The following is a 93,473-nucleotide window of genomic DNA, read 5'->3' on the forward strand; positions in this document are numbered from 1 at the left end:
CAATCGTGGAAACCATGCGCAGCCTCGCCCGGCCCCATCGCGATGAAGCCAAGGTCATCCGGGTTCACCGTGCGCTGGTCGATACCAAGCTCACCACTGTTGCCGAGTTTTCCGATCGTGCGGGTATGAGCATTCGGACGCTGGAAAGACTGTGCCGGCGCTATTTCGGGTTCTCTCCCAAGCTGCTGATGCGCCGCCAGCGCTTCATGCGCAGCCTGACCGAGTTCCTGCTGCACAGGGGCAGCAAATGGACCGATGTCATGGACGAGCACTATCACGACCAGGCGCAGTTCAGCCGCGAGTTTCGCGAGTTCATGACCATGAATCCGAGCGAATACGCCGCGCTCGATCATCCCATTCTGTCATCGTTCGTGGAAGCGCGATCGCGAATCTGGGGATCCGCAGCTCAGACCCTCGACAGGCCCGACTAAGCGCATTTGGGGGACGTGACATCCGCATCGAATGCGGGCAATGTCACGGAGGGTTCGCACGGACATGCCTCCCGAACGGGGCATAGGGATCATATTGTCCAAGAACTTGCATGAAGGATATTGCGCTTCGCTTCGCCTTGCCGGCTTCCGAGCTTCGGCCGTTCGTCACCACCTATTACCACTGTCGCTTCGACCTTTCGCAGGGGCGGGAGTTCGTCGAAGACTATCTGCATCCCGAATGGGCCAATGTGCGTATCCTGATCCAGGGTAAGAGCAGCTATTCGATCGGTCCGGGAGAGCTTGCCCCGACTCCCCGGCTCGCTGTTACCGGCCCGACCAGTCGGGCGACCCGGTTCAGAATGTCGAGCGGGATCATCTGGGGCATTGGCTTGCTGCCGCTGGGTTGGGCCAAGTTCGTGGACAGACCCGCCGGAGATTATGCCGATCGTTGCGCGGACGCGCGAGATGACCCGGCGCTTGGCGCATTTGCCCCACTCGCCGAAGCCTTGATGGAGTCCGGCACGCATTTTGAAAGCGGCCTTGCACTGATCGAGGCGCATATGCAGACGCTGCTCGATCGACCACTTCATGATGCCGGGGTCATTTCCGCGATCAATGGAGCCTTGATCGACGAGAAGGTGGCGACCGTTTCCGAACTGGCCGAACGTGCCGGTATGAGCGTGCGCTCGCTCGAGCGAATATCCCGGCGAGCGTTCGGTTTCTCGCCCAAGCTGCTATTGCGCCGCCAGCGCTTCCTGCGAAGCCTGGCGCAGTTCATGCTCGATCCGACGATGAGTTGGCTGAGGGCAATGGATTATCACTATCACGACCAGGCGCATTTCGTGCGCGATTTCCACCGCTTCATGGGAATGTCGCCCTCGGCCTATGGCAGATTCGAACACCCCATCCTTCGTGCAGCAGCGAGGGATCGGGCAGCGATTGCGGGCAAGGCGATCCAGGCGCTGCACGAGCCGCCTCAAGCCCACCCAGAATGACACGCGGCCGATGCCTGCGGATCGGGAGGCCGGCCCGGTCTCCATGTCTTCGCTATGTCTTGGGGCATTCGCGCTTTGCCTTGTGCGCCATTTGACGCTAGCGGGGCGCCCTTCGAAGATGAAATTGGCGCAATGACTGAAATGAACTCCCAGAAGGATGCGGCGCTTGCCGCGATCGCCGTGGCGGATACGCTCGATGCGCTGGAAGAACAGCGTGTGGCGGCGCTTGGCAAGAAGGGTTGGGTCTCGCTGGCGCTCAAGACGCTTGGCAGCATGAGCCCGGAAGAGCGGCAGGAAGCCGCGCCCGCGATCCAGGCGGTGCGCGCGGAAGTGGCCGACGCCATCGCGGCACGAAAAGACGCGCTCGAGGCGGCGGCGCTAGATGCGCAGCTTGCGAGCGAGACTCTTGACCTGACGCTGCCTGCACCCGAGGCCCCGCGCGGCTCGGTCCATCCGGTCAGCCAGGTGATGGACGAACTGGCAGAAATCTTCGCCGACCTGGGCTTCGCCGTCGCGACCGGACCGGAAATCGAAGATGACTGGCACAATTTCACCGCGCTCAACATGGACGAGAGCCATCCCGCGCGCGCCATGCATGACACCTTCTATTTCCCAGAGAGCGATAATGACTCCGATGGGCACCGCATGTTGCTGCGCACGCACACTTCGCCGGTGCAGATCCGCAGCATGGTGGAGCAGGGCGCGCCGATCCGCATCATCGCGCCGGGCCGTGTCTATCGCAGCGATAGCGACGCGACGCATACGCCGATGTTCCATCAGGTCGAAGGGCTGGTGATCGACCGGGGCATCCACCTGGGGCACCTCAAATGGACGCTCGAGACCTTCCTCAAGGCTTTCTTCGAGCGTGACGATATCGTGCTGCGGCTGCGGCCCAGCTATTTCCCTTTCACCGAGCCGAGTGTCGAGGTCGACGTGGGCTTTGAAGTCGTGAACGGCAGGCGTGTGCTCGGCGGAGACGGTGATGCGCCTGGCCACGGCTGGATGGAGCTGCTTGGTTCGGGCGTGGTCAACCGCCGCGTGATCGAATTCGCCGGGCTCGACCCGGATGAATGGCAAGGCTTTGCCTTCGGCGTGGGCGTCGACCGCCTCGCCATGCTGAAATACGGGATGGACGATTTGCGCGCCTTCTTCGACGGCGATCTGCGCTGGCTCGACCACTATGGCTTCTCGCCCTTCGACCAGCCGACCCTTTCCGCCGGTGTAGGAGCGAAAGCATGAAGTTCTCGCTCGAATGGCTGAAGGATTACCTCGAAACCGAGGCAAGCGTTAGCGAGATCGCGGCCAAGCTCAATGCGATCGGCCTGGAGGTCGAGGATATCGAGGACCCGGCCGAACGGCTGGCGGGTTTCCGTGTCGCCAAGGTGCTGACCGCCGCGCCGCATCCCGATGCCGACAAACTGCAGGTTCTCACCGTCGATACGGGGGAAGGCGATCCGTTGCAGGTCGTGTGCGGCGCGCCCAATGCCCGTGCCGGGATGAAGGGCGTCCTGGGCCTGCCCGGCGCAGTGGTCCCGGCCAACGGGATGGAATTGCGCAAGAGCGCGATCCGCGGCGTCGAGAGCAATGGCATGATGTGTTCGGTGCGCGAGCTCGAACTGGGCGACGAGCATGACGGAATCATCGAATTGCCCGAGGATGCGCCGGTGGGCGAGAGCTTCGCCAGCTACCAGGGTGCATCGCCCGTGTTCGATGTCGCGATCACGCCCAACCGTCCCGATTGCATGGGTGTGGAAGGGATCGCGCGCGACCTGGCCGCTGCCGGGATCGGTGTGTTCCGCAGCCATCCTCGCCCCGCAGTTAAGGGTGCAGGCGCTTGCCCGGTCGAAATCCGGACCGACGACGCTGAAGGCTGCCCGGCTTTCTATGGCCGTGTCATTCGTGGTGTGAAGAATGGTGCGTCGCCCGACTGGATGCAGCGGCGACTGATATCCGCCGGTCAGCGCCCGATCAGCGCGCTGGTGGACATCACCAATTACGTCATGCTGGCGCATGGGCGCCCGGCGCATGTCTATGACCTTGCCAAGCTGACCGGACCAGTGGTTGCCCGCCGCGCAACAGACGGCGAAGAGGTGCTCGCGCTCAACGAGAAGACCTACACGCTTGATGAGAGCATGACGGTGATCGCGGATGATGCCGGTGTGCATGATATCGCGGGTATCATGGGCGGCGAGCATTCGGGCGTTTCCGAGAGCACCACCGACATCCTGATCGAGATCGCCTATTTCGATCCGAAGCGCATTGGCGTGACCGGGCGCAAGCTGGGTCTGGCCTCCGATGCGCGGACCCGGTTCGAGCGGGGTGTGGACCCGGCTTTCCTTGACGATGGCCTGGCGATTGTAAGCCAGCTCGCGATTGACCTGTGTGGTGGCGAAGCCAGCGAAGTGGTGCGCGCAGGCGCTCCGCCGAGCGAGCCGAAGCTGATCCAGTTCGATCCCGCATTGACGGCGAAACTGGGTGGTGTCGAAGTGCCTGCAGATGAGCAGCGCCGCATCCTCGAAGCGCTCGAATTCGGCGTTTCGGAGGATTGGGAAGTCACCTGCCCGCTGCGCCGTCATGACATCGAAGGGTCAGCCGATCTGGTCGAGGAAGTGGTGCGCATTCACGGTCTCGACAAGGTCGAAAGCGTCGCGCTGCCGCGTGCCGAGGGCGTGGCCAAGCCTACGGCTACACCGCAACAGGGGCTTGAGCGGCGCTTGCGCAGGGCCGCGGCTGCCAGCGGATTGCACGAAGCGATCACCTGGTCCTTTATCTCGGAAAGCGAGGCCAAGAGCGTCGGCGGGGGACGCTGGGTGCTGGAAAACCCGATCAGCGAAGACCTCAAGATCATGCGACCTTCGCTGCTGCCGGGGTTGCTCTCAGCCGTCCAACGCAATCTCGACCGCGGACAGTCAGCCGTGCGCCTGTTCGAGATTGGTCGTCGCTATCTGGAAGATGGCGAGCATCCCTCGCTCGCTTTCGTGCTGGCCGGGGATCGCTTGGGGCGCGGCTGGCAGAACGGTAAAGGTCAGGCGTTTGACGCCTATGATGCGAAGTCACTGGTGCTCTCGCTGCTCGAAGCGGCAGGAGCGCCGGTTGCGAACCTGATGATCATGGGTGAGGCGGGCGATTTCTATCATCCCGGCCAGTCGGCGACTCTGCGGCTTGGGCCCAAGAACCGGCTGGCCAGCTTCGGTACGATCCATCCCACGATGCTCAAGACTTATGGCATCGATGTGCCGGTGGTGGCGGGCGGCATTCATTTGGATGCTATCCCGGCAAAGAGGAGTGGCGGCGGTTTTGCCCGTGCGCCCTATGCGCCTCCGGCCTTGCAGGCGGTGACGCGCGACTTTGCCTTCCTCGTCCCGGCCGGGCTGGCGGCGGGCGATCTGGTTCGTGCGGTCAAGGGTGCCGACAAGAAGAACATCGTCCACGCGCGCGTGTTCGATGTTTTCGCCGGGCAAGGCGTGCCCGAGGGCAGGAAGTCGATCGCGCTGGAAGTCACACTCCAGCCGCAGGAGCAAAGCTACAAGGATGCCGATCTCAAGGCGATCTCCGACGCGATCGTCGCAGCGGCGGCAAAGCAGGGCGGGGAGCTGCGCGGATGAGCCGGACGGCACTCGTAACTGGAGCCACCGCCGGGATTGGCGAGGCCTGCGTTCGTAGCCTGGTTGCGAGCGGATGGCGCTGCATCGCCACTGGACGCCGGGCCGAACGGCTCGATGCGCTGGTCGATGAACTGGGTGCGGACAAGCTCCATGCCGCCGTGTTCGATATCCGCGACGAGGCCGCGCGCGATGCTGCTCTCGACAGCTTGCCCGAAGATTTTGCGGGCATCGACCTGCTGGTCAACAATGCCGGGCTGGCGCTCGGCACTTCCCCTGCGCATAAAGCCGATCTCGAGCAGTGGAAGGTGATGATCGACACCAATGTCACCGCACTGGCGTCGCTCACACACAAGCTCCTGCCCAGCCTGATCGAGCGCAAGGGTGCGGTGATCAACCTCTCGTCGGTCGCGGCGAATTATCCCTATACGGGCGGCAATGTTTATGGCGGGACCAAGGCCTTTGTGCGCCAGTTCAGCCTGGGTTTGCGCAGCGATCTGGCGGGTACTGGCGTGCGTGTGACCTCGATCGAGCCGGGGATGGTGGAGACCGAATTCACGCTTGTGCGCACTGGCGGCAACCAGGAAGCGCATGAGAAGCTTTACGGCGGCGCCGAACCGATGACTGCCGAGGATATCGCCGAGACAGTGCGCTGGGTCGCGGAACTGCCGCCGCACCTCAACATCAATGCGCTGGAATTGATGCCTGTGAGCCAGAGCTTCGCCGGCTTCCAGGTCGCGCGCAGCTGAAGATTGTCGAGAATTCATGACTTCGAATCGCCGTACTTTCGCAATCATCTCGCACCCTGACGCGGGCAAGACCACGCTTACCGAGAAGCTGCTGCTGCAGGGCGGCGCGATCCACCTCGCGGGCGAGGTCAAGGCGCGCGGACAGGCGCGGCGTGCACGTTCGGACTGGATGAAGATCGAGCAGCAGCGTGGTATCTCGGTCACGTCCAGCGTGATGACTTTCGAGCGCGACGGTGTGACCTTCAACCTGCTCGACACGCCGGGGCACGAGGACTTCTCCGAAGACACCTATCGCACGCTCACTGCGGTCGATAGCGCGATCATGGTGATTGACGCGGCCAAGGGTATCGAGCCGCAGACGCGCAAGCTGTTTGAGGTCTGCCGTTTGCGCAGCGTGCCGATCATCACTTTCGTCAACAAGGTCGATCGCGAAGGACGAGAGGGTTTCGAACTGCTCGACGAAGTGGCGGACATGCTGGCGCTCGATGTCAGCCCGCAAAGCTGGCCGGTAGGCATGGGCGGGCGTTTCGAAGGAGTGCTCGATTTCGCCAGCGGCAGCGTGAGCCGCCCCGAAGGCCCGTCGAAGGAATATCATGGCCAACGCGATGAGAACCCCTCGATCCCCGAAGAGTTTGCGGAAGAGATCGAGCTGGCGCAGGTGGGCTATCCCGAGTTTGACCTGGAGGCCTATCGTCACGGCGACCTGACCCCGGTCTATTTCGGGAGCGCCCTGAAGAACTTCGGCGTTACCGAACTCATCGAGGCGATTGCACGATACGCTCCGCCGCCGCGCCCTCAACCTGCGGGAGAGGTCGAGATTCCTCCGTCCAGAGACGAAGTGACCGGGTTCATCTTCAAGGTGCAGGCCAATATGGACCCCAATCATCGTGACCGGATCGCCTTCATGCGGCAGGTTTCGGGCACTTTCAAACGCGGCATGAAGCTGACGCCTTCAGGCCTGGGCAAGCCGATCGCGATCCACTCGCCGATCCTGTTTTTCGCGCAGGACCGCGAGATCGCCGATACGGCGGAAGCAGGCGATATTATCGGCATCCCCAATCACGGCACCCTGCGGGTCGGCGATACGCTGAGCGAGACGAACCAGATCCGCTTCACAGGCCTGCCCAATTTCGCGCCGGAAATCCTGCGCCGCGTGCAGCTCAAGGATCCGACCAAGACCAAGCAGCTCAGGAAGGCGCTTGACGATCTGTCAGAAGAAGGCGTGATTCAGGTGTTCTACCCGGAAATCGGCGCGCAATGGATCGTGGGCGTGGTCGGCCAATTGCAGCTCGAAGTGCTCATTTCGCGGCTGGAGGCCGAATACAAGGTGGAGGCTTCGCTCGAAGCGGCCCCCTTTGCCACCGCGCGCTGGGTCAGGGGTGATGCACCGGCGGTCAAGCAGTTCGAGGATTTCAACCGCGCGAATCTGGCGCGCGATCGCGACGGCGATCTGGTCTTCATGGCCAAGAGTCCGTGGGATGTGAATTACCAGGCGGAAAAGCACCCGGACCTCGCCTTCTCGGCCACCAAGGAAAGGTGAGCTTGCGGGCCGCTGCGCTTCGCGGCATGGATGCGCCATGACGCTGACCGGACCGACTTCGCAAACCTTCATCTCGCAGCGCCTCAGGCTGCACTGTGTCGATTGGGGCAATCGCGGCAAGCCGCCTCTCGTGCTCGTCCATGGCGGGCGCGACCATTGCCGCAGCTGGGACTGGGTAGCGGAGGAATTGCGCGATGACTGGCATGTGATCGCCTTCGACCATCGCGGCCACGGCGATAGCGAATGGGTCTCCGACGGCAACTACCAGTCGAATGACATGGTCTATGACCTGGCGCAGCTGATCCACCAGCTTGGCGTTGGGCCGGTCACGATCGTCAGCCATTCGATGGGCGGCAATGTCTCGCTGCGCTACGCGGGCACATTCCCCGATATGGTCAAGAAGATCGTCGCCATCGAAGGGCTGGGACCCAGCCCCACGCGTCAGGCGGAATTGCGCGATCGCCCCTATCCCGAACGGCTCAACGAATGGATCGGCAAGAAGCGCGCCGCATCGGGCCGAACTCCGCGCAAATATGAAAGCATCGAGGCGGCATTCGCCCGAATGATCGAGGAGAACTCCTACCTCACCGAAGATCAGGCGCGGCACCTGACGATCCACGGCGTCAATCGCAACGAAGACGGCACCTATAGCTGGAAGTTCGATCCGCATCTCAACGTCTGGCCGGTCGAGGACATTGCCGACGAGTTCCTGCATCAGACCTGGGCTGCGATCTCCGCCCCGACATTGCTGCTCTATGGGGCGGATAGCTGGGCCTCCAATCCGGAGAAGGACGGGCGGCTGGTCCATTTCAACAACGCCAGCGTGATCGAGTTCGAAAACGCGGGGCATTGGTTGCATCACGACCAGTTCGAACGCTTCATGGCAACCCTGAAGGACTTCCTCTGATGGCCGAATTCTTCGATGAACTGAGTGACAAGCACATTGCCATGATCGAACGGCAGCCGGTCTTCTTCGTCGCCACGGCTGCGGCAGAGGGGCGCGTCAACCTCAGCCCCAAGGGCTATGATGCCTTCCGCGTGCTTTCGCCCAAACGGGTCGCCTATCTCGATCTCAGCGGATCGGGCAATGAAACGCATGCCCATCTGGTGGCAGACGGCCGCATCACGCTGATGTTCTGCAATTTCCAACAGCCTGCGCTGATCCTGCGCATCTATGGTCGCGGCGTGCCGGTCCTGCCGCAGGATGACGGTTGGGACGAGCTGGCGGCACATTTCACTCTGCTGCCCGGCACGCGGCAGATCTTCGTGATCGAGATCGAAAGCGTGCAGACGAGTTGCGGCTGGGGCGTTCCGCTTATGACCCTGGAAACCGAACGCGATACGCTGGTGAAATACCATCGCCAGACGGAACCTGCGGCCTGGGAAGAAAAGGTGGCTGGCCGCGTGCGGAGCATAGACGGCCTGCCCACCCGCGCCTCTGACCGCTATATCGCGGGCAATGTGGAGGCCGCCTCGGAGTGAGGCCAGCGGGAAGTAGCGTGGAGCTCACTTTCGCCAGCTACAACATCCACAAGGCGGTTGGGCTGGACCGGCGGCGCGATCCCGAACGCATCATCACCGTGCTGCGCGAACTGGATGCAGACATCATCGCTTTGCAAGAGGTTGATCGCCGCTTCGGCCAGCGCGCCAGTGTACTTCCGCGCGCGCTGCTCGACGATACGCCCTGGCGCGAAATTCCGGTGGCGAAGCGCCCCCGCAGCCTCGGCTGGCATGGCAATGCGTTGCTGGTGCGCCGCTCATACGGGATCATCGGCGGGGAGGCGCTCGATCTGCCCACGCTGGAGCCACGCGGCGCGGCGATGGGAGAGGTGAAGGTCGATGGCCGCGCGATCCGCATCCTGGGCACGCATCTCGATATTTCGGGGCTACGGCGAAGCGATCAAGTGAACGCGATGCGGGCTTATTGCGCCGATGGCGGGCGCAAGCCGACAGTCATTTTGGGGGACTTCAACCAGTGGGGCCGGTTGACGGGGGCAATGCGCCACTTTGGCCTGGGCTGGCAGGTCATCACGCCCGGGGCGAGCTATCCCTCGCGCCGCCCGATCGCACGGCTGGACCGGATCGTGGCTACGCCGGAATGGGATTATGTCGATAGCGGCGTGCACCATAGCTCGCTGGCGGTGCAGGCATCGGACCATCTGCCGGTCTGGGCGCGGCTGAAGTTGCCCAAAAAATGACCAAATGATTAAAAATTAGGCAGGCGTTGCGCGTCCGGTCTGAGTACTACTCTGCTAACCCACTGCGATAAAGCCCAATTTCGGTATTGGCACACCTCTTGCTGCTCATATGTGGCCGGGACAAGGCCCGGAATGCAGAAAGGGGCAGGGATGAAGTTCATCATCGCCATTATCAAACCGTTCAAGCTCGACGAGGTGCGCGAAGCACTGGGCGGCATCGGCGTTGCCGGCATGACCGTCTCGGAAGTCAAGGGCTTCGGTCGCCAGAAAGGCCAGACCGAAATCTACCGCGGAGCCGAATATTCGACCAATATGCTTCCCAAGGTGAAGATCGAAATCGCTGCGAGCGACGAGATCGCGCCGCAGGTGGTCGAAACCATCCAGCAAACGGCCAGCACGGACGCCATCGGTGATGGCAAGATCTTCGTGCTCGATCTCGCCAGCGCAACCCGCATTCGCACCGGTGAATCCGGCGAAACGGCTCTCTAAGCTCATGAGGGGTAACACAATGATCCGCAAAATTTCATGCGGCGTGGGGGCCCTCGGCGCCTCGATGTTCGCCGCGACTGCCGCCATGGCGCAGGAAGCAGCCGAAGCTGCTCCCGCCGTCGCCAATCCGGGCAACAATGCCTGGATGATGACTTCGACCGTCCTGGTTCTTATGATGATCCTGCCGGGCCTGGCGCTGTTCTATGGCGGCCTGACCCGTTCCAAGAACATGCTGTCCACCATGACGCAGGTTGGTGCCGCTGCGGCACTGGCCATGTTGATCTGGGTCTGCTGGGGCTATTCGCTGGCATTCGGCGCAACCAGCTACGAAGGTATGCTCGGCTCCTTCATCAGCGGGGGCAGCTACTTCCTTTCATCGGTGACGGTTGACAGCACCGCTGCAACTTTCTCTGACGAAGTGATCAGCGAATATGTCTTCGTCAGCTTCCAGATGACCTTTGCCGCGATTACCGCTGCGCTGGTCTTTGGCGCGACGGTGGAACGCCTGAAGTTCTCGGCTGCGATGGTATTCACCGCCATCTGGCTGACGATCGTCTATTTCCCGATTGCTCACATGGTCTGGGCAGGCGGGGGCCTGATGTTCGAATGGGGCGCGCTCGATTTTGCTGGCGGCACCGTGGTCCACATCAATGCCGGTGTTTCGGCTCTCGTCGCCTGCCTCATCCTCGGCAAGCGCCAGGGCTTCCCTGCTGAACCGATGCCGCCGCACAGCCTGACGCTGACCATGGTTGGCGCTGGCCTGCTGTGGGTTGGCTGGTTCGGCTTCAACGCCGGTTCGGAGCTCGAGGCTGACGGCACCGCCGGTCTTGCCATGATCAACACCTTCGTCGCGACCGCTGCTGCCGGTCTGACCTGGATGGTTGTCGAGCGTCTTTCGGGCCACAAGGCTTCGGCGCTGGGCTTCGCTTCTGGCATCATCGCCGGCCTGGTCGCAGTTACGCCAGCTGCCGGTAACTCCGGCCCGCTCGGTGCGATTGTGCTGGGTGCAGTGGCTTCGGCAGTCTGCTTCTTCGCGGTCTCCAAGCTCAAGCCCAAGCTCGGCTACGACGATTCGCTGGACGCTTTCGGCATCCACGGCATCGGCGGCATGATCGGCGCCATCGGCACCGGCATCGTCTATTCGCCCGCACTGGGCGGCCCAGGTGGCGATGACTTCGCCATGGGCGCACAGGTCTGGATCCAGATCAAGTCGGTGCTTGTCTCGATTGGCTGGGCCGGCGTCGGCACCGCAATCGCGATCTACATCGCCAAGGCGCTGACGGGTCTGCGTGTTTCCCCCGAAGTCGAGAGCGATGGCCTCGACATCGGCGAGCACGGCGAACGCGCCTACAACTGATCAACCAGTTTGGCGGGGCGAGGAGTTCTTTCTCCTCTCCCTCCTCCCCCGCCTCACTACGTTCCTCCTGCGAACGAACGACTTGGTAAGGGCCGGAGCCAGTAGCTCCGGCCCCTTTTTTGTGTCCGCAGGCCCTGTGGCGGCCAAGTAACACGCGCGAAGAAAAGGCAAGAACTGCGAAATCCGCGCATTGCCAGAATAGCGTCACAATTCCAGAAGCCAGCCGTGCACGGGAAATATCCCGCTACATCACAGGAGGAACCCCCATGATCTATTCACGAACCCTGCGCGCTGCCATGCTGGCAAGCTGCGCGATCGGGCTGGCAGCCACCCCTGCATTTGCGCAGGACGAGGCTGCAGCGCCCGAAGGCAATGTCATTGTCGTGACCGCGACGAAGCGCAGCTCGACGATCCAGGACGTGCCGTTCTCGATCAATGCGCAAACGCAGGAAGACATTCAGCGCTCCGGCGCAACCACACTGGAAGACCTGTCGCGCAACGTAGCGGGTCTCTCGGTCCAGAACCTCGGGCCGGGCCAGAGCCAGGTTTCGGTACGTGGCGTTTCGGCCGGCCAGGTCGTTCGCGACCAGCCCGGCGTGAAAGAGCAGGTCGGCGTCTATCTCGACGAATCGGTGATCTCGCTTTCGCTGTTTACGCCCGATCTCGACCTGTTCGACCTCAATCGCGTCGAAACGCTGCGCGGTCCGCAGGGCACGCTGTTCGGTTCGGGTTCGGTCGGCGGCACGATCCGCTATATCACCAACCAGCCGCAGATGGGTGTTACGGAAGGCTCGGTCGAGGGCAACGTCAACCTCGTCGATGGAGATGATCTGGGCTGGCACCTCAAGGGCGCAGTGAATGTCCCGGTGGGTGACAACGCCGCATTCCGCGCCGTCGGCTATTACACTCAGTACGGCGGATTCATCAATGCGATGGGCCCTGCAGGCGGCGAGGATATCAATGGCGGCGAGCGTTATGGCGGACGCCTGGCGTTCAAGCTCGATACCGGCGAAGGTTTCAGCATCACGCCGCGGATCGTCTATCAGAAGGTCAAGGCGGACGGATTCAACCGTCAGGAAATCTTCAATCTCTATGCCAACCCCTACACGACCACGCGGCCTGCCGTGACGTTCAACGAGCGTGAGCAGTATCTGCTGCTCCGCGAGGCATTCGAGGACGAAACGCTGATCGCCGATTTGGTGGTCGAAGCCGATCTTGGCGCAATCACCATGACTTCGGTCAGTTCCTACACCAATCGCGATATCCTGGTTAGCCGCGATGCGAGCGCGCTGACTGGCTCGGTCTCGGTGGATCTCGGCTATCCCGATGCGGGTGTGCTGCTGCCTTCGAACCTGCGCGACACCACAGACGTCGAAGGGATCACGCAGGAACTGCGCTTCGCTTCCGACTATGACGGTGCGTTCCAGTGGGTGATCGGCGCGTTTTATTCGCAGACCGACCGCTTCTATCGCCAGCGCCTGCCTACCCCCGGTTATGCCGCTGTAACCGACGCCACTCTGGGCGCGGGAACCTCGGCCGCCGTGGCGAATGGCTTCTCTGATCTCGATTCGCCCTACAATGCCGACCTGCCCTATGACATCGAGCAGTTCGCGGTGTTTGGCGAAGGCACTCTTGCAGTCAATGACGCGCTCGACATCACGCTTGGCGCACGCTGGTACGACTTCAGTGAAGAACGCCAGTTCATTTCGGGCGGACTGTTCGCCAATGGCGACAATCAGACCGACAAGACCAGTTCGGACGGGGTTAGCCCGCGCCTGCTCGTCAGCTATGACGTCAACGACAGTATCACGCTCAATGCGCAGGCTTCGAAAGGCTTCCGTCTCGGCGGCGTGAACGATCCGCTCAACATCACGCTGTGTTCGGCAGAGGATGCGGCGCTGTTCGGTTCGTTCCAGTCCTACGATGATGAGTCGCTGTGGAACTACGAGATTGGCGCAAAGACGCAGGGCCGCGGCTTCTACGCCAACGTCGCCGGCTTCTATAATGACGTCAAGAACCTGCAGGTAACGCTGGATGCCGGTAGCTGTTCGTCGCGCGTGGTCTTCAACGTCGACAAGGCGCACACGATGGGTGTCGAAGCCGAAATCGGCCTTTCGCCGACCGCAGGCCTGGACCTTGTCTTTTCGGGCAGCCTGATCGAGGCAGAGTTCGATTCCACACTGCCCGAGCCATTTGCGACTGCCACCGGCATTCGTAATGGCAACCGCCTGCCATCGGTGCCGAAGTTCCAGCTTTCCGCTTCGGGCAGCTACGAATGGCCGGTAAGCGATTCGGCGGATGCCTATCTTTCGGCCTCCTTCACCTATGTCGGCAATCGCTACACGCAGCCGGCCGATCAGGAAGGCAACCCACGGACTTTCGTCCATGGCCTTCCGTTTGGCGGAGCGCCTGCAGATGCATCGACCACGGTGGACCTGCTGTTGCCGTCCTATAACCTGCTGAACCTTTCTGCAGGTATCGACTTCACCAGCGGCCTGTCGATCATCGGCTACGTCAACAACGTGCTGGACGAGAACGCATTGCTCAGCTTCGACCGTGAACGCGGCGGCCGGGCACGCCTGGCGTATCGCACCAACCAGCCGCGCACATTCGGCGTGACGGTTCGCCAGAGCTTCTGACGAGCCTGAAAAGATGATTTTGGAGGGGCGGGCCTGCGGGTCCGCCCTTTCTATTTGGACGTCCGGTCCGGGCTATTCCCGGGCGGTCCGTTCCTGCCAGCGCTCCCGGATCATGTCGGAAGTCTCACGGCTGCCGTCATGCGTCCAGCCCGGTTCGCGCAGCAGATAGCCAAGCTTGCTGCCCCAGGGCGCGTGCCACATGTCCTGCGCGATCCCGATCCATTCGTGGAACACCGCCCACAACAGATTGAAGCTGCCGAGTTGTTTGACGATGCCATAGCGGATCGTCTCTTCATCCGTCTCGGGTTCGAAGGTCCCGAACATCTTGTCCCAAACGATAAAGACCCCGGCATAATTGCGGTCGAGATAGCGAGGATTGGTGGCGTGGTGCACGCGGTGGTGGCTGGGCGTATTCATCACCGCTTCGAACCAGCGCGGCATCCGGTCGATCGCTTCGGTATGGATCCAGAACTGGTAGATCAGGTTGAATCCGCCGCAGATCGCAATCATCACCGGATGGAAACCAAGCAGCACCAACGGTAGCTTGAAGGCGAAGCCCAGCGTCAGAAAGCCGGTCCAGGTCTGCCTGAGCGCAGTCGAGAGGTTGTAGTGCTGGCTCGAATGATGGTTGACGTGGCTGGCCCAGAACCAGCGCACGCGGTGGCCGAACCGGTGGATCCAGTAATAGGCGAGATCATCGAGTACGAAGCAGGCCGCCCATGCCCACCACACGGTCCACCATTCGGCCCCCAGATCGAACAGCCGGAATTGCCAGATCCAGAGGAACAGTGCCAGGAACGCACCGCCGGTCAGCAGCCCGGCGACCGTGCTGCCCAGGCCGAAGGCAAGGCTGGTAAGCGTATCCTTCGGCTCATAGGCGCCGGGTCGCTTCCTCCAGGCCCAGATCATCTCGATCAGGACCAGCAGGACGAAGCCGGGCACGGCATAATCGGTTGGCGAAAAGTCAGGCATCGCTGCTTCTATATATGCTCCGAATCTCCGCGGCCCAAGTTTCCGCGCCTTCGAGAGTGAGGTGGACCGGCCCAAAGCGCTTCTCGCCGGTATCGATCAACAAACGCTCGCCATCGCCTTGCGCCTGCGCGCCTGCCGAAAGGATGCGTCCGGCGAAATGCGTTCCATGGGGCCGCAGCACCAGTAGCCTGCCGCGGGCATCGCGCATGATTGCGCCGCGCCCTTCGGCGTCGATCCCGATTGCGACCGGGTCGAATCCGCTCACCGCTTCGTCTGCTGCGCGGCGGGCATCTGCCTCGTTCTCAAGCCTGGGGGCGGGCCCCAGCTTCAGCCAATAGGCGATGCCTGCCAACGCGAGAATCGCCAGTAGCGAGCCGAGAAACTGCGTCAGGGTGGACGACGTATCCATATGCGATGGATTGGCACGAGCTGCGCCTTGCGGCAAGCGCACCGGTGTAGCTAGCGATGTTGGGCGATTTCGATCAGTCGTTGGCCTGAGCTGCAAGCGCATTCATCGTGGCGCGGACGGGCGTGACGTCATAGCCGGCAGCGGCCGCTGCCTCCGCAATCGCATCAGGCGATTCGCCTTGCTTGGCTCGCGCCATGGCCCACAGCAGCGTCGAGCGCGTACCGCTGCGGCAATAGGCCAGCACCTTGCCTTGTGCACCCGACAGAGCATCTGCCATCGCATCCACCTGCGGCATGCTGAAACCGGAATGGGTAACGGGGATGGCAACATAGTCCAGTCCCGCAGCAGTGGCGGCGGCTTTGATCTCCGGACCTTGCGGATCGTCGGGTGATTCGCCGTCAGGTCGGTTGTTGACGATCAGCGTCACGCCCTGGTCGCGTGCCCTGGCGACGTCTTCGACCTGGATTTGCGGACTTGCCAGCACCGAGTCTGACAAAGTGCGGAAAATGTCATCAGCCATGCTTCGCTCATGCCCAAATCGCTCATTCCGGGCAACTGAAATCCCGAAACGTGCGAATCAACAGCCTATGCCAAAATGTCACAATAATGCTCCAAACGGCGGGTCTGCGTTAAATCATTCGCTTGGCATGCAATTGTGCGCTATGAAGATGGTTTGAATAGGTGGGGAAACCGGCCATTTGCCGGCGTGCCTGCCGTGTCCGGTAAGGCAGTCGTCCGCACTACCGGCGCAGTTGACAGGCGGGGCGGCGTTACAGGGTACGAATTAAGTTATGGGTTATGACAGAGGGCGCCGCCGGGGTCGGGACAAGCGCGACGGTTTCGGCGAGGACGGCTTCGACCCCTTCGGCGGTGGAATGGACAGCTACTCGCCGCCAGGTGATTTCGGGGGTGGCAATCGGTTTGGTGATGACCGCCAGGGCGGCGATCGCGGTCGTGGCGGTGGTGACCGCTTCGGTGGTGGCGACCGGTTTGGCGGCGGCGGTGGCCGCGGCCCGGGCGGCGGCGGCGGACAGGGCGGCGGCTTCAACCGCATGCCCGCGCAGGTCGTCGGCACCGGCAAGGGCACCGTAAAGTTTTTCAACGCCCAGAAAGGCTTCGGCTTCATCCAGCAGGAAAGCGGCGGGGATGATATCTTCGTCCATATCAGCGCGGTCGAGCGTGCCGGGCTGGAAAGCCTCGCTGAAGGCCAGGGGCTGGAGTTCAATCTGGTTGATCGGGGTGGGAAGATTTCTGCTCAGGATCTCCAGATCGTGGGCGACGTCATCGAAACGCCTCAGCGTGCCGCTGCTCCGCAGCGCGAGCTGACGGGTGAGAAGGCGACCGGAACCGTGAAGTTCTTCAACTCAATGAAGGGCTTCGGCTTTCTGGTGCGCGACGATGGCCAGCCGGATGCCTTCGTGCATATCAGCGCGGTGGAGCGTTCGGGCCTTAGCAGTCTGAACGAAGGCGAACGCTATGAGTTCGACCTTGAGGTCGATCGACGAGGGAAATACTCGGCGGTCAACCTTGTGCCCGTTCAAGGCTGATCAGCAAGGCAAGGCCTGGCGGTTTGACCGGGCTTTGGCGACAATCTAAACGGAGCGAAGTGGCGGCCCATAGGGTCGCCATTTCTCGTTTCCCATGTTGATTTGAGCAGAGGTTCCAAAATGTCGATCACCCCATTGATGCCCGTATATCCGCGTTGTGGAGTGCGGCCGGTTCGCGGCGATCATTGCCACCTGATTGACGAGGACGGCACGCGATATCTCGATTTCGCATCCGGGATTGCGGTCAATCTGCTGGGCCATTCGCATGAGGGGCTGATCTCGGCCATCCAGGAGCAGGCGGCGACACTGATGCATGTGTCGAACCTCTATGGCAGCCCGCAGGGTGAGAAACTGGCGCAGACGCTGGTCGACAAGACTTTTGCCGATACGGTCTTCTTCACCAATTCAGGTGCGGAAGCCGTGGAATGCGCGATCAAGACAGCGCGTGCCTATCACCAGCATGATGGAGACGAGACCCGGTTCGAGCTGATCACCTTCGCCAACGCCTTCCACGGGCGCACGATGGCGACGATCAGCGCTTCGAATCAGGAAAAGATGCATCACGGCTTCTCGCCGCTTCTGGCCGGTTTCAAATATGCAGAGTTTGACGATCTCGAATCAGCCAAGGCGTTGATGGGGCCGCACACTGCCGGCTTCCTGGTCGAACCGATCCAGGGCGAAGGCGGTATCCGCCCGGCTTCGGAAGGTTTCATGAAGGGCCTGCGCGAACTGGCGGATGAGCATGATCTGATGCTGGTGCTGGACGAGGTGCAATGCGGCGTTGCCCGCACCGGCGCGCTCTATGCGCATGAGCATTACGGCATCGAGCCGGATATCATGGCCACCGCCAAGGGTATCGGTGGCGGTTTCCCGCTTGGCGCGTGCCTTGCCACTGAAAAGGCTGCGCGGGGCATGGTGTTCGGCACTCACGGCTCAACGTATGGCGGCAATCCGCTCGCCATGGCAGCGGGAAGCGCGGTGATGGAAGCCGTCGCAAATGACGAATTTCTGTCTGAGGTGCGCGAGAAGGGCGACCGCCTGTGCAGCCGGTTGGAACAGTTCATCGGCAATTATCCCGAACTGTTCGAGTGTATCCGGGGCAAGGGCCTGATGCTTGGTATCAAGATGAAGGTCGAGAGCCGGCCTTTCTTCGTCCACCTGCGCGACAATCATCAGCTTCTGACCGTGGCAGCTGGAGACAACACCTTGCGTGTACTGCCACCACTGGTGATCGGGGATGCCGAGATGGACGAGTTCTTTGAAAAGCTATCGGCTGGCGCGGCGAGTTATTCGCCGGAAGGCGCCTCATGAGTGGGGATGAGGCTCTCGATCTTGCACCAGTGGTGCGGAACCTGATCGACCTGTCGGATGCTGGCGGGGATGCCATCGCGGCGATGATCAACGATGCCATCAACCGCAAGGCGGCGCGCGCAGGCTGGCCCAAGGGTAAACCTGATGCCGATGCGCCGCTGGCAGGTCGCGTGCTTGCCATGATTTTCGAGAAGAGTTCGACCCGCACCCGCGTCAGCTTCGATATTGCCATGCGCCAGCTAGGCGGTTCCGCGATCATCCTCGATTCGGGCACGTCGCAACTGGGCCGGGGTGAATCGATTGCCGATACCGCGCGCGTGCTCAGCCGCATGGCTGACGCGATCATGGTCCGCACGGACGATCACGCCAAGATCGAGGAGATGGGGCAGTACGCCCACGTGCCGGTGATCAACGGCCTGACCGATCGTTCGCATCCCTGCCAGATCTTGGCCGACCTGCTCACTGTGATTGAGCATGGCAAACCCTTGCCGGGCCTCGAAGTCGCATGGTTCGGGGATGGCAACAATGTTCTGCATTCGATTCTCGAGGCTGCGGGCCTGATGAAGTTCAACGTCCGCGTTGCGACGCCCGAAGGCTATGACCCGGAAGGCGAATTCGTGGAGATGGCGCGAGCGGGCGGTGCGCAAGTCACCATGACGCGCGATGCAAAAGAGGCTGCTTCCGGGGCGGATGTAATCGTGACCGATACCTGGGTTTCGATGGGCCAGGATCACACGAACAACAAGCTTGCGGCCATGGCACCCTATCAGGTCAATTCGGCATTGATGGCGAACGCCAAGCCCGATGCGATCTTCCTGCATTGTCTTCCCGCACATGTGGGCGAAGAAGTGACGGAGGATGTCTTCGAGAGCGCGCAGTCGGTCGTCTTCGACGAAGCTGAGAACCGCATTCACGCCCAAAAGTCAGTGCTCTTGTGGAGCTTCGGCCTGCTGGGTTGAAGGCTGTGTAGCGGGGCTTATCATTGGCCACGTTCAAACCCATATGACTTGCCATGACTGATCAGGCCGAGATCTATCGCGATCAATTGCTGAGCTTCACCCTGCCATCGCGCAGCGCGCGAGGGCGGGCCGTGCGGCTGGATCATGTGCTCGACGAGATACTCGCTGCGCATGATTATCCTGCGCCGATCACCCTGCTTCTGGCAGAGGCGCTTGTGCTTGCTGCGCTGATGGGTGGGCTGCTCAAGGGCGATGAGGCGCAGATGACCATGCAGGCGCAGACCGAAAACGGTCCGGTGCGGCTGCTGGTTTGCGATTATCGTGCGGGGGAAATGCGCGGTTATGTCGATTTCGACAAGGCACGCTTGGCGGAGCTGGGCGCAAACCCGTCGCTGTTCGCTCTGTTTGGCCAGGGCTATCTTGCGATCACCTTTGAGACATCCAAGGGCCGCCGGTATCAGGGGATCGTTCCGCTCGAAGGCGATTCGCTAGCTGCAGCCTGCGAGCGCTATTTCGTGCAGTCGGAGCAGGTTCCGACAATTCTGCGGGTTGGCGTCCGTTTCGGTGAGGGAGGCTGTATCGCTGCCGGTCTGCTGGTCCAGCACCTTGCCGATGGCGAGGAAGGACGCGAACGGTTGCATGTTCAGCTCGATCATCCCGATTGGGAACATGTCTCGGCTCTCGCGACGACGATCAGCCATGACGAGCTGGTCGACAGCGGACTGTCGATGGAAGCGCTTGTCTGGCGCCTTTTTGGCCGGGAAGATGAAATTCGCGCCTGGCCTGGCCGGGAAACCAGCAAGGGCTGCCGCTGTACAATCGAGCATTATGAAAGCGTTATCGCCCGATTCCCGGAAGATGAACGCGACGCTATGCGCAACGATGACGGATTGATCGTGGTTGACTGCGCATTTTGCTCGAAAGAGTTTCGTTTGGATGCTTGACCTGCCGAACGCCGTTCAGTGACGGTTTATCGCCATTGTGGCAGCACTTAGAGGCTGCTGGGTCATCCAGGTCCTGGAGAGTTAAGTATGAATCGATGGAGCAAACGAGTGTTTTCAGGCCTGGCAGTGGTGCTGGGCGTGGCGGCATTTGGTGTTTCCATGCCAGGGCTCGCTCAACCTGGATCGCTTGCCATGCTGGACGCATTGGCGAAGGGCGAGTGGACCGTGCGCTTCCGCGACGGGACTGCGAGCCGCAAAATCTGCCTGCAAGATGGGCGAGAGTTGATCCAGCTCCAGCACTCGGAAAACAATTGCAGCCGGTTCGTAGTCGAAGATGGACAGGCACAGGTGACTGTGCAGTACACCTGCGCTGGCAATGGCTATGGCCGCACAAGCATCAGACGCGAAAACAATTCGCTTGCTCAGATCGAGAGCCAGGGCATCGCCGATGGCTTGCCCTTCCAGTTTACAGCAGAAGCGCGCCGGACTGGGGTTTGCAACTGACCGCGGTTGCGGTGACGTACGGCGATCTGCGAAAGCATTGATTGCAAGATTGGGCTGGGGCGCTAAGCCCATCCGATGATCAGCGAAACGGATGATGCAGTGAAGCGGGCAGTTGTTCTGCTTTCCGGAGGGCTCGATTCAATGGTCTCGGCGGCTCTGGCGCGTGAGCAGGGTTTTGCAATCCATGCGCTGACGATCGATTATGGCCAACGGCATCTTCGCGAATTGCAATCGGCCGAGACAATCGCTGCCAAGCTGGGTGTGGACCGCCATGTCGTGCTACCGCTCGATTTGCGCCGCTTTGGCGGGTCGGCGCTCACCGATGATATCGAGGTGCCGAAGGATGGAGTGGGGGAGGAGATTCCCGTCACTTATGTCCCGGCGCGAAACCTCGTGTTTCTGGCGCTGACCGTGGGCTTTGCCGAAGCGAGTGGCGCACGCGATATCTTCATCGGTGTCAATGCTCTCGATTATTCGGGATATCCTGACTGCCGACCCGAGTTCATCGCCAGTTTTGCAGAGACTGCGCGATTGGGGACGAAGGCCGGAGCCGAAGGGCAACCATTCCGGATCAATGCGCCGCTCCAGCATATGACCAAGGCCGATATCGCCCGCGAATGCGCGCGGCTTGGTCTCGATCCCGCCTGGAGCTGGTCCTGCTACGATCCGGCACCGGACGGGAAGGCTTGCGGATTATGCGACTCCTGCAGGCTACGCCGAAAGGGCTTTGCAGAGGCCGACATAACCGACAACACGAATTACGCGGCTTAGCTCCGCGCCAAAGGGGAGAGAAGGAATGAGAGAGCCGCAAGACGGAGACACGTCTCAGCAGAAACAGGCGGTCCCGTCATACAGTTGGTATGCGCTGAGCGTACTGGTCTTGATCTACGTTCTCAATTTCGTCGACCGTCAGATTCTCTCAATCCTGGCCAATGACATCAAGGCCGATCTGAATCTGAGTGATGCCGACCTTGGCTTTCTCTACGGCACGGCCTTTGCCGTCTTTTACGCGCTTTTCGGAATCCCCTTGGGGCGCCTCGCGGATAGCTGGCACCGCGTTCGCCTGATGTCGATCGGGTTGGCGTTGTGGTCGATGATGACTGCCTTATCTGGATTTGCGAAGAATGGTACGCAGATCACATTCGCGAGGATCGGAGTTGGCGTGGGTGAGGCCACCGCCAGTCCATCTGCCTACTCGCTGATTTCCGACTACTTTCCTCCGCGTCTTCGAGCGACTGCGTTGAGCATCTACTCTTCAGGACTCTACATCGGTGGAGGTCTTTCGTTGCTCATCGGCGGATTGATCGTCGAGAACTGGAACAAGAGTTTCCCCAATGGTGGTCCACTGGGTCTGGCGGGCTGGCAAGCGGCTTTTGTAGCCGTGGGTCTTCCGGGGTTGTTGCTCGCGCTCTGGGTGCTCTCGCTACGGGAGCCCAAGCGCGGTGCGATGGAAGGGATCGAGAGCCGACAGGATCCGGCGCCCTTTCGCGGGTTCACCCGAGAGCTCTTCACCGTCATTCCGCCTTTTACATTTGTCGGAGCGGCGCAGCGCGGGCCTGTGGCGTTTGCGATCAACGTTCTGGTTGCAGTCCTGTTTGGATTGGCGGCAATCGCCATGACATGGATCACCCAGTCGGAGGCGGGATTTGTTACCGTTCCGCCGATAGCCGACCAATGGCTGTTCATTGCAATCGGGTATTATGCGGTGTTTTGCTGGGCATCGGCCCTACGCCGAAGGGATGCGCCGACGTTCCGTCTGATTTGGGGAGCTCCGGCATTCCTGGTTACGGTTGTCGGGTACTCCTGCGTATCCTTCATGGCCTACGCCACTTCCTATTGGGCTGCGCCCTATGCCGAGCGGGTGTTTGGCGTTCCCAAGAGCGAGCTCGGGTGGCTGGTCGGCGCACCAGGCGCTGTGGCTGGCTTTCTCGGTGTCGTGCTGGGAGGCTGGGCTGCGGACAAGCTTCATGAGCGGATGCTCTCCGGCCGGGTCTTTGTGATACTGTTCGGTCTTCTGTCACCAGTCCCTGCAATGTTGATTGCGTTTACGACCGCAAGTCCGCCCGTTTTCTATATCGCCAATTTTTTCGCGGGCATGTTGGCGGCTTCGGCTCTTGGCGCTGCCGCTGCAACGACGCAAACGCTTGTACTTCCGCGGATGCGTGCGACAGCCACCGCCACATTCTTTCTGGGCACGACGTTGCTCGGCCTTGCCCTGGGGCCATATATGGCGGGCTATGTCTCGGCCAATAATGGGGACGACCTTGCCGCGGGAGTGCTATCGACACTGATCATTGTCCCGGTCGGGCTCGTTGCGCTTCTGTCTGCGATCAAGCTGGTCCCCAAGGCGATCGAAGACACATTGAAAAACGCAAGAGAGGCTGGCGAACCTGGCTGAGCCTGGAACGCGTCAGCCTTCCTCGCTCGGCACGCCCTGCACGACACCACATGCGATACGAGGGCCGGCGGCTCCAGCAGGATCGCTCTTGTAATCATCCGCGCCGGTATGGATCATTAGTGCTGTCCCGTCGGCATCGAAGATGGTTGCCAAATTCGCGGCTGCGTCACCTTCAACCGAGACGGTCAAGGCAATCTTTCCGTTTTCGGGAATATCTATGTTGGGCAGGTCGCCCAAATGTGCTCCGCCTTCGCTCAATTTGCCATGGGCCTTGCCTGCAGGATTGAGATGTCCGCCTGCTGATTTGAAATCGGGCGCGTCGCATAAACCGGTAGTGTGCAGGTGAAGTGCATGCGTTCCTGGCTCCAGCCCTGCCAGACCGAGTTGGATTTCCAGCCGGGAACCTTCCTTTGCCAAGCTGGCGGTGCCGACTTCCTCGCCGTCTGTCGAAATCAGGGCGGCTTGGCCGACGATTTCGGCAAGGGCCATGTGTTCCTCGCCTTCGCTCATTTCCGGGTTTCCCTCGGCGCACCCGGTTATGAGGGTCGCCGCCCCCAGGCTGACGATCATTAGTGCGCGCATCGATATTTCCCCTTCAAAGCAAAATCCTATCGCTCAACGCAAAAGGGGCCGGATCGCTCCGGCCCCTCCTGATTTTTCGCTGAGCGAAGTTCCTTACATGCCCGAGCCCGGACCGTAAGTGACTTCCACGCGGCGGTTCTGCAGTTCGCGAACACCGTCAGCGGTCGGGACGCGCGGTTGCGATTCGCCGAATGCTTCGCTGGTGATGCGATCTTCAGGAACACCGCGACCTGCCAGATACTCGCGCACTGCAGTGTTACGACGTTCCGACAGGCCCACATTGTAGGTTGCCGAACCCGAACGGTCCGCGTGACCTGCCAGCATGACGCTCGCCATGCCGCAATCAGCATAAGCGCTGACGGCATTGTCGAGGATCGTCGCAGCTTCCGGCGTAATGTCCGACTCATCCCAGTTGAAGAACACGATGTAGGGACCCGTGTTGCAAACCGGTGCCGGCGGCGGAGGCGGCGGCGGAGGCGGCGGAGGTGGAGGCGGCGGAGGCGGCGGCGGCGGCGGAGGCGGCGGAGGGGGTGCCTCGCCACCAAAGTTGTAGGTCAGCGTGCCGAGGATCGAGTGGCTCTTGAAGTCGGTTTCAAGACCAGCACCGCCAGCGTCGACGATCTTCACATTGGGCGCGTTGAAGTAACGATACTTCAAACCAACGTCCCAATTGTCGGAAATCGGCGCGCGCACACCAGCAAGAGCTTGCCACGCAAAACCGGTGTCCGAATCATCGAACGCATTGACGCCGTTCGAGAAAATCGTGCCCTGAAGCTCGGTGCGGGCAACGCCAACACCACCACCGACAAAGCCCTGCAGGCCATCATCGGGGCCAAAGTCAAGCAGGCCGTTGAGCATGAAGCTCAGCGCATCTGTCTTGCCATTGGCCTCAACAGTTCCACCGCCAAAACGGTTTGCTGCGGTTCCCAAAGGCAGGCCTACTGTTCCAAGGTTGACAGAGTCGAGGTCAGCTTGACGATAGCTGGCTTCAGCTTCGAGGCGGAACGCTCCGAAGTCGTAACCAACCGTGCCACCGAAATCATAGCCGGTGTCGTGATCAAGTTGAGCCTGACCAGCTGTACCGTTGAGATCGATATCGACATCAAGATCTTCGACGAGCATGACACCGCCTTCAACCCCGACGTACCACTGGTCGTCGCGGGCGAGAGCCGGCGTCGCAAGCGCCGTCGAAGCCATCGCCATTCCTATGACGAGTTTGCGCATTACTTTAATCCCCTTCTTAGCGAACTGGAGCCACCGCCAGCTTTCTAACTTTTCCACTTGGCGGTGGCAAGCAGACATTCTGCCCAAACTGTTGCAAATAAGCCTCTATCTGGTCTCGATTTGCATCCTGACAGCAGGAATTGGACAGAACATCTACCTAAACAGCAAGAAGTGACCAACGTTCCGTTAATTCTGGGAAAAAACTCCTGCTGCACTCAACGCGGCGAGGATTTCGGCGATTGAGGCGCGCGCTTCCGTGTCGACGACCACTCCGCCGCTCGGCGGTTGAGGTTCATTCAGGCTGCTCCACTGTCCGATGAACAAGTCGATCCTGCCCAGGCTGCGGTTATAGGCGCGAAATCCATCATACGGGACAATGAAACGCCATTCGCTCCCATGGAAGAAAGCCAGATTATCGTCCTGCCCCGTCCACTCGGCCTGGCCCGGAGTTGCCACGATCCACATTTCACCATCGGCGGGGGTATTTGGAGGGGTCGTCTGCACGCCCTCTACGACCGGATGCAGCAAGGCATCCATGATGGCGAGTCCTTCGTTTACGAAGAACTCTTTCTGGGCCTGCCCGGAGATCCGGGCGATGCTGCCAATAGAGCGGCAGCGGTTCTCTCCGTGCCGCCAGGGTACGGATGAATGCGCCGGGAAGGATCGTGTCGCGCGCGCCATCGGGCCGGTCGAACAGCGCGGCATATCCGGCGAAGCGCAAGGCCCCGTCCTGAGCCTGTCGAAGGATCACCGTAGCAGCTCCGCAGCGCCGAGCTTCACCGCAATGCCGATCAGCAGCAGAGCGAGTAGCCCACGCACGGTCCAGTCGACCAGCGCCTTCCACGCACTCTTCTTGGCATCGCGCCAGGCGCCGAGCAGTTCGCGCAGCTCGTCGAGATCGTCCTGCGCATCGGCATCGGACAGGCCCAAATGGCGCAGAACGCGATTGGCGGTGAGTTCGCTCGTCTCTTCCACGATCGCGCGTAGCGTGACGAGTTCTCCGCCTTCACTGGCAGCCTGCGCCATCAGCCGGGCAAGCAGTTCCTCGCGGTTCATGCGCGCGCTCCTTTCGCATCAAGGCCAAGCATGGCCCGCTTTTCGCTTTCGCTGAGGAATTCGGCTTCGGAGACCTGCTTCCACAGCCGCTCTCGGTCTTCCGACAGCGCAGTGACCTGATCGAGATCGACCGAGAGCCGCGCATCGGGGAACCACGGGGCCAGCCCTTCACACAGTGCGGAGAGCAGCTTGTCCGCCAGCGGCAGCAGCGTCAGCCGCCACAGCGCGCGGTTGGCCTCGCGGTAATTGGCATAGGTGTTGTCGCCCGGCAGGCCGAGCAGCATGGGCGGTACGCCGAAGGCGAGCGCGATGTCGCGCGCCGCGGCGCTTTTGAGCTCGGCAAAATCCATGTCTGCCGGGCTGAGCGCCATCGACTGCCATTTGAGCCCGCCGTCGAGCAGCATCGGCCGCCCGGCATTGCCTTGCCCGGCGAAGGCTGCGGCGAGTTCCGACTTCAATCGTTCGAACTGGTCGGCGGTAAGGCCGGACCCGTCCCCTGCATCATAAACCAGCGCGCCCGATGGCCGCGCGGCATTCTCAAGCAGCGAACGGTTCCAGTTCGAGGCCGCATTGTGGATCGCGATTGCCTGATTGGCCGCGGCGAGTGTGCCCGCGCCATAGTGATCGTCTGCCGGGTGCATGGCCTTGATATGGATGAGCTCGGGCCAGCCGTTCTCGTCTTCAAGCCCGATGGTCAGGACCTGCGTGGCGAGGCGGTACTCATAGGCGCAGGGCCAGCCATCCGGCCCGGCGACGACATTCACGCGTTCGGGCCGCAAGGCGAACAGCTCGACCGGGGTGCCGCTGCCATCCTTGACCAGCTGGACATAGCCATTGCCGTGCAGGAGCAGATGCGCGGCCAGCGTTTCGAGCAGCGGCTGGCCCGCGCTGGTGGCCTTGACCAATGCGCCGAGCCGCTCGTCGCTCACGCTCAGCGGCGCCCGCCCGATGCTTTCGGCGACAATGCGGACGGCGCGTTGCGCGATAGGGTTGGCGAGGAAGCCGCTGCGGATCGCTTCGCCATAATCGAACGGCCTGCTGCCGCCCGATTGATCGAAGGCCAGCGCCCAGGGAGAGACGAAACCGCGCGCAAGCGGCACGCGGCTTTCGCCCCCGCCCTTGAAGGCGGAAGCGAGCGTTGTGAGGAAGGACATGGAAACTCCTCTATATGGATCAAATATTCGTGACGCGCGGGGTGGCGCGGCGATGGAGCATCAACTCACTCAGCGCCCAGACCAGCGCATCGGCGCGATCGGGCGAGCGGCCCGGCCCTTCGTAGCCACCGCCGGCCATCATTCCGCAAAGCTGGTCCTCCAGCTTCGGGAACATGCCCGCATGGCGCACACGCCCGGCTTCGTAGAGCGCCGCGACCGGCTCTGCTCTTGCTGCCTTGCCGCGGCTGGCGTGCACTAGCGTGACCGGCATCGAATAGTCTGCGGCGCGCAGCACGCTTTCGACCATCGCGCCGCCCTGATTGGCCTCGGCAATCACGCGGTCGGCCTGCCAGTTTCCGGCTGCGGTAGCGACCGCGCGCGCCCAGCCTTCGGGGCTTGCGCGCTCAATCGAACAATCGGCCAGCACGCATCCGCTTCCGTCCTCTGCCAGTCCGCAAACCACGATCCCGCAGGCATCGCCGTGAGTGGAGGCAGGCGGGTCGACCCCGACCACCACCCGGACAAGCGGTGGAGCGAGCGCCACGCGGCAGCGCTCGAGCAAGGTCCGGCTCCATAACGCGCCTTCGATCTCCTCGATCAGTTCGCCGCCCAGTTCCTGCCTGGCAAGCAGTGTGTCGCCGAACTCCCGCGCCATTGCGGTGAGGAAGCTGTCCGGCAAATTGGCGGCATTGGCCCGCGATGCACCACCGGTCACCACGGTCGCCGGGTTGGACATCAGGCGTCGCATCAACGCGGTGTTGCGCGGCGTGGTGGTGGCGACGATCCGCTGATCCTTGCCCAGCCTCAGCCCGAGCAGGAGGTTGTCCCAGCATCGCGTGGCCCGCTCATGGGCCTGGGGCCACTTGCCCAGCTCGTCGCACCAGGCATGGCTATGTTGAGGGCCTCGCAGGCTTTCCGGCTCGGCCGCCGAATAGAGAAATGCCTGTGCTCCGTTCGGCCAGCGCAGCCGGTGGAGCGAAGGCTCGAAGATCGGGCGTTGATCGGGCGGGGAGCAGGCAATCAGCCCGCTTTCGCCTTCGACCATCACACTGCGCGCTTCGCCAAGCGATGCGCCGACCAGTGCAATGCGTGCGAAGCCGTCGCTTTCGGCGATCTGGCGGGTCCATTCGGCCCCGGCGCGAGTCTTGCCGAAGCCGCGCCCGCCCATCACCATCCACACCTGCCAATCGCCCTGGGGCGGGATCTGCCCATCGTGGGCGTGAACCCGGAAATATTCGCTCCAGTGGACTGCCGCGAGTTGTGCCTCGTCTCGTGGCATGTCGGCGATCGCTGGTGCGCGCGCTACCGCATCGACTTCACCCATGAAATCATAGCCGACCTCGCCCGGCGCTTCGGGTTCCGTCACTGGATCGTCTGTCCTTCCGCTTCGCGCTTGGCGAGCACGCGCTGGCGAAGTTCCTCCAGCTTGGCGTCGATGATTGCGCGGGCCCTGGCCGCGTCCATGTTGCGTCGCTGAGCGTGTTCCTGCGCCATCGTATCGCGATGCAAGGCGAGCAGTCGCAGCGCCGCGCCATTGTCATGTTTGGGGCCGTCTTTCGGCTCGCCAGCGCGTAGACGGGCGAGCAGCTCCAGCTCGAGATGCTGGTATCCCTCGACCAGCGCGGCGTGCCACTGGCGAGCGAAATCCTCCTCTTCGCGGCGTACCTTGTAGGCGCGGCTGGGATTGATGCCCGCGCGCTTGGCGGCTTCGCTCACATTGGAGGTTTCGGCGAGGCAATCGAGAAACAAGCCGCGCCAATGGCGGTTCAATCCGTCTTTCTCGCCGGTCTTGAGTTGCCGTTTGATCTTGGTTCGCTTGTTGCGGGATTGCGGCATGGGCTGGATTCCTTGCTGCGCGTGGAGCGCGAAACGCAAAAGGGCGGCCGATCCCCGTCTGTCGGAGAATGGGCCGCCCTGCTGGCGAATCACACTATCGCGATGTTCCTGTTATGTACCTAAACAGCGTTACGATGTCAATAGAAAAGTGCCAAATAGGTTAGATTGATTGAAGGTTGCACGGTGACTCCCGCTCGCCTAATCCCCGCTGACCCGGGACGCGCGAGGAATTTCACAGACATGCTGCGCAAGCTTTACATCTGGACGCTGGAGAAGGCGGCGCATCCGCATGCCGAATGGTGGCTGGCGCTGTTCGCTTTCATCGAAGCGAGCTTCTTCCCGATCCCGCCGCACCCGCTGCTTGGCATCATGTGCCTGGCCGAACCGAAGAAAGCGGTGCGCTTTGCCATGATCGCGACACTGGCTTCGGTCGCGGGCGGGTTCCTGGGCTATGCGATCGGCTGGGGGCTCTACGATCTTCTCGGCGACTGGCTGATTGGCCTGCTGGGAATGGAGGAAAGCTTCCCCGTTGCGCAATGCTACCTGCGGCAGGAACCGTGGGCAGTGTTTTCCGTCTTCGTTGCCAAGGGGGTCACGCCGATCCCGTTCAAGCTGCTGACCATCACCTCCGGTTTCGTGCATCTGCCGCTGTGGCTGTTCCTGATCGCCAGCCTCCTTTCGCGCTCGGTCAGCTTCATGATCGTGGGCGTGCTGTTCCGCGTCTTCGGTGCGCCGATCAAGGCCTTCATCGACAAATATCTCGGCCTGGTAACGGTAGGCTTCGTCGTGCTTGTGGTCGGCGGTTTTGCCGCGATCATGCTGTTGGGCGGCGACTCGGAACCGGCAAGCGAGGCGTGCTTGTCGGCGGGAGCACCGGCTGTCATGCAGAGCGAAGCTAAATAATTCCCACTGCCTTCCCCGCGCGTTCGAACATGCCGAGGATGGTTTCGACTTCCTCGGCGCTATGCTCGGCACAGAGCGAGCAGCGCAGCAGTGTCATATTGGCGGGCGTTGCCGGCGGTCGCGCAAGATTGACGTAGAGCCCTTCGTGCAGCAGCGCTTCCCACATCGCTGCCCCGCGCTCCAGATCGGGCATGATGACCGCCACGATCGCGCTTTGCGGCTCGGAAGTGCCGAGCTCGAAGCCAAGCTCGGTCAGGCCGGAATGGAGACGCTTGGAGTTTTCCCACAGATGCGCGCGCTTGTTCGATCCGTGCATCAGCTTGCGGATCGAAGTTGCGGCGGTCGCCACAACCGAAGGCGGCAATGAGGCCGTGAAGACATAGGGGCGGCAGACCAGCCGCATGATCTCGAACTTGGGATGGTTGGAAACGCAGAATCCACCGACCGTACCGACACTCTTGGAAAAGGTGCCGATGATGAAGTCGACATCGTCGATCACGCCCTGATCTTCGGCCACCCCGCGGCCATGTTCGCCGATAAAGCCCATCGAATGCGCTTCGTCGACCAGCACCATGGCACCATATTTCTTGGCGACCGCGATCATCTCTTTCAGTGGAGCGACATCGCCCAGCATCGAATAGACGCCTTCGAGCACGACCAGCTTGCCGGCACCTTCCGGGATGCGGCGCAGGCGCTTCTCCATCGCTTCGATATCATTGTGCTTGAACGGCACGATTTCGGCATTGCCCATCGCGCAGCCATCCCAGATCGAAGCGTGGCTATCGATGTCGAGCACGACATAGTCGCCCTTGCCCGCGATTGTGGAGATGATTCCAAGGTTGGCCTGGTATCCGGTCGAGAACACCATGGCGTGGTCCATGGCGTAAAATTCCTTAAGCGCTTCCTCGCATTCCTTATGGCCTTGGTACGTGCCATTCAAAACGCGGCTGCCGGTGGTCCCGCTGCCGAAATTCTCCAGAGCCTGTTCGCCCGCTTCGATCACGTCGGGATCGAAGGTCATGCCCATGTAGTTGTAGGTGCCGAGCAGGATGGTGTCGCGCCCGTTGCAGATTGCGCGGGTGGGCGAGAGCACTTTCTCCATTACCAGATTGAAGGGGTCCTCGACCCCGCTCGCGAGCAGCCCCTCGCGCATCTGGATCAGCTCGTCGAACTTGGAGAACAGATCTCCGCCTGCGGCATTATCGCTCATTATTCACCCTGTAGCTTGGCGACCGCATCCACGAGCTGGCCGTAATTCTCGATTTCGGCCTGCTGGTTCATGCTGATGATAATGTCGAACTCGTCCTCGATAGCGGCGACAAAGTCCATCACCGTGAGGCTGTCGAATTCGAGATCGTTGGCGAAGGTCGTCTCTTCCTTGATCTCGATTTCCTTCTTGTTGAAGGGTTCGATCTGCGAACGAATGCGCTGGTCGACTTCGGCACGATCCATGAGTGAAATTACCCTTTTGTTGTGTTGGCGCGGCGCCTGCCACGCGAATACGGCGGAAAAGCGGCTCTTCCCCCTGCTTGTCAAGTTTGCAAAGCGCTGGCAATCCTGCATCCAGCCTTAATCGGGCAATTCGAACCAGGCGCAGCGTTAGGGGAACGAGTGGCGGACGATCCGGAGAGAATGGACGTGAGGCAGGATGCGGTGCAGGCACCGCCATCCTATTCGCAGCACGCCATTCACCTGGTGCGCACGGTTCAGCTCAACACGCTCAAACTTTCGCAAATGGCCGATCAGAAGGCGTCGATCCTGATGGGCGCGACTTTCCTGGTCTTTTCGCTCACGGTCAGCCGCGCGCTGGTGGGTGAGCTTTCCTGGGCGATGATTGTCCTGGCATTCTCGGCCTTTCTCAGTTCGCTGTGCGCGGTGATCGCGGTGCTGCCTTCGATCAAGAAACCGCGCCCTGGCACATTCAAGCCCAACAAGCTGTTTTTCGGGCATTTCTCCGATCTCGATGAGGAAGAATGGCAGGCCGATGTGTTGCACGAGCTGGAGCAGGACGAGACGGTGTTTCGTGCCATGCTGCACGATATCTACCAGAACGGGCAGGTTCTGCAGCGCCGCAAGTACCGCTTCCTGGGTATCGCCTATCGCATTTTCATCGCCGGCTTGTTCGTGACGATGGCGATCTATGCCGCCGAGTTCGCCCTGCTCGGCTGATGAGCCGGTCTGAGGCAGTGCGGCCTATCCCGGCAGCAAATCTTTCACCGCATTCATGAAGGGCACGATCGAAACCGGCTTCGCCAGATAGCCCGCGGCGCCTGCATCGCGAATGCGTTCCTCATCGCCTTTTCCGGCATAGGCCGTCACGGCCAGTACCGGAATGGCCTGCAATTGGAGATCCTGCTTGGCTTGCTCGATCAGATCCACGCCCGAAATATTGGGCAATTGGATGTCCATGATGATAAGATCGGGATCGACCCGGCGCGCCGTGTCCAGTGCCTGTTCGCCGTCAGCTTCCGGCTCAACCTCGAAGCCGTTGGCTTTCAGCACGTCGCAGAACAATTTCCGGTTGAGGTCGTTATCCTCGACAACCAGGATTCTCTTTGCCACTGCCACTGGAACTCCCTTTGATCCTGCTTAACTAGATTAACGCAATGCCCGCTACAATTCGCAATTCACCCGAATCCCCCGATCCCGCCACGCTGGCGCTGGCTGCGCTCGGCTGGGTGCTGGAGGATGAGGACCGCGCCATGCGCTTCCTGTCGCTGACCGGGCTCGATCCCGATTCGCTGCGGGCGGGGCTGGGCGAGGCGGCGATGCAATCAAGCGTTCTGGAGTTCCTGGCCAATCACGAGCCTGACTTGCTGCGCTGCGCGGAAGCGCTGGCGGTAACACCGGAAGAACTTGCCGGGGCAGCGCGGGAGTTGGTGCGATGAGCCGCCCGCTGATCGTGAGCGATTGCGACGAAGTGCTGCTGCATATGGTGGCGCATTTCAAGGAATGGCTGGAAGAAAGCCAGGGCGTCACCTTCAGGCTGGAAGGCAACAATTTCGCCACCGCCATGCGTTGGGCGGATAGCGGCGAGCCGCTGCCGCAGGAAGATATCTGGCGAATGCTGGGCGGCTTCTTCGACACGGAAATGCACCGGCAGTTGCCGATCAAGGGCGCGGTTGAAGGGATCAACCGGCTGGCCGAAGTTGCCGACGTGGTGATTCTCACCAATCTCAATGACGAGCGGCAGAAGCGACGGGCAGAGCAGCTTGCCGCCTATGGCGTTCATGCGCGCGTCTTCACCAATCAGGGGCCGAAGGGGCCGGCGCTCAAGGCCATCATCGAGGAGTTCTCTCCGTCGAAGGCGATTTTCATCGACGATCTGGCGCAGCATCACCAGTCGGCAGCCGAGACGGTTCCCGGCACCAGCCGGTTGCATTTGTGCGGGGAGCCGATGATCTCCGGCAAGATCGATTGCGCGCATGAAGCGGGCCATGCCCATGCACGGATAGATAATTGGGCCGAGGCGCTGCCCTGGCTGCTCGAAGAACTGGAAAAGGATCCAAGATGACAATTGACGCGCGTTTGCAGGAACTGGGTATTGCCTTGCCCAAGGCTGCGGCTCCGGTTGCAAGTTATGTCCCGGTGGTGGTCGAAGGCGGATTCGCGCATGTCTCAGGCCAGCTCCCTTTCGTCGATGGCGAGCTCGTAACCGGCCGATTGGGCCAGGATGTTTCGCTGGAAGACGGTACGGCGGCTGCGCGCGCCTGCGGGTTGATGATCCTGGCGCAGCTCGAGGCGGCGCTGGGATCGCTCGACCGGGTAAAACGGATCGTGAAACTGGGCGGCTTCGTCAATTCGGCAGCAGACTTCACCGATCAGCCCAAGGTGGTGAACGGTGCCTCCGACCTGATGATGGAAGTGTTCGGCGATGCGGGCAAGCATGCCCGCGCTGCGGTGGGCGTGCCTGCGCTGCCGCTGGGCGCTGCGGTCGAAGTCGATGCGGTGGTCGCCATCTCTGGTGAGTAAGCGCGAAGCTCCCGCCTGGCTGACGCAATGGGAATATGCCCATCGCGGCCTGCACAGCTCGGGCGTGCCTGAAAATTCACTGCTGGGTGCGCGGCTGGCGATAGAGCGCGGGATGGGGATCGAATGCGATATCCAGCGCAGCGCAGATGACTGGCCGATGGTGTTCCATGATTGGGAGCTTGGCCGGCTGACCAATGCGAAGGGCGAATTTGAGCAGCACAGCAGGCATGAGCTGCAGCAGATCCGCTATCGCGGCTGCGAGGAACGGATAGCCACGCTGGCCGAATTGCTCGCGCTGATTGCGGGCCGGGTTCCACTGCTGATCGAGATCAAGTCGAAGCCAGGCTATGATGTCGTGCGGAGCTGCAAGCTGGTCGATGCGGCGCTCGCTGGCTATCCTGGCGATGTGGCTGTGATGAGCTTCGATCCCCGCGTCGCGCGCTGGTTCCGGCGCAATGCACCCGATACGTCCTGCGGACTGGTGATGCGCGAGGATAAGCATGGCCACACGCAAAAGGCATGGCAACGGCGGCTGGCATTCTGGATCGCGAGGCCCGATTTCCTGGCCTACCACATCGCTGCGCTGCCCAATCGCTGGGTGGAGGGGCTGCGGGCGAGGGGTCTTCCGATCCTGACCTGGACGGTCAATTCGCCCGAAGCCCGCGCACGCGCGTTGCGACATGCCGACGCCCTTATAAGCGAAGGAGAAGGACTGGCGTGAGCGAGAGCGAGCTCACGGTAAGACTCGCGCCTTCGGTCGGCAGTTTCGATGCGGAGCAATGGAACGCGCTGGGCGGAAACCGCAATCCCTTCGTCAGCCACGAATTCCTCACTGCGCTGGAGGAATCCGGCAGTGTTGGCCCGGGCACTGGCTGGGAACCGGTGCCGATTGCGATCATGGACGGCGAAGACCGCTTGCTCGCTGCCATGCCTGCCTATGCCAAGGGGCACAGCCAGGGCGAATATGTGTTCGACCATGCCTGGGCGGATGCACTGGAACGGGCCGGGGGGCGCTACTATCCCAAGCTGCAGATCGCCGCGCCCTTTACCCCGGCCAATGGACCGCGCCTGCTGCTGAGCGACGAAAGCCTCGCTCCGCATATCCTGAAAGGGGCGGAGGCGGTCTGCTTGCAGAACAATCTCTCCTCCGCCCATGCGACCTTTATCGAGCCGGCGCAGTTGCATCTGTTCGAAGATGCCGGCTGGCTCATGCGCAGCGACATCCAGTTTCACTGGGAGAACCGTGAATATGCGAGCTTCGAGGATTTCCTGGGGGAGCTTTCCTCGCGCAAACGCAAGAACCTGAAGAAGGAGCGGGCCGCCGCGCAGGAAGGGGTCGATATCGTGCGGTTGTCAGGCGCGAATATCCGGCCCGAGCATTGGGATGCCTTCTGGATCTTCTACCAGGATACCGGCGCGCGGAAATGGGGCACACCCTATTTGACGCGCGATGCCTTCACTCTGTTCGGCGAACGCATGGCGGACCGGATCGTCCTGTTGCTGGCGCTGATGGATGGGGAGCCGATTGCCGGCGCGCTTAACTTCGCAGGCGATGAAGCGCTCTATGGCCGCTATTGGGGCTGCACGCGCGACAAGCGCTTTCTGCATTTCGAGCTATGTTACTATCAGGCGATCGATATCGCGATCGAGCGTGGTCTCAAACGGGTCGAAGCCGGTGCCCAGGGCGGGCACAAGCTCGCGCGGGGTTATGAACCGGTCAAGACCTGGTCGGCGCATTGGATCGCCGATCCGGGCTTCAGGCGCGCCATCGCCGATTATCTCGAGCGGGAGCGCGCAGGCGTGGCGACCGATCAGATCTACCTCGACGAGCGGACGCCTTTCCGAAAAGGTTAGGCGCCTTGCTTCAGGCTGCGCGACGATCTTCCTCGATCAGCCATTGGCGCGCGCGGCGCTGAGCTTCGGCGATTTCGCGTGCGGTCATTTCGTCGGAGACATCGGCGCGGCACCATGATGCTTCCTCATGCCCCTTCGAAGCGGCGAGGTTGAACCATTTGTGCGCCTCGATCAGGTCGCATTCGGCGCCGTGGCTGCCGGTCGAGAAAGCAACGCCAAGATCGAAATAGGCGGAGACATCGCCCTGTGCCGCTGCTGCCAGGCATTTTGCCACCAGCAGGCTAGCCGGAGTTTTCATCAGTTCTGTGGCAGCGCCACCATCAACACCCTTAAGTTCCATTTCTGGCCCCCTTTCGGTTGCGGACCACCTCCCCCGGTGTTCCGCCTGACCGTGAACTCGCCAGAACATGCTCAACAAATGGTTAACGCGGATGGGAAATTTGTTCACCATTCCCTTCAAGCAAGACCGGAATCGCAGTTCATTGGGTGTAAAATTTCAATTGCTACAAAACGCGCTTGTGCCGCCTATGGGCGGGCACTATAGGCCCGCCCAAGGGGTAGGGACCGAGCCGCGGGAGATACCCCACGGCAAAGTGATTTGTCAGTCTTTCTGGGGAGAGGGACGGACTCGAGAGGACCACATGGCCGCGAAAGCATCCAAAGAAACCGACATACTTGAAGAGGCCAAGCGCGCCCTTTCGCCGGACTATGTTCCGAGCGAGGACGAGCCCTATATGAATGAGGATCAGCGGAACTATTTCCGTATGCTCCTGCTCGAATGGAAGCGGACCATCCATGTTGCCGCCGGCCAGACACTGCAGTCCTTGCAGGATGGCCCAATCCGCGAACCCGATCTCAACGATCGTGCTTCGAGCGAGACCGATTGGGGCATCGAGCTTCGCACACGCGATCGCCAACGCAAGCTGATTTCGAAGATTGATGCGGCCTTGCGCCGTATCGACGCGGGCGAATACGGTTTTTGCGAAGTCACGGGCGATCCGATCGGCATCAAGCGCCTGATCGCGCGACCGGTTGCAACGATGACTGTCGAAGCGCAGGAGGCGCACGAGCGGCGCGAAAAGATCTCGCGCGACGATTGATTGCCGGCTGTCTACTCGATTGCTGCCGTGCAGTATCGGTCGGCCGTGCTTCTTGCTTAAAGCTTCCTTAGCATCTTGTGATTAATGCCCTCATGATCCGCCCGCATTGCGGGCGCGTGAAAGGTTAATGCGAGCCCGTGGAGGGTCTGGAGCAATGGTGACTGGCGTCGACGCACGCATTCATTCCCGCGAGAACCTGTTCGTCTTTGCCGATGTTCAGGTCGAGAATGGCGACCGGGTTGAGCGTATTCGTGTGCGGAACCTTTCCCCGGCGGGAATGATGGGCGAAGGCAGCGTGCGTGTCGTGCGCGGTTCGCGTATTACTGTGAAGTTCTCCGAGATAGATCCAATCGTCGGGCATGTCGCCTGGATTCAGGACGACCGGTTTGGCGTGGCATTCGACGACGAGCTCGATGGCGAGCTGGCCAGAAATCTGACTGACGGGATGGGAGAGGGGCAAGCATCCGAGGGCCCCATTACCCGCCGTCCACCGCCGCATATCGGCTAGAGCCGCGTCGTCCAGGGGCAAGCGTGCTCCGGCCGAAGTGTGTCGCGTGCCGCCAACCAGTTGCAATCCATGCTGGCCGCAATCGCGGCTTCTGCCTATCAGGGCAGCGCGATGCGATTCTGCTACCTCCTTTGCCTGGTCCTGGCCCTGGGTGGATGCGGCCCGTCCGGGCCGCGCGGTCCGGTCGAAGTCGCGATCGTGGGCGAACCGGCCAGCCTGTTCCAGCAGGGGGTCCGCCTGTCCGCTGCTGCACAGCATCTGCGTGGCGCCACAACCGAAGGATTGGTGGCGATCGACCAGAGCGGCCAGATCGTGCCGGCCATCGCCGAACGCTGGATCGTAACCGACGATGGGCTGAGCTACATTTTCCGCCTGAGGAATAGCCAATGGCCCAATGGCGACGCGATCACTGCCAACGGGGTCCGGTTGGAGCTGCTCGATAATCTGCGCCGACTGGACGGCACGTCCATGGGTCTCGATCTGGCCAAGATTGACGACGTGCGGGCAATGACGGGTCGCGTTGTCGAAATTCGGCTGACCAGCCAGATGCCCGATTTCATGCGCTTGCTTGCGCAGCCGGAGATGGGCCTCGTCAAGGACGGAACCGGAGCCGGGCCGATGGCGATGGAGCGCGAGGATGACAGTGACATCGCCTTGCTTGCTGCGATGCCTCCCGAAGCGCGCGGTCTGCCCGAGCGGGAGGGCTGGGAAGACCAGTCGCGGCCGGTGCGCCTGCGCGCGCTTCCCGCCGCTGCTGCGGCCGAGGCATTCGCCGCGGGCGACGTCGATCTCGTGCTCAACGGCAGGCTGGCGAATCTGACCTTGGCGGACACTGGCCCGCTGTCGCGCGGGACGGTACGCCTCGATGCCACGCTTGGGCAGATGGGGCTGGTCGTGCGCACTGAAAGCGGGCTGCTGGCCGACCCGAAGTTGCGCGAAGCCTTGTCGATGGCGATCGACCGGGAAGAGCTGATGCAGCCCTTCAACATCGGCGGCTGGCGGGCGTCCACCGGCATCGTACCTTCGGAGATGTGGGGCGACATTGTGCCTGAGAGGCTTGCCTGGATGGATCAACCGATTGAGATGCGCAGGGCAACCGCTCGCCGGCGCGTTGCGGATTGGACTGCTTCAAGCGGCGAACAACCCGTAGTCGCGGTGGGCATGCCGGAAGGGCCGGGCAGCGAGATTCTGTTCGAGCAGCTTTCGCGGGCCTGGCAAACCATTGGAGTAAGCGCGCGGCTGGTCCGGCCAGGACAGGGCGCCGGGCTCGAGCTGCACGATCGCGTCGCCCGTTTCGCATCGCCGCGCTGGTTCCTCAACCAGTTCAATTGCGGGATTCGTATCGGTCCCTGTTCCCAGGAAGCCGACGAACTGGTGGAGAAGTCACTCGCGGTTACGGATCCCGAGGAAAAGGCGACCTTGCTCGCTCAGGCCGAGATCAAGATGCAGGACGCACATGTCTACATTCCTTTCGGCGCTCCCATTCGCTGGGCTCTGGTGCGCGGCTCCATCGCCGGGTACCAGGACAATCAGTGGGGGATGCATCCCTTGTTCCCGCTCTCAGAGATCCCCAAATAGGTATCCCGACTCCGGGGTCAGGCGTCATTCAGCACTTGCCTGTCAATACGTATATGGGGGCATAGCCGTCGCGTGCTCCTCGGCCTGATGAGAGGAGCCTATGCAGAATTCGCAACGTCCGCGGCCCGTCGGGTTGAGCTTGCCGACAGGCACCGATCCCCAATCCATCCGCCAGCGGGTGGAAGCGATGGAATTGCTGCTTGAACGCAGCCTCCGTATCCCCGGGATCAATTTTCCGATCGGGCTCGACGCGATTGTGGGCCTGGTGCCGGTGCTGGGGGACGTTCTTACGGCTGCGATGGGCGCCTATATCGTCTGGGAAGCGCGCAATCTCGGCCTGCCTAAATGGAAGCTGTGGCGCATGGCGGGTAATGTCGCCTTCGACAGTGCATTGGGCTTCGTCCCGCTGGTGGGCGATGCGGCAGACCTTCTGTTTCGTTCGAATACGCGCAACCTCAGGGTTATCAAGAAGCATCTCGACAAGCATCACCCCGCTACCCGTGTGATCGAGGGGTAGTGAAGTCCGACCCTAGTTTCATTTGAGACTAGCTTGCGGTAGGGCTCGGGCATGGCCAGCGAAGTTACCTATTCGAGCTATCTCGATCTCGACCGGATCCTGTCGGCACAGCATCCCACATCGCCTGCGCATGACGAGATGCTGTTCATCATCGTCCATCAGGCCAGCGAGCTGTGGCTCAAACTGTGCCTGCACGAACTGACCGAAGCGCGCGATCATATTATAGCCGACGACTTGCGACCCGCCTTCAAGATGCTGTCGCGCGTGGCGCGAGCGCAGGAGCAGCTGATCCAGAGCTGGGATGTGCTGAGCACGATGACGCCGCATGATTATTCGACGATCCGCCCGCATCTGGGCCGTTCCAGCGGTTTCCAGTCGGCGCAATATCGGATGATGGAATTCGCGCTGGGCAGTCGCAATCCCGACATGATCGCGATTCACGAGGCCACGCCCGAAGTGGTGGAGGCACTGCGTAAGGAGGCGGCGCGGCCAAGCATTTACGATGAAGCGGTGCGCCTGCTGGCGCGGCGCGGCTTTGCCATCGATGCCGATGTTCTGTCTCGCAATGTCGAGGAACCGTATAGCCATGCTCCGTCGGTCGAGGCGGCATGGGCGGAAATCTACAGCCATCCCAACCAGCATTGGGATCTCTATGAGCTGGCCGAAAAGCTGGTCGATCTCGAATATCATTTCCAGCGCTGGCGCTTCGGCCATCTCAAGACTGTCGAGCGGATTATCGGATTCAAGCGCGGCACAGGTGGCACGCCTGGCGTGCCCTATCTGGCGGGCGTGCTGAAGCAGGCCTTCTTCCCTGAACTTCTCAGCGTGCGGACCGCGATCTGATGAGCGCGAATGTGAACGGGCGGCGCATTTGGGATATCTCGCAGCCCCTGCGGCCCGATCTGCCCGTTTGGCCGGGCGATACCGCGTTCCAGCAGGCCCGGACCTGGCAGATGGATGAAGGTTCGCCGGTCAATGTCTCCGCGCTGACTCTCTCGACCCATTCGGGGGCACACGCCGATGCGCCGCTGCATTACGAGGCCGGCGCGCCCGATATAGCCTCGGTCGATCTCGAGCCCTATCTCGGCGAATGTCTGGTGGTCGATGCACGCCGTGCCAAGGGTGCGGTCAGAGTGGGCGACTTGCCCGCGATCCGTTCGGTCGACCGCGTGCTGCTGCGCACCTTTGACAGCTTCCCGCATGATCGCTGGCGCGAAGATTTCACGGCGATAGCGGCGGAGACGATCCAATGGCTTGCGGCACAGGGCGTCAAGCTCATCGGCACCGATGCGCCTTCGATTGATCCGCAGACTTCGAAGACGATGGATGCGCATAAGGCGGTGCTCAATGCCGGGATGCGCGTGCTGGAAGGGCTGGTGCTCGACGATGTGCCCGCGGGCCGATACGAGCTGATCGCACTGCCGCTGCCGATCGTTGGCGGCGATGCGTCCCCGGTCCGCGCAATCCTGAGGGAGATTGCCGATGGCTGACGCGATCTTGGCGCGTGCCCGCGAACTGGACGCGGCGGACCCGCTGAGCGAGTATCGCGAGCGTTTCCTCCTGCCCGAAGGCGTCATCTATCTCGATGGCAATTCGCTTGGCGCGCTGCCCAAGGCGACGCCCGACCGGATGGAGCAGGTGATCCGCCAGGAATGGGGCGAGGGGCTGATCCGGTCGTGGAACGATGCGGGGTGGATCGGGGCTGCGCGGCGCGTCGGAGGCCAGATTGCGCAGCTGATCGGGGCAGGGCAGCATGAGGTGGTCGCGGGTGACAGCACCAGCGTGAATCTGTTCAAGCTGATTGCCGCCGCACTCGACATGCGCCGCGGGCGCAAGGTGGTGCTGAGCGAGCCGGGCAATTTCCCGACCGATCTCTACATGATTGCCGGGCTCGAGCGGCAAGGCCTGGCCGAGCGGCGGCTGGCGGAGCGTGGCAGGCTGATGGAAGCGCTGGACGAGGAGGTGGCGCTGCTGCTGCTCACCCATGTCCATTACAAGACCGGCGCTGTGCACGACATGGCGGCGCTGACGCGAGCAGCGCATAACGCGGGCGCGCTGGTGCTGTGGGATCTGTCGCATAGTTGCGGCGCGCTGCCGGTCGATCTCAATGGAGCCCATGCCGATTTCGCAGTCGGCTGCGGCTACAAATATCTCAATGGCGGGCCGGGCGCCCCGGCCTTCGCCTTCGCTGCCGAGCGCCATCACGCAGTTCTCCATCAGCCGTTGACCGGCTGGTTCGGCCATGCAGCGCCCTTCGAGTTTGGCGATGATTACGCACCCGCACCTGGGATCGACCGGCTGCAATGCGGGACATCGCCGATCCTGGGCCTGGCTGCACTGGAAGTGGGGGTTGGGCTTGTGGCGGAGATTGGCGTCGAAAGGCTCGCCGCAAAATCGCGAGCCCTGTCAGAGTTCTTCCTTGCATGCGTCGCTGCGCGCGGGCTTGCGCTGGACCTCGTTAGCCCGCCCGATAGCGCCGAGCGCGGTAGCCAGCTCTCGTTCCGTCACCATGATGCCTTTGCGATCTGCCAGGCGCTGATCGCGCGCGGCGTGATTGGCGATTTCCGCGATCCCGACATTTTGCGGCTTGGCTTCGCCCCCGCCTATCTGCGGTTCGAGGATATAGCCGAAGCGGCCCGTCACCTGGCTGAAGTTCTCGAAAGCGGCGAATGGCGCAGGGAGGAATTTCGCCAGCGCGCCGCTGTGACCTGACTGTCCGAAATCGGGTGGAGAGCGGACGTTGCCGCCCCTAGGCTATGAGCAATCATTCGGGAGATGGAAATTGAAGCGAGATCGTCGGCTCCTCATCGCGCTGTTGTTGTTTCTGGCAGCAACTGTTGCGGCGATAATCCAATCGTGGATCGTCAGTATGTACATTGTGGCAGCGGTTATGGGTGGAGGATACTGGGATCAATTTATTGAGTTTTTTGGTCTCGAACCTATCACTGGACCAAATCAAGCTTGCTTCGACTATTGCGCACCAACCCTACCCTTCATCGCGGGCTGGATTGCCATCGGCGGGTTCGTAATTGGTTGCATCTTGGTGGCCCATGCGTGGTGGAAACCTGAGCGCTAGCGGCGTGATTTTCTACGCCCGCAATTGGATCGTTAGCTGCCGGTCCGCCTTATTCCTCCAGTTCGATGTCCCAATAAAGGTAATCGCGCCAGGTTTCGTGCAGGTAGTTGGGCGGGAACAGCCGTCCGCGCTGTTGCAAATGCCAGCTGGTTGGTCGGATCGGCTTTTCCTGCAAATGCATATGCGCCTGCTGCGGCGTGCGCCCGCCCTTCTTCATGTTGCAGGGTGCACAGGCGGTGACGATGTTCTCCCAGGTCGTCTTGCCGCCCAGCCGGCGCGGAATGACATGGTCGAACGTCAGATGCGCGTGGCTGCCGCAATATTGGCATTGGAAGCTGTCGCGCAGGAACAGGTTGAAGCGGGTGAAAGCAGGAAACTCGCTCTGCTTCACATATTGCCGCAGCGCGATCACGCTGGGGATCTTCATGTCCAGCGACGGCGAATGCACCTCGCGGTCATAGCTTGCGACGATATCCACCCGGTCGAGGAATATCGCCTTGATTGCCGTCTGCCACGGCCACAGGCTCAGCGGATAATAGGACAGCGGTGTGTAGTCTGCATTCAGCACCAGCGCGGGGCAGGCCGACAGATTGCGTGTCGGATCCTCTTGCGCGCTGCGGAACTGCGCGGTCTTCTCTATCAGTTCGGCCTTGAACACGTCTTGGTGCCCTCCCTGATTGATCCCAGAGAATCATTTGCCGCTTAAAGCGTCAAGCCTGTTACATTCCGGCTTTCCACAAGCATCGATTGACGCCAGCGCGCGAGATAGCGGAATCTGAGTCAAGTATGGACACCACACGTTTCGCTCCCAGCCCCAATGGAATGCTGCATCTGGGCCATGCCTATTCGGCGATCGTGGCGCATGATCTGGCGCGGGATGGCGGTGGACGATTCCTGCTGCGGATCGAGGATATCGATGGGGAACGCTCACGGCCCGAACTTGCCGCAACGTTCCGCCGCGATCTCGAATGGCTCGGTCTCCAATGGAAGGAAGTGCCACCGCAATCGACCCGGCTGGCGAGCTACGACGCGGCGGCGCGGCAATTGATTGAGCAGGGGCTGCTCTATCCCTGCGTCTGCACCCGTAAGGAAATCGAGGCGGCGAATCCGCGCATGGGGCCGGACGGGCCGGTCTATCCCGGAATCTGCAAGGGGCGCAGCGTTGACCCGTCGAAGCCCGCTGCGCTGAGGCTGGACGTGGAAAGGGCGCTCGCGCAGACCGGTGAGCTGACCTGGCTCGACGAGGTGGCAGGCGAGCAGCCGGCCGATCCTCGCCAGTTTGGAGACGTGGTGCTGGTGCGCAAGGATCAGCCCGCCAGCTATCATCTGGCGGCGACGCTCGACGATGCGGCGGACGGGGTGACGCTGGTCACGCGGGGAATGGATCTATTTCCCGCGACGCATATCCATCGCTTGCTTCAGGCGCTTCTGGACCTCCCGGTTCCGCGCTGGCACCATCACAAGCTGCTACTCGATGAGGCCGGCCGCAAACTGGCGAAGCGGCGCGATTCGCCTTCGCTTGCCGATATGCGCGACCAGGGCATGGACGGAATTGAGCTTGCGGAGCGGCTGCGTTCCGGCGTGCTTCCTGCTGGCATTTCTCTGGGAAGCGCCTAAATTGAGCGCATGAAGGTTTTTCTTATCATCGTACTTGTCGCAATGATGGCGATGGTGCTGGTTTCGCTCATTCGCGGGATCATCGCTTTCCTCAAGACGACCAAGCTCGATCTCGAGTCCGGCGATGTCGAAAATATCCGGGAAATGCAGCTCAAGCAGAACCGGATGATGATGGCGCGCATCTTCTACCAGTTTCTTGCCGTTCTGGTCGCGCTGGCGATTCTCGCCGCGGCAAGCTGACGGGCGCCTGCCGCCGAATGGTAAAGCTCAACAAGATCTATACCCGCACTGGCGACGATGGCTCGACGGGACTTGTCGATGGATCGCGTACAGGCAAGCAATCGGCGCGGATCGAAGCGATCGGCAAGGTCGATGAAGCCAATAGCGCGATCGGGCTGGCCGCGGCTAATCTCGAGACCGGTCCGCATACGGAAGCCTTGTACCGTATCCAGAACGATCTGTTCGATCTGGGGGCCGATCTGGCGACGCCATGTGCAGACGGCGATTTCACGCCTTCCGAGATGGTCCTGCGCATTGTGCCCGTGCAGGCCACATGGCTTGAGCAGGCGATCGATGCCTTCAACGAGAGGCTGGAGCCGCTGACAAGTTTTGTGCTGCCGGGCGGCTCGGAAGCCGCCGCAAGAGTGCATGTTGCGCGCGCTGCGGTGCGCGCTGCCGAGCGGGCGATTGTCGCGCTGGCGGATGGCGAGCCAGTGAATCCGGCTGCGCTGGCTTATATCAATCGCCTGTCCGACTATCTCTTCGTCTTCGCCCGTGTGCTCAATGACAATGGTGCAAGCGATGTGACCTGGGTTCCCGGCGCAAACCGGCCAAGGGACAGCTAGGCATAGCCCGCTTTCCCCGCTAACAGGCCCGCTTTGCTGCAGTTGCGAAGGGAATGGTCATGCGGAAAGTCGGCGTTATCGGTGCAGGGCAGATGGGCAGCGGCATTGCCCAAACGATCGCTCAGCACGGGATGCACGTGCTGCTGTCCGATGTCGATCTCGCTCGCGCCGAAGCGGGCAAGGCTGCGGTCGAGAAGGCGCTGGCAAAACAGGTCGGGCGCGGCAAGCTCGAAGCTGCCGATGCGGAAGCGGCGCTTTCGCGGATCGTTCCCGCCGGCGACTACGTTCCGATGGGCGAAGCCGAACTGATCATCGAAGCGGCGACCGAACGCGAGGATATCAAGAAGGCAATCTTCGAAGCCGCGGGCAAGGTGCTAGCGGCGGATGCCGTGATGGCGAGCAATACCAGCTCGATCCCGATCACGCGGATGGCGAATTACTCACCCGATCCAAAGCGTTTCATCGGCCTGCACTTTTTCAATCCTGTGCCGGTAATGGGACTGATCGAAGTGATCTCGGGCCTTGCGACCAGCCAGGAAACGACCGACCGGATTACCGCCTTCGCCGAAAGCCTCGGCAAGCAGGTGGTGTTGAGCCAGGATGAGCCTGGCTTTGTGGTCAATCGTATCTTGCTGCCGATGATCAACGAAGCCGTCTTCGTGCTGGGCCAGTCGACCGCCAGCATTGCCGATATCGACAAGGGGTGCCGGCTGGGCCTCAATCACCCGATGGGGCCGCTGGAACTCGCCGATTTCGTCGGGCTCGATACATGCCTGGAGATCGTCAAGGTGCTATACAACACCACCGGCGACAGCAAATATCGCCCGGCGCCGCTGCTGGTTAAATATGTCGAAGCTGGATGGCTTGGCCGTAAGACCGGCCGCGGATTCTACGACTATTCCGGGGAAGAGCCGGTACCGACTAGGTAGCTGGCCCGTCGATTCCCATCCCGTTGACCTGGGCCGCCGGCCTTTTGAAATTGCCTGAGCCATTCGACACGGTGCGGCCAGCGCTCGGCGTGTTGTCCTGAGGCTTCGGATCGCTCGCCTCGGCTTCGTCCATGAGCTCGTCTTCGTCTGAGAAGCCGCTGTCCCGGCTGGGCTGATAGGCCCCCACAACGGCCTGCGAACTGTTGTTCGATGGTTTGCCGGTAGCGACGAAGCGATCGCCATTATGACCTGCCTGGCTGCTGTGCGAGGAAGTCGCGGACAAAGCGCCCTGGTCTCCCTCTTCTCCGATCAAAGCGATCGCGGCAAACAGGATACACCCCCCGAAAATCAGGGCATTTTTTGAGTTGCTGAAGAGGCTCATACGCATGGGACGGTCTTGTTAGTGTGCCGTCCGTTAACTTTTCGTAGCTTTGGCATCACTCGATAGTTCATACAGTATTTCAAGCGCTTCACGCGGACTGAGCGCGTCAACATCGATCGACAGCAATCGATCCGCCAGGATGTTGTCCGCGCTGTCTTCCGGCTCGGCCGCGGCAGCCGCGAACAGCGGCAATTCGCCAAGGCCTGCCGCAATCCCGCCGGTTTCCGCCCGTCCTTTTTCGAGCCGGTCGAGCACTTGCTTGGCCCTTCGGACGACCGGATCGGGCACCCCGGCCAGACGGGCCACCGCCAGGCCATATGATCGATCGGCAGCGCCTTCCGCCAATTCGTGCAGCAGCACCAGGTCGCCCTTCCATTCGCGTGCGCGGACGTGATGAAGCGACAGCGACTCGCAGCTCTCCGCCAGCCGCGCCAGTTCATGATAATGCGTTGCGAACAGGCAGCGACAGGTGATCTGCGAATGGACGGCCTCCACCACCGCCCAGGCCAGCGCCAGCCCGTCATAGGTCGAAGTGCCGCGCCCCACCTCGTCGAGGATCACGAAGCTGCGCTCGCTCGCTTGTGAGAGGATCGCGGCGGTCTCGACCATTTCGACCATGAAGGTCGAGCGCCCGCGCGCAAGATTGTCTGAAGCGCCAACCCGGCTGAATAGCCGGTCGACCAGCCCGATGCGCGCCGCTTCGGCAGGAACAAAGCTACCCGCCTGGGCCAGCAACACGATCAGCGCGTTTTGCCGCAGGAAGGTCGATTTGCCGCCCATGTTCGGGCCGCCGATCAGCCAAAGGCGATCTTGCGGGCCAAGCGAACAATCATTCGCGACAAATCGCTCGCCCTGTTTTTCGAGCGCGGCCTCGACCACCGGGTGCCGCCCGCCGGCAATGTCGAGAATCGGCTGATCGTCCACCTGCGGCTTGCACCAGCCGCCTTCCGATGCGCGCTCGGCATGGCTGGCTGCAACGTCGATTCGGGCGAGCGCGGCGGCAGTTGCCGCGATCGGGGCGGCTGCGGCGCATACTTCGGCAACCAGTTCCTCGAAATGCGCTTCCTCGGCGGCCAGTGCGCGCCCACCCGCTTCGGCGATGCGGGTCGCCTCTTCATGCAATGCGATCGAGTTGAAGCGCACGGCGCCCGCCATGGTCTGGCGGTGGGTAAAGCCGCTATCGGGCGCCATCAGCGCATCGGCATGTTTGCTGGGAACTTCGATGAAATAGCCGAGCACGCCATTGTGCTTGATCTTGAGCGCAGCGATGCCGGTTTCTTCTCGATAGCGCGCTTCCATCGCGGCGATCGCGCGGCGGGCATTGCCTGAAATGACGCGCAATTCGTCGAGCGCAGCATCGTAGCCCTCCGCTATAAATCCGCCATTCGAACGTTCGGTTGGCGGGGCGGTGACCAGCGCCCGCTCCAGCAGGTCGATCAGCGCGCCATGCCCGCCCAATTGCGGCAGCAGCCCGACGAGCAGTGCGGGCGTATCGGACAGGTCGCCGAGAAAATCGCGAATGCTGCGCGCATCGCGCAATCCGTCGCGGATTTGGCCGAGGTCACGCGGCGAACCGCGTCCAGCCACCAGCCGTCCCAACGCACGTCCGATATCGGGCACCGCGCGCATATTTTCGCGCAGGTTCGCGCGGCTTAACGGATCGTCATGCAGCCAATGCACCAGCGCCAGCCGCGAATCTATCGCCGCCCGGTCGAGCAGGGGCGAGCCCAGATCTTCCGCCAGTAGCCGTGCGCCCGCGCCCGTGACGCAGCGATCGACCGCAGCGATCAGGCTGCCTTCGCGCCCGCCCGATTGCGCGCTGAGGATTTCCAGGCTGCTGCGCGTCGCTTCGTCCATCAGCATGGCCTGGCCGGATGTGCGCAGAGCCGGCGGCAAAAGCAGCGGCAGCTTTCCGCGCCCTGCATGGTCGAGATAGGCGATCAACCCGCCCGCCGCCGCCAGCATCGGACGGGTAAAATTGCCGAAACCATCCAGGGTGGAGACACCGTGGATCGCGCGCAACCGTTCTTCGCCTTCGTCGCTGGCGAAATGGCTGCGGGCCAGTTCACTGGCCTCTTGCGGGGCAAGCTCCCACCCTTCGGGAACCACCACTTCGCTTGCGCCCAGCCGGGCGAGGCTGGCGCCGAGCATTTCCGCCGGGCATTCCTCGAGCACCATCGCGCCGGTCGAAATATCGCAACTCGCGATGCCCGTCGTTCCGCGCACATCCACAGCGGCGGCGAGCAGATTCGCGCGGCGCGGCTCAAGCAGCGCCTCTTCGGTCAGCGTGCCCGCCGTTACGAAACGCACGATGTCGCGCTTCACCAGCGCTTTGGAGCTTGGCGTACCTTCCCTCTTGGCGCGTTGCTTTGCCTCTTCCGGCGTTTCCACCTGTTCGGCGATCGCCACTCGGCAGCCAGCCTTGATCAGCCGGGCGAGATAGCCTTCCGCCGCATGCACCGGCACGCCGCACATTGGCACCGGCTCGCCGCCATGTTCGCCCCGCGCCGTCAGTGCAATGTCGAGGATCGCGGCGGCTTCCCGCGCATCGTCGAAGAACAGCTCGAAGAAGTCCCCCATGCGATAGAACAGCAGGCAGCCCTCGGCTTCTCGCTTGAGTGCGAGATATTGCTCCATCATCGGGGTGGGTTTTGCGGCCATCGATGGGGACGTAGCGTGCGGGCGACCGATTCGGAAAGACAGGCCAGTGCCTTTCCCCCTATCGTTTGAGCAAAACACGGTTTAGGGCCAACTCGGTTTACGTAAAGGAAGGTTCTAGACTTGGCCGAAGATCGCACAGGCGCTTTCACCACCCGCGAGGCACTCTTTTACCATGAGACGATTCGCCCAGGTAAGATCGAGATCGTTGCATCCAAGCCGATGGCAACGCAGCGCGATCTCAGCCTGGCCTATTCGCCCGGCGTTGCCGCCCCGGTTGAAGCAATTGCGGAAGATCCATCGACTGCCGCGAGATACACTGCCCGTTCCAACCTCGTCGCGGTGATCTCAAACGGCACGGCAATTCTGGGCATGGGCAATCTGGGGGCTCTCGCGTCCAAGCCGGTGATGGAAGGCAAGGCGGTCCTGTTCAAGCGCTTCGCCGATGTCGATTCGATCGATATTGAGCTCGATACCGAAGATCCGGAGGCTTTCATCAATGCGGTGGCGCTGATGGAGCCGAGCTTTGGCGGGATCAATCTGGAAGACATCAAGGCACCCGAATGCTTCATTATCGAGCAGGCACTGCGCGAACGGATGAAGATCCCGGTGATGCATGATGATCAGCATGGCACGGCCATCATCGCCGCAGCAGGCCTCATCAATGCAGTCCATCTGACCGGGCGCGACCTCAAGGATTGCCGCATGGTGGTGAACGGAGCGGGTGCCTCTGCGCTTGCCTGCACTGCCCTAATCAAGGCCATCGGTATCCCGCATGACAATGTGATCGTTTGCGACCGCTCGGGCCCGATCTATCCCGGGCGTGACGGGATCGACCAGTGGAAGAGCGCCCATGCGGTGCAGACAGATGCGCGCAGCCTGGAAGAAGCGCTCGTTGGGGCCGACATCTTCCTCGGCCTGTCAGCGGCGGGTGCGCTCAAGCCCGAATGGGTTGCGAAGATGGCTGACAAGCCGATCATCTTCGCCATGGCCAACCCGACGCCCGAGATCATGCCTGATGAAGCCAAGGCCGTGCGCCCGGATGCGATTATCGCCACGGGACGCTCGGATTTCCCCAACCAGGTCAACAATGTGCTGGGTTTCCCATTCATCTTCCGCGGCGCGCTGGATGTGCAGGCAACCGCGATCAACGAAGAGATGAAAGTGGCTGCCGCGCAGGCGATCGCTCAACTGGCGCGCGAGCGCGTGCCGGAAGAAGTCGCCGCCGCCTATGGCCAGAACCATAAGTTCGGGACCGATTACATCATTCCTGCGCCCTTCGATCCGCGACTGATGGAAGTGGTGTCTTCAGCTGTTGCGCAGGCGGCGATGGATTCGGGCGTGGCGCTCGCACCGATCGCGGACATGGAGGGATACCGCACCAGCCTGAAGGCGCGGCTCAACCCCACAACTGCCGTGCTCACCAACACCTATGCGATCGCGCGCGCCAATCCCAAGCGGGTGGTGTTTGCCGAGGCCGAGGAAGAAGTGGTGCTGCGCGCCGCGGTCCAGTTCCGCGATTTCGGCTATGGCACTCCGGTTCTGGTCGGCCGGACCAAGGCGATTGCCGACAAGATGCATATGCTGGGTATCGACAATCCGCGCGATTTCGAAATCCAGAACTCCGCAGATTGCGAGTTCGTACCGAAGATGGTCGACTATCTCTACGCACGGCTGCAGCGGCGCGGCTATACAGAGCGCGATGTTCGGCGGATGGTCAACCAGGAGCGCAATGTCTTCTCCGCGCTGCTCGTCGCGCTGGGGCATGGCGACGCATTGATCACCGGCCTGACCCGGACTTTCTCCCAGACCGTTCGCGAAGTGAATCTGGTGCTGGATGCGAAGCCGGATGCAGTGCCATTTGGCGTGCATCTCATGATCGGAAAGAACTACACCGTGTTCCTGGCCGATACGACGATCAACGAGCGCCCATCTGCGAATGATCTGGCGCATATCGCCAGGGAAACCGCCGCCGTGGCCCGCCGTATGGGGCATGAGCCGCGCGTGGCCTTCCTGTCCTATTCGACCTTCGGCAATCCTTCGGGCCGTTGGCTCGAGAACATTCGCGATGCGGTGACCATTCTGGACCAGGAAAACCCGGGTTTCGAATATGAAGGCGAAATGGCGCCCGATGCCGCGCTCAATCCCAGGGTGATGGAATTCTATCCGTTCAGCCGCCTGTCCGCGCCCGCAAATGTTCTGATCATGCCGGGGCTTCAGTCGGCCAATCTTTCGGCCAAGCTGCTGCGAGAACTGGCCGGGGCTACAACCATTGGTCCGATGCTGATCGGAATGGAAAAGCCGGTCCAGATCGCTCCGATGACGGCAATCGCGCCCGATGTGCTGACCTTGGCCGTATTGGCTTCTGCCGGGGTGGTTGGCTGAGGCAATGGCTGGACCTGTCCGCATCGTCCTTTCCGTAACCGGAAGCGACCGACCGGGGCTCACCGCCGCGCTATCGGAGGCGGTGCTGGCAGCGGGCGGAAACTGGGCGGAAGGTCATCTGAGCAGGTTGGGTGGGCTCTATGTCGGCTCCGTACTGGTGGAGCTCGACAGCGCCAATCTTGCGAAGCTGGAAGAACAGGTCCGGGCGATCGATACCAGCGGATTGACGGTCGCGATCAATCCGGCTGGCGCCGAGCCGGACGCGGCAAAGTCTGTTCTGCTGTTCGAGCTTGTGGGGCAGGATCGGCCAGGAATTATCCGTGAAGTCTCTGCAATCCTCGCGCGGCTGGGTGCCAATATCGAGAGCCTTTCGAGCCATGAGGAAATGGGTGCCTGGGGCGGCGAACGGCTGTTCCGTGCAGAGGTCTATGTGACGCTGCCTGAAGGCCTCGCGCCGGAATATGCACAGGAAGCGCTGGAAGAGATTTCCAGCGAAATCATGGTGGATTTCACCTTCGGCGGTTAGGCCTCCTCATCTTCGCTGACCCACTCGCTCAAGTCGACGAAATGGCGCTTTGGGCGTGCCGGATCGACCAGCACCTTGACCGTGCGCCCCTCCAGTTCCGTTGTCAGGTCGAGCCAGATCGGATCACTCTTGAAGCTGGCGAGTTTGCCTGTTGCCGGATGCGTCGCTTGCGCGACTACGCGATAGGGGCTGCGCCCATTCACCCTGGTCGAGGTATCGAGATAGCATTGCTTGAAGTCGGCCTGGATGGGCAAGCCGCTGGCCTTGAGCCGCGCGACGATTTGCCGTCGACGGATCATTGCCAGTAGCAAGCCGCCGCCGATCCCGCCGAAAACCAGGCCGAAACCGCCGAATGCAAGCGGCAGCAAATAGCGCGTCGTAAAACTGTCGATCATCGCCTGTTCAGGCGACCACGGATCGTAGATCACCTCGACCTTCTCGCCGCGGCTGAATGAAGGCGGACTGCTGCCGACGCTGCCGGTGAATTCCTGCCGCGCGCCGCTCGCATCGAGAAATTCCACTACCGGACGATAGGTTACATCGCCGTCCGAATCCCGGCTGCTGGCAAGGTCGATCACAGTGCCTTGGGTATGCGTTCCGTTATTCGCCAGATCGCGGTCGCTCCACCAGACCCAGCCGCCGATACCGCCAAAGACCAGCCCGAAAGCCAGGAAGATTCCTCCGATCCACAGCAGGATTTTTGACATCCTATTCCCCTATCCCTTTCGCGCCGGTCCTGGGGCTCAGTGCCCGCCTGCCGCGCAGCCGCGCTTGCCGGTTGCCGAAGGCGCGGCATGTGATACCTGTGCCCGATGCAAACCATCCCATGCCAGCGCGACCGTTTCGCCATTCCTGCCGATGTTCACTATCTCAATTGCGCTTATATGTCGCCGCTTTCGCACCGGGTCTCAGCGGCCATTTCCGAAGGTGCGCGGCGCAAGGAGGCGCCGTGGGAATATCGGCCGGCAGACTTCTTTTCCATCTGCGAGGATTTTCGCGGGCGCGCCGCTCGCCTGACTGGGGCAGGGGCAGACACGATCGCGATCGTTCCTTCGGTAAGCTACGGCCTGGCCGTCGCGGCACGAAACCTGCCGTTCGGGTCGGGACAGGAAGTGGTCACGCTTGCCGACCAGTTCCCCTCAAATATCTATGTCTGGCAGGACCTCGCGCGGCGAAAGGGCGGTTCGGTGGTGACCGTCCAGCGCGATGCAGGCGCGGCCTGGTCCGAAGCCGTGCTTGACGCAATCGGCCCCGACACGGGGATCGTCGCTGTGCCGCATTGCCATTGGGCGGACGGGCGCGTGGTCGACCTGGAAGCTGTGGGGAAGAAATGCCGCTCGGTCGGCGCCGCACTGGTGCTCGACCTGACTCAGTCGCTTGGCGCGATGCCGATCGATTTCAAAGCTGTGCAGCCCGATTTCGCGGTCGCCGCGTGCTACAAATGGCTGATGGGCCCCTATGGTATCGGCATGCTCTATGTCGATCCGCGGCACCATGTCGGTGAGCCGATCGAGCACAATTGGATCAATCGCGGAGGATCGGAAGATTTTACGCGGCTGGTCGATTATCGCGATGATTTCCAACCCGGCGCGCGGCGCTTCGACATGGGGGAGAAATCCAACCCGCCGCTGCTCCAGGGAGCCAGTGCTGCGCTCGATTTCCTGCTTGAATTCGGGGTCGAAGGAATCGCCCATTCGTTGGGTCTGGCGACCGAAGCGATTGCGAAGGAAGCTGCGAGCCTGGGGCTCATCGCAGCGCCCATCGGCACGCGCGCGGCGCATTTCCTTTCGCTTGGCTTTCCCGACGGAGTTCCGACCGGGCTGACCGAGCGGCTGGCCGAACGGCAGGTCTTCGTCTCGCTGCGCGGATCCTCGTTGCGCGTTACGCCTCATCTCTACAATAATGACGCGGACAGGGAGGCCCTGATCGCGACATTGCGTGGTGGCTGAGCCGGATCAGCGTCGCCGGTAGCGGAAGTACCACACTTCGTGGCCGTACACCGTGCGCGCCTTGTGCTCATATCGGGTTTCGGGCCAGCCCGAAGGGCGCTCCTCCCAGCTTGAGCGATCCTTCACCTGCCATTCGAACGCGTCGGTGTGGCGCTGCATCACCATCAGCGCATGGCGCAGATAGACGGGATGATCGGTGCCGAAGCGCAGCTCGCCGCCGGGCTTGAGCTTGCTGGCGAACATCTGCACCGGCCCGTCATTCATCATGCGCCGCTTGGCATGCTTGTTCTTCGGCCAGGGATCGGGATGGAGGAGATAGATCATGGTCAGCGCGCCATCGGGAATGCGCGCCAGCACTTCCAGTGCATCGCCCATATGCAGGCGCACATTGGCTAGTCGCTGGTCCTCGATATGGGTCAGCGCCTGCGCGACTCCGTTGACGAAGGGTTCCGCCCCGATGAAACCGTGATCGGGCAGCAGGTCGGCGCGATAGGCCAGGTGCTCACCGCCGCCGAAGCCGATCTCGAAATGGAGTGGGCGCGAATCCCCGAACAGGCTTTCACTTGTGACCGGACCTTCCGCCGGCACAGCAATCTGCGGCAACAGATTGTCGACCAGGCCTTGCTGGCGCGCGCGCAAGGGCTTGCCCTGGCTGCGGCCATAGAGCCGGTTGAGCGTGGTTGGATCGCCTTCCTTAAAAGCACTCATGGGCGGCGCGCTAGCAGCGGCGATGAGTGTAGGGAAGTGGCCAAAGAAAAACGCCCGAGGCCGAAAGCCCCGGGCGCTATGGCCCCAATTACGGGTGAATAGTGTCTGTCTTTCAGGCCGCTTCCGCGGCTTCTTCCGGATCGCGCAGCACATAGCCGCGGCCCCAGACGGTCTCGATATAGTTCTCGCCGCCGCATGCATGGCTGAGCTTCTTGCGCAGCTTGCAGATGAAGACGTCGATGATCTTGAGTTCCGGTTCGTCCATCCCGCCATAGAGATGGTTGAGGAACATTTCCTTGGTCAGCGTAGTGCCCTTGCGCAGCGACAGGAGCTCCAGCATCGCATATTCCTTGCCGGTCAGGTGAACGCGGGCGCCATCGACTTCGACAGTCTTGGCATCGAGGTTCACTGCCAGCTTGCCGGTGCGGATGATCGACTGGCTGTGGCCCTTCGAACGGCGCACCACGGCATGGATACGGGCAACCAGCTCTTCGCGATGGAACGGCTTGGTCACGTAATCGTCAGCGCCGAAGCCGAAGCTGCGGATCTTGCTGTCCATCTCGGCAATGCCCGAAAGGATCAGAACAGGCGTCTGCACCTTGGCCACGCGCAGCTTCTTGAGCACGTCATAACCATGCATGTCAGGCAGGTTCAGGTCGAGCAGAATGATATCGTAATCATACAGCTTGCCCAGATCCAGGCCTTCCTCGCCCAGGTCGGTCGAATAGACATTAAAGCCTTCGGTCGTGAGCATCAGCTCGATCGCCTTGGCAGTTGTCGGTTCGTCCTCAATCAAAAGCACGCGCATTGGGTGGTCCCCCCTTTACCCGAAAGCTTGCGGTAACCCCTCGCTAAGAGGTGTTGCCGAGAATTAACCACACAAGGTCTGAACGGAAAAGGTTAATTTAGCGTAAACCCAGCAATTCCGGCGAGTCGCGGGCGATGGTGAGTCTTTTGAGTCACACTTATCCACAGGGCGAGTTCGAAAAACGAATGGATCTTGCAGCGCTCCGCGCCGAATGGTGTTTGAGACGCGTCAGACATTCTCCCAAATCCTACAGGATGGAACACTTGGAACACGGTCCAAGTGCAAAAAGCGCGATTGTGTGACTGTGGGGCGCAAAAGTGTGACTCTATGCTGTGAAGTGTGAATCTGACGTGCGGGAGTGTGGCTGTGCGGCGCGCAAAGTGTCACCCTGGGGAGGACGGTCTGTGACCTTCGGGCGGGCGCTTTGGGGTAGCGGGGAGGGGGATCTGGCATGGCGCAAGACCTAGCGCGTGGCGATGCGAGTAGGAAAGCGGGGCATCGCCCTTCCCCCGTTTGTCATTCCCGCAGGTAATTAAGTATTGTGTCCCCGGAACTCTTGTGTCCCCGGAACTCTAATTGAACCTCTAATTTGTCAACGCCCGGATCGTAACCTCGATTATACGAGTCCATGGCAAGGATGGCGAGGAAGAGGTCACGATTCATTGTGAAACTCCAGACCGGAAATCAGTGCGGTTTAGTCGTTGTTCAATGGGCATATTCCCGATCGGGACATTATTTGGTCTGCGAACAAGCGAGCCGATGTGCGCCGGCAACCACCCCAACCGCTGCTCGATCCCGGTTGTTACGGGATCGCGGGTTATCTGCACGGTGATGCGCTTGAGCGAGACGCCTTCGTCGAAGCTCGCGGCGAGATCATCGGGATCGACCAGTGCGACGCTGGTCGGATCGCCCAGATCGCCAAAGGTTACCAGCATGGGGTAATCGGCGGGTGCGACTTCGGCCGGCCCCTTGTGCATCCCCTTGGAAAGTTCCTTCGCCACGCCCACCACATCATAACCAGTGCCGGGAAAACCAGGGTGCAAGCTGTTCATCGACAAGCCAGCCATATCTCCAAAATGAGCCGAGGTCTTGAGCAGCGCAAAGAGGGTTCGCCCGCCGGGCAAATCGACGGCGACTGCCTCTCCGCGGCTGCCCCAATGCCGATCATTACCGGTCATGAACGTTGTCGTCCTCTCGGCCTGGACCTCATACACGGAAGATCCGGTCGCCAGGCCCTCAGGTGTGTTGACCTCAACCGTCATGCGGAAGCGGTAAGTGTAGGTGGGATAGCGCACCTGCCAGATGAGGTACCCCGCCGCCGCCAACACCAGCGGAACTCCGATCAACCACAGCATCCAGCCCCCCTTCATATCACTCACCTCACCCCTTCACCCGCATCTTCTGCAGCATAGCGGAGACCAATTACGTCCCCACCCCGAGGAATTCCCCGGTACGCGCACAAGTGCACGGGAAACGTAAAAATTCAATCAATACCGCATGTTACATGGGGCAAACCTTTGCCAGGAGGTCACACTTCCAGCCCGATCGAGCGCAGCATGCCGATCTGGTCGAAATAGGGGCGCTCGCACAGGATGCGGTCCTTGCCCGGCGCGAACTCGAAACTGGCCGCCATGCGCTGGCGCAGCTTGCGACCGGTCGGTGCAATCACGCGCTCGCCAATGCGAATTTCTCCCAGATGCGTGCCGGTCAGCCAGAACTCGACCAGAACGGTATCGTCTGTGTGAGCGATGGCGATGATCTCGTTGCCCTGATCGGGGAAGACCGAGCGCGATGCGGCGAAATATCCGCGCACCGCCTCTTCCCCGTCGAACACCTGCCCGGTCGCCATTTCGTAGCGGGGATGCCCGTCGAAGGTGGCGATCACCGCGTCCCAATCATATTCCATCTCCAGTGCCATGTGCTCGCGCACGGTCTGAAGTCGCCGCTCCGCAAGGTCCTCCATCGTCATCTCGCTTCCTGTTCCTTGGTTTCCGGAGCCTGATAGGGAATCTGCCGCAGCTCGATCTCAAGACCGGCAGTGTCCGTGGCGCGCAAGGTACCGTCATCGCCCGGCTTGCCCAATGTCCAGCAATCGCCAGCCCGATCCTCTGCATCGGGTGTGAAGCATAGTTCGCCGTCATTGCTGCGCGTCCATTGGCCGGTCTGAAGCGGCTGCCCGTTACGCAGGTCGCGATAGGTATCGTCCGCGTCGAGATAGGTCGTGAGGATCGAGCCATCCCTGCCCACTACGAGCCAGCCGGTTTCCGCCATCGTGACAGGCTTCGCACTGCTCGTCGCTGTGCCGCTGGGTTCGGGCGTTGCACTCTGCTCCGCCGCCACCCCGCCGCTGTCCGCGGGTGGGTTGCACGCCGCCAATGCCAGCGAGATGGCCGGGATCGGCAGTAGTCTTGCGAATGACCGGACCTGCATCGAGATGTACTCCCCTTTGAAGAATGCGATCTTACCGTGAGGTCTTCCAAAGGCCAGCCCATTGCTTGCGCGTGCGGCCGGTTTGCGCTTCGCCCGCGCGCTGGTATGGGCGATCCGGAGAGGTGAAAAGTTCCATGCGCGCAACCCCCGATTTCGATTTCCAGCTCGGTGAAAGCGCCGAGATGATTCGCGAGGCGGCAGGCCGCTTCGCAGACGAGCAGATCGCCCCGCTGGCCGACAAGGCCGACCGGGAGGACTGGTTCCCGCGCGAGCTGTGGCCCGCCATGGGCGAGCTCGGCCTGCACGGCATCACGGTAGAGGAAGAATGGGGCGGGCTTGGCCTCGGCTATCTCGAACATGTGATTGCGGTGGAGGAAGTCAGCCGGGCGAGCGCCAGCATCGGGCTCAGCTATGGCGCGCATTCCAATCTCTGCATCAACCAGATCCGCCGCTGGGGCAATGACGAGCAGAAGGCAAAGTACCTGCCGGGTCTGATCAGCGGCGAGCATGTCGGCTCGCTCGCCATGTCCGAAGCCAGCGCCGGGTCTGATGTGGTTTCGATGAAGCTCAAGGCCGAGGCGGCCCAGGGCGGCTATGTGCTCAACGGCACGAAGTTCTGGATCACCAATGCCACCCATGCCGATACGCTGGTTGTCTATGCCAAGACCGATGGCCAGGCCGGATCGCGCGGCATCACCGCCTTCCTGATCGAGAAGGACATGCCGGGTTTCAGCATCGGGCAGAAGATCGACAAGATGGGGATGCGCGGCAGCCCCACCGCCGAGCTGGTATTCGACGATTGCGAAGTGCCGGAAGAAAACGTGATGGGCCCGCTTAATGGCGGGGTCGGCGTGTTGATGAGCGGGCTCGATTATGAGCGCGTTGTGCTGGCTGGATTGCAACTCGGCATCATGCAGGCCTGCCTCGATTGCGTGATCCCTTATGTCCGCGAGCGCAAGCAGTTCGGCAAGCCGATCGGCGCCTTTCAGCTGATGCAGGCCAAGGTGGCGGACATGTATGTCGCGCTGCAATCGGCACGCGCCTATACCTATGCCGTAGCCAAGGCTTGTGACAGCGGACAGACGACGCGTTTCGATGCGGCGGGCGCGATCCTGTTGGCGAGCGAGAACGCTTTTCGCGTCGCGGCGGAGGCGGTCCAGGCCTTGGGCGGGGCGGGCTATACCAAGGACTGGCCGGTCGAACGCTATCTGAGGGACGCCAAATTGCTCGATATCGGTGCAGGCACCAACGAGATTCGCCGCATGTTGATCGGGCGCGAACTTATCGGGGCGGCCGGGTGAGCAGATGAGAGGAACGAAGGGAATGCGATACTTGATTTCGGCGCTCGGCCGCTTGACCCTGTGTCTTGTCGTCCTGCTGTCTGCGCCCGCCTCCGCGCGGGTCGAGAAACTCACCATCCACAGCCCGGCGATCGAAGGCAATCTCCAGGGCAATTCGGCAGAGCGCACGGTCCATGTGATCCTGCCGCCTAGCTATGATTCAGCGACGGAACGCCGCTATCCGGTGCTCTATTTCCTTCATGGCTTTCTCATGACCGCCGACAACATGATGGGCTATGTCAATTTCGACGCGGCACTGCGTGATTTCGCCGCCACGAGGGAGATGATTGTGGTGGTGCCTGACAGCCACACGCTGTTCGGCGGCTCGATGTACTCCAATTCGCCGACGGTCGGAGACTTCGAGGACTATATCGCCGACGATCTGGTCCGCTACATTGACGGCCATTTCCGCACCATCGCCAAGCGCGAGGCGCGGGGCCTCGCGGGGCATTCGATGGGTGGATATGGAACCTTGCGCATCGGGATGCACCATCCCGATGATTTCGTTGCGCTTTACGCGATGAACCCGTGCTGCCTGCTCCCACGCCCGGCCGAAACCGCCGATCCCAAGTTTGAGACGATGACGTTCGATGAAGCCAAGGCGGGCGATTTCATGACTTTGGCCAATTTCGCGATCGCTGCCGCCTGGTCGCCCGATCCCGGCAAGCCGCCTTTCTACGCCGATCTCGCCACCAAAGACGGTAAGCCCGTGCCATTCGTGCTGGCGCAATGGGCGGCCAATGCGCCGACCGCGATGGCTGCACAGTTCTTGCCAGCATTGCGCTCGATGAAGGCGATCGCGCTCGAAACAGGCGACACCGATTTCGTCCAGGATGATGTCATCGCCATGCATCAGGAGCTGATCAAGCTGGGCGTGCCGCACGACTGGGAGCTCTACGTCGGCGATCACGGCAACAAGGTGCCAGAACGTTTCAGCAGCAAGGTGCTGCCATTTTTCGCTGACGTTTTTCCGGATGTTACCGAATGAGTGCACCCGTTCTGACCTCTACGCTCGACCGCGAAAGTCCCGAAGCGAAGGCGCGGTTTGCGCATAACAAGGCGCTGGCCGAGGAACTGCGCGCCAAGGTGGCAGAAACGGCGCTGGGCGGCACCGAGAAGCACCGGGAGCGTCACGTCAGCCGCGGCAAGCTGCTGCCGCGCGAACGTGTCGAGCGGCTGCTCGATCCGGGCTCGCCCTTTCTCGAGGTTGGCCAGCTCGCCGCGAACGGGCTTTATGGCGGGGATATCAATGGCGCGGGGATGATCGCCGGGATCGGGCGCGTATCGGGCCGCCAGGTGATGATCGTGTGCAATGATGCGACCGTCAAAGGCGGCACCTATTATCCGATGACGGTGAAGAAGCATCTGCGCGCGCAGGAAATCGCGCAGGAAAACCGCCTGCCCTGCATCTATCTGGTCGATAGCGGTGGGGCCAACCTGCCGCATCAGGCGGAAGTATTTCCCGACCGCGACCATTTCGGGCGCATCTTCTTCAACCAGGCCAATATGAGCGCGCTGGGCATTCCGCAGATCGCCTGTGTGATGGGAAGCTGCACGGCAGGCGGGGCCTATGTCCCGGCGATGAGTGACGAGACGGTGATCGTGCGCGAGCAGGGCACGATCTTCCTCGCCGGTCCGCCGCTGGTGAAGGCGGCAACGGGCGAAGAGATCAGCGCAGAGGATCTTGGCGGCGGCGATCTCCATGCAAAGAAATCCGGCGTGGTCGACCATCTGGCTGAGAATGACGAGCACGCACTGACCATCGTGCGCGATATTGTCAGCCATCTTGGCGATAACCCCGTCGCGGCGAAGGCCGTGGAGCTGCGCGATCCGCGCCCGCCCAAATTCGATGCGGAAGATCTCTACGCCATCGTTCCCGACGATGTGCGCGCACCCTATGACGTGCATGAAGTGATCGCGCGGATCGTCGATGGCAGCGAGTTTCACGAATTCAAGCAGCATTTCGGCAGCACGCTGGTGTGCGGCTTCGCGCATATCTGGGGCATGCCGGTGGCGGTGCTCGCCAACAATGGCGTGCTGTTCAGCGAGAGCGCGCAGAAGGGCGCGCATTTCATCGAGCTCGCCTGCCAGCGGCGCATCCCGCTGCTGTTCCTGCAGAACATCTCAGGCTTCATGGTCGGCGGAAAATACGAAGCGGAAGGCATCGCCAAGCACGGCGCCAAGCTCGTCACCGCCGTCGCCACGGCCACCGTGCCCAAGATCACCGTGGTGATCGGCGGTAGCTTCGGCGCGGGCAATTACGGCATGTGTGGCAGGGCCTATCAGCCGCGTTTCCTGTTCACCTGGCCCAATGCGCGCATCAGCGTGATGGGGGGTGAGCAGGCCGCATCTGTGCTCGCCACCGTCCACCGCGATGCCGACAAATGGGACGAGCGTGAGGCGGAAGCCTTCAAGGCCCCGATCCGCGAGAAGTACGAGCACGAGGGCAATCCCTATTACGCCACCGCGCGCATGTGGGACGACGGCGTAATCGATCCGGGCCAGACGCGCGACGTGCTCGGCCTCGCGTTCGCCGCGACTCTCGAAGCGCCCATTGCCGAGCGCCCCGCATTTGGCGTGTTCAGGATGTGAGGCACATCAATGAATAGGACTTACTCAATGTTTTCGGATCAATTGAGACATTGACGAACAGGGAAGCGTAATCTTGAATCCTCCTCGAGCTTGCTCGGGGAGGGGGACCGTGCGAAGCACGGTGGAGGGGGAGATGGATTGCTAAAGGATATCGCGCCGCCTCCGAAGTCGGGCACCGTCGCAAAGGCCCGAAAGCTGCGGCGGCAGATGTCGTTGCCCGAAGCGCTGCTGTGGCGTGAGCTGCGCAAGCGACCAGGTGGCTTGAAGTTCAGGCGGCAGCATCCCTCGGGCCAATATGTGCTTGATTTCTATTGTTCGGATGCGCGGCTGGTACTTGAGATCGACGGAGAAGCGCATGAAATGGGCGATCGCCCTGCGCATGATGCGGCGCGTGACGCTTGGTTTAGGGAAGCTGGCATAGAGACATTGCGTTTGCCGGCCTCGCAGGTGTTGCAGGATGCTGTGGCAACTGCAGAGTCAGCCGCATTGTATGCGCGAGAGAGATTGCCCCTCCACCACCCGCTGCGCGGGCGGTCCCCCTCCCCGAACAAGTTCGGGGAGGATGTATGAAGCCACGCCGCAAGCGCTACAGAAAACCTTCTCTCCTCTCGCGCATCGTGCGGCGGATATTGATTGCGCTCTATCGCTGGAAGGGCTGGCGTCTAGATGGGCACCTGCCCGACATCCCGAAATTCGTCATCGCCGGCGCGCCGCACACTTCGAACTGGGACTTCATCTTCTTTGTCGGCGCAACCGCCGAAGAGGGGATCGAGCCCAGTTTCATGGGCAAGCACACGCTGTTCAAGGGCATGATGCGCAACTTCATGTTCGACATGGGCGGGATTCCGATCGATCGAAGCAAGTCCGCCAATTATGTCGCACAGGTCGCGGCCGAGTTCGCCCGGCGCGATCATATGGCGCTGGTGATCGCCGCTGAAGGATCGCGCACCACCGACGGCAGCTGGAAGTCGGGCTTCTACCACATAGCGCAGGCAGCCAGGGTGCCGATCGTCCCGGCATGGGTCTGCAACGAGCGTATGGTGCTAGGTTTCGGGCCGCCGATCATGCCCAGCGGGCGCTATGGTGAGGATTTGCTCAAGATCGCGCAGTTCATGCGCAGCAAGCTGCCCGATAGCGAGCGTATCGCGAATCTGGAAAGGCAGGCGCAGCAAATTGCGGGGGCGGGCGGATGACCCATGCTCTGCTCGCCAATGCCGCGCTCCTGATCGCATTGGTGCTGGCGTTGTGGCTGGTGTCGGTGCGGATCGGAGACGTATCCTTCATCGATGCATTCTGGGGCGCAGGCATGGGGGTGCTGGCCATTGCAAGCTATCTGCAGGTGTCGCGGCCCGGCGCATCGGCGGTGCTCATTCTCGCTATGACAGCGGCCTGGGGCTTCAGGCTCGCCATCTATCTCTTCCGCCGCTGGCGCCGCGAGGGCGAAGACAAGCGTTACAGGATGATCCTCAAGAAGGATCGCGAGAGGGGCAATTTCGCTCTGGCCGCGCTGGTCAAGGTGTGGGTCATGCAGGCCGTGCTTCTGTTTCTTGTAAGTTCACCCGCGCAGGTCGGCATCCTGGCGTCAGGCGAACCGGCCCCGGTCGCGCCGCTCGCCTGGTTGGGACTGGCCGTATTTCTTCTGGGCGTCTTCTTCGAATGGGTCGGCGACTGGCAGCTTTCGCGCTTCAAGTCCGATCCGGCCAATCAGGGGCAGGTGCTGGATCGCGGGCTGTGGCGCTATACGCGCCATCCCAATTATTTTGGCGATTTCTGCGCATGGTGGGGCATCTGGCTCGCCTGCGCTGCGACGGGATGGGACTATGCGCTCTACACTGTCGCCGGGCCGATCTTCCTGAGCTTCACGCTCACCAAATGGTCCGGCGTGGCCCTGCTCGAGCGGGGCATGGACCGAAGCAAGGGCGACAGATATGCGGACTACAAGCGCCGCACCCCGGCCTTCATTCCCTGGTTCCCGAAGCCGGGCGGCTGATCTTGCAAAAGGGGGTTTAACCCGCCGGATCGATCCCTACATGGTCGGAAGCAAGGTCCAGAGGGAAATCCGTGTCGTGAGCGAAGAAGAACTGCTCAAAGAGCGTAGCCGCCTTGCGCGCAAGGCGATGGAGCTGATGGAGCGCAGCGGCGAGGAAACCAGCAGAGGCAAGCTTGCTTCCGAGCTGGGGATGTCGCGCGCACGGGTCGAACAGATTTTTCCCGAAGATGGCGATTTGCGTGAAGCCATGACCGGCGAATGGTTTGCGCCGAAGCTCAAGGTCATGGATGAGGTGATGGCGAGCGATCTGCCGCCGCGCCGCAAGATGTACGAATTCTTCGCTCGCCGTTTCGTGCTGATGCGGAGCAATTTCCGCACGGATCCCGCCACGTTCCGGCTCTATGTCGAGATGGGCGAACGCTATTTCGAGTATGCGCGCAGTTATGTCGACCTGGCCGACCACTATCTTTGCGAATTGATCGCGGAGGCCCAGGCAGAAGGACACATGAAGGGGCTGGAAATCAACGAGGCGCTCTCGCTGATCAACCAGTCGGTCAATTGCTATCTCCTGCCTTACCAGATTGCGCTGCTCGACGAGCGCCTCAGCGAAGACAAGCTGGCGCGGATCGTCGATGCGCTGTTCGATGGGCTGTCGGGTGAAGACCGCGGCGCGAAGGGCGTTTCGAAACTTCAGGCTGCGAACTGATCAGTCGCTGTCGATCCGCGTGATCCTGCCTTCGGGCGGCAACGCACGCACACCATCCACGCTGAGCCACTGCTCAAATGCGTCCAGGTCGACCGGCCCCACAGTCGTGTCGGTACCGCGTTCGAACATGGTGAAGCTGTCTCCACCAGCTGCGAGGAAGCTGTTCATGGTAACGCGATAGCTTGCCTGCGGATCGATCGGTGCCCCATCGAGCGTGGCGCTCACCACCCTCTGTCCCGCAGGGCGCCGCATGTCGTAGCTCAAGGCAAAGCCGCGCGACGGGCTGAAGGTCTGGACGAATCCATCGTCATCGAATTGCTGCTCGAGCAGAGCCAGCAATTGCACGCCTGTATATGTTCGCGTGACCAGCGTATTGCCGAAAGGCTGGACGGTATAGATGTCGCCGAAGGTCACCGTGCCGTCTGCAGCCGGCTGCAGCGCGGCGCGAATGCCCGAATTGTTCATGAAGGCGATCTGTGCGCCTGCTTCTCGCGTGGCGAAGAGCTGCGCATCGGCGATGGCATTGCCGAGCGGTGTTTCCTCCGTCGCCGGCCCGCGAAAACGTCCGTCGCCGCTGACCTTGCCGACCGGGCGATTGGAGGCAGCGCGTGACGCGGCGACATAGCGCGCGACATAGGCTGCAACTTCGGGATCCGGCTGATACTGGCGATATTTGGGATCGGGGGCCGCCAGATTGCCATCGCGATCAGTTCCCGTGCTTTGCACGACGCGGTTGTTGGCGCTCGCGACGCGGGCTTTGCCGGTTGCGGGGTCAATTTCGAGCGCGATGTCGGTGAAGAACGAGCCGCCATAGCCCGCACTGGTGACCATGAAATGCCGCTCCGGATCGATCGTGCTGAAGTCGCAGACATAGGTGCGGTGCGTGTGGCCGGAGATGACCAGGTTCACGCGCGGATCGACCTGCTTAAGGATATCGATCAAGGGGCCTGATACGCCCCCGCAGCTTTTGTCGTTATAGCCGACCTCTGTGTAGAGTCCCTGGTGGATCGCGACGATGATGGCGTCCGCACCCTTGGCTTCCAGCGCGTCGACCGCGCGGTTGATGCTTTGCGCTTCATCGGTGAAGGTCACGTCCTCGACCCCGCTGGGTGTCACCAGCGTGGGCGTTTCCTCCAGCGTCAGACCAATCACACCCACGGTGATTTCGCCCGCGCCTTCACCGAAAGTGCGGATGCCATAGGCGGGGAACAGCGTGCTGCCGTCGCGCTTGACGACGTTTGCAGCGAGAAACGGGAAGCTGGCGCCGGGAAAGGGATCCTCGACCTGGCATGGTTCGCGCAACGTATATTGTTCGCAGCCACCGTGCTGCATGCGCTGCAATTCCTTCCAGCCGCGATCGAACTCGTGATTGCCAACCGCGTTGAAATCAAGCCCCAGCCGGTTCATCGCACCGATCGACGGCTCGTCGAGGAAATAGGATGAGGCGAGTGGACTTGCCCCGATCAGATCACCGGCTGCAATGACCAGCGAGTTGGCGTTCTGCGCGCGCGCTTCCTTGACCGCACTGGCAAGATAGGCTGCGCCTGCGGTGTAGACCTGTGCCTGATCTCCATTGGCTTCTCGCAATCCGATCGGGCGACGGATCGGCTCAAGATTGCCATGGAAATCGTTCAGGCCGATCACTCGCAAGGTAACCGGGCCGGGAGCAGAAGTGGAAGGAACGGTGGCGCAACCGGAAAGGGCAAGCGCTGCAATCGGGATCAGGCGTTTCATCGCACATCAAATGGCGCGGGATTGTGTCAAACTCAAGATGGGACAGTCTTTCCCTTCAAGGGGATGGATTGGCGGTCACCGCCGCCAGCCGCCTCTGCCATCGGGCGAATCCAGCGCCAGCTTCAGGCTCCAGCCGATCATCATTCCCGATAGAGCAACGATCACGATGGCCCAGAGCCAATAGGGCAGTAGCAGCGCTTCCTGCATGGCGCCGGTGTCGGACAGCATCGGCTGTCCTCCAATGACCGCGCTATATGAAAACAGATAGCTCAGGTCCCGCAACATGCTGAGCGCCGCCAGGACACCCAGGAATTGCAGCGCGAATCTTTGCAGCCAGGCCCGCCCCTTGTAGCCAATATAGGCCAGCACGGCGCCGACCAGCGGCAGCGTGAGCAGCCCAACAGTGCTGCGCACCCAGATCAGCGTCGAGAGCGCGATCAACCCGGCGAGCGAATACAATGCGGGGCGCCAGAGGCGGTGGCGGCTGCTCGCCAGGATCAGCAGTGAGCCGACGAATGTCGGGCCGAGCGGTCCTCCGGCTGCGATCACTGCACGCGAGACATTGCTCATGGTGCCGCTCGAGGTGGTTTCGGCAAAACCGGATCCGCTGGGAAGGATGACCAGCCGCTGGAAATCCTGCCCGATCAGAAGCGCAGTCAGCCCGTGGCCCATCTCGTGGAACCAGGTGATGAGGATGGTGAGCGGATAGATCAGGTAATTGCCCAGCGGCAGGCTTGGCAGGAATGCAATCACCACGGCAGCCAGGAACAGGCGGCCAAGTTGCTCCGCCTTCGAACCACGGGCGACCGGGCGGATCATTCGGGGGCGGGGTCGCGCTGTTCCTGGATGATCGACCATCCGGCCAGGAACAGGCCTGCAACCAGTGGGCCCAGCACCACGCCGGAAAGCCCCAGCGTGGCGATTCCACCCAATGTCGTGACCAGGATGATCCAGTCGGGAATGCCGGTTTCGCGTCCGACCAGGATCGGGCGCAGCACATTGTCAGCCATGCCGATGATGACGACGCCCGAAAATATCACGAACAGACCCTGCCAAATCTGGCCTGTCGCAAGCAGCCATATCGCCGCGGGCACCCAGACGAAGCCGGTTCCGATCGCCGGAAGCAGCGAGAAGATCGCCATCACCAGGCCGAACAGGGCGACCGATGGAATCCCGACGATCCAGAAGGTGAGCGCGCCCAACATGCCCTGGACGATGCCGACCACTACCGAACCCTTGATCGTGGCGCGCACGATGCCGAGAAAGCGGTCACCCAGCCGCTGCGCAATCGTGGTTTCGAGCGGCAAATCCTGCATCAGCATGATCGCGATGTTGCGTCCGTCGCGCAGCAGGAAATAGGTGACGTAGAGGCCGACACCGAAGGACAGCACATAGCCGAACACGCCGCCGCCAATGGCAACCGCCTGCTTCGCCAGCAGTCCGGCGCTTTCGCTGATGAATTGCTGCGCCCGCTCTTCCAGTTCCGACAGATCGTTCCAGCCGGACTGGTCCAGCCATTCCTGAACCCGCATCGGCAGGGCCGCGATGATCTGGTTGAACAGGGAAACGAGATCGATATCGCCCCGCTGGAATGCGATCACCAGCTTAGCCGCTTCATCGACGATCAGCCCGCCCAGGATGAAGCCCGGAACCAGAACCGCGACTGTGATGACAAACAGTGATGCAATGGCCGCGCGGTTGGGGCTGTTGCCCAGCCGTGCCAGCAGCCATTGGTAGAGCGGCTGGAACATGATGGCCGCCAGCGTCGCCCACAGCAATGGTGCTGCAAACGGCCACACGACATAGGCCATGGCGCAGGTGATTGCAGCGAGGAAGAGGTAGAAGCCGCCCGTGTTGATGGCGCCGCCCTTACTGTCTTCCTGCATGCCTGCCCTCCCTTGTGATTGTGCGCCAGTTGTCTGTCAGTCAGGCCTCGCCGCTCATCCGCATATGGCGCGCGTCAAACGTCGAGATTCGCAACGTTCAAAGCCCCTTGCGGCTCTTGATGGCGAGAATCAGACATCAAGGTTAGCAACGTTCAATGCATTGTCCTGAATGAATTCGCGGCGCGGTTCCACCACATCGCCCATCAGGCGGGTGAAGATCTCGTCGGTCACGTCCGCGTCCTCGACCTTGACCTGCAGCAGCGCTCGGTTTTCCGGGTCCAGCGTGGTCTCCCACAATTGCTCGGCATTCATCTCGCCCAGCCCCTTGTAGCGCTGGATCGAAAGGCCCTTGCGGCCTGCCGCGAGCACGGCGTCGAGCAGTTCGGTCGGTCGCGTGATCCCGTCGCCGCTGGCAATAGCGGGAGCTTCATCTGCTTCGGCATCGTCTTCCGGCACTGCTTCCGTGTCCACGGCAGTGGTCTTCACCAGATGCGCTGGCTGAATGTAGGTTTCGGCATGAGAGCCGGCCAGACCATGGAGCTTGTGCGCTTCGGTGCTGGTGAGGAAGCGGCCCTCGATTTCGTGGACGTCCGTGACACCGCGCCACAGTCGCTTGAACCGAACCGTGCCGTCCTCGAGCATCTCCGCGGCCCATTTGGCCTCGGGATCGCCCAGGCCCATACGCTGCGCCGCGAATTGCAGCGCCTGTTCGCGTGTCGCGCGGTCAAGTGAAGGGTCGAGCGCGCCCGATAGCGCCATCTGCTCGATGATCGCGGAATTGTAGCGGCGCGGCACGAAGCCGAGCAGGCTGCGGAACCGCAACGCGTGATTGACGAGCTCGCGCAGATCATTGTCCGACCGTGCACCGCCGGCCGTTTCCAGCATGCGGCCCTGCAATCCGGCATCGACCAGATAGCGGTCGAGCGCGGCATCGTCTTTCAGATAGACCTCGCTGCGCCCTTTGCTGACCTTGTAAAGCGGCGGCTGGGCAATGAAGAGATGGCCTGCCTTGACGATGTCGGGCATCTGGCGGTGGAAGAAGGTGAGCAGCAGGGTGCGGATATGCGCGCCGTCGACGTCAGCGTCGGTCATGATCACGATCTTGTGATAGCGCAGCTTTTCGAGATTGAACTCGTCGCGAATGCCGGTGCCCATGGCCTGGATCAGCGTGCCGACCTCCTTCGATCCGATGATCCGGTCGAACCGGGCGCGCTCGACATTGAGGATCTTGCCCTTGAGCGGCAGGATCGCCTGCGTCTTGCGGTCGCGGCCCTGTTTCGCAGAGCCGCCAGCGGAGTCGCCCTCGACCAGGAACAGTTCCGCCTTGGTTGCGTCGCGTTCCTGGCAATCGGCCAGCTTGCCCGGTAGCGAAGCGACGCTCATCGCGCCCTTGCGGCTCATTTCGCGGGCCTTGCGCGCGGCTTCGCGTGCAGCGGCCGCATCGATGATCTTCTGGATGATCGACTTGGCGTCGGCCGGGTTTTCCTCCAGCCATTCGGTCATCTTCTCGCCCATCAGGCTTTCGAGCGGCTGGCGCACTTCGGAGCTGACCAGCTTGTCCTTGGTTTGCGAGGAGAACTTGGGATCGGGCAGCTTGACGCTGACGATCGCTGTCAGCCCCTCACGCATGTCCTCGCCCGAAAGGCTCACCTTCTCCTTCTTCAACATGCCCGAATTGGACGCGTAATTGTTGAGCGTGCGCGTCAGCGCGGCACGGAAGGCCGCAAGGTGCGTGCCGCCATCGCGTTGCGGGATATTGTTGGTGAAGGTCAGGACGTTTTCGTAATAGCTGTCGTTCCATTGCAGCGCGACATCGATCCCGATGCCATCCTTCTCGGCCGAAACCGCGATCGGTTCGCCAATCAGGGGCTGCTTGTTGCGATCGAGCCATTTCACGAAGGCGCCGATCCCGCCTTCGTAGAACAGATCGTGTTCCTGGATGTCTTCGTGGCGCTTGTCGCGCAGCAGGATGCGCACACCCGAATTGAGGAAGGCCAGCTCGCGATAGCGATGCTCCAGCTTCTCGAAATCGAATTCCGTGATGTTCTTGAATGTGTCGGTCGAAGCCTTGAAGGTAACGCGCGTGCCTTTCTTGAGGCCATTGTCGTCGCCATTGCTGTCAACCGGCGGGGCATCACCACGGACTTCGAGCGGAGCGACGGCATCGCCATGCTCGAAGCGCATCCAGTGCTCCTTGCCGTCGCGCCAGATGGCCAGTTCAAGCCATTCGCTCAGCGCGTTGACGACCGAAACGCCGACGCCGTGCAGCCCGCCCGAAACCTTGTAGGCATTGTCGTCGCTGGTGTTTTCGAACTTCCCGCCGGCATGGAGCTGGGTCATGATGACTTCAGCCGCCGAAACGCCCTCTTCCTTGTGCATGCCCACCGGAATGCCGCGGCCGTTGTCTTCGACCGATACCGAACCGTCTGGGTTGAGTTCGATCAGCACCAGGTCGCAATGCCCGGCCAGCGCTTCGTCGATGGCATTGTCCGAAACCTCGAACACCATGTGGTGCAGGCCCGATCCGTCATCGGTATCGCCGATATACATGCCGGGGCGCTTGCGCACCGCATCGAGGCCCTTGAGAACCTTGATCGAATCGGCGCCATATTCGCCCATTTGCTTGCCGTTTGATGCGCCGTCTTCGGGCGTTTCACCAGAGGTGTTCGGAGTGTTGTCGCTCATGCCCATCATATAGGAATTGCAGCTCCCAAACCCAAGCAATTCGAGGCATTCGGCGCTGCTTTTCCACCGCTTTGGCCTGGCCTCGACACGGCCCTGTGCCCTGCCTAGTTATGCGTGCATGAAAACTGATGCGGCCAAGCAATTTCTGAGCACCGATTCTGGCGATTTTTCGAGCATTCTTGCGCGCTGGGCGGCAATCCAGCCAGACAAGGTGGCGCTGCGCGACGATCACGGTGAAATCACCTGGGGCGAAATGCATGACCGGGTCGAACGGTCGGCGGCGCGGCTGGTCGAGACCGGGCTCGAACCGGGGCAGTCGGTCGCGATCCTGGGTACTTCCTGCATCAATTACGCGCTGGTCTTTCTCGCTGCGGTGCGCGCTGGCGGTGTGGCGGCGCCGCTCACCACCAGTGCCAGCCGCGAACAGCTGGAAGGGATGACGCGGGACTCTGGCGCGCGGCATCTGTTCATCGATGCAGCCAAGCGCGCCGAACTGGGTGCTGACTTCCTGGCCGAGATGGATAGTATCGCACTGGAGGAACTGGACGGCTGGATGGCGCCCGCTGGCACGCATGCACCCGCGTTCGAACCTGCTCCCGGTGATCCGTTCAACATCATCTACTCGAGCGGAACAACCGGCACCCCCAAGGGCATTGTCCATTCGCACCTGATGCGCTGGCGCCAGTTCGCATCGACGGCGGTTTCCTTTCTCGAGGCCGGTTTGGAGCCACGTTCGCTGACTTCGACGCCGCTCTATTCCAACACCACCATGGTCGCATTTCTGCCGGTGCTTCTTGCGGGCGGCACCGTAACCATCATGGGCAAATTCGATTGCGAGCGCTGGCTCACTCTTGCGCAAGATCGTCGCGTCAACGTGACCATGCTTGTGCCGGTGCAATATCAGCGGCTGATGGATCACCCGACCTTTGACGATTTCGACCTTTCGGCGCTGGCGCTCAAATATTGTACCTCCGCTCCATTTTCCGCCGAACTCAAGGCGCAGGTGTTGCGGCGTATGCCAGGCGGACTGGCAGAGATCTATTCCATGACCGAAGGCGGGGTGGTCTGCCTGCTTGAGGCGCACAAATTCCCTGACAAGCTGCATACCGTCGGGCGACCTGCTCCGGGCAGCGAGCTCAAGGTGCTGGATGACGAAGATCGCGAAGTGCCTGCCGGCACGCCCGGAAATCTCGTCGGCCGGTCAATGACCATGATGAGCGGCTACAAGAACCAGCCTGACAAGACACGCGAAGGCTATTGGACCGATCCCGAGAGCGGCGAGGTGTGGCAGCGGATGGGCGACATCGGGCGGGTCGATGCAGAAGGCTTCGTCGAGCTGGTCGGGCGGGCCAAGGACATGATCATCTCGGGCGGGTTCAACATCTATCCTTCCGACCTCGAAGCCGAACTCCTGAAAGAGGAAGATGTGGTCGAGGCCGGCGTCGTCGGCGTTCCTTCCAGGCGCTGGGGGGAAACTCCGGTGGGCTTTGTCACCCTCACCGGCACCGCGCGCACGCCCGACGCGATCCGCGAAGCTGTTAATGCGCGGCTGGGCAAGACGCAGCGCCTCGCCGAGCTCCATGCGATCGATGAAATGCCGCGCAGCCACATCGGAAAATTGCTCAAGACCGAATTGCGTGCGGAAGCGGAACGGCGCGGCTTGCCCGCCTGATCGATCCGAATATTTGCATTCGTTTCTATCTGGGCTGATAAACCCCTGCAGGAAATGAAACATCCCACCGAGTCGCGCGCCGGGTCGCATGACTGGGGGCAGTTTTGGAGCAACGCCACTACAGGGCTTTTCTCAGCTATAGCCACCGCGACAAGGGGGTGGCCGAATGGCTGCACCGTCAATTGGAGGGGTACAAGCTGCCCCCCGGTTTGGCGGAAGCGAATGGCGCAGGTGCACTACGCCCGATTTTCAAGGATCGAGACGAGCTCCCCGCGTCGGAAAATCTCGGGGAAGCGATCGAAAGCGCACTTGCGAACAGTTCCGCCCTCATCGTGCTGTGCTCGCCATCGGCTGCGATTTCGCCCTGGATTGCCCGTGAAATAGATTTCTACAAGCGCCGACATGGCGATAGCCGCGTGTTCGCAGCGGTGGTCGACGGCGAACCGCCCTACAACATGCCCCCGCCTCTGCGGGTGAGATACATCAATGGCGAGCCGACCGGTCAGGAAGCGGAGCCGGTTGCCGCGGATCTGCGCCCTGAGGGGGATGGGCGCAAGCTGGGCCTGCTCAAGATTGCTGCGGGCCTGGCGGGTGTGGGGCTGGACGCGCTGGTCGATCGTGAAGCGCAGCGCCGCCATCGGCGCATGGCACTTGTGGCCGGGCTTTCATTCGTCGGCATGGTGGTTGCGATTGCGCTCGCCGTCTTTGCGGTTCAGCAACGCGACGCGGCGCGCGCGGAGCGGGCCGAAGCCAATGGCCTGGTCGAATATATGCTCACCGATCTGCGCGATCAGCTCGAACCGGTCGGCAGGCTCGACCTGCTGGATGGGGTCGGGGCAAAGGCGCTGGACTATTACGCCAGGCAGAAGCTGGACAGTCTCACGCCTGATGAGCTTGGCCGCCGCGCCAAGGCCGTGCAACTGGTGGGCGAAGTCCAGAACCTGCGCGGCTATAACGACAAGGCGCTCCCTGCCTTCCGCGAAGCCGCGCGCACAACCGGCGAATTGCTGACCCGCCGCCCGAACGACCCGGAGCGAATGTTCAATCATGGGCAGAGCCTTTACTGGGTCGGCTACATAACCTGGCAGCGAGGCCAGATGGATGAAGCCAAGCGCGCACTTGGTGAATATGCCGATATCTCGACCAGGTTGGCGGCGATGGACCGTGCCAATCTGGATTGGCAGATGGAAGAATCCTACGCCCTGAGCAATCTTGGCACGCTTGCGAATGACGAAGGCCGGTTCGACGATTCGTTGCCATTGTTCCAGCGCAGCGTCGAAATCGTGCGCAAGGTCGCGGAAGCGGAAAATCGACCGCCCGCCCGGCTTGTCGAGCTGGGAGAAGGGCTGAGCTGGGTTGCGACCACGCAGCAATATCTCGGTGATTTCAAGGGATCGGCAAGAACGCGGCAGGAAGAAATCGACCTCTATCTGGAGGTGCTCAAGGCCGATCCCGAAAACTATGATGCCTTGCGGGTTGCCATGTTCGCCGAGGCGCGAATGGGCTGGTTGCTGGGATTGACCGGCGATCGCCGCCGGGCGCGCCGGATGTTCAATGCGGCCGTGGCATCGGCTGACCGGCTGCTCGAGCATGATCCCGAACACACCTGGACAATGGAAATGGCGGTGCCGGCCTTTACCGACCGTGCGATGCTCAACTGGCGCGAGGGGAACCGTGAGGCGGCCTCCGACGACTTCGACCAGGCTGCCGCCGTAATTGCCGAGCTGAGAAAGCGCGACCCCAAGAACCGGGTGTGGAACATAGAAAAGCCCGCCGTAAACGAGCTCTTGCGTGCTTTGACCGACCAGTCCGGCATCTCAGCTGCAAGCATGCATGAACGGGCGAAGCGCTGGCTCGGCAAACTCGACCAGTCCGATAGCGGCCATGTCTGGCCCATTGTCGCTGCGCATGTCGTCGACGCGATCGGATACGAGCGGGAGGGCGATCGCGCTGCGGCCGCGCAGGCCTATGCGCGTGCGATTGCGGTCGAGGACCACGCAGTGGGGATCAATATCAATTCGCTGGCCTTGCGCGCGGCTGCTGCCGAGCGCCTGGGCCAGACTGCGCTCGCCCGCCAGTTGCGCAGCGAACTGGCAAAACGCGAAGTCGATCCCGTGATCGACGATCACCTTCCAACTGCCTGATAATTTGTGCAAAAAGGGGACCGAAAATGACAACGCAAGTCGAAGTCAATGTGATGGGATATGACCTGCACTGGATCCAGGGACTGGGATATTACGTCGGAAATTTCATCTTCCAGCAGATCTCGCCGACTAACCAGATCCTGGTGTTCAGTGATGGCACAATCGACCTCAATCAAGGCGCCGGCCTGTCGGATTCTGTATCGGTGCTTTTCCGCTGGCTATCCCCGCAAGTCGAAATCGGGGGAAACCTCTACGAGGCCCAATTTGCTCCAACGCCGAGCGACAACATCTGGATTCTCGAAGGCAATGCCAAACCGAACCACACCGACAATCCGCCGATTAACGGCGGCCAGATCACTGTGAGCGCCGGGGGTGCCGCGAATGAAATCGTGCTTGAAGACCTCAATAACGACGAGAATCACTATACCTATTGCTTCGCCGTCCGGGTCGGGATCGATGGCGGCCAATGGTTCGTTGCGGATCCGAAGATCATCAACAAGGACGTAAATCGCGTTTTCTCGCTTGAATACGATTCCCTGAGCTGACGCGGATTTCGGCCAATTTTGCGATTGAGACGCAGCCGCCATGGGGTTGGGGGGGAGGACTATACCGGCGGCTGCGTCTCTCTCGCTGCCTGTGCAGCTTGCCGAGGGGGAAATGTTCGGGCGATCGCGTCGCCACTCGAACACCGCCGAATTGAATCGGCATCGGCAAGAGAGGCCGGGAAAGCTGCTGCCTGGAAGCAGACGGCCTGCCCGTATCGCCCGGCGGGGAAGGAGAGGTGTCCCCGGGTTCGGGTGATGACCTGCAGGTATTGTTCGATTGCTCTTAATTCAAATGAGAAAATGCGGAGCTTTGTTGCGCAATTTGCAACTCAAGGCGGAGGCCGGTGCGTTGCTGGATTGCCGGATTGCATTGCGAGGGGAAGGAGCTGCGCAAAGGCCAAGCAGAATCCTTGCAAGCCACGTGCGCGATCATTAACGCGCGGCCATGGACCCATCGCATCTCCCCGATTCCATCCTTATCGTCGATTTCGGCAGCCAGGTGACCCAGCTGATCGCGCGCCGCGTGCGCGAGGCAGGTGTCTATTCCGAGATCGCGCCGTTCAGCCTCGCTGAAGAGGCGTTTCACAGGCTGAAGCCCAAGGGCATCATCCTCTCAGGATCGCCCGCCGGTGTGCCTGAGGAAGGCAGCCCGCGCGCCCCGCAGATCCTGTTCGACAGCGGACTGCCGATCCTGGGCATTTGCTATGGCCAGCAGGTGATGAGCCACCAGCTCGGCGGCGAGGTTCGCCCGGGTCACGAAACCGGGGAAGGCGGCGAGTTCGGCCGCGCCTATCTCACTGTCACAAAGGAATGCGCCCTGTTCGACGGGCTGTGGCAGGTCGGTGATCGCCATCAGGTCTGGATGAGCCATGGCGACAAGGTGACAAGGTTCGCCCCCGGCTTTGAAATCGTCGCCACCAGCGACGGCGCACCCTTCGCAGTGATCGCCGATGAAGCGCGCAAATATTACGGCACCCAGTTCCACCCCGAAGTGGTCCACACGCCCGATGGCGGCAAGCTGATCGCCAATTTCGTGCGTCATGTCTGCGGCTTGGCGGGCGACTGGACTATGGCCGAATTCCGCAAGACCAAGATCGAGGAGATCCGCGCGCAGGTGGGTGACGGCAAGGTCATTTGCGGGCTTTCGGGCGGGGTCGATTCCGCCGTCGCCGCGGTGCTGATCCATGAGGCGATCGGCGACCAGCTGACCTGCGTTTTCGTCGATCACGGATTGATGCGCCTGAACGAGGCGGAGCAGGTCGTCACGCTGTTCCGCGACCACTACAATATCCCGCTCGTCCATGTGGATGCAGAGGACATGTTCCTGGGCGGCCTTGCCGGTGAGACCGATCCGGAGAAGAAGCGCAAATTCATCGGCGGCGCCTTCATCGATCTGTTCGAGGCAGAGGCGAAGAAGATCGGTGGGGCCGATTTCCTGGCGCAGGGCACACTCTATCCCGATGTCATTGAAAGCGTCAGCTTTACCGGCGGGCCATCGGTAACGATCAAGAGCCACCACAATGTCGGCGGCTTGCCCGAACGCATGAACATGCAGTTGGTCGAGCCGCTGCGCGAGTTGTTCAAGGACGAGGTGCGCGCGCTGGGCCGCGAGTTGGGCCTGCCCGAAATCTTCGTTGGCCGCCATCCCTTCCCAGGGCCAGGTCTCGCCATCCGCATCCCCGGCGAAGTCACGAAGGAGCGTTGCGACATCCTGCGCAAGGCCGATGCGATCTATCTCGAGGAAATACGCAAGGCCGGGCTTTACGATGCGATCTGGCAGGCCTTCGCCGTGCTGCTGCCGGTCAAGACGGTGGGCGTGATGGGTGACGGCCGCACCTATGACAGCGTGTGCGGCCTTCGCGCCGTGACCAGCACCGATGGCATGACAGCGGACGTCTATCCCTTCGATGCGGCATTTCTGACCGGGTGCGCCACGCGCATCGTCAACGAAGTGCAGGGCATTAACCGCGTCGTCTATGACTACACGTCCAAGCCTCCGGGCACGATCGAGTGGGAGTAGGGATCGCAGTCGCTGCCCCGCTTGACCGCGAGGCGGTGATTGCGCTGTGGCGCTCTGCCGGGCTGACGCGGCCCTGGAACGACCCCGTTTCAGACTTCGACCTGGCTTTGGCGGGTGAAAGTTCGACGATCCTGATCGCGCGCTGCGGGGATACAATCACCGGCAGCGTGATGGTCGGATTCGATGGTCATCGCGGCTGGGTCTATTATCTCGCCAGCGATCCGGCGCATCGAGGCAAAGGTATTGGCCGCGAGTTGATGCAGGCCGCTGAAGACTGGCTCAGGCAGCGCGGCGCGCCGAAGATCCAGCTCATGGTGCGCGGCGACAACGATCAGGCGCAGGGCTTCTACCGGGCCATCGGATATAAAGTGCAGGACGTCGTGACGATCGGGCGCCGATTGGACTGATATGCCAACAGTCGTCACTCACGCAGCGGTTCCCCTCGCAATTGCCGTCGCGGCGGGGCCGCAACGCATCTCGCGCCATGTGGCCATGATGGGAGTGGTGCTGGCAATGTTGCCTGACGCCGACGTGATCGGATTCCGGATTGGCATTCAATATGCCGACACTTGGGGACATCGCGGCGCGACGCATTCTCTGGTCGTCGCACTGCTGGCAGCGGCTGTCATTGCCGCATTCTGGCGACCGGCGCGCGCCACCGGCGTATTCCTGTTCCTCTTTTTCGCCGCAGCCTCGCATGGCTTGCTGGATGCATTCACCGACGGCGGTCTTGGCATTGCCTTGCTCTGGCCCTTTGGCGACGCGCGCTATTTCGCTCCGGTCACGCCGATCCGTGTCTCACCCATTGGCAGTGGATTTTTCTCTGCAAGGGGGTTTGAGACACTGCTTTCGGAGTTGCGCTGGATCTGGCTTCCCAGCTTGGCTCTGGCGATCGGTGGTAGAGCCACCATGCGGCGATTGGACTGATCGCGCTGCCCCTACTCCTCGCACATCGCCCCTGTGCTCTCAGTGTCATTCGATGCGGAAGTTCCTGAAGCGCGCCCTGGCCTCGTTGCGCTGGAACACGCTGTTGGCGATCAACCACACGCGCACGATCCGTTCCGGCAGCGGTTCCCCCAGCGCTTCACGATAATCGGCAGCGATCATGCGCTTCTCGCTGTGCCAATCGCCCAGACCGGTCTCGCCGCTGCGGAGCACCCAATGCGTCTCCCAATCGCACCACCAGCCAAGCGGGCAGCGGAACACATGCCCTTCGGGCAGGCCCGCGCTCCACATATAGGTGAGATCGCGGCCATTCTCGAACTCGACCGCAATGCTGATGTAATCATGGGTGAAGGCGAGATCTTCGGGCAGGCGTGAAGGCAGGCTTTCGATCAGCCAGTCCCATTCGAGCGAGCTCTCCGGTGTCAGAGGCTGCTCGACGGGAAATTGCAGGATACCCACGTCGCCGCCCAACTTTACCTCGACGTCATCCCTGCTTCCGGTGAAGATCTGCGCCTGGCCGATCCGCCACAGATAGTTCCAGCCTTCGGGCGCTCCATTGCCGCTGGCAGGTGCATCGCTACGTTCGATCCGTACGCTGATCCCCGGCTTCATCGCCGGCCTCTTTGCCGGAATGAGCGCGCCATTCTCGTTGGCGAATTCGGACAGTCCCTTGGATAGCAGCTCAAGTTCGCCATCGTCCCAGGCTTCGAAGATCCATTCGCTATCCCCGATCCGGCGTACGGGCCCACCGTCGATCCGCACGAATAGCGTGGCGTCCGGCTCGAACATCAGGCCAAGGCCCTTCGCCAGCCAATGGTGGCCGCCTGCGACCAGCTTGAAGCGCTCGCCGCGCCGAACCCGAAATCCGGTGGCGGTCCAGTCCTTCTCGCCGCCGGTCAGCAGATAGGGCGCACCGGGGTCGGGATCGCGGGCTTCGGCCTTCAGTTGCGGCAGCTTTGCACGCTGTTGACGGACAAATCGCGCAAAGGTCCCTGCGCGCTGCAAAATCGATCGCTTGGTTTCTGGCAAGGCATGCCTCCCTTGTTGCCTCTCCTGTGCGACCTGCTTCAGCATGCTCCGATTTCGGGTCCAGCGGAAGATGCATTCCCGCCGCCTGCCCGCAGTGTCGCAATTGTTCCGGTTGCGCAGGACTGCCCCTCGATCACGGCATTGGCTATCGCACGAAAGTGCCATGCCTGACGCTACGGCATCGCCCGGACGTTGGGCCGGGGCTTGCGCAGTCCGGATTTCTCCGCAAGGCTTGCCCGTGAAGCCGCTGAAAAGGCACCTGGGAGATTCGTTCAAATGAAGACCGCCATCACCGAAATGTTCGGCATCCAGCATCCCATCATCCAGGGCGGTATGCACTGGGTGGGTTTTGCCGAAATGGCCGCTGCGGTATCGAACGCGGGCGGTCTTGGCATCATTACCGGGCTGACGCAGGGGACGCCTGAAAAGCTCGCGAATGAAATCGCGCGCTGCAGGGACATGACAGACAAGCCGTTTGGCGTGAACCTGACCTTCCTGCCCAGCCTGACGCCGCCCGACTATCCCGGCCTGGTCAAGACGATCATCGATGGCGGAGTGAAGGTGGTGGAGACCGCAGGGCGCAATCCGCAACAGGTGCTGCCCGCGCTCAAGGATGCCGGGATCAAGGTGATCCACAAATGCACCAGCGTGCGCCACTCGCTCAAGGCACAGGAAATCGGTTGCGATGCAGTCTCGGTCGACGGATTTGAGTGCGGCGGCCATCCGGGCGAGGACGATGTGCCCAATTTCATTCTGCTGCCGCGCGCGGCGGACGAGCTGGAGATACCCTTCGTTTCATCGGGCGGAATGGCCGATGGCCGCAGCCTGATCGCATCCCTGGCCATGGGCGCTGAAGGCATGAATATGGGCACGCGCTTCATCGCCACCAAGGAAGCGCCGGTGCATGAAAATGTGAAGCAGGCGATCGTCGCTGCGAGCGAGCTCGATACCCGGCTGGTCATGCGCCCGCTGCGCAATACCGAACGCGTGATGACCAATGATGCGGTTGAAGATCTTCTGAGGATCGAAAAGGAAAAGGGCAGCGATCTCAAGTTCGAGGATATCATCGAACAGGTCGCAGGCGTCTATCCGCGCATCATGAGCGAAGGCGACATGGATGCCGGTGCATGGAGCTGCGGCATGGTGGCCGGGCTGGTCTATGACATTCCGACCTGCCAGGAATTGATCGACCGGATCATGAAGCAGGCCGAGGATATCCTCGCGCGCATGAATGCAATGCAGGCGGCCTGACGCCTTTCACTTCGCGAGATACAAGAGTCGGGGCGAGAGACAAGAGTCGGGGCAAGAATCAAAAGGGGAGCGCCCATAATGGGCCGCTCCCCTTCTCGCTGATCGGCCCGTCGGGCTGATTGGCTGCAGGCCGGATGGCCTCAGCCTTTGGAATCGTCCCCATCCTTGACCCTCGTATAGGGGATGAAATCGTCAAGGAATATGACGCCGTTGAACATATGGCTGCTTCGATCCAGCGTGGTCACGCTGTCGAGCTTGCACAATTGCGACCCGCTGAAGCGCTTGATGACCAGGACATCGTCATTGTCGATGTCTTGCGGGCGCCTCGTGCGGTTGACGTAGATCGTATTGCCGCGGCCATAGACGAGAGCGGTATCGTTGATCACTCTCATATTCTCATTGGGGGCGGTGAAAATGCAGGTCGTCGGCTTACCAGCCACACGGCCCTCCAGCAGTTTGGCAAGTTCCTTCTCGCCCTTGGTGAGTTCCGCAGATTGCTCGCTTGAGGATTCATCATGGGCAATCGCCGGAACGGCAGTCAGGCCAAGCGCGGCAGCGGCAAGCACAGCGGAAGGAATCAGTTTGTACATCGCGAGTCTCCTTATGGGACCAAAGCCCCCCTCAGTACGATTTACAGACTATCACACTCGGCTGAACCCGCGATGACCGAACTGCCCTGGACCGCGTTGAAGAACTCCGCGCGGCCTAAGGGCTCGCCCCCTCCGAAATGTCGGGCAGCGTGGACTGGTCCACGCCATCGGCCGGCCCGCCCTTCAACACGAAGCGCCGGTCGCAATAGCCACAATCGACATAGCCATGCTCATCGATCTCGAGGAAGACGCGCGGATGGCCCAGTGCAGCGGGGCGAAATCCTTCGCCCTGGCGAATGGCGCTAGCACCGTCGCAGCTTACGCGGTGCGTCTCGACGAGAATGGTCTCTGGCGGGGCGGTGTTCATGCCGTTGCCGATAGAGCGCTTTTTGTTTCACCTCAAGCGCCGGCGTTCGCATCCGCTCACTTGGCTATCCTCGCATAGGCTCGGGCGGCCATGCAGGTGGCCCCTGGCCAGCTGCGTCTTCGACTTCGCTTCCGGCCTTGCGGGTCTGCGGCCCGTTCCATCACTTTACAGCGCTTTGCGAATAGGCCTAGTGCGAAGGCCATGACGCCCCCTCCCGCAATCCGGATCGACAATCTCGTAAAACGCTATGCCGCGCCTGATGGCGGCGAAGGCAAGCTGGCGCTCAAAGGGGTGAGTTTCGATGTGCCGCAGGGCGGCATTTTCGGCCTGCTCGGGCCCAATGGCGCGGGCAAATCGACGCTCATCAATATCCTTGCGGGGCTGGTCACCAAGACCGGCGGCAGTGCGGAGATTTGGGGCTTCGACATCGACCAGCAGCGGCGCAACGCCAAGCGCGCGATCGGTATCGTCCCTCAGGAAATCGTGTTCGATCCCTTCTTCACTCCGTTCGAAGTGCTGGAGAATCAGGCCGGATTCTACGGCATCGCCAAGCATTTGCGACGCAGCGAGAAACTGCTCGAGGCAGTCCATCTCAGCGACAAGCGCGATGCCTATGCCCGCACGCTGTCGGGCGGGATGAAGCGCCGCCTGCTGGTGGCCAAGGCGATGGTTCATTCGCCGCCGATCCTGGTGCTGGACGAGCCGACCGCCGGCGTGGATGTGGAATTGCGCCGCCAGCTTTGGGAATTGGTCACGGGTCTCAATGACGAAGGCGTCACCGTGGTACTCACCACGCACTATCTTGAAGAAGCGGAACAGCTCTGCGACCGGATCGCGATCATCAATCATGGCGAATGCATCGCCAACAAACCGACGCGCGAGCTGGTCGGCATGGCGCGCGAGAAGATCGTGAGCATATCGGTGGACAAGGACATCGCCGGGCCGATCGTGGAAGAGGGCTTCGTGAAGTCGGAAGTGGTCGAGCCGCGCGTGCTGGAAATCACTTACGACCGCGACCGGGCCAGCGCGGGCCAGGTGCTCGCTCTGGTCCAGCAACACGGCTACACGATCGAGGACGTGACCACCCGCGAAGCCGATCTTGAGGATGTTTTCGTCCAGCTCACCGGCGCGGGGTGAGTGCTAGCGAACCCTCGGTTCGTTTCCTTGATCCAGCCGCCAGTTTCCGCGCGAGATGCGCCGGATAGGGCGGCCGCAATGCGCGCAGGTGCCGCAGAACTGCGCACCATTCCAGCTCACCCGATGGTGCTGCGGGACATGGTGATTGAGCGAACATCCAAGGAAGCCGAGCAGCGTCATGCGCCTCCTTTCCGGGCGAGAAAGCTGCCTCAAGGGCCTGCGCGGGTCACATTAAAACCCTGAAATCTGTTCCAGTGTGACGAATTGCTCTGTCCTGCTTGCCCCGCGCGGCGACGGAGGGCATGAGGTGGCGCCATGACCAGCAGCGATCCGCAATATGACGTACTTGTAATCGGTTCGGGGGCAGCGGGGCTCACTTCCGCGCTTGCCCTGGCCGAAAGCAAGAGGGTGCTCGTTCTCGCCAAGGGCACGCTGACCGGCGGCTCGACTGCCTGGGCGCAGGGCGGCATCGCTGCGGTGCTCGACGCAGGCGACACGTTTGACAACCATATTCGCGATACGATGGTGGCGGGTGCCGGCCTCAATCGCCGCGAAACGGTCGAGTTCGTGATCGAGAACGCGCCGCGGTCGATCGACCGGCTGATCGAGCTTGGCGTCCCCTTCAACCGCGAAAGCGGCGACCTCCACCTCACCCGCGAGGGGGGGCATTCGCACCGCCGGATCGTGCATGTTGACGATGCCACCGGCTGGGCGGTGCAGGAAGCCTTGCTCAAGGCCGCCGAAGCCAACCCCAACATCACCATGTTGCCGGGGCGGACCTGCATCGATCTCATCACCGGAAGGCACGGGGTCAAATATTCGGGCGAAGGCCGGGTGTGGGGCGCCTATGCGCTCGACGTCGAGACGGGCAAGGTCGAGAAGCATCTGGCGCGCGCCACGGTGCTTGCCGCAGGCGGGGCGGGGCGCTGCTATCTCTTCTCCACCGCGCCGCGCGGCGCAACGGGTGACGGGATCGCCATGGCCTGGCGCGCGGGATGCCGCGTTTCGAACATGGAGATGATGCAGTTCCACCCGACCTGCCTTTACAATCTGGAGGTCAAGAACTTCCTCATCACGGAGGCGGTTCGCGGCGAAGGCGGGCACCTTCTGCATCCTGAGACCGGCCACCGCTACATGGCCGATTACGATCCCGAACGGATGGAGCTGGCTCCGCGCGATATCGTCGCGCGCGCGAATGACGACCAGATCAAGCGTTATGGCCTGGACTATGTCCATCTCGACATCAGTCACAAGCCGCCCGAGTTCGTGAAGGAGCATTTCCCCACCATCCACGAGAAGCTGCTGGGGCTGGGTATCGACATGACGAAGCAGCCGATTCCGGTTGTTCCGGCCCAGCATTATACCTGCGGCGGTGTGCTGATCGGGCTCGATGCGCGCACTGACCTGCCGGGCCTGTGGGCGGCGGGCGAATGCACTGAAAGCGGATTGCACGGTGCCAACCGCCTCGCGTCCAACTCGCTGCTTGAATGCTTCGTCTTCGGCGAGGCTGCGGCGAAAGACATTCTTGAAAACTGGGACGTGCTCGACGCCCCGCCGCCGATCAAGGATTGGGACGAAAGCCGGGTGACCGATTCCGACGAGGAAGTGGTCATCAAGCAGAACTGGACCGAGATCCGCCGCTTCATGTGGAACTATGTCGGGATCGTGCGCACTACCAAGCGGCTCGAACGCGCGGCGCACCGGATCCAGTTGTTGGGGCAGGAGGTCGAGGACTATTACGGCTCGTTCCGCGTCACGACCGACCTCATCGAACTGCGCAACCTGCTGCAGGCGGCCGAGCTGATCGTGAAGTCGGCGCTTCGCCGGCATGAGAGCCGCGGGCTGCATTTTACGCTCGATTATGCAGGCACGGACGAGGTCGCGCGCGATACCGTGCTAGTGCCCTAACAAGGGTCTGAATCAAGCGATTCCGGGAGCTGGAAGAGCGAGTGGACGTCTGTCTCCAGTGCCTTGGCCAGTTTTAGCGCAAGGACTGTCGATGGAATGAACACCGAATTTTCGACTGTGTTGATCGTCTTGCGGGTTACCCCAACCATTTGCGCAAGTTCTTCCTGCGTGAGGCCGCATTCCACCCGAAACTGGCGCAGTTGATTCTTCAAAGACGTGGTCTTTGGCGGGCTCACGTCAGTCTCCCCCCTGGTTGTACAGGATGACAAAGGCAAGCAATGTGCCCGACACGCCAATGGTCAATATGACTTGCAGGATCGGCAGGATTGGCAAGGGCCAAAACATTGAAACCGCGTACATCAGCGACGTTGTGCCGATCAGGAAAAAGAATCCGTATTGCAGCGCCAGCCCACGCGCAAACCTGCTCCAATCATCCCTCAGGATTGCCGCCGCACCGGCCTTCTTTACCCGGCAGTAAAGCAGGAAGAAGCAAAGCGCCGAGATCGCATAGGCAATTGCCCCGCCGATCTTCACCAATCCGGCATAATGGAAGAAGCTGCCGCCAACTTCAGACATTTGCATCAGGATGTCGCCTGCCTGCCAAAGCGCGAATGTGATCGCCATGGCATAGATCAGCCGCGATTGATCCCGCACAAGAGATTCCGTTTCCGCCACCGCTATTCCTTTCATTGCGTAATTCATGCTATGTAACCTATACGTTACAAAAGAGAAGTCAAGGTTACTTCGCAACTTTCCTGACTGCCTTGGATTTGAACTTCGCACATCTGGTGGATTCAACCTTGCCAGCTTCCGCCTCCTATCGCCTCACAGACGGGCTTGAGTCGCAGTCGAACTGTGCAGGCCGGCACTTGTCCTGGCCGCTCGTCGAGTGCGGTCATCCGTTCGTCCGAGCGCGAAGCAAACAGAACGATCGGCAAAGCACTTTGACGATCCATCGTTGAGGCTTGCGCCTTTGTCCGCTCATATGCCTGCAGGAAGCGGGCTTGCCCCCAAAGCGACCCAGATCTCGCATGCCCGCTTCCGGATCGACCACTCGCTGGCCAAAGCATGAGTGTTCGGGACTGTGCTCGGCAACGCTGGTCGAACTGGCCGATCATCCACCAAGTGAGAGGATGATCTGATGCATATATTATTGAAGACTTCCGTGGCCGCAGCGATTGCGCTGACTGGCCTTGCAAATGCCCCTGCACATGCCGGCGAGGATATTGTGGTTCAGTCCGCCGCTGCGATGGAGGAATGGTCCCAATCGGTGACGCATTCGCTCGACCGCAGGCTTCTCCTGTCGAAAAAGGCAATGCGCGCAGATACCGTCAACGGATTCGTGCAATTGCGTTTCACGCTCGACGATCGCGGCAAGGCGCAAGACATTCGCGTCTATCACAGCTCGGGCGACTCATTGACCGACAGGGTTGCAAGCTATGCCGTGCGTTCGCTTCCCAATCTCGACGAAGCGCCGGTCAGGGATGTCCATGAAAAGACATTCCAGGCCAACATCATTTTTGCCGACGGTTTCGCCGAATATTCCGAACTGTCGCGTGAATTGGCCCAATCCGAAGCGAAACGCATCGCGTTTGGCGGCGAAGAGGAGGAAGTCGTCGCGCTCGGCGGTTAGCACCTCTTGGGCAGACGTGTAGCTTGCCGCCCCTGCGTTTCTCGATAAGGTTGCAGGATCAACGCAATACCTATCAAGGAAAACGGGGGGAGGCAGGCACTTATGCCAGAGGTCACAGCGAACGGAATCACGATCCATTACGACGAGCATGGCGACAAGGACGCGCCGCCGATACTCCTTATAATGGGCTTTGCCGCGCAGATGACCTTGTGGCCGATCGAACTGGTCGAGGCATTGGCCAAGCGCGGCTTCCGCGTCATTCGCTTTGACAATCGCGACATCGGGCTCAGCCACAAGTTCCACGGCGTCAAGGCGCCCGGCGTGATCAAGCTCACGATCTTCAGCAAGCTCGGGATCAAGCCCAAGGTGCCCTATTCGCTGGCGGACATGGCCGATGACGGCGCCGGTCTGCTCGACGCGCTGGGGATCGAGCGCGCGCATATCGTAGGCGGCAGCATGGGCGGGATGATCGCGCAGCATTTCGCGTCGCGCCATCCGGACAAGACGCTTTCGCTCACCTCGATCTTCTCGACCACCGGCCACCCGAAGCTGCCTCCGGCAAAGAAGGAGGCGATGGCAGTGCTGGTGAAGCGCCCCGAATCGACCGATGAGGATGCGCTGGTCGAACACGGAATGTTGGTTGCCCGCACGATCGGCAGCCCGGGCTATCCGGCGCCGGAGGATCACTTGCGTGAAAGGACCCGGGCCAATGTGCGCCGCAGCACCTATCTCGAAGGGCCGCTGCGCCAGATGGCGGCGATCATTGCCGATGGCGATCGCAGTGCCATGATCAGCGAAATCGATACTCCGACACTGGTTCTGCATGGCGAAGACGATCCGCTGCTGCGCGTCGAATGCGGGCATGACATTGCGGCAAAGATTCCCGGTGCGAAGATCAGGACCATTCCCGGATGGGGGCATGATCTGCCGCTGGAACTGGTCGAGGATCTGGCAGATTCGATTGCCGGGCATGCCTTGAGTGCCGCCTGATATGCACATGGGATCGGGCGCCTTTTGACATTGGGCGGGCATTGTCCCAATCCCGCTGGCGGGATGTGAGGGGGCAAGATGAGCAATACAGGCGCGACGGCCGATAGCGGCGGCTGGATGGGGCATCCAAAGGGTCTGTTCTTCCTGGCCTTCACCGAGATGTGGGAGCGTTTCTCGTTCTACGGGATGCGCGCGCTCCTGGTGCTCTACATGGTGCAGGATCTGCTCATGTCCGATCGGGTCGAGAAGGTGGCCGGAATGGCTGCCTTTCGTGACGCGCTCGAAGCGGCCTTCGGCCCCATGAGCACGCAAGCCTTCGCCAGCCAGACCTTCGGGCTTTACGCGGGCTTCGTCTATTTCACTCCCCTGTTCGGTGGATTGATGGCCGATCGCTGGCTCGGCGCGAAGAAGGTAGTGGTGATCGGCATCGCATTGATGACGGCAGGCCATTTCGCGATGGTGTTCGACTGGAGTTTCCTGATCGCGCTGGTGCTGCTCGTGCTGGGATCGGGGTGCCTCAAGGGCAATATTGCGGCGCAGGTCGGGCATCTCTACCCCAAAGCCGAAGAGGCCCTGCGGTCGAGCGGCTACACGTTGTTTTCGACCGGCATCAACATTGGTGCGATCCTGGGTCCGGTGGTGTGCGGAGCGCTGGCGCAGGTCTATGGCTGGCATGTCGGCTTCGGCACTGCAGGGGCGGTGATGCTGGTTGCGGCCGCCGTCTATTTTTCGGGAATGAGACATTTCGCAGACCACAGGTCCAGCATGCCTGAAAGGGAACATGCCGCCATGTCGCGGCAGGACTGGCGCATGCTCCTGCTGGTCATCCTCGTCATTGCAATGTTGCTCTTCCAGTTCCTCGCATATGACCAGATGTCCAATGTGGGCATGATCTGGGTTGCGAGCCATGTCGATCTGGCCACTCCTTTCGGGGTGGTCCCGACGCCATGGTTTGCAGCGGAGGATGCAATGGCCTCGGTCGTGATCGTGCCGTTCCTGATCGCGCTGTGGCGCTGGCAGGCGAGCCGCGGCACCGAACCGGGCGATCTGGGCAAGATGGCGATCGGCGGCTTGGTGATGAGCGGTGCAGCGCTCGCGCTGGCCGCGGGGGCCTATACGGTCGAGGATGGGGGCAAGGCTTCTGCGGCCTGGCCGCTCCTCGCTTACTTCCTCTCGGGCGTCAGCTTCATGTGGAGCTGGCCCAATGCATTGGCTTTGGTGTCGCGTCGCGCGCCGCTGAGCATCAACGCGCTGATGATGGCGGGGGCCTATCTCATTGTCTTTTTCAGCAGCACGGGATCGGGCTTTATCGCTCGTTGGTATGAACCTCTCGGGCCGATGTATTTCTGGCTGCTCAATGCCGGAATCGCGCTGTTCGGTTCGCTGTGCTTCGTTATGTTCGGCCCGCTTATCAAAGGCCGGATGGACGAACTCGACGCATCCGCCGTTCCCTGAATCTGTGCCGGGTGAATGCCGATCGAGCGTGCTGCTGCAACGCGAAGCCAAGCGACCAAAGCGCGCGCCAATGCGCTGCGGGAAGGCTGGGATGAAGCGATTTGCCCAAACCCTCAAAGCGCTGAAATTCGTTGAGAAATACCTAATTTAATGCGGCTTATGCATCTATAATCCGGTTTAGATGGATATTAACTCATATTTCGAATAAAATGGCCGCATGGACCTCCTTGCCGCCTATCGCGCATTCGTGGCCGTGGCCGACCATGGCGGCTTCACCGCGGGCGCAAGAATCTGCGGCCAGAGCCAATCGACGGTCAGCCGCCAGGTCGCCGATCTCGAGCAATATCTTGGCGCTCGATTGCTACGGCGCACCACCAGGCGCGTTGCGCTCACCAGCGATGGGGAGCAATTGCTGGAGAAGGCGCGTGGACTGATTGCAATGCTAGGCGAGGCGGAGCGATCGGTGGGCCGCCGTGCATTGGATGTGGCCGGCCATTTGCGGATCGCGGCACCGGCCGCGCTGGGTCATGTCCTGCTGGCTCCGCTGTTGTGTTCGTTCCTGTCGCGCCATCCCGGCATGGAAGGGGAGATGCTGACACTTCGCAGCCGGGAAGCGGCCTATGTCGTCAATGTGGCGGCAGACCTGGCAATCGAAATCGGGCCGCTGCAAGCGCGCCTGGGCGAACGCCGCAAACTGGGTGACGTTCCCATGGTGCTGTGCGGATCGCCAATGCTTATCCGCGATCTTGGCGCGCCGAAGACGGTTGAGGACATTGCGCGTCTGCCTGCCGTCGTTTCCGTGCCGCCGGGCATGGAGCCGCATGTCTGGCGGCTGGAACGCGAAGCCGAGCATCGCGAAGTCGATCCGTCACCGCGCTTGCGCTGCGACAATCTGGAGGCTTTGCGCGCGGCGGTGCTGGAAAGCGTGGGCATCGCGCTGGTGCCGCTCTGGCTGATCCATCACGATCTGGCGTCGGGCAGGCTGTGGCGTCTCTTGCCGCAATGGCATGGCGGGTTGCAGCCCCTCTTTGCCGGCCCGCCGGGCAAGGGAAGGCCCGGCCCGCACGCTCGCGCCTTTCTCGATTATCTTTCCTCTTCACTCGCACGCGAAGGCATCTTCGCCTGAACCGTCAATGCTGAATAGGCGCCGTAGCTGGCCACGAGAAATGGCACGAGATAGGTCAGCGCGACCTTCCATATCGCAGGCGAATCGCCCGCAAGGATGATGTCGCCCTGGTTGATTGCGGTCAGCACCGTTCCGATCAGCAGCGCAACAATGAGCGAACGCCGCAAGACCGCCCCCTTGAAGCATGTGGTGAAAGCTGACCGATCGAACATGATGTCCCCCTGACCGATACCCGCGAACGATTGTTTCAGGTCTCGATTCGATTGATTCAAACCCCTCACCCGGAGGTTTTGCCCGCATAAATTTTTTCGCAGATTCATTTTAGGACTTGCGCATCGCGCGAGCCAAGCATTTCCCGCGCGTCGCTGCACTGCAACATGAATTGAAAGCGGCGCATTGCGCCGTTTCCAGTGGTTTATTTTGCTTAACCCTCTTGCGTGCGAGTCCGTGCTGATTCACTATCTAGTGGTTCCGGACGCGGGGGCACCTACAAGACCTAGTTACTCGGCGCAGAATCACCATATCTGCGGATAGAGGACGAGTCGGTCGATTGGGTCGCAAATCCGAACCGGCCTGTGGGCAAAAACGGGATAAGTAATTCCCCGTCGGCGCCCTAATATTGCTAGGTGGGAGGGGTCCCGCCGAGTCGAACACATGCGGAACAAGGGCCCGGCTTGAAAAGCGGGTCTTCGGGGAAAAGAAGAGCGGGGCATATGACGGAATTCAGGACTGGAGACGAAGCGGCAATGGGGCTCGAACAAGAGGCGGCAACATCGCCCGAGACCAATATGAAATCGCGGAAGAAGACCGGTCCGGCCGATGATTCGGCGAAGGCAGTGAGCATGGAAAAGACAGACAAGGGATCCGATGAGCTGGTCGCCGAGAAGGCGGGAGAAGCGCTGGCTGACGCAGTTGCACAGGCCGCGAAGGCGGCTGCACAGGCTGACACCAAGAAGGTGATGGATCGTCGCTTCGACATTCAGATCGACGAATCGCGCGACGAAAAGCTGACCGAGTTCGGCAAGGAAACCCTGATCGACCGCTATCTGCTGCCGGGCGAGAAGTTCCAGGACCTGTTCGCCCGCGTGGCGGATTTCTATGCCGACGATGAAGAGCATGCCCAGCGGCTCTATGACTATATCTCGTCGCTGTGGTTCATGCCCGCAACGCCGGTGCTGTCCAACGGCGGCACCAATCGCGGCCTGCCAATCAGCTGCTATCTCAATTCGGTCGAGGACAGCCTCGACGGCATCGTCGGTACCTGGAACGAGAACGTCTGGCTCGCGTCGAAGGGCGGCGGCATCGGCACCTATTGGGGCAATGTCCGCGGCATCGGCGAGCCGGTTGGCCTGAATGGCAAGACCAGCGGCATCATCCCCTTCGTGCGGGTGATGGATTCGCTGACGCTGGCGATTTCGCAAGGGTCGCTGCGGCGCGGATCGGCCGCCTGCTATATCGACATCTCGCACCCCGAGATCGAGGAGTTCCTCGAAATCCGCAAGCCAAGCGGCGATTTCAACCGCAAGGCGCTCAACCTGCACCATGGCGTGCTGGTGACCGACGAGTTCATGGAAGCGGTCCGCAGTGGTGATGATTTCGAGCTCAAGAGCCCGCGCGACGGATCGGTGCGCGGCACCGTCAATGCGCGCTCGCTATTCCAGAAGCTGGTCGAGACACGGCTGGCGACGGGCGAGCCCTATATCGTCTTCTCCGACACGGTGAACCGGATGATGCCCAAGCATCACCGCGAGCTGGGCCTCAAGGTCTCAACCTCCAACCTGTGCGCCGAAATCACGCTGCCAACGGGCCGCGACCATCTGGGCAATGACCGCACGGCGGTGTGCTGCCTCTCTTCGCTCAATCTCGAGAAGTGGGACGAGTGGAGCACGGACAAGAACTTCGTTGAAGACGTGATGCGCTTCCTCGACAATGTGCTGCAGGACTACATCGACCGCGCGCCTGACGAGATGGCGCGCGCCAAATACTCCGCCGCGCGCGAGCGTTCGGTCGGCCTTGGCGTGATGGGTTTCCACTCCTTCCTCCAGCAAAAGGGCATCGGTTTCGAAAGCCCGATGGCCAAGGTGTGGAACCTCAAGATGTTCAAGCATATCCAGGGCAAGGCGTCCGAGGCGTCGATGCTGCTGGCGCAGGAACGCGGCGCATGCCCCGATGCCGAGGAAATGGGCGCGATGGAGCGCTTCAGCTGCAAGATGGCGATCGCACCGACTGCCTCGATCAGCATCATCTGCGGCGGCGCCAGCGCCTGTATCGAACCGATCCCGGCCAATATCTACACGCACAAAACGCTGTCGGGCAGCTTCATCGTCAAGAACCCCTATCTGGAAAAATTGCTGCGCGAGAAGAGCAAGGATTCCAACAATGTGTGGAACTCGATTCTCGAACGTGGCGGATCAGTCCAGCACCTCGATTTCCTGACGGTGGAGGAAAAGGCGACCTTCAAGACCAGCTTCGAGATCGACCAGCGCTGGCTGCTCGAATTCGCTGCCGATCGCGCGCCCTATATCGATCAGGCGCAGTCGCTGAACCTGTTCATCCCCGCCGATGTCGACAAGTGGGATCTGATGATGCTGCACTTCCAGGCTTGGGAGAAGGGCATCAAGTCGCTCTATTACCTGCGCTCCAAGAGCGTGCAGCGGGCCGGTTTCGCTGGCGGGGTGGAAGCCGACAATACCACTGACGCGACCAAGTTCGAACTCGCGGCGACCGCAGGCGAACAGACCGATTACGAGGAATGCCTGGCCTGCCAGTGATGGACGGGCAAGTCGTGAGGCCTCGCAATTAGACGATGCAAAGAAGGCCCGGTGAGCACGCTTGCCGGGCTTTTTTGGATCTGGGCGGGGCTATGAATGCGATGTGGAAAGGAATTGATCCGATGCGAATGCCGTTTCTCGCTCTCGCGTTCTTCCTGGCCGCCGGATCGCAATCCATCGCGGCGCAGCCCGCTGAACAGATCGCGGAAAGCCCTTCCCGGTTGCTGGCCGAAGATGTGCGCGTGGCGATCGTGGCCGGTGATGCGCAGGCTTGGCACGATCTGATCAAGTGGGACGGTGTCGATGATATTACGCGCGCCGCAATCGACCGCATGACCGAGAGTGTGCTAGGCCGCGCGGTTGAAAGCGTAGCGATCGAACCTCTCGATGCTGCGAATTACGAACCCTATGAGTTCAAAGGCGTACGCTATGTCCTCAATGGAGAGCCCAAGGGCCAGGTGACGGTCAATTTCGTTCCCGAACCGCCGCTCTCGCAAGACAGCTTTACCATGGCCTTCGGTGTCGAAGATGGCCGCGCTGTGATTCTGCTCGCCAGGCCCGATGGGCAATAGGTTCGAGCCTGATACCGACCATCCCAAACGACAGGAAATCAATTTCTTTTAGCCTTAATTCGGCCTTAGGAATTTTCCTGTCATAGCGCCCACCTCGATTCCTTTCAGGATTCATACGGGTTGCTGGCGTTATGAGAGCGCGAAAAGTCGAACGCAAACGGACGGACATCGGCGGCCAGTGCTGCTCGGTGCAAGGCCGTGTGTTCGATGTCGTACTGAGTGATCTCACCCAGGGCGGTTGCCGCTTCCGCGATCCCCAGCGCATTCTTGCGATTGCCTCGCCGGTCAATATGACAATCGATGGAACCGGCCCGCACCGCGCCCATGTCCGCTGGCGCGAGCAGGAGGAGGTGGGTGTATCCTTCATACGGCCGCTCACCGCCGAGCAGGTCGAGGCCCTGATTTCGGGCAAACCTTCGAAGACGGTTCATCCGATTTCGAAGCCGCGCGAACTGGCGCCGCCCAATCGCACCGCTTCCAGCCTTCCGCTGCGCCGCATCTGCTGAACGGTCTTCCATGCAGGTTCTCAGGGCGTGCCACCAAGGCATAGGATGGTCCCCTGCCCTGGATCAGCCGGGCATCGCCGCGAAATAGACCGCGTAGAAGAGCGCCCAGGCGCAGGTGAATAGCAACCACACTCGCCGTGCACTCCATTTCTCGCGCAGGCGAGGCCCCAAGAACCCTCCGCCAATGCCGACCAACAGGAAGCGCGGCAGGCGGGCGACGATCGACGCCAGGAAGAAA

97 protein-coding genes and 1 pseudogene (1 of these 98 running past the window's edge) are annotated in these 93,473 nt (G+C 61.5%); 64 read left to right on the forward strand and 34 right to left on the reverse strand.

Translation table 11 applies throughout. The annotated features are described in order from the left end of the window. From ACQY6C_RS02215 to ACQY6C_RS02270, 12 genes are all read left to right on the forward strand, one after another. Nucleotides 1-431, forward strand: partial view of a helix-turn-helix domain-containing protein gene (locus tag ACQY6C_RS02215; RefSeq protein WP_427964140.1) — the 3' portion only. The gene continues 469 nt to the left of window position 1, outside the view; only the last 431 of its 900 coding nucleotides appear in the window; the start codon falls outside the window, past its left edge; its stop codon occupies nucleotides 429-431. A gap of 110 nt (nucleotides 432-541) precedes the next feature. After that, nucleotides 542-1,426, forward strand: coding sequence for a helix-turn-helix domain-containing protein (locus ACQY6C_RS02220; protein WP_427964142.1), 885 nt, complete (start codon nucleotides 542-544; stop codon nucleotides 1,424-1,426). A 132-nt stretch (nucleotides 1,427-1,558) separates the two neighbouring features. After that, nucleotides 1,559-2,665 (forward strand): phenylalanine--tRNA ligase subunit alpha, encoded by a 1,107-nt coding sequence (pheS, locus tag ACQY6C_RS02225; protein ID WP_427964144.1) that lies wholly within the window; start codon nucleotides 1,559-1,561, stop codon nucleotides 2,663-2,665. Then, entirely contained in the window at nucleotides 2,662-5,031 is a 2,370-nt protein-coding gene (pheT, locus tag ACQY6C_RS02230) for a phenylalanine--tRNA ligase subunit beta (protein WP_427964146.1), read from the forward strand. Before pheS ends, pheT begins: the two co-directional genes overlap by 4 nt. Beyond that, nucleotides 5,028-5,777: an SDR family NAD(P)-dependent oxidoreductase gene (locus ACQY6C_RS02235; RefSeq protein WP_427964148.1), complete on the forward strand. Its 750-nt coding sequence runs from the start codon at nucleotides 5,028-5,030 to the stop codon at nucleotides 5,775-5,777. Before pheT ends, ACQY6C_RS02235 begins: the two co-directional genes overlap by 4 nt. 16 nt (nucleotides 5,778-5,793) lie before the next feature. Further along, complete coding sequence (locus ACQY6C_RS02240) at nucleotides 5,794-7,317, forward strand: peptide chain release factor 3 (RefSeq protein ID WP_427964150.1); 1,524 nt, start codon at nucleotides 5,794-5,796, stop codon at nucleotides 7,315-7,317. A 37-nt stretch (nucleotides 7,318-7,354) separates the two neighbouring features. Further along, a complete protein-coding gene (locus ACQY6C_RS02245; protein ID WP_427964152.1) occupies nucleotides 7,355-8,224 on the forward strand; it encodes an alpha/beta fold hydrolase in 870 nt (289 codons plus the stop codon). After that, nucleotides 8,224-8,799: a pyridoxamine 5'-phosphate oxidase family protein gene (locus tag ACQY6C_RS02250; protein WP_427964154.1), complete on the forward strand. Its 576-nt coding sequence runs from the start codon at nucleotides 8,224-8,226 to the stop codon at nucleotides 8,797-8,799. The genes ACQY6C_RS02245 and ACQY6C_RS02250 overlap by 1 nt, the downstream gene beginning before the upstream one ends. Before the next feature lie 17 nt (nucleotides 8,800-8,816). After that, the gene (locus tag ACQY6C_RS02255; RefSeq protein WP_427964156.1) at nucleotides 8,817-9,515 is read left to right on the forward strand and encodes an endonuclease/exonuclease/phosphatase family protein; all 699 of its coding nucleotides are present in this window, start codon (nucleotides 8,817-8,819) and stop codon (nucleotides 9,513-9,515) included. 150 nt (nucleotides 9,516-9,665) lie between these two features. Continuing rightward, a complete protein-coding gene (locus ACQY6C_RS02260; RefSeq protein ID WP_427964334.1) occupies nucleotides 9,666-10,004 on the forward strand; it encodes a P-II family nitrogen regulator in 339 nt (112 codons plus the stop codon). 19 nt (nucleotides 10,005-10,023) lie between these two features. After that, nucleotides 10,024-11,361 carry an ammonium transporter gene (locus ACQY6C_RS02265; RefSeq protein WP_427964158.1) on the forward strand — a complete coding sequence of 446 codons (1,338 nt, stop codon included), beginning with the start codon at nucleotides 10,024-10,026 and terminating at the stop codon, nucleotides 11,359-11,361. Between the two features lie 266 nt (nucleotides 11,362-11,627). After that, a complete protein-coding gene (locus tag ACQY6C_RS02270) occupies nucleotides 11,628-14,000 on the forward strand; it encodes a TonB-dependent receptor (protein ID WP_427964160.1) in 2,373 nt (790 codons plus the stop codon). Nucleotides 14,001-14,072: 72 nt separating this feature from the next. Here ACQY6C_RS02270 and ACQY6C_RS02275 read toward each other — a convergent pair whose 3' ends face one another. The 3 genes from ACQY6C_RS02275 to ACQY6C_RS02285 form a co-directional block, all read right to left on the reverse strand. Then, nucleotides 14,073-14,972 (reverse strand): sterol desaturase family protein, encoded by a 900-nt coding sequence (locus ACQY6C_RS02275; protein WP_427964162.1) that lies wholly within the window; start codon nucleotides 14,970-14,972, stop codon nucleotides 14,073-14,075. After that, on the reverse strand, nucleotides 14,965-15,381 hold the full coding sequence (locus ACQY6C_RS02280; RefSeq protein WP_427964164.1) for a hypothetical protein: 417 nt from the start codon (nucleotides 15,379-15,381) through the stop codon (nucleotides 14,965-14,967). Before ACQY6C_RS02280 ends, ACQY6C_RS02275 begins: the two co-directional genes overlap by 8 nt. 73 nt (nucleotides 15,382-15,454) lie before the next feature. Next, nucleotides 15,455-15,901 (reverse strand): TIGR01244 family sulfur transferase, encoded by a 447-nt coding sequence (locus ACQY6C_RS02285; protein WP_427964166.1) that lies wholly within the window; start codon nucleotides 15,899-15,901, stop codon nucleotides 15,455-15,457. A gap of 271 nt (nucleotides 15,902-16,172) precedes the next feature. Here ACQY6C_RS02285 and ACQY6C_RS02290 point away from each other — a divergent pair, with 271 nt between their 5' ends. The 7 genes from ACQY6C_RS02290 (at nucleotide 16,173) to ACQY6C_RS02320 (ending at nucleotide 23,044) form a co-directional block, all read left to right on the forward strand. After that, nucleotides 16,173-16,928 carry a cold-shock protein gene (locus ACQY6C_RS02290; RefSeq protein WP_427964168.1) on the forward strand — a complete coding sequence of 252 codons (756 nt, stop codon included), beginning with the start codon at nucleotides 16,173-16,175 and terminating at the stop codon, nucleotides 16,926-16,928. Between the two features lie 120 nt (nucleotides 16,929-17,048). Beyond that, complete coding sequence (locus tag ACQY6C_RS02295; protein WP_427964170.1) at nucleotides 17,049-18,239, forward strand: aspartate aminotransferase family protein; 1,191 nt, start codon at nucleotides 17,049-17,051, stop codon at nucleotides 18,237-18,239. Beyond that, nucleotides 18,236-19,198, forward strand: a complete 963-nt coding sequence (argF, locus tag ACQY6C_RS02300) for an ornithine carbamoyltransferase (protein ID WP_427964172.1) — start codon at nucleotides 18,236-18,238, stop codon at nucleotides 19,196-19,198. The genes ACQY6C_RS02295 and argF overlap by 4 nt, the downstream gene beginning before the upstream one ends. A gap of 53 nt (nucleotides 19,199-19,251) precedes the next feature. After that, a complete protein-coding gene (locus tag ACQY6C_RS02305; protein ID WP_427964174.1) occupies nucleotides 19,252-20,142 on the forward strand; it encodes an Hsp33 family molecular chaperone HslO in 891 nt (296 codons plus the stop codon). A 108-nt stretch (nucleotides 20,143-20,250) separates the two neighbouring features. Continuing rightward, nucleotides 20,251-20,646 carry a DUF3617 domain-containing protein gene (locus ACQY6C_RS02310; RefSeq protein ID WP_427964175.1) on the forward strand — a complete coding sequence of 132 codons (396 nt, stop codon included), beginning with the start codon at nucleotides 20,251-20,253 and terminating at the stop codon, nucleotides 20,644-20,646. 75 nt (nucleotides 20,647-20,721) lie between these two features. Continuing rightward, nucleotides 20,722-21,417, forward strand: a complete 696-nt coding sequence (gene queC, locus ACQY6C_RS02315; protein ID WP_427964177.1) for a 7-cyano-7-deazaguanine synthase QueC — start codon at nucleotides 20,722-20,724, stop codon at nucleotides 21,415-21,417. A gap of 25 nt (nucleotides 21,418-21,442) precedes the next feature. Then, nucleotides 21,443-23,044 carry an MFS transporter gene (locus ACQY6C_RS02320; protein ID WP_427964179.1) on the forward strand — a complete coding sequence of 534 codons (1,602 nt, stop codon included), beginning with the start codon at nucleotides 21,443-21,445 and terminating at the stop codon, nucleotides 23,042-23,044. 12 nt (nucleotides 23,045-23,056) lie between these two features. On the opposite strand, the gene ACQY6C_RS02325 is transcribed toward ACQY6C_RS02320, so the two are convergent. From ACQY6C_RS02325 to ACQY6C_RS02360, 8 genes and pseudogenes are all read right to left on the reverse strand, one after another. After that, complete coding sequence (locus ACQY6C_RS02325) at nucleotides 23,057-23,626, reverse strand: superoxide dismutase family protein (protein ID WP_427964181.1); 570 nt, start codon at nucleotides 23,624-23,626, stop codon at nucleotides 23,057-23,059. Between the two features lie 93 nt (nucleotides 23,627-23,719). Then, nucleotides 23,720-24,850, reverse strand: a complete 1,131-nt coding sequence (locus ACQY6C_RS02330; RefSeq protein WP_427964183.1) for an OmpA family protein — start codon at nucleotides 24,848-24,850, stop codon at nucleotides 23,720-23,722. A gap of 186 nt (nucleotides 24,851-25,036) precedes the next feature. After that, entirely contained in the window at nucleotides 25,037-25,555 is a 519-nt protein-coding gene (locus tag ACQY6C_RS02335; RefSeq protein WP_427964185.1) for a DUF2793 domain-containing protein, read from the reverse strand. After that, nucleotides 25,497-25,694: pseudogene (locus ACQY6C_RS02340) on the reverse strand (hypothetical protein); the annotation flags it as partial. The gene ACQY6C_RS02335 and the pseudogene ACQY6C_RS02340, both read right to left, overlap by 59 nt. After that, nucleotides 25,598-25,906 (reverse strand): DUF6127 family protein, encoded by a 309-nt coding sequence (locus ACQY6C_RS02345; protein WP_427964187.1) that lies wholly within the window; start codon nucleotides 25,904-25,906, stop codon nucleotides 25,598-25,600. The pseudogene ACQY6C_RS02340 and the gene ACQY6C_RS02345, both read right to left, overlap by 97 nt. Further along, complete coding sequence (locus tag ACQY6C_RS02350; RefSeq protein ID WP_427964189.1) at nucleotides 25,903-27,060, reverse strand: phage portal protein; 1,158 nt, start codon at nucleotides 27,058-27,060, stop codon at nucleotides 25,903-25,905. The genes ACQY6C_RS02345 and ACQY6C_RS02350 overlap by 4 nt, the downstream gene beginning before the upstream one ends. A gap of 19 nt (nucleotides 27,061-27,079) precedes the next feature. Continuing rightward, nucleotides 27,080-28,339 (reverse strand): DNA-packaging protein, encoded by a 1,260-nt coding sequence (locus ACQY6C_RS02355; protein ID WP_427964337.1) that lies wholly within the window; start codon nucleotides 28,337-28,339, stop codon nucleotides 27,080-27,082. Nucleotides 28,340-28,422: 83 nt separating this feature from the next. After that, on the reverse strand, nucleotides 28,423-28,896 hold the full coding sequence (locus ACQY6C_RS02360; protein WP_427964191.1) for a hypothetical protein: 474 nt from the start codon (nucleotides 28,894-28,896) through the stop codon (nucleotides 28,423-28,425). Nucleotides 28,897-29,136: 240 nt separating this feature from the next. Here ACQY6C_RS02360 and ACQY6C_RS02365 point away from each other — a divergent pair, with 240 nt between their 5' ends. Then, on the forward strand, nucleotides 29,137-29,799 hold the full coding sequence (locus ACQY6C_RS02365; protein ID WP_427964193.1) for a YqaA family protein: 663 nt from the start codon (nucleotides 29,137-29,139) through the stop codon (nucleotides 29,797-29,799). Here the strand turns inward: ACQY6C_RS02365 and spt are convergent. Further along, entirely contained in the window at nucleotides 29,792-31,009 is a 1,218-nt protein-coding gene (spt, locus tag ACQY6C_RS02370) for a serine palmitoyltransferase (protein WP_427964195.1), read from the reverse strand. The genes ACQY6C_RS02365 and spt overlap by 8 nt on opposite strands. Next, nucleotides 31,009-31,251, reverse strand: a complete 243-nt coding sequence (locus tag ACQY6C_RS02375; RefSeq protein ID WP_427964197.1) for an acyl carrier protein — start codon at nucleotides 31,249-31,251, stop codon at nucleotides 31,009-31,011. The genes spt and ACQY6C_RS02375 overlap by 1 nt, the downstream gene beginning before the upstream one ends. Before the next feature lie 159 nt (nucleotides 31,252-31,410). Here ACQY6C_RS02375 and ACQY6C_RS02380 point away from each other — a divergent pair, with 159 nt between their 5' ends. Beyond that, nucleotides 31,411-31,968: a Pycsar system effector family protein gene (locus ACQY6C_RS02380; protein WP_427964199.1), complete on the forward strand. Its 558-nt coding sequence runs from the start codon at nucleotides 31,411-31,413 to the stop codon at nucleotides 31,966-31,968. Nucleotides 31,969-31,992: 24 nt separating this feature from the next. Here ACQY6C_RS02380 and ACQY6C_RS02385 read toward each other — a convergent pair whose 3' ends face one another. Continuing rightward, the gene (locus ACQY6C_RS02385; protein ID WP_427964201.1) at nucleotides 31,993-32,361 is read right to left on the reverse strand and encodes a response regulator; all 369 of its coding nucleotides are present in this window, start codon (nucleotides 32,359-32,361) and stop codon (nucleotides 31,993-31,995) included. Nucleotides 32,362-32,405: 44 nt separating this feature from the next. Between ACQY6C_RS02385 and ACQY6C_RS02390 the strand changes: the two genes are divergently transcribed. Genes ACQY6C_RS02390 through ACQY6C_RS02410 form a run of 5 tightly spaced genes read left to right on the forward strand, consistent with a single transcriptional unit; the run spans nucleotide 32,406 to nucleotide 35,625 of the window. Next, nucleotides 32,406-32,687 (forward strand): DUF3572 domain-containing protein, encoded by a 282-nt coding sequence (locus tag ACQY6C_RS02390; protein WP_427964203.1) that lies wholly within the window; start codon nucleotides 32,406-32,408, stop codon nucleotides 32,685-32,687. Further along, nucleotides 32,684-33,313, forward strand: coding sequence for an HAD family hydrolase (locus ACQY6C_RS02395; protein ID WP_427964205.1), 630 nt, complete (start codon nucleotides 32,684-32,686; stop codon nucleotides 33,311-33,313). The genes ACQY6C_RS02390 and ACQY6C_RS02395 overlap by 4 nt, the downstream gene beginning before the upstream one ends. Further along, entirely contained in the window at nucleotides 33,310-33,771 is a 462-nt protein-coding gene (locus ACQY6C_RS02400; protein ID WP_427964207.1) for a RidA family protein, read from the forward strand. Before ACQY6C_RS02395 ends, ACQY6C_RS02400 begins: the two co-directional genes overlap by 4 nt. Beyond that, nucleotides 33,764-34,492, forward strand: coding sequence for a glycerophosphodiester phosphodiesterase family protein (locus tag ACQY6C_RS02405; RefSeq protein WP_427964209.1), 729 nt, complete (start codon nucleotides 33,764-33,766; stop codon nucleotides 34,490-34,492). Before ACQY6C_RS02400 ends, ACQY6C_RS02405 begins: the two co-directional genes overlap by 8 nt. Further along, the gene (locus ACQY6C_RS02410; RefSeq protein ID WP_427964211.1) at nucleotides 34,489-35,625 is read left to right on the forward strand and encodes a GNAT family N-acetyltransferase; all 1,137 of its coding nucleotides are present in this window, start codon (nucleotides 34,489-34,491) and stop codon (nucleotides 35,623-35,625) included. The genes ACQY6C_RS02405 and ACQY6C_RS02410 overlap by 4 nt, the downstream gene beginning before the upstream one ends. A 10-nt stretch (nucleotides 35,626-35,635) precedes the next feature. On the opposite strand, the gene ACQY6C_RS02415 is transcribed toward ACQY6C_RS02410, so the two are convergent. Beyond that, nucleotides 35,636-35,965 carry a hypothetical protein gene (locus ACQY6C_RS02415; RefSeq protein ID WP_427964213.1) on the reverse strand — a complete coding sequence of 110 codons (330 nt, stop codon included), beginning with the start codon at nucleotides 35,963-35,965 and terminating at the stop codon, nucleotides 35,636-35,638. A gap of 301 nt (nucleotides 35,966-36,266) precedes the next feature. On the opposite strand from ACQY6C_RS02415, the gene dksA reads away from it, so the two are divergent. From dksA to ACQY6C_RS02455, 8 genes are all read left to right on the forward strand, one after another. Next, the gene (gene dksA / locus ACQY6C_RS02420; RefSeq protein ID WP_427964215.1) at nucleotides 36,267-36,725 is read left to right on the forward strand and encodes an RNA polymerase-binding protein DksA; all 459 of its coding nucleotides are present in this window, start codon (nucleotides 36,267-36,269) and stop codon (nucleotides 36,723-36,725) included. A 154-nt stretch (nucleotides 36,726-36,879) separates the two neighbouring features. Then, nucleotides 36,880-37,233 (forward strand): PilZ domain-containing protein, encoded by a 354-nt coding sequence (locus tag ACQY6C_RS02425; protein WP_427964217.1) that lies wholly within the window; start codon nucleotides 36,880-36,882, stop codon nucleotides 37,231-37,233. A gap of 39 nt (nucleotides 37,234-37,272) precedes the next feature. Then, on the forward strand, nucleotides 37,273-38,811 hold the full coding sequence (locus tag ACQY6C_RS02430; protein ID WP_427964219.1) for an ABC transporter substrate-binding protein: 1,539 nt from the start codon (nucleotides 37,273-37,275) through the stop codon (nucleotides 38,809-38,811). A gap of 100 nt (nucleotides 38,812-38,911) precedes the next feature. After that, entirely contained in the window at nucleotides 38,912-39,328 is a 417-nt protein-coding gene (locus tag ACQY6C_RS02435; protein WP_427964221.1) for a DUF4112 domain-containing protein, read from the forward strand. Between the two features lie 51 nt (nucleotides 39,329-39,379). Next, nucleotides 39,380-40,171: a tryptophan 2,3-dioxygenase gene (locus tag ACQY6C_RS02440; RefSeq protein WP_427964223.1), complete on the forward strand. Its 792-nt coding sequence runs from the start codon at nucleotides 39,380-39,382 to the stop codon at nucleotides 40,169-40,171. Then, nucleotides 40,171-40,818, forward strand: a complete 648-nt coding sequence (gene kynB, locus ACQY6C_RS02445) for an arylformamidase (protein ID WP_427964225.1) — start codon at nucleotides 40,171-40,173, stop codon at nucleotides 40,816-40,818. Before ACQY6C_RS02440 ends, kynB begins: the two co-directional genes overlap by 1 nt. Beyond that, on the forward strand, nucleotides 40,811-42,040 hold the full coding sequence (gene kynU / locus ACQY6C_RS02450) for a kynureninase (protein ID WP_427964227.1): 1,230 nt from the start codon (nucleotides 40,811-40,813) through the stop codon (nucleotides 42,038-42,040). Before kynB ends, kynU begins: the two co-directional genes overlap by 8 nt. A gap of 70 nt (nucleotides 42,041-42,110) precedes the next feature. Beyond that, nucleotides 42,111-42,404: a hypothetical protein gene (locus tag ACQY6C_RS02455; protein WP_427964229.1), complete on the forward strand. Its 294-nt coding sequence runs from the start codon at nucleotides 42,111-42,113 to the stop codon at nucleotides 42,402-42,404. A gap of 49 nt (nucleotides 42,405-42,453) precedes the next feature. On the opposite strand, the gene ACQY6C_RS02460 is transcribed toward ACQY6C_RS02455, so the two are convergent. Continuing rightward, the gene (locus tag ACQY6C_RS02460; protein WP_427964231.1) at nucleotides 42,454-43,062 is read right to left on the reverse strand and encodes an HNH endonuclease; all 609 of its coding nucleotides are present in this window, start codon (nucleotides 43,060-43,062) and stop codon (nucleotides 42,454-42,456) included. 128 nt (nucleotides 43,063-43,190) lie between these two features. Here ACQY6C_RS02460 and gluQRS point away from each other — a divergent pair, with 128 nt between their 5' ends. The 4 genes from gluQRS to ACQY6C_RS02480 are packed head-to-tail and all read left to right on the forward strand — an operon-like array spanning nucleotide 43,191 to nucleotide 45,795. Continuing rightward, nucleotides 43,191-44,021, forward strand: coding sequence for a tRNA glutamyl-Q(34) synthetase GluQRS (gene gluQRS / locus ACQY6C_RS02465; protein ID WP_427964232.1), 831 nt, complete (start codon nucleotides 43,191-43,193; stop codon nucleotides 44,019-44,021). A 9-nt stretch (nucleotides 44,022-44,030) separates the two neighbouring features. Further along, nucleotides 44,031-44,261 (forward strand): hypothetical protein, encoded by a 231-nt coding sequence (locus ACQY6C_RS02470; RefSeq protein ID WP_427964234.1) that lies wholly within the window; start codon nucleotides 44,031-44,033, stop codon nucleotides 44,259-44,261. 17 nt (nucleotides 44,262-44,278) lie between these two features. Continuing rightward, nucleotides 44,279-44,866 carry a cob(I)yrinic acid a,c-diamide adenosyltransferase gene (locus tag ACQY6C_RS02475; protein ID WP_427964236.1) on the forward strand — a complete coding sequence of 196 codons (588 nt, stop codon included), beginning with the start codon at nucleotides 44,279-44,281 and terminating at the stop codon, nucleotides 44,864-44,866. Between the two features lie 59 nt (nucleotides 44,867-44,925). Further along, complete coding sequence (locus ACQY6C_RS02480) at nucleotides 44,926-45,795, forward strand: 3-hydroxyacyl-CoA dehydrogenase NAD-binding domain-containing protein (protein ID WP_427964238.1); 870 nt, start codon at nucleotides 44,926-44,928, stop codon at nucleotides 45,793-45,795. On the opposite strand, the gene ACQY6C_RS02485 is transcribed toward ACQY6C_RS02480, so the two are convergent. Continuing rightward, nucleotides 45,788-46,078 (reverse strand): hypothetical protein, encoded by a 291-nt coding sequence (locus ACQY6C_RS02485; RefSeq protein WP_427964239.1) that lies wholly within the window; start codon nucleotides 46,076-46,078, stop codon nucleotides 45,788-45,790. The genes ACQY6C_RS02480 and ACQY6C_RS02485 overlap by 8 nt on opposite strands. A gap of 132 nt (nucleotides 46,079-46,210) precedes the next feature. Next, the gene (mutS, locus tag ACQY6C_RS02490) at nucleotides 46,211-48,838 is read right to left on the reverse strand and encodes a DNA mismatch repair protein MutS (protein WP_427964241.1); all 2,628 of its coding nucleotides are present in this window, start codon (nucleotides 48,836-48,838) and stop codon (nucleotides 46,211-46,213) included. A gap of 120 nt (nucleotides 48,839-48,958) precedes the next feature. Between mutS and ACQY6C_RS02495 the strand changes: the two genes are divergently transcribed. Together ACQY6C_RS02495 and ACQY6C_RS02500 are read left to right on the forward strand one after the other, a co-directional pair. Then, nucleotides 48,959-51,220: an NADP-dependent malic enzyme gene (locus ACQY6C_RS02495; protein WP_427964243.1), complete on the forward strand. Its 2,262-nt coding sequence runs from the start codon at nucleotides 48,959-48,961 to the stop codon at nucleotides 51,218-51,220. 4 nt (nucleotides 51,221-51,224) lie between these two features. Further along, complete coding sequence (locus ACQY6C_RS02500; RefSeq protein ID WP_427964245.1) at nucleotides 51,225-51,746, forward strand: glycine cleavage system protein R; 522 nt, start codon at nucleotides 51,225-51,227, stop codon at nucleotides 51,744-51,746. Here the strand turns inward: ACQY6C_RS02500 and ACQY6C_RS02505 are convergent. Next, a complete protein-coding gene (locus tag ACQY6C_RS02505) occupies nucleotides 51,743-52,453 on the reverse strand; it encodes a DUF3592 domain-containing protein (protein ID WP_427964247.1) in 711 nt (236 codons plus the stop codon). The genes ACQY6C_RS02500 and ACQY6C_RS02505 overlap by 4 nt on opposite strands. Before the next feature lie 105 nt (nucleotides 52,454-52,558). Here ACQY6C_RS02505 and ACQY6C_RS02510 point away from each other — a divergent pair, with 105 nt between their 5' ends. After that, nucleotides 52,559-53,695, forward strand: coding sequence for an aminotransferase class V-fold PLP-dependent enzyme (locus ACQY6C_RS02510; RefSeq protein ID WP_427964249.1), 1,137 nt, complete (start codon nucleotides 52,559-52,561; stop codon nucleotides 53,693-53,695). 6 nt (nucleotides 53,696-53,701) lie between these two features. Here ACQY6C_RS02510 and trmB read toward each other — a convergent pair whose 3' ends face one another. From trmB to ACQY6C_RS02535, 5 genes are all read right to left on the reverse strand, one after another. After that, on the reverse strand, nucleotides 53,702-54,403 hold the full coding sequence (trmB, locus tag ACQY6C_RS02515; RefSeq protein ID WP_427964251.1) for a tRNA (guanine(46)-N(7))-methyltransferase TrmB: 702 nt from the start codon (nucleotides 54,401-54,403) through the stop codon (nucleotides 53,702-53,704). A gap of 112 nt (nucleotides 54,404-54,515) precedes the next feature. Further along, nucleotides 54,516-55,211 (reverse strand): response regulator transcription factor CtrA, encoded by a 696-nt coding sequence (gene ctrA / locus ACQY6C_RS02520; protein WP_427964252.1) that lies wholly within the window; start codon nucleotides 55,209-55,211, stop codon nucleotides 54,516-54,518. 659 nt (nucleotides 55,212-55,870) lie between these two features. Further along, nucleotides 55,871-56,581, reverse strand: a complete 711-nt coding sequence (locus tag ACQY6C_RS02525; RefSeq protein WP_427964340.1) for a hypothetical protein — start codon at nucleotides 56,579-56,581, stop codon at nucleotides 55,871-55,873. Between the two features lie 158 nt (nucleotides 56,582-56,739). After that, entirely contained in the window at nucleotides 56,740-57,180 is a 441-nt protein-coding gene (locus ACQY6C_RS02530; RefSeq protein WP_427964254.1) for an ester cyclase, read from the reverse strand. Next, nucleotides 57,177-57,641, reverse strand: coding sequence for a hypothetical protein (locus ACQY6C_RS02535; RefSeq protein WP_427964256.1), 465 nt, complete (start codon nucleotides 57,639-57,641; stop codon nucleotides 57,177-57,179). Before ACQY6C_RS02535 ends, ACQY6C_RS02530 begins: the two co-directional genes overlap by 4 nt. 134 nt (nucleotides 57,642-57,775) lie before the next feature. Between ACQY6C_RS02535 and ACQY6C_RS02540 the strand changes: the two genes are divergently transcribed. From ACQY6C_RS02540 to ACQY6C_RS02570, 7 genes are all read left to right on the forward strand, one after another. Then, on the forward strand, nucleotides 57,776-58,942 hold the full coding sequence (locus ACQY6C_RS02540; protein ID WP_427964258.1) for an isovaleryl-CoA dehydrogenase: 1,167 nt from the start codon (nucleotides 57,776-57,778) through the stop codon (nucleotides 58,940-58,942). A gap of 22 nt (nucleotides 58,943-58,964) precedes the next feature. Beyond that, entirely contained in the window at nucleotides 58,965-59,969 is a 1,005-nt protein-coding gene (locus tag ACQY6C_RS02545; protein WP_427964260.1) for an alpha/beta hydrolase, read from the forward strand. Continuing rightward, the gene (locus ACQY6C_RS02550) at nucleotides 59,966-61,573 is read left to right on the forward strand and encodes a carboxyl transferase domain-containing protein (RefSeq protein WP_427964262.1); all 1,608 of its coding nucleotides are present in this window, start codon (nucleotides 59,966-59,968) and stop codon (nucleotides 61,571-61,573) included. The genes ACQY6C_RS02545 and ACQY6C_RS02550 overlap by 4 nt, the downstream gene beginning before the upstream one ends. Before the next feature lie 207 nt (nucleotides 61,574-61,780). After that, nucleotides 61,781-62,143 (forward strand): endonuclease domain-containing protein, encoded by a 363-nt coding sequence (locus tag ACQY6C_RS02555; protein ID WP_427964343.1) that lies wholly within the window; start codon nucleotides 61,781-61,783, stop codon nucleotides 62,141-62,143. Next, nucleotides 62,140-62,766, forward strand: a complete 627-nt coding sequence (locus ACQY6C_RS02560) for a 1-acyl-sn-glycerol-3-phosphate acyltransferase (protein ID WP_427964264.1) — start codon at nucleotides 62,140-62,142, stop codon at nucleotides 62,764-62,766. The genes ACQY6C_RS02555 and ACQY6C_RS02560 overlap by 4 nt, the downstream gene beginning before the upstream one ends. Next, nucleotides 62,763-63,563 (forward strand): DUF1295 domain-containing protein, encoded by an 801-nt coding sequence (locus ACQY6C_RS02565; RefSeq protein ID WP_427964266.1) that lies wholly within the window; start codon nucleotides 62,763-62,765, stop codon nucleotides 63,561-63,563. The genes ACQY6C_RS02560 and ACQY6C_RS02565 overlap by 4 nt, the downstream gene beginning before the upstream one ends. 40 nt (nucleotides 63,564-63,603) lie before the next feature. After that, nucleotides 63,604-64,269, forward strand: a complete 666-nt coding sequence (locus tag ACQY6C_RS02570; RefSeq protein WP_427964267.1) for a hypothetical protein — start codon at nucleotides 63,604-63,606, stop codon at nucleotides 64,267-64,269. On the opposite strand, the gene ACQY6C_RS02575 is transcribed toward ACQY6C_RS02570, so the two are convergent. The 4 genes from ACQY6C_RS02575 to gyrB form a co-directional block, all read right to left on the reverse strand. After that, a complete protein-coding gene (locus tag ACQY6C_RS02575) occupies nucleotides 64,270-66,003 on the reverse strand; it encodes a bifunctional metallophosphatase/5'-nucleotidase (protein ID WP_427964269.1) in 1,734 nt (577 codons plus the stop codon). Nucleotides 66,004-66,078: 75 nt separating this feature from the next. After that, complete coding sequence (locus ACQY6C_RS02580) at nucleotides 66,079-66,822, reverse strand: M50 family metallopeptidase (RefSeq protein ID WP_427964271.1); 744 nt, start codon at nucleotides 66,820-66,822, stop codon at nucleotides 66,079-66,081. Further along, the gene (locus ACQY6C_RS02585) at nucleotides 66,819-67,889 is read right to left on the reverse strand and encodes an AI-2E family transporter (RefSeq protein WP_427964273.1); all 1,071 of its coding nucleotides are present in this window, start codon (nucleotides 67,887-67,889) and stop codon (nucleotides 66,819-66,821) included. Before ACQY6C_RS02585 ends, ACQY6C_RS02580 begins: the two co-directional genes overlap by 4 nt. A gap of 129 nt (nucleotides 67,890-68,018) precedes the next feature. After that, complete coding sequence (gyrB, locus tag ACQY6C_RS02590) at nucleotides 68,019-70,574, reverse strand: DNA topoisomerase (ATP-hydrolyzing) subunit B (RefSeq protein ID WP_427964274.1); 2,556 nt, start codon at nucleotides 70,572-70,574, stop codon at nucleotides 68,019-68,021. Nucleotides 70,575-70,692: 118 nt separating this feature from the next. On the opposite strand from gyrB, the gene ACQY6C_RS02595 reads away from it, so the two are divergent. The 6 genes from ACQY6C_RS02595 to ACQY6C_RS02620 all read left to right on the forward strand — a co-directional run bounded on the left by ACQY6C_RS02595 (nucleotide 70,693) and on the right by ACQY6C_RS02620 (nucleotide 77,882). After that, nucleotides 70,693-72,246 (forward strand): AMP-binding protein, encoded by a 1,554-nt coding sequence (locus tag ACQY6C_RS02595; RefSeq protein WP_427964276.1) that lies wholly within the window; start codon nucleotides 70,693-70,695, stop codon nucleotides 72,244-72,246. A 104-nt stretch (nucleotides 72,247-72,350) separates the two neighbouring features. Next, nucleotides 72,351-74,390 (forward strand): toll/interleukin-1 receptor domain-containing protein, encoded by a 2,040-nt coding sequence (locus ACQY6C_RS02600; RefSeq protein WP_427964278.1) that lies wholly within the window; start codon nucleotides 72,351-72,353, stop codon nucleotides 74,388-74,390. 26 nt (nucleotides 74,391-74,416) lie between these two features. Then, nucleotides 74,417-74,935 (forward strand): hypothetical protein, encoded by a 519-nt coding sequence (locus ACQY6C_RS02605; protein ID WP_427964280.1) that lies wholly within the window; start codon nucleotides 74,417-74,419, stop codon nucleotides 74,933-74,935. Nucleotides 74,936-75,380: 445 nt separating this feature from the next. Further along, entirely contained in the window at nucleotides 75,381-76,955 is a 1,575-nt protein-coding gene (gene guaA / locus ACQY6C_RS02610; protein ID WP_427964281.1) for a glutamine-hydrolyzing GMP synthase, read from the forward strand. Further along, entirely contained in the window at nucleotides 76,946-77,362 is a 417-nt protein-coding gene (locus ACQY6C_RS02615) for a GNAT family acetyltransferase (protein ID WP_427964283.1), read from the forward strand. The genes guaA and ACQY6C_RS02615 overlap by 10 nt, the downstream gene beginning before the upstream one ends. A gap of 1 nt (nucleotide 77,363) precedes the next feature. Next, nucleotides 77,364-77,882: a metal-dependent hydrolase gene (locus tag ACQY6C_RS02620; protein ID WP_427964285.1), complete on the forward strand. Its 519-nt coding sequence runs from the start codon at nucleotides 77,364-77,366 to the stop codon at nucleotides 77,880-77,882. A 45-nt stretch (nucleotides 77,883-77,927) separates the two neighbouring features. On the opposite strand, the gene ACQY6C_RS02625 is transcribed toward ACQY6C_RS02620, so the two are convergent. After that, nucleotides 77,928-78,929 carry a DUF3047 domain-containing protein gene (locus ACQY6C_RS02625; RefSeq protein WP_427964287.1) on the reverse strand — a complete coding sequence of 334 codons (1,002 nt, stop codon included), beginning with the start codon at nucleotides 78,927-78,929 and terminating at the stop codon, nucleotides 77,928-77,930. A gap of 276 nt (nucleotides 78,930-79,205) precedes the next feature. On the opposite strand from ACQY6C_RS02625, the gene ACQY6C_RS02630 reads away from it, so the two are divergent. Further along, nucleotides 79,206-80,180 carry an NAD(P)H-dependent flavin oxidoreductase gene (locus ACQY6C_RS02630; RefSeq protein WP_427964289.1) on the forward strand — a complete coding sequence of 325 codons (975 nt, stop codon included), beginning with the start codon at nucleotides 79,206-79,208 and terminating at the stop codon, nucleotides 80,178-80,180. A 140-nt stretch (nucleotides 80,181-80,320) separates the two neighbouring features. Here ACQY6C_RS02630 and ACQY6C_RS02635 read toward each other — a convergent pair whose 3' ends face one another. Continuing rightward, complete coding sequence (locus ACQY6C_RS02635; RefSeq protein WP_427964291.1) at nucleotides 80,321-80,770, reverse strand: hypothetical protein; 450 nt, start codon at nucleotides 80,768-80,770, stop codon at nucleotides 80,321-80,323. 115 nt (nucleotides 80,771-80,885) lie between these two features. After that, on the reverse strand, nucleotides 80,886-81,137 hold the full coding sequence (locus ACQY6C_RS02640; RefSeq protein ID WP_427964292.1) for a zinc-finger domain-containing protein: 252 nt from the start codon (nucleotides 81,135-81,137) through the stop codon (nucleotides 80,886-80,888). Nucleotides 81,138-81,338: 201 nt separating this feature from the next. Here ACQY6C_RS02640 and ACQY6C_RS02645 point away from each other — a divergent pair, with 201 nt between their 5' ends. After that, nucleotides 81,339-82,274 (forward strand): ABC transporter ATP-binding protein, encoded by a 936-nt coding sequence (locus ACQY6C_RS02645; protein ID WP_427964294.1) that lies wholly within the window; start codon nucleotides 81,339-81,341, stop codon nucleotides 82,272-82,274. Nucleotides 82,275-82,589: 315 nt separating this feature from the next. Next, the gene (nadB, locus tag ACQY6C_RS02650; RefSeq protein ID WP_427964296.1) at nucleotides 82,590-84,182 is read left to right on the forward strand and encodes an L-aspartate oxidase; all 1,593 of its coding nucleotides are present in this window, start codon (nucleotides 82,590-82,592) and stop codon (nucleotides 84,180-84,182) included. Here nadB and ACQY6C_RS02655 read toward each other — a convergent pair. Continuing rightward, nucleotides 84,179-84,394, reverse strand: a complete 216-nt coding sequence (locus ACQY6C_RS02655; protein ID WP_427964297.1) for a helix-turn-helix transcriptional regulator — start codon at nucleotides 84,392-84,394, stop codon at nucleotides 84,179-84,181. The genes nadB and ACQY6C_RS02655 overlap by 4 nt on opposite strands. 25 nt (nucleotides 84,395-84,419) lie before the next feature. Next, nucleotides 84,420-84,884, reverse strand: coding sequence for a hypothetical protein (locus ACQY6C_RS02660; RefSeq protein WP_427964299.1), 465 nt, complete (start codon nucleotides 84,882-84,884; stop codon nucleotides 84,420-84,422). A 439-nt stretch (nucleotides 84,885-85,323) separates the two neighbouring features. Here ACQY6C_RS02660 and ACQY6C_RS02665 point away from each other — a divergent pair, with 439 nt between their 5' ends. The 4 genes from ACQY6C_RS02665 to ACQY6C_RS02680 all read left to right on the forward strand — a co-directional run bounded on the left by ACQY6C_RS02665 (nucleotide 85,324) and on the right by ACQY6C_RS02680 (nucleotide 89,386). Continuing rightward, a complete protein-coding gene (locus tag ACQY6C_RS02665; protein ID WP_427964301.1) occupies nucleotides 85,324-85,815 on the forward strand; it encodes an energy transducer TonB in 492 nt (163 codons plus the stop codon). A gap of 102 nt (nucleotides 85,816-85,917) precedes the next feature. Next, nucleotides 85,918-86,805 carry an alpha/beta fold hydrolase gene (locus tag ACQY6C_RS02670; protein ID WP_427964303.1) on the forward strand — a complete coding sequence of 296 codons (888 nt, stop codon included), beginning with the start codon at nucleotides 85,918-85,920 and terminating at the stop codon, nucleotides 86,803-86,805. Between the two features lie 78 nt (nucleotides 86,806-86,883). Beyond that, nucleotides 86,884-88,260, forward strand: a complete 1,377-nt coding sequence (locus tag ACQY6C_RS02675) for a peptide MFS transporter (protein ID WP_427964304.1) — start codon at nucleotides 86,884-86,886, stop codon at nucleotides 88,258-88,260. Nucleotides 88,261-88,477: 217 nt separating this feature from the next. Then, nucleotides 88,478-89,386, forward strand: a complete 909-nt coding sequence (locus ACQY6C_RS02680; protein ID WP_427964306.1) for a LysR family transcriptional regulator — start codon at nucleotides 88,478-88,480, stop codon at nucleotides 89,384-89,386. On the opposite strand, the gene nrtS is transcribed toward ACQY6C_RS02680, so the two are convergent. Then, complete coding sequence (gene nrtS, locus ACQY6C_RS02685; RefSeq protein ID WP_427964307.1) at nucleotides 89,344-89,598, reverse strand: nitrate/nitrite transporter NrtS; 255 nt, start codon at nucleotides 89,596-89,598, stop codon at nucleotides 89,344-89,346. The genes ACQY6C_RS02680 and nrtS overlap by 43 nt on opposite strands. A 576-nt stretch (nucleotides 89,599-90,174) precedes the next feature. On the opposite strand from nrtS, the gene ACQY6C_RS02690 reads away from it, so the two are divergent. The 3 genes from ACQY6C_RS02690 to ACQY6C_RS02700 all read left to right on the forward strand — a co-directional run bounded on the left by ACQY6C_RS02690 (nucleotide 90,175) and on the right by ACQY6C_RS02700 (nucleotide 93,235). Further along, complete coding sequence (locus tag ACQY6C_RS02690; protein WP_427964347.1) at nucleotides 90,175-92,157, forward strand: ribonucleoside-diphosphate reductase subunit alpha; 1,983 nt, start codon at nucleotides 90,175-90,177, stop codon at nucleotides 92,155-92,157. A gap of 122 nt (nucleotides 92,158-92,279) precedes the next feature. Then, complete coding sequence (locus ACQY6C_RS02695) at nucleotides 92,280-92,729, forward strand: hypothetical protein (protein ID WP_427964309.1); 450 nt, start codon at nucleotides 92,280-92,282, stop codon at nucleotides 92,727-92,729. Nucleotides 92,730-92,860: 131 nt separating this feature from the next. Then, the gene (locus ACQY6C_RS02700; RefSeq protein ID WP_427964310.1) at nucleotides 92,861-93,235 is read left to right on the forward strand and encodes a PilZ domain-containing protein; all 375 of its coding nucleotides are present in this window, start codon (nucleotides 92,861-92,863) and stop codon (nucleotides 93,233-93,235) included. Nucleotides 93,236-93,473: the final 238 nt, after the last annotated feature.

Source organism: Altererythrobacter sp. (genome assembly GCF_050299635.1).
Taxonomy (GTDB): Bacteria; Pseudomonadota; Alphaproteobacteria; order Sphingomonadales; family Sphingomonadaceae; genus Erythrobacter.

Coding starts and splice junctions, on each gene's coding strand:
- ACQY6C_RS02220 (WP_427964142.1), top strand. CDS start 542: ATGAAGGATATTGCGCTTCGCTTCGCCTTGCCGGCTTCCGAGCTTCGG.
- pheS (WP_427964144.1), top strand. CDS start 1,559: ATGACTGAAATGAACTCCCAGAAGGATGCGGCGCTTGCCGCGATCGCC.
- pheT (WP_427964146.1), top strand. CDS start 2,662: ATGAAGTTCTCGCTCGAATGGCTGAAGGATTACCTCGAAACCGAGGCA.
- ACQY6C_RS02235 (WP_427964148.1), top strand. CDS start 5,028: ATGAGCCGGACGGCACTCGTAACTGGAGCCACCGCCGGGATTGGCGAG.
- ACQY6C_RS02240 (WP_427964150.1), top strand. CDS start 5,794: ATGACTTCGAATCGCCGTACTTTCGCAATCATCTCGCACCCTGACGCG.
- ACQY6C_RS02245 (WP_427964152.1), top strand. CDS start 7,355: ATGACGCTGACCGGACCGACTTCGCAAACCTTCATCTCGCAGCGCCTC.
- ACQY6C_RS02250 (WP_427964154.1), top strand. CDS start 8,224: ATGGCCGAATTCTTCGATGAACTGAGTGACAAGCACATTGCCATGATC.
- ACQY6C_RS02260 (WP_427964334.1), top strand. CDS start 9,666: ATGAAGTTCATCATCGCCATTATCAAACCGTTCAAGCTCGACGAGGTG.
- ACQY6C_RS02265 (WP_427964158.1), top strand. CDS start 10,024: ATGATCCGCAAAATTTCATGCGGCGTGGGGGCCCTCGGCGCCTCGATG.
- ACQY6C_RS02270 (WP_427964160.1), top strand. CDS start 11,628: ATGATCTATTCACGAACCCTGCGCGCTGCCATGCTGGCAAGCTGCGCG.
- ACQY6C_RS02275 (WP_427964162.1), bottom strand. CDS start 14,972: ATGCCTGACTTTTCGCCAACCGATTATGCCGTGCCCGGCTTCGTCCTG.
- ACQY6C_RS02280 (WP_427964164.1), bottom strand. CDS start 15,381: ATGGATACGTCGTCCACCCTGACGCAGTTTCTCGGCTCGCTACTGGCG.
- ACQY6C_RS02285 (WP_427964166.1), bottom strand. CDS start 15,901: ATGGCTGATGACATTTTCCGCACTTTGTCAGACTCGGTGCTGGCAAGT.
- ACQY6C_RS02290 (WP_427964168.1), top strand. CDS start 16,173: ATGGGTTATGACAGAGGGCGCCGCCGGGGTCGGGACAAGCGCGACGGT.
- ACQY6C_RS02295 (WP_427964170.1), top strand. CDS start 17,049: ATGTCGATCACCCCATTGATGCCCGTATATCCGCGTTGTGGAGTGCGG.
- argF (WP_427964172.1), top strand. CDS start 18,236: ATGAGTGGGGATGAGGCTCTCGATCTTGCACCAGTGGTGCGGAACCTG.
- ACQY6C_RS02305 (WP_427964174.1), top strand. CDS start 19,252: ATGACTGATCAGGCCGAGATCTATCGCGATCAATTGCTGAGCTTCACC.
- queC (WP_427964177.1), top strand. CDS start 20,722: ATGATCAGCGAAACGGATGATGCAGTGAAGCGGGCAGTTGTTCTGCTT.
- ACQY6C_RS02320 (WP_427964179.1), top strand. CDS start 21,443: ATGAGAGAGCCGCAAGACGGAGACACGTCTCAGCAGAAACAGGCGGTC.
- ACQY6C_RS02325 (WP_427964181.1), bottom strand. CDS start 23,626: ATGCGCGCACTAATGATCGTCAGCCTGGGGGCGGCGACCCTCATAACC.
- ACQY6C_RS02330 (WP_427964183.1), bottom strand. CDS start 24,850: ATGCGCAAACTCGTCATAGGAATGGCGATGGCTTCGACGGCGCTTGCG.
- ACQY6C_RS02335 (WP_427964185.1), bottom strand. CDS start 25,555: ATGCCGCGCTGTTCGACCGGCCCGATGGCGCGCGCGACACGATCCTTC.
- ACQY6C_RS02345 (WP_427964187.1), bottom strand. CDS start 25,906: ATGAACCGCGAGGAACTGCTTGCCCGGCTGATGGCGCAGGCTGCCAGT.
- ACQY6C_RS02350 (WP_427964189.1), bottom strand. CDS start 27,060: ATGTCCTTCCTCACAACGCTCGCTTCCGCCTTCAAGGGCGGGGGCGAA.
- ACQY6C_RS02355 (WP_427964337.1), bottom strand. CDS start 28,339: ATGCCACGAGACGAGGCACAACTCGCGGCAGTCCACTGGAGCGAATAT.
- ACQY6C_RS02360 (WP_427964191.1), bottom strand. CDS start 28,896: ATGCCGCAATCCCGCAACAAGCGAACCAAGATCAAACGGCAACTCAAG.
- ACQY6C_RS02365 (WP_427964193.1), top strand. CDS start 29,137: ATGCTGCGCAAGCTTTACATCTGGACGCTGGAGAAGGCGGCGCATCCG.
- spt (WP_427964195.1), bottom strand. CDS start 31,009: ATGAGCGATAATGCCGCAGGCGGAGATCTGTTCTCCAAGTTCGACGAG.
- ACQY6C_RS02375 (WP_427964197.1), bottom strand. CDS start 31,251: ATGGATCGTGCCGAAGTCGACCAGCGCATTCGTTCGCAGATCGAACCC.
- ACQY6C_RS02390 (WP_427964203.1), top strand. CDS start 32,406: ATGCCCGCTACAATTCGCAATTCACCCGAATCCCCCGATCCCGCCACG.
- ACQY6C_RS02395 (WP_427964205.1), top strand. CDS start 32,684: ATGAGCCGCCCGCTGATCGTGAGCGATTGCGACGAAGTGCTGCTGCAT.
- ACQY6C_RS02400 (WP_427964207.1), top strand. CDS start 33,310: ATGACAATTGACGCGCGTTTGCAGGAACTGGGTATTGCCTTGCCCAAG.
- ACQY6C_RS02415 (WP_427964213.1), bottom strand. CDS start 35,965: ATGGAACTTAAGGGTGTTGATGGTGGCGCTGCCACAGAACTGATGAAA.
- dksA (WP_427964215.1), top strand. CDS start 36,267: ATGGCCGCGAAAGCATCCAAAGAAACCGACATACTTGAAGAGGCCAAG.
- ACQY6C_RS02425 (WP_427964217.1), top strand. CDS start 36,880: ATGGTGACTGGCGTCGACGCACGCATTCATTCCCGCGAGAACCTGTTC.
- ACQY6C_RS02435 (WP_427964221.1), top strand. CDS start 38,912: ATGCAGAATTCGCAACGTCCGCGGCCCGTCGGGTTGAGCTTGCCGACA.
- ACQY6C_RS02440 (WP_427964223.1), top strand. CDS start 39,380: ATGGCCAGCGAAGTTACCTATTCGAGCTATCTCGATCTCGACCGGATC.
- kynB (WP_427964225.1), top strand. CDS start 40,171: ATGAGCGCGAATGTGAACGGGCGGCGCATTTGGGATATCTCGCAGCCC.
- kynU (WP_427964227.1), top strand. CDS start 40,811: ATGGCTGACGCGATCTTGGCGCGTGCCCGCGAACTGGACGCGGCGGAC.
- gluQRS (WP_427964232.1), top strand. CDS start 43,191: ATGGACACCACACGTTTCGCTCCCAGCCCCAATGGAATGCTGCATCTG.
- ACQY6C_RS02470 (WP_427964234.1), top strand. CDS start 44,031: ATGAAGGTTTTTCTTATCATCGTACTTGTCGCAATGATGGCGATGGTG.
- ACQY6C_RS02475 (WP_427964236.1), top strand. CDS start 44,279: ATGGTAAAGCTCAACAAGATCTATACCCGCACTGGCGACGATGGCTCG.
- ACQY6C_RS02480 (WP_427964238.1), top strand. CDS start 44,926: ATGCGGAAAGTCGGCGTTATCGGTGCAGGGCAGATGGGCAGCGGCATT.
- mutS (WP_427964241.1), bottom strand. CDS start 48,838: ATGGCCGCAAAACCCACCCCGATGATGGAGCAATATCTCGCACTCAAG.
- ACQY6C_RS02500 (WP_427964245.1), top strand. CDS start 51,225: ATGGCTGGACCTGTCCGCATCGTCCTTTCCGTAACCGGAAGCGACCGA.
- ACQY6C_RS02505 (WP_427964247.1), bottom strand. CDS start 52,453: ATGTCAAAAATCCTGCTGTGGATCGGAGGAATCTTCCTGGCTTTCGGG.
- ACQY6C_RS02510 (WP_427964249.1), top strand. CDS start 52,559: ATGCAAACCATCCCATGCCAGCGCGACCGTTTCGCCATTCCTGCCGAT.
- trmB (WP_427964251.1), bottom strand. CDS start 54,403: ATGAGTGCTTTTAAGGAAGGCGATCCAACCACGCTCAACCGGCTCTAT.
- ctrA (WP_427964252.1), bottom strand. CDS start 55,211: ATGCGCGTGCTTTTGATTGAGGACGAACCGACAACTGCCAAGGCGATC.
- ACQY6C_RS02525 (WP_427964340.1), bottom strand. CDS start 56,581: ATGAAGGGGGGCTGGATGCTGTGGTTGATCGGAGTTCCGCTGGTGTTG.
- ACQY6C_RS02530 (WP_427964254.1), bottom strand. CDS start 57,180: ATGACGATGGAGGACCTTGCGGAGCGGCGACTTCAGACCGTGCGCGAG.
- ACQY6C_RS02535 (WP_427964256.1), bottom strand. CDS start 57,641: ATGCAGGTCCGGTCATTCGCAAGACTACTGCCGATCCCGGCCATCTCG.
- ACQY6C_RS02540 (WP_427964258.1), top strand. CDS start 57,776: ATGCGCGCAACCCCCGATTTCGATTTCCAGCTCGGTGAAAGCGCCGAG.
- ACQY6C_RS02545 (WP_427964260.1), top strand. CDS start 58,965: ATGCGATACTTGATTTCGGCGCTCGGCCGCTTGACCCTGTGTCTTGTC.
- ACQY6C_RS02550 (WP_427964262.1), top strand. CDS start 59,966: ATGAGTGCACCCGTTCTGACCTCTACGCTCGACCGCGAAAGTCCCGAA.
- ACQY6C_RS02555 (WP_427964343.1), top strand. CDS start 61,781: ATGTCGTTGCCCGAAGCGCTGCTGTGGCGTGAGCTGCGCAAGCGACCA.
- ACQY6C_RS02560 (WP_427964264.1), top strand. CDS start 62,140: ATGAAGCCACGCCGCAAGCGCTACAGAAAACCTTCTCTCCTCTCGCGC.
- ACQY6C_RS02565 (WP_427964266.1), top strand. CDS start 62,763: ATGACCCATGCTCTGCTCGCCAATGCCGCGCTCCTGATCGCATTGGTG.
- ACQY6C_RS02570 (WP_427964267.1), top strand. CDS start 63,604: ATGGTCGGAAGCAAGGTCCAGAGGGAAATCCGTGTCGTGAGCGAAGAA.
- ACQY6C_RS02575 (WP_427964269.1), bottom strand. CDS start 66,003: ATGAAACGCCTGATCCCGATTGCAGCGCTTGCCCTTTCCGGTTGCGCC.
- ACQY6C_RS02580 (WP_427964271.1), bottom strand. CDS start 66,822: ATGATCCGCCCGGTCGCCCGTGGTTCGAAGGCGGAGCAACTTGGCCGC.
- ACQY6C_RS02585 (WP_427964273.1), bottom strand. CDS start 67,889: ATGCAGGAAGACAGTAAGGGCGGCGCCATCAACACGGGCGGCTTCTAC.
- gyrB (WP_427964274.1), bottom strand. CDS start 70,574: ATGAGCGACAACACTCCGAACACCTCTGGTGAAACGCCCGAAGACGGC.
- ACQY6C_RS02595 (WP_427964276.1), top strand. CDS start 70,693: ATGAAAACTGATGCGGCCAAGCAATTTCTGAGCACCGATTCTGGCGAT.
- ACQY6C_RS02605 (WP_427964280.1), top strand. CDS start 74,417: ATGACAACGCAAGTCGAAGTCAATGTGATGGGATATGACCTGCACTGG.
- guaA (WP_427964281.1), top strand. CDS start 75,381: ATGGACCCATCGCATCTCCCCGATTCCATCCTTATCGTCGATTTCGGC.
- ACQY6C_RS02620 (WP_427964285.1), top strand. CDS start 77,364: ATGCCAACAGTCGTCACTCACGCAGCGGTTCCCCTCGCAATTGCCGTC.
- ACQY6C_RS02630 (WP_427964289.1), top strand. CDS start 79,206: ATGAAGACCGCCATCACCGAAATGTTCGGCATCCAGCATCCCATCATC.
- ACQY6C_RS02635 (WP_427964291.1), bottom strand. CDS start 80,770: ATGTACAAACTGATTCCTTCCGCTGTGCTTGCCGCTGCCGCGCTTGGC.
- ACQY6C_RS02640 (WP_427964292.1), bottom strand. CDS start 81,137: ATGAACACCGCCCCGCCAGAGACCATTCTCGTCGAGACGCACCGCGTA.
- ACQY6C_RS02645 (WP_427964294.1), top strand. CDS start 81,339: ATGACGCCCCCTCCCGCAATCCGGATCGACAATCTCGTAAAACGCTAT.
- nadB (WP_427964296.1), top strand. CDS start 82,590: ATGACCAGCAGCGATCCGCAATATGACGTACTTGTAATCGGTTCGGGG.
- ACQY6C_RS02660 (WP_427964299.1), bottom strand. CDS start 84,884: ATGAATTACGCAATGAAAGGAATAGCGGTGGCGGAAACGGAATCTCTT.
- ACQY6C_RS02665 (WP_427964301.1), top strand. CDS start 85,324: ATGCATATATTATTGAAGACTTCCGTGGCCGCAGCGATTGCGCTGACT.
- ACQY6C_RS02670 (WP_427964303.1), top strand. CDS start 85,918: ATGCCAGAGGTCACAGCGAACGGAATCACGATCCATTACGACGAGCAT.
- ACQY6C_RS02675 (WP_427964304.1), top strand. CDS start 86,884: ATGAGCAATACAGGCGCGACGGCCGATAGCGGCGGCTGGATGGGGCAT.
- ACQY6C_RS02680 (WP_427964306.1), top strand. CDS start 88,478: ATGGACCTCCTTGCCGCCTATCGCGCATTCGTGGCCGTGGCCGACCAT.
- nrtS (WP_427964307.1), bottom strand. CDS start 89,598: ATGTTCGATCGGTCAGCTTTCACCACATGCTTCAAGGGGGCGGTCTTG.
- ACQY6C_RS02690 (WP_427964347.1), top strand. CDS start 90,175: ATGAAATCGCGGAAGAAGACCGGTCCGGCCGATGATTCGGCGAAGGCA.
- ACQY6C_RS02695 (WP_427964309.1), top strand. CDS start 92,280: ATGCGAATGCCGTTTCTCGCTCTCGCGTTCTTCCTGGCCGCCGGATCG.
- ACQY6C_RS02700 (WP_427964310.1), top strand. CDS start 92,861: ATGAGAGCGCGAAAAGTCGAACGCAAACGGACGGACATCGGCGGCCAG.